Origin of the sequence: Enterococcus sp. C74, from assembly GCF_040887125.1 — a bacterium.
Taxonomy (GTDB): Bacteria; Bacillota; Bacilli; order Lactobacillales; family Enterococcaceae; genus Enterococcus_B; species Enterococcus_B hirae.
On the sequence record NZ_JBFOFA010000001.1, the window covers coordinates 288,358 to 403,700 of the forward strand.

Sequence of the window (115,343 nt, forward strand, 5' to 3'; positions counted from 1 at the left end):
CTTATATCGGTGATGGCGGTATCTATGATTGGGTGACACAAGCCTTCGGACATCGCTGGGGATCTCGCGTTTCTTGGTATTACTGGATCAATTATCCACTGTGGTTAGCTTCTCTAGCAGTAGTCTGCCCTGATTTATTGATGACGATCACAGGAAGCGAATTTTCAACAGCGGCTGCTATCGTGATCGAACTGATCTTTATATGGATCATCGTTTGGATTAGTTTTTATCCGGTCAGTGACAGCGTGTGGATTTTGAATGGAGCAGCTGTCATCAAAATGCTGCTGGCAATCTTGATCGGTGGCTTAGGTCTCTATACTGCGCTTACTAAAGGTGTGGCGAATGAGTTTACTCTTTCTTCCATGCTGCCAAGTTTCAATTTAAATAGTTTGTCCTTTATTTCAGTAATCATTTTTAACTTATTAGGATTCGAAGTGATTTGTACATTCGCGAATGATATGGAAAATCCTAAAAAGCAAATCCCTCAATCGATCATTGCCGGTGGACTGGTGATTGCAGCCATTTACATTTTTTCTGCATTCGGGATAGGTGTAGCAATTCCTACGGATCAGATTAGTACAGGCAGCGGATTGATGGATAGTTTTAAGTTATTGACAGGATCAACAGGCGGCTGGTTCATTATTTCGATGGCCTTTTTATTCTTACTGACATTGTTTGGCAATATGATTTCTTGGTCGTTAGGGGTTAACAATACTGCTTGTTATGCAGCCGAAAATGACGATATGCCGAAAGTATTTGCCAAACGCAGCAAAAAAAACGGCATGCCTACTGGTGCGGCGATTATGAATGGTATTGTTGCTTCTATCGTTGTCATCATCGCACCAATTTTACCAAATCAAGATTTATTTTGGGCATTTTTCTCGTTGAACCTAGTAATGTTCCTACTATCATATGTACCTGTTTTTCCTGCGTTTTATAAATTGCGCAAAATCGATCCAGAAACACCTCGACCTTTCAAGGTGAGCGGCAGCGACTTGTTCTTGAAGGTATTAGTCGCACTACCGATGATCATGATCGTGATCTCATTGATTTTCACAGCGATTCCTTTGCAGTTTGATGCTGAATCGCTGAGTCAGCAATTACCAATCACGATTGGAGCAATTATATTTGCCCTCGTTGGTGAAATCATTATCTGGATCAAAAAAATCAAAAAAGAAGGAGTGCTGTATCATGGCAAAGCGAATCGAAAAGACCACACCGAAACAAGACGGGTTTAGAATGCCTGGAGAGTTTGAACCACAAGAGAAAGTTTGGATGATTTGGCCAGAGCGTCCAGATAACTGGCGTGATGGAGGCAAACCAGCTCAAGAAGCATTTGCCGAAGTTGCAAAAGCGATCAGCAAATTCACGCCAATGAATGTGGTCGTGTCGCAACAGCAATATCAAAACTGCCGTCGTCAATTGCCTGCCGACATCACTGTCTATGAAATGTCGAACAACGATGCTTGGATTCGTGACTGTGGGCCTAGCTTTGTCATCAACGACAATGGTGAATTACGAGGCAATGACTGGGGATTCAATGCTTGGGGCGGATTAGTCGATGGCTTGTATTTCCCTTGGGATCAAGACGATTTGATTGCACAAAAGATCTGTGAAATCGAGCACGTGGATTCGTATCGAACGGAGGATTTTATTTTAGAAGGGGGCTCCTTTCATGTTGATGGAGAAGGCACTGTTTTAACGACTGAGATGTGTTTATTGAGTGAAGGTCGGAATCCTCATATGACAAAAGAAGAGATCGAACAAAAATTATGTGACTACTTAAACTGTGAGAAAGTACTTTGGTTAGGTGACGGGATCGATCCGGAAGAAACCAATGGGCATGTGGATGATGTGGCATGTTTTGTTCGTCCCGGAGAAGTGGCTTGTATCTATACTGAAGATAAAAACAGCCCATTTTATGAAGCGGCTCAAGCTGCTTACAAGCGTTTGAATGAAATGACCGATGCCAAAGGTCGCAAATTAAAAGTTCATAAGCTTTGTTGCCCAGTAGAGAATGTCACGATCAATGGGGATTTCAAGATCGATTACGTAGAAGGAACGATACCACGTGAAGATGGCGACATTTGTATTGCTTCTTATATGAATTTTCTGATCACGAACAACGGTGTGATCGTTCCTCAGTATGGAGATAAAAATGATGAGCTGGCACTTGAGGAAATAGCAGAATTCTTTCCAGATAAAGAAGTCGTAGGCGTAAATACAGTTGAGATCGTATACGGTGGTGGAAATATTCACTGTATCACACAACAACAACCGCAAAGATAGGTGGAGGCTTATCTCAAAAATTGTCATCGCATTGGGTGGAATTTTAGGCGACGCTGCTCATGAACAACTGACCAAAGCCCAAAGCAGCAAATTCGATTACTGATCTGATCAATGACGGCCGTTTATTCGTTTTTAGAGATACTAGAAGAGACTGAGACAACTTTTGTCCCAATCTCACTATACTTGATTATAAAAAATAGTGGGTAAGATATTCCGTCGAATATCTTACCCACTAATCTTAGTATGTTTTTTTTGTTTCATTGTCTATCATTAGCTGACGATCAGCTTGGTGATTCAACCATTAGAGGAAGCCAGATGTGGGTGAGATCTTTTCATAGTTTTCCCAAACCCATAAAAATCTCCTAGGTACCTTTTAAGTATATTTTAAAACAATAATGCATATATATACAAATTGAATCATTTTTTAAGAGGTTGTTTTAAGAAGGGGAAATAAGGAACTTTCTTAGTTTCAGTAAACGATTAATTCTTTTTTACAGGTATCAAGATTTCAAATACACGTTTTTCAGGAATCGTGGTAGTAATTTCATCTTGCCATAATATTTTCCAAAAAAATCTTTCTGGAATAAATTTATTTTTTTGAAAATAGTTCAGTAGTTTCTGATTGATTTCTTGCTTATTATAATTTGAATCCTCTATGAAGAAAGAGACATATGTTCCATTCGATCTGGTTATAATTTTCTCTGCGTCGTAAAGATGGCTTTGTTCCTTGTTTATTTTAATTAGTGACCTAAAAGGAGTTTTTTGAATGTCAGAAAAAATAGAATCTTCTACTAAAAAATTTATAGGATAGCCATTAAATAAATCTTTTTGATCTAAGGATAAATAAAAATCACTATAACTAGATAAAGAATCGATGGAGTCGTAGTAATGAGAATGCATTAAATCAGAACAAATAAAAGATTCTTCTTCTCTATAAGAATGAGTAATTATATCAAAATTTATATTTTTCAATGTTGTATACCGATCGATATAATTTTCTAAAAACGTCTGCATATGTTTTAAGTCATTGATTTTTTCATCTAAAATTTCTTTTCGCTTTTTAAATTCTGTCAGCGTGTCATCCATGTTTCGATTATCGAGAAAATATTTAATCTGTTCTAAAGGTACATCAAGAAATTTCAAGGTTAGTATAACGTCTAATTCAAAGCATTGGTCACAAGTATAATATCTATAACCATGAGTAGATATTTTTTTTGGTTTGAATAAATCAATTTGATCATAATAAATTAAGGTTCTTCTACTTAAATTGACGTATTTTGCAAATTCACTGATTGTTAAATAATTATTCATAATTACCTCCTTGAATATAACGTAACGTTACAGTTTATTCTAGCAGAGCAATAACCCAAATTCGTTATAAAAGGAGATTCTTATGTTAAGTTTAATCGAAATAAAAAAAGTATTTGGAAATGAAATAGTATTGAATCATTTATCAGGAGATTTCCAAAAAGGCCTCAATTTTATTTACGGTCCATCGGGTAGTGGGAAGACAACGCTATTAAATATCATTAGTGGTATGGATCAAAATTTTGAAGGAGATGTTTATTTTAACAATCAGTCGATGAAACGTTTTACGAAAAAAGAACTATCCGACTATTATTACAATTCAATCGGTTTTATCTGGCAAGATTACCAATTGATAGAATACTTAAGTGTAGAATGTAACATTGATTTAGTTCTAAGCCTATCGAACTTAAATAAAGCAGAACGAAAAATGAAAGTAGCAAAGGTATTAGAGGAACTAGGAATATCTGGATTAGCTAAAATGAAAGTGGCAAAATTATCTGGCGGACAAAAACAACGAGTAGCGATAGCTAGAGCATTAGTAAAAGATCCAGAAATAATCATAGCAGATGAACCAACTAAAGCATTAGATCTTTTAGCTGCTAATAAAATAATGACGGAGCTAAAAAAAATCGCTAAAGAAAGAATAGTGATAATAGTCACTCATGATAAAGGTTTAATTGAAAAAGACGCAAATGTCTATAGCATGGAGCAAGGACAACTAAAATTAGTAGGCCAAAGTAAACAACACTCAAAAGATGACGGGAAAAACAATCGATTGAAAAAACCTCCTTATTTATCTTTAAAAAATTGTATCTCTCAATCTTTTAACATTCTAAAAGGCGCATCCATATATTCTATATTAACGATTATTTTACTCATACTTTCTTCCTTTTTTATGTTGATTAATTTGAGTGGGGAAATAAAAGAAAAACAAGATGATAATTTTAGCCGTCTCGTTAAAGAAAGAGGAGAGACGATCAAAGATATTTCTTTGTCAAAAGAATCGACAGGTGGTGGTCCTTCTGGTTCTCTAAAACAAGATACTTCAGGAGCAGTAGATTTATTAAAAGATGATCCCAGAGTAGATTTTGTGGCACCCTTGGAAATAGTGGGTGATTTGAAACTAAACGTAGGAGATTTGATTAAAAATTATGAAGTGAAGGATAGCTTTAACTTGCCTGCAATTACGAAATTGATAGCTGGAAGATATCCTTCAATTGGAGAAATAGAAGTGGCTGTTCCTAAACGGTTACTGGATTTACTAGGTCTAAAACCCACCGACGTAATCGGGAAAAACTTAAATATGACAGGGCTTATAGACGTAAATCCAAAGATTGGAAGCAACGAGATTACAGGATCAAAGGTTTCATTAAATGATGTAAAAGTAGTGGGAGTCATTGAAAATAATCCTAAAGGTGGAGCAATTACCAGCACTTTAGGAAGACGTGACGGGAAACTAACGGATGGCCCGTTGTTGTTTAGTGTAGAAGCTATCAAAAAAATGCGTCAACAAGCAGGCATTGAGAAATCGATAAGTTATAACGTAAGAGCAAAAACATTAGATGATATTTTACCTATCGTGAATAAACTACAACAATCAGGTTTACAACCTTCTGGAGATTTTAGCATGATTGAAGATATGCTCCGATTGAGAAAGAAAAATGAGGAGCAAGGGGTTACCATCAGTTTGATATTCTTTCTATTGTCACTAACAATTAGTATTGTTCTGGCTTTGTTCAATTTTTATATAAAGAAAAGTGAATTTCGTTTTTTCAAATTCAATGGTTTCAGTAATAAAAATATTTTAAGTTTAATCATTTCAGAATACTTTATACTTGGAATAATGTCTTCTCTTCTATTTCTGATAACTTTCCCAATGCTTAGTCTTTTAAGTCAAAAATTATTTAGTATATATATATAGTATCTACTAATAACTTAGTTTTGGTATTGTTGCTGCCATTTGTCCAATCAATAATAATCAGTATCCTATCCTACTTATTATTTCTTAAAACTAATCCTATTCATAAAATGAAACAAGGTGATTCGAATGATTTACTTAAATAATGTCAGTAAAAAGTACAAAGATTTGGATATACTATTACATGCTAATTATCGATTTAAAGATGGTACGTTAACTTGTGTATTAGGAAATAGTGGAGCTGGTAAATCAACATTATTAAATTTAATAGCAGGCTTAGATATAGACTATGATGGGGAAATTGAAAATTTATGCTTTAAGGAAAAAAATTTATCAAATAAAAACTTGTCTAATTATAGATTCAACAATGTGGGATTTATTTTTCAAGATTATCATCTCTTAAATGGATATACAGTACTTGAAAATGTCATAATGGGGGCACATTTAGACTCTGAACTAACGAAAGAAAAGAAAATCGAAAAAGCATTGAATTTATTAACGGAACTGGGATTAAAAAACAAGGCAAATCAAATGGTCCGTGAGTTAAGCGGTGGTCAAAAACAAAGAGTTTCTATAGCGAGAGCCTTAATGAACGATCCTAAAATAATTCTTGCAGATGAACCAACGGCTGCTTTAGATGAATTAAATAGTGATGGTGTGATGAAGATACTAAAAAGGTTGGCAAGGAATCGAACCGTGATTGTTATTACACATAGTGAAAAAGTTTCAAAGTACGCCGATGAAATAGTCTGTTTAAAAAATCATACAATAGAAATAGTTAAAGAAAAAGAGCGATATGAATTAGACTATAGTAAGGAAAGTCAGACTTTCACAGCGAAAAAAGCTAAAGAGATTGTCCCAAAACTCAACTCAAAGTTACTTTTTTGGATAGCAATCAGGAATTTTAGAATACATTTTTTAAAAAATTTACTTGCTATCGTATTGATTTCATTAGGAACGGTCTCTTTTATTTCAACGTTAGGAATAAAAAATACAATAAAAAATGAAATACAGTCATTTAAAGAAAAAAATGATTACTATAGTAAAGGATCAATTGCTTTTTCAAAAAAGCCTTTATCTGAAGGGCTTACTTATTTACAAACATTACCAAACGTTAAGGATGTGTATTACCAATATAATCTCCAAAATATTAATCTTAAATATGATCATAAGAATAAACACTTAGATACTAAATCACCAACATTCATTTCTTCCAATCTTTCGATGATTTATGGGGACATGCCTAAAGATAATAGGAATGAAATCAGTCTATCTTTAAGTGTTGCCTCGTCTTTGAGTAAGAATATTAATCAATTAGTTGGAAAGTACGTTGACTTTGAATACTTTGATAAGGAGGGACAAAAACATAAAATAAAAATGAAAGTGAGTGGTATCTCAAACGATACTTTTGATAACTTTACAATGAGTACGAAGCTGGAAAAGAAAATTTATAAAGAAGTAGCTAAAGGTGAGGCTTCTGCTATAGCGTTTAGTGTGAAAAATTTTGAGGACATTCCCAAAATTCATTGCCTGCTGAAAAGTAAGGGGTACGATATATACACTAAGGAAAAAGACATTCGTGCTTTTAAAAATAGTTTTGCTGATACTATAAAGTTGTTTACCATATTATCCAATTTACTTTTACTCCTATTTATCTCTGTTAGTTTTATTATAATCTATCGAATTTCTATCACTAGATATTCTGAAGTTGGTATACTAAGTTGCTTAGGATATAGTACCAGAAATATCTCTAAGATATTGAGAAGAGAAACCGTTCTATTTTGTCTACTATCCATCTTATTTAGTAGTATATGGCTTCTTATTTTTAATACTGTATATAGCCAGAACTTTGGTTATAATCTAGAGTTTAATTTCCAACTAGGGATGCTTTTGTTGTTAGTAAATATTGGATTAGTTTTTGGCATAACTGGTTTTGTTAATTATCGATTGGTCAACCTATCACCTAGTCTGGCTTTAAAAAAATAAGATCTTTAACTTTAGAAATATAGTACTGACTAAGAGTCTGGGACATTCATCAGAAATAAATCTGAAGAATGTCCCAGTTTTTTTGCTTTTATTTCCCACAAATCTTAGGCTATTTTTATGAATTGAAAAAGTATAAATATGATCGAAGAAGTGTTATTCGCAGTTCAAATAATGAACATTCCATTTCTTCTGCTCTTACTACACCAGCTCTTCAAGTACTTGTTTGATTGCCAGCAGATCGGTTAATGTGACTTGGGCATTGATCAGTAAAACGGGGACGGTTTCAAAACTTTCTGTTAAAGGAGCGGTACTAAGGCAGAGATCATAGTCTTCGTTTTCGAAATGGCTGCGAATATCCAGATGGTAGTAGCTTTGAAAAGAAGACTCGATACGTTCTTTGATTGTTAAAGAAAGTGCCAAAGGTAAATCTGTTTCGAGTTTAAGGTTGATTTTTTTCATAAAGGTGGATGGTGGTGAAACCAAGGTCCAAGCAACCGCTACATGTAACGCAAGTCCTTTTCGTTTGCTATCTGAGGATGAGTAAAGATCAATTTGATCTAACAATTGTTCAGAACGCATCAAAAGGTTGGGAAAATTCTGCGAGACATAGTGCTGTAGATTATAGCCGGTCAAGGTATGGATCGTCTCTCCAAATAGTTCGACGGACAAAATTCCAGAAAGAATCGTTCGCAAAATCAAGTTCTTTTTTCTGGTAGACAATTGTTGAGAGTCTGTATCTTTCAGTAACAAATGGATGATTGCTTGCAAATAAGAACGATTTTGAACGTTTTCCTCTTGGATGGCAAAATAATCAGCTAACTGCTCTTTAGAAAAAGTGAGATCCAGATTTGATCGTAGCCACAAGAAAATAAAATGGCTCTCCATTGTTTCGAGTAAGAAGTGTTCACTCAACTCATCTGTCAGTTTTTTTAAGAGTGATGAATGCTGGTCCGTCAATTGTTGGAAGATTTCTTGGTCTTTAGGCGGTAGAACAGGAGCTAAAGTGATCATTTCAGCTGTTATTTTTTTGCCTTTTCTAAACCGAATAATCGTCACTGCTAGTACATAAGTAGTAATTTTTAGTTCAATCTCATTGAAAGGAATTTCATTGATTTCATAAAAGTGTCGGGCGAGCATTTCACATTTTTGTTGAGAAATACCTGGAAATGGCCAGTGAAGACCAGAAAAATTTTTCCAAAAAAAAGCAACCATAAAATAGCGAATACGAGGTTCATCACCGACTAAATAGAGCGTTCCTTTATTTTTTTTTACGGTAAACCCCAATGGCTGTAGTAGCGTTTCTAGTTCATAGCTTCGCTTTCGTACAGTAGATTCGGATAAATAATTCTCGTAGGCGAATTTGACTAGATTCACTTCATTTTCCAACAATAAAGTTTCAAATAAATTGAAAAAAGGATTTTCTTGTAATATTTTACGAATCACCGTTTTATAGTCTGTTTTGGTTCCTGTGAATTTATAGCCGAGACCATGTTTTGTATGAAAAATTGGTTCACGACTTTCATCTGTCATTAGGGAATGATTGCTTAGGACATCGTAATATTTGTAGATCGAACGCCGATCCATATTGAGGGCTTGGCTCATTTCTTCAATCGTTACAAAGCGCTTTTGATGATATAAAAAATGCAAAAGTTCGATTTCTTTTTTGACATCATTTCCAAAAAAATCATTGAATATTTCCATAAAAAAACTCCTAACCAAAGATTTCCCTCGATTCTTAGCTGTTACTTGATGCCATCTTATCATAAAAAGAGGATTTTAATGTATTCCAAATGTACATTTTTTTAGCTCAGAAAAGATTCCAGAAAATTTATACTAGCAATTGTTGAAAAAATTCTAAGGTTTTAATAAGAATGGGGAAATCTGTTGGTAGAAAAGGAGAGAAATGATGGGAACGAGAAAAGACAGCTATTTCAAGATAGTGATTTTATTCGTAGGATTAATGAGTATTTTACTGGGAATAGGGATGCAAAAATCATTTGCGGAGACGGTTGATTTTGCTTATACTGATTCTACGGGACAACGTTTAACAAATGGAATAGCAGTAGGGAATACCTATAATTATGATTATGGCCATGCACCAGAAGCCGTATTTGACGAAGAAAATTATGTTAATTACGCCGACCGTGCATATTTAAAAAAGAGTGTCACAGAAGATAGCAAGACACAAGGTTTATTTGACGTCACGTTAGATGTGAAAGGTAACCAGATCGGAACACCGATTGATTTAGTTTTGGTGATCGATTATTCTTCCTCCATGACTGGCGAAAAATTAACCAATGCTTTAATCGGATTACAACAATTTGGCAATGAATTAGCGGATTCGTTAGCTAATGGGAATATCCGCGTGGGGATCGTAGCATACAATCGAGAGGTTTATTCAACAAATGGTTTTTCAAGTAATATGAATGACTTAGAGAACTTCTTGAAATATACCGCTGAGTCACATTCGGGAACATTTATGCAAAAAGGATTATTAGCAGGGCAACGGTTATTATTGGAGAAAAGTCGGCCAGAAGCGGAAAAACTATTTATTCATATTGGTGATGACAGTGCCAATCGTAGTTATCTTCCAGTACAAGGAGCGAAAGAGTATCCAAATGAGGGAGAGATCATTGATTATAATGGCTACCATACCGATCGTTATATTCAAGATTTTCAAACTGATTCTGACAAATACTATACGACGAACAGTAACCCTTCTGATCCCAATGCAATTTCTGTTAGTAGTTCAATTGTGACAGATGCGACCTTAGGAACGATTGTTTCTCTCAAGCATTCGGGTTTTACCTGTTATTCGATAGCGACAGCACCTTCTGCTCGAGGGGAATATATTGGGCGAAACTTAGCTTCTAAACCGCAACAATACCTTACAACCGATGAAAATCTAAGCGGTTTGGGTTCTGCCTTAACAGAGATCGCCAACCAAATTGATAAAACGATTCCTAATGGTACGATCACTGATCCTATGGGGCAAGACATTTTACTCCAGGGAGCGGGTGAGTTTAATGAACGCTCCTATCAATTAGTCGGTTGGCGAAAAAATGAACAAGGAAATTGGGAACAAGCCAATGATGTAGTGGCTGATGTAGTTGTATCGGAAGCGAACCAAACGATTACGATTGCAAATATTGCATTAGGGGAAAATGAACGGCTTACGTGTACCTATCAAGTCCGTTTAAACACTGAAAATACTCATTTTAAAGGCGAAACTTGGTATTTGTGTAATGGACGGACAACGTTAGCACCAACAAATGAAAGTGAATTACTTGATTTTCCAATCCCTTCAATCAAGGCACCGACAACCACAATCCAAGTAGCAAAAAAATGGAAAAATGTAGCGGCATCCGAGATCCCAGAGACTATTGACTATGTGATTCGCAGGAGTTCGGTCGTTGATCCTACGAGTTGGCAAAGTTCAGCGGTGCTTTCTTTAAGAAAACAAGATAATTATCAAGCAACGATCAAGGAACTGCCAGTGGGAAACGAAAAAGCGGTCTTACCAAAATACAATAATCAAGGAGAAGACTTTACTTATCAAGTAGCGGAAGTGAATGTACCTGATGAATTTGAGAGTAACGTAACCAATAATGGCAATTCTTTTGTGATCACGAATACGAAAAAAACGACCGAACCAAGCACAACAGAACCAAGCACAACGGAACCAAGCACGACGGAGCCAAGCACAACGGAGCCAAGCACAACGGAACCAAGCACGACGGAGCCAAGCACGACGGAGCCAAGCACCACAGAATCAAGTATGACCGAATCAAGCGCCATCGACTTAAGAAACTCTGGACCAAGTACAACTAAAAAAGAGACGATGCTCCAGATTGCTTCTGAATCTTCGACTGATTCTGAAGCGGAACAGTTACCAAAAACAAATGAACATTCCTCATCCATTCTGGTCTTTCTGGGAACGATGATCGTCGGATCGGTGGGTTATTATTTGATTCGTAAAATAAGATAGCCAATCAGCTGGTGTAGCTCAGAATGTCTGAAACTAGATGTTCTGAGTTTTTTTGTGCTATAGTTTAGTCAAAGTCATGTTGTGAAACGAAGGGGGAAACAGGATGAAAAAAGCGTTGTTGGTCGTTAATCCAAGTTCTGGAGGAGAACAAGCACAAGAATATGAAAAACTGGCCCATCAAAAGTTAACCACGATGTTTGATGAAGTCGTTGTTCTTCATACGAAAAAAGCTGGAGATGCCAAGAATTTTACTCGAGAAGCAGCAGTGGATAGGTATCACAGCGTGTTTGTCATGGGTGGAGATGGTACTGTTAATGAAGGAATCAATGGGATCGCTGAACAAGCACATCGTCCAAATTTTGGTTTTATTCCGTTAGGGACAGTCAACGACTTAGCCCGTGCTTTAGGCATTCCACTAGAACCCGAAGAAGCTATCGCTCATCTTTCAATGGATGCGTTGCAACCATTAGATATTGGGAAAATCAATGACCAATATTTTATGAATGTCGTGGCGATCGGGACCATTCCTGAGTCAATCAATGATGTAGATCCAGAAAAGAAAACAAAATATGGCAAGTTTGCTTACTTTATCTCAGGAATCAAGCAATTGGCTGGAACTCAATCTTATAAATTCCAGTTAGTCATTGATGGGCAGGAAAAACAAATTGAAAGTAGTACATTGCTGGTAGGATTAACTAATTCAATTGGTGGTTTTGAAACATTGATACCTAATGCTAAAGTAAATGATGGCAAATTGCACTTGGTTTATTTAAAAGACACTTCATTGTTAGATACGTTAAAAACATTGCCTGATTTGTTAAAAGGTGTGGATTCTTCTACCGATCATCTGGCTTATCAAACCTGTGAAACGATCCAGATTGCTTTGGATGAAGACCAAGAATTGGCAACAAATGTGGATGGCGATGAAGGTGTCAAGCTGCCTGTCACACTAAAAGTTCTTCCTTCACATCTGATGATTTATTGTTGAGAAACCAGGGAGGATCAGCTTTCTATAACTGTTGATCTGAGTCATATCCTTTGTTTTGAACAGTAGGTCCCCCTGTCATCTGATGTCGATTTTAAGCGGATCTGAGAATCTGGTGAGACAGAGGCTGTGAATAAAGTTGGAATAATGAACTGAAAAACAGCCAGGATGAGGTTGAGGCAAATTTTGGCTCAGTCTCGTTCTGGCTGTTTTTGGTTAGTTCTATTTAGCTGATTTAGTTAGAAGGACGAAAAAGCATTTCTCCTGAAAAAATGAAGGAGTCTCTTAATCTAATGCTTCGATAAAGCGTTGAGCAATTTCTTGAGGGCGTGTGATCGCACCACCTACAACGATGCCAGCTACGCCTAGATCTTTGACTTGTTTGGCTTGTTGTGGCGTGTGGATCCGACCTTCTGCAATAACGCATATATCAGCTTGGATCAGTTCTTGGATGAGTGGGAGATCAGGACCAGCTTGTTTCACACTTTCTTCTGTATAGCCGCTTAAAGTTGTCCCCACAAAATCAACTCCTGCTTCGTAAGCATTCTTTCCTTCTTCAAAAGTGGCGATATCAGCCATCAATAATTGCTGTGGATATTTTTCTTTGACTTTAGCAATGAATTCATTGATGGTCAGACCATCGTGGCGTTTGCGTAAAGTACAATCCAAAGCGATAACTTCAACCCCTGTGGCTACTAGTTCATCAACTTCACGCATGGTTGCTGTGATAAATGGCGCTTCAGGAGGATAATCACGTTTAATGATACCGATGATCGGCAGGGCCACTTTTTCTTTGATCGCCATAATATCCCGTACTGAGTTCGCACGGATACCAACAGCTCCTGCTTTTTCAGCAGCTAAAGCAAAATAAGGCATCAAACTACCTTCTTCTGTATAAAAAGGTTCTCCAGGTAAGGCTTGGCAGGAAACGATCAGCCCACCAGCAATTTTTTCTAAGAATAATTGTTTGTCCATTCTGTTTTTCTCCTTTATAGTTTTTTTTCAGTTTCACAAAAACGTTTCGCAAAGAGCTAAGGCTATGCGGATGATAGCAAAAAAGTGATTACTTAGATAACGGTTATCTAAGATAAATTGCTTGATCAGACAAATAAGCGGTTTAGAAAAACGCTTTATTTTTTGATTACAAAATAAGTGTAGCGATTTCGTAATTATTGAGCAAGTGATAGTTCTCAAAAACAGCATAGATCAGTTGAGTGAATGAATTTACATAAAAAAACAAAAGTCCTTGCTTTTTTCTTAATTTTTATATATGATTTTAACAATTTAGGGTAAAAATGAAAGAAAAGGGGTAACAAAAATGACGAAGTATCAACGGAAGGTTTTATTAGCAACATCATCAGGGATTGCATTAGAGAATATGGATATCATGTTCCTAGCTTTTTCTTTATCTTCAATGATTGCAACTTTTCATATTAGTGGAACGCAAGCGGGAATGATTGCGACGATCACTAATCTGGGGATGCTCGTTGGAGGTGTTTTTTTTGGTCTGATGGCGGATAAATATGGTCGAGTAAAGGTGTTCTCTCAAACGGTTATCTTATTTTCAATTGCTTCATTATTGATGTATTTTTCTTCAACGATTTATTTAGTCTACTTGTTTCGGTTTATTGCCGGAATCGGGGCTGGGGGCGAGTATGGCGCTTGTATGTCTTTGATCTCTGAAACTTTTTCAAAAAAACAAATTGGACGAGCTTCGTCCATTGCTGGTATTGGAGCCCAAGTAGGCGCGGCTCTCGCTGCTATTTTGGCGGCAATCGTCATTCCATGGCTCGGGTGGCGCATGTTATATGTGATTGGTGTATTACCCGTATTATTAGTTTTAGTCATCCGACATGGTTTAAAAGAACCGGAGGCATTTCAAGCTGCGAAAGCAACTAAAAAGGCGACAAAGTTACGTAATCTATTTGAAACGAAACAACTTACTTGGCAGACGATTGGCTTGAGTATCATGGTGACTGTCCAAATTGCTGGTTATTTTGGTTTGATGAATTGGTTACCTTCGATCATGCAAGCACAACTAGGATTATCCGTTTCAGGTTCGTCTTTATGGATGGTGAGTACGATTGTGGGGATGTCATTAGGTATGTTGACTTTTGGGATCATCATGGATAAATTAGGTCCCAGAACAGCCTTTACTTTATTCTTGATTTGTTCAGCGCTCTCGGTCTTCTTACTCGTTTTAGCTCGTAGTCAATGGAGTTTAGTAGCAGCAGCGGTGGTTGTTGGTTACTTTATCAATGGCATGTATGGCGGCTATGGTGCAATCATTAGTAGCCTGTATCCTACTGAGATCCGTGCAACAGCCAATAACTTTATTATGAATTTAGGTAGAGCTGTAGGTGGATTTTCTTCGATCATTATTGGCTTTTTGATGGATCATTATCAATTATCTGCTGTGATTATTTTTCTAAGTAGTATTTATCTTGTCAGTCTAGTGGTCTTATGGACACTTACTGGTGTAAAAGAATTAAAATTCAGCTTACAAGAATAACATCCATTGGTGTAAGTTATCAGTGGATAAGTAACATTCGTTATCATTTTGCTTTATAAAAAGATCGTTAAATAAATACGTATATTTTATTTTATCTAGGTAAATATACTTATTTTCTATTAAAAACATGGTATGATTATTAGTAATCGAATAAAGAAATAGATGAATGTTCATGGATAGTATGGCGAAAGTCAATCAATTTAGAGACGAAAGAAATTGGCGACAATTTCATAACGAAAAAGATCTTGCAATTTCTATTTCCTTAGAAGCTTCTGAATTACTGGAGCTTTTTCAATGGAAGCAACCAGAAGAAGTGAAGGAAACTTCATTAGAGCGGATCAAAGAAGAACTGGCAGATGTCTTGATCTATTCTTACATGATGGCTGACAATTTACAGTTGGATCTTGATGAAATTATCGAAGAAAAATTAGCAAAAAATAAATTGAAATATCCAGTAGAAGCAAGTCGAGGACAACGAAAGAAATATACAGAACTTTAAGTGTGAAACTACAGGTTGCGTTTATTTTAGCTAAATAAGGGAGGCAAGTGAATGAAGGAAAAACCAAGCAAAGGTCGAGTAAAAAGATGGATCGCCAATTTTTTCTTATTTTTACTATTATTGGTTGGCTTAGCGTTAATTTTTAATGAACAGATCAAAGATTATTTTGTTAAAAATACCGGAGATAAATACGCAATTGCCAATGTGACAAAAGATGAAATCAAGAAAAACAACGAAAAAGAGGCAAGTTTTGATTTTGATGCAGTGGAGTCAATGAGTACGGAAAGTGTGTTGCGTGCCCAATTGAATCGAACGGACTTACCAGTTATTGGTAGTATTGCTGTTCCTTCTGTGGCAATCAATATCCCGATTTTTAGAGGTTTAGATAATGCGAACTTGCTGTATGGTGCGGGGACATTAGATCCTAATCAGCAAATGGGAAAAGGAAATTATGCTTTAGCGAGTCATCGTTCGAGCAATCCACAACTATTATTCACGCCACTAGAAAATTTATCATTAGGAGATAAAATCTATTTGGTAGATTTGGAAAATGTCTATACGTATAAAGCAACCTTTAAAGAAAAAGTGGCACCGACGGAGACCCAGCTGTTAAATATCCAAGAAGGAAAATCGCTCGTTACGTTGATTACGTGCGGAGATATGAATGCGGTGACTCGATTAGTCGTTCAAGGCGAATTAGAGAAGGTTACACCAATGAAAAAAGCGACGAAAGAAATGAAGGCAGCATTCAATATGGAAACACGAACATTTTAGACGAAAATAGTTAATGAAAAACCGACGATTGCTAGTTCGCTCGAGTAGCTAATAGTTTTCGTCGGTTTTTTAATTTCTCATTTTTACAATTACTAAAAAAAAAGTTGAAAAGGCTTGCAAAAATTAAAGAAGGGTGCTATGCTTGGTTCAGATAATCGATGGATTGTTACTGTTCGGCAGGCAAAACCAGAATTCAACCTAAAGTACAGGGGGATTCTAGGTTTTTTTATTTTTTTATGAGAGGGCGAGGGAAAATGGTTATTGAAAAAGTCTTAAATAATAACGTCGTCATTTCAAAAAACGAACGAGGTGAAGAGATTATCTGTATGGGCAAAGGCCTCGCGTTTCAAAAAAGACCTGGTGATAGGATTGATAAAACAGCAGTTCAAAAAGAATTTGTTTTAAAAGATTCCTTAGCAACCAATCAATTTCAACAGCTGATGGCGGATGTCCCATTAGAAGAAGTAGAATTAGTCAAACAGATCGTTGATGTGGCGGAAGAACGATTAGGCGTTTCGTTGTCGTCAAATATTTATTTGACATTGACCGATCATATCCATTATGCGATTTGTCGAGCGAACGAAAATATCCAGTTACCAAATCCGCTTCTTTTTGAAACGAAGAAATTTTATCCGAAAGAATACTTGGTGGCCAAAGAAGTATTGCAATTGATTCAGAGAAAAGTTGGAGTCAGTCTACCGATTGACGAGGCAGGATTTATCGCTTTTCATTTAGTGAATAGCCAACAAGGAAATGGGGATATGCAAGTCACGATGACTGCAACGACGATCGTTAGAGATATTCTCAGCATTATTAGTAAGTTTTTTGGTGTGACATTTGACGAGGAATCGTTGAATTACCAACGAATCATCACCCATTTACAATTTTTTACACAACGCTATTTAAAAGGCGAAAGTTCGGATGAGCAGGATGAATTTCTCTATGCGCTCGTTCAAGGGAAATATCCAAAAGCCTTTCGCTGTTCGGAACGGATCAATGACTATCTCTTAAAAACGCAACAGGAACCAATGGGAGTCGCAGAGCAAATCTATTTAACGATTCACATCCAACGTGTAGTGAGTGAAAAACAAAGTACCCAATCTTAAGGATTGTTACTGGTAAAGCAGGCAAAACCTAGATTGAAAAATAGGGCACGAATTTTCGTGACCGTTTTTTCAATCTAGGTTTTTTATTTGATTAAATCAACTAGAAAGAAGGAAAAGAAGATGGATAATCAAGCAGTTGGTAAAAGAGTATGGGAGGCAGTCGGAGGTGAAAAGAATGTCAATAGTTTAGTACATTGTGCGACACGTTTACGTTTCAAATTAAAAGATGAATCGGTCGCAGATACACAAAAGTTAAAACAGGATCCAGATGTGATTCAAGTAGTACAAAGTGGTGGTCAGTACCAAGTAGTTATCGGTAGTAATGTGGCTGACGTTTACCAAGCAATCGTTGATGAGCAAGGTCTGACAGATCAATCAGGAACAGAGGATCAGTCAAAAAATCCTTTGAATCGCTTGATTGATATTATTTCTAGTATTTTCACGCCATTTTTAGGCGCAATGGCAGCTGCAGGGATCTTAAAAGGATTTTTATCTTTGGCAACGGTGTTAGGGTGGCTTTCAGCGGATACTGGGGCTTACCAAATTCTATTTGCAACCGCAGATGGTGTCTTTACCTTTTTACCAGTGATGTTAGCTTTTACTGCAGCCAAAAAATTCAAAACGAACCAATTTTTATCTGTGGCAATTGCTATGGCGTTAGTTTATCCAGCAATCACGCAACTAGCTGGAGCTGGAGGGGCAGTGGATTTCTTTGGATTACCAATCGTGTTAGCTCAATCAGGTTACACATCTTCAGTGATTCCGATCATTTTGGCTGTTTGGGTCCAAAGCAAATTTGAACCGCTGGTGAAAAAAGTGATTCCACAATTTTTACAAATGATTTTTGTACCAATGATCGTTTTATTGGTGATGGTGCCATTAACTTTCTTACTGTTAGGTCCAATCGGGACAGTTATCGGTAATGGGTTAGGTAGTCTATTTAATTCGATTTACAGCTTTAGTCCATTAGTTGCGGGCTTGATTATGGGAAGTTTATGGCAAGTGTTCGTAATGTTTGGGATGCACTGGGGCTTTGTACCGATCATGTTCTTGAATATTGAACAATATGGGTTTGACGTCATGGTTCCAATGCTTTTACCAGCCGTTTTAGCTCAAGGTGGTGCAGCCTTAGCAGTGGCGATTCGGACCAAAGATACTAAGCTTCGTTCATTAGGTATTTCATCTACAATTACCTCACTTTTTGGCATTACGGAACCAACTGTTTATGGGGTAACTTTACCGTTAAAGAAACCGTTTGTCATTGCTTGTCTATCAGCCGGTATCGGAGGCGCAATGATTGGTTTTGCTGGTGGGAAAGCTTTCTCTAGCGGGTTAGTAAGCTTGTTAACGATCCCAACGTTTATTAGTACGAACCAAGCAGTTGAATCCAATGTGACCATGGCAATCCTTGCGACAGCTCTTTCATTTGTCTTAGCATTCGTAGGTACGCTGGTCGTTGGATTTGATGAAACCGTCCAAGATGAAAAACTAGAAACAAATCAACAAACAACAGCAGGTGACACGATTAGTTCTGCTCGACATAATCTAAAAAGTCCTTTAAGCGGGAAAGTCCTGCCATTATCTGATATTCCGGATAAAGTTTTCTCTTCTGGAGCGATGGGAAAAGGGCTTGCGATTGATCCGGAAAAAGGTGAATTGATTGCGCCAGCAGATGGGGAGATCACGACCATTTTTCCAACAGGTCATGCGGTTGGTTTAACAACGAAAGATGGAATTGAAATCTTGATGCATATCGGTATGGATACCGTTGAGCTTGAAGGACAAGGGTTTGAGATTTTTGTAAAACAAGGGGATCAAGTAAAAGCTGGTGATTTATTGGTTCGATTTGATATTGAAGCGATTAAAGCCGCTGGATACAGTGTGATCACGCCAATCGTTATTACAAATACGGAACATTTTGCTGATGTGTTGGAATTAAATCAAGAAGAACTGATTGCTAGTGAAGATTTTCTAGCAATTGTCAAATAAGGAGGAAATAGCAGATGACTACAAAGTTTTCAAAAGATTTTTTATGGGGTGGCGCTACAGCTGCCAATCAATTAGAAGGTGCTTACGATCAAGATGGGAAAGGGCTCTCAGTTGCTGACGCGATGCCTGGGGGGAAACAACGATTTGCAGTTATTGGCAGTGAAGACTTTGATTGGACGATCCAACCAGATAAATATACCTATCCTAACCATCAAGGGATCGATCATTATTATCGGTTTAAAGAAGACATTGCACTTTTTGCTGAAATGGGCTTTAAATGTTATCGTTTTTCCATTGCTTGGACTCGGATTTTCCCTCAAGGAGACGAAGTAACACCGAATGAGAAAGGCTTAACGTTTTATGAAGAAGTGATTGATGAATGTTTGAAATATGGGATTGAACCTGTGATCACGATTTCCCATTACGAGATGCCATTAAATCTAGCAAAAAAATATGGCGGGTGGAAAAACCGAGAACTGATTGATTTTTACGAACGCTTTGCTAAAGTGGTGCTTGAACGATTCAGCGATAAAGTCAAATATTGGATGACGTTCAATGAGATCAATTCAGCTTTTCATTTTCCAGCTTTGAGTCAAGGATTAGTAAAAAGTAATGGTGCGGCTGATTATCAAAATATCTTCCAAGCATGGCATAACCAATTTGTAGCAAGTAGTAAAGCAGTAAAAATCGCTCATGAATTACGGGAGGATAGCCAAGTGGGTTGTATGATTATCTATGCAACGACGTATAGCATAGATGCTAATCCGATCAATCAAGTAGCTACATTGATCCAGAACCAAGAATTTAATTTCTTCTGTGCAGATGTTCAAGTACGGGGCAAATACCCGGCATACACAAACCGCACGTATGAAAAATATGGCGTAGATAGTGCCAAATTAGAACAAACGACTGAAGATTTTGAGTTGTTGCAAGCATATCCAGTCGACTATATCGGTTTCAGCTATTATATGTCTACTGCAGTCAACGAAACGGACCCAGATGCAGCGGCCTCAGCCGGTAATCTTTTAGGTGGAGTTAAAAATCCGTTCTTAGAAGCCAGTGAATGGGGATGGCAGATTGATCCAGAAGGTTTACGGATTGCATTAAACGAGTTATACAACCGTTACGAAAAACCATTGTTTATTGTTGAAAATGGGTTAGGCGCGATTGATAAGGTAGAAGAAGACGGGCAAATCAATGATGATTACCGTATTGATTATTTACGTCGGCATATCGAAGCGATGGGAGAAGCGGTAGCTGATGGTGTGGAACTCATGGGATATACACCATGGGGATGTATTGATCTGGTAAGTGCTTCGACTGGTGAGATGAGTAAACGTTATGGATTTATCTATGTTGATTTGGATGATGAAGGGAACGGAACCAAAAATCGTTCAAAGAAAAAATCTTTTGAGTGGTATCAAAAAGTCATCGCCACCAATGGAGAAGAACTGTAAGTTTGTATTCATGATAGAACCGTTGTTTACTAAGAAATTAAGAATAGTTCATTTCTGATAAAGAAAATAAGGTCATTTTTGACAAATCACTGTCGAAAATGGTCTTTTTTCTATTTGATCGAGCGATTCATTTTACTCTCGTTGTTCTAAAGAAAAAAATCACGAGATGTGGGAAAGTCTCACTTGTGTGCCCTGTCATAGAATGATAAAAAAATATCGGTTATTTTAAAATAATCATAGGGATTAGGAATGGAAGATGATATAATCTAAAATGAAAATGTGAAATAAATCACTATTGTTTTTGAAAAAATATGGGAAGTGTGGGTTTGAACATCTATGTATACACCAGAAGAAATTATGGATATCAGTATCCATCTTGGAACGAAAAAGATCCAAAAGCCAATTCTTGCGAAATTAATTCTAGGTTTTATCGGAGGAGCAATGATCTCGTTAGGTTATTTAGCCTACATCAGAGTTTCAGCTTCGATTCCAGAATCACTGGCGAGTTTAACTAGTTTAGTAGGGGCGGCTGTGTTTCCTATCGGACTATTGGTGATCCTGCTTGGTGGCGGGGAATTGATTACTGGAAATATGATGGCGGTTGCAATTGCTTTTATGGATAAAAAAGTAACTTTTTCACAATTAGTTAAAAATTGGACAATTATCACGTTAGCTAATATCGTGGGTGCCATTTTTGTTGCATATTTCTTTGGACACTTTGTCGGATTGACTCATTCAGGCGTTTATTTGGACCAAGTCATCCATATTGCTGATCATAAGATCGAAGCTTCTTGGTGGCAAGCACTTGGTTCGGGAATTGGTTGTAACTGGTTTGTCGGCTTAGCATTATGGCTATCCTATGGAGCAAAAGATGCAGCTGGAAAAGTATTGACTATTTGGTTCCCCGTAATGATTTTTGTTGCCATCGGCTTTCAGCATAGTGTGGCTAACTGCTTTGTGATCCCAGCCGCAATTTTTGAAGGACAAGCAACTTGGACAGAATTTCTCTTGAATTTTATCCCAGTTTATATCGGTAACATTGTCGGCGGTGCAATATTCGTATCAGGATTTTACTATGCAAGCTATAAGCATCATTGAAAATAAGCATGTTGATCAATAAGTTAGAAGCCTAATAAGAACATCGAAGTTTGCGTTTTGCTTACTTTGGTGTTTTTTGTAACTGATAAAATAATTTCTTCCTATTATAATTTTATAGATAAAAAAGAAGAACTATTGTCTCAATCCTCAATCCACCAACATAGCTAATCCATGGCGTTTATATTCTTTTTTTATTTTTTATGTGCTATGATTCTAGTAATAAAATCGAAAGGTGAAGTTATGAAAAGGACACGTGTACTATACCTAGAAGTTGCAGACAAGATCAAAGAAGATATCTTTTCAGGAAAGTATCCTGTCGGCACCATGTTGCCTACAGAAAATGAATTAGAAGAAATGTTTCAAGTAAGTAAGATCACGGTTCGTAAGGCCATTGAATTATTAGCAACAGATGAATATGTCGAAAAGAAAAGCGGACGAGGGACGACGGTAGTAAGTAATCGTCCATACAATCGTTTGTCAAAAGCGGCAAGTTTTACACAGATTCTAGAAAACTCACAACATACAGTTCACAAAGAAACGTTGGAATTAAAGAAAATCACTTTAAAAAAAGATCATCCATTATTTGCCTCTTTTGGTTCAACGGCTGTCTGTTTTAAGCGATTATACTACTTAAACGACCGTCCTTATATTTACTTTACGCATTATCTGCCAAGTGATTTGTTAGAAATCAAGCGCAAAGTATTTGATGAAGAGTCTTTATATCGTTTATTGACCCAAAAAGGTTATGCCATCGACTCCTTTGCCGATGATTTTTCCGCTGTGTTTCTAACAAAGGATGAACGGGAAATTTTAAAAACTACCTCAGAGATCGCGATTAAAAGAACGCGACAATCAAAGACCCACTTGGGGAAAACAATCGAATATTCAGAAGCAATTTACGAGACCAATCTGCATCCTTATCATATAGACTATGAAACATAAGGTTGTTTAAAAGGTGGTCTGCTTCAAGTAATAACGAGCGTACTTATAAAATAGCTTTTCATATTTTGTAAGTACGCTCGTTATTACCGCAGAAGCAACCTTTTAAACACCGTCTATCAGGAGGTAAAAGCCTCAGGTTAAAGGCTTGCCAGAAAATAGCTTTTCATATTTTGTAAGGCACGCCGTTATTACCGCAGAAGCAATCGTTCAAACACCGTCTATCAGGAGGTAAAAGCTCCAGGTTAAAGGCTTGCCAGAAAATAGCTTTTCATATTTTATAAGGCTCGCTGTTATTACCGCAGAAGCCATCAGATACATGGGTCAAGATATTCGCAGGTGGTTTCTTGTGATGGGGGAAAGATTGTGTATTTTTAGGATTAGCTTCCTTAGAGAGTAGAAAAATTTTTACTATTTATAGAAATCGTTTACAAAGTTAGCATAATATGGTACGATCACTTTGATAAACATTATAATGTTATAAAAGGAGAGAGCGGCAATGGATAAGTTTGTAGGATTGATTGAACAAAAGATTATGCCAGTAGCTAACCGAATTGGAACACAGAGGCACATGACGGCAATTAGAAAAGGAATTATTGCAACGATGCCACTAACGATCGTCGGTTCATTTTTTACAATTTTACTGAACATTCCGATTGAATCTGTGGCAGCAGTGATCGAACCCTATCGGCAAATTTTGGATATTCCTTTTCGTTATACGATAGGGATTTTGGCATTATACGCAACATTTGGGATTGCTTCATCATTAGCAAAAAGTTATAAAGTTGATTCCTTGACGGCTGGTATATTAGCATTGATGTCTTTTCTGATCGTGGCAGCACCACCGACACAGGTATTAGAAGACTTGGAAGGAATCACAGCAGGACGTTATATCAATATTGCGAATCTAGGATCAGGTTCATTATTTGGTGCCATTGTTACAGCAATTATTTCTGTCGAGATTTATCGTTTCTTCATTGAAAAGAAAATTACAATCAAGATGCCTGATGGAGTGCCACCAGAAGTGACAAACTCTTTTGTTGCGTTGATTCCTGGAGCGGTGATTTTGATTTTCTTCTGGGTGATCCGACATATGCTTGGTTTTGATCTGAATGGCTTCTTAAGTGAGTTGTTGATGCCGCTAAAAGGCATACTTGCAGGGAATAGTTTGTTTGGTGGTTTATTAACAGTCTTCTTGATTTGTTTTTTCTGGGTTCTTGGGATTCATGGACCAGCCATTATGGGACCAGTGATTCGCCCATTTTGGGATATTTCGATTGCTGAAAACATTGATGCTTTCAACGCTGGTGCGAATGCTCATAATATGCCGAATATTTTTACAGAACAGTTTTTACAGTGGTACGTGTGGATCGGTGGCGCAGGAACAACCTTGGCTTTAGTGGTTTTATTCATGTTCTCCAAATCAAAATATTTAAAGAGTTTAGGTCGATTATCGATTTTACCAGGACTATTCAACATCAATGAACCAATGATCTTCGGGGCACCGATTGTAATGAACCCGGTATTAGGGATTCCGTTCATTCTTGCACCGTTAGTAACGACTACTTTGTCATATGTCTTAACGGTTAGTGGTCTCATCCCAATGATGACGGCTCGGTTACCATTTGCTATTCCTTCGCCAATCGCCGCTTGGATGAGTACAAACTGGAGCGTAGCGGCTGGCTTGTTAGTCATTGCTAACTTCCTGATCACATTGGCTATTTATTATCCGTTCTTCAAAGTATTCGAAAAACAACAACTGGCTCGTGAAGCAGAAGAACAAGCGCAAGAAGAAGCACCAATGGTGACGGGCGTTACCGAGGAACAAGCATAATAAAAAATGGAGGTTAGTGGCTATGAAACGTGCACTAGGGATTTCACTTTACCCAGATCATAGTGATCCAATCAAAGATCAAGAATATTTGCAATTAGCACAACGTTATGGGTTTACCCGTATTTTTATGAGTATGTTAGAAGTAACGGAAGATCCTCTGATTGTAAAACAAAAGTTTCAAAAATTGATTCATTTTGCGAAAGAATTGGGATTTGAAACGATTTTAGATGTTGCTCCCAACATTTTTGAACAGTTGGACATTTCGTATGACGACTTAAGTTTTTTCCACGAAACTGGTGCAGATGGAATCCGTCTTGATTTAGGATTTGACGGCGGAAAAGAAGCTTTGCTGTCATATAACCCTTATCATTTAGCGATTGAGTTGAATATGAGTAATGATGTTGCTTATTTGGATAATATTTTGTCTCATCAAGCAAATAAACCCTTTCTCTATGGGTGTCATAATTTTTATCCTCAAGAAGGAACAGGCTTACCTTACCGATTTTTTGAGTCTTGCAGCCAACGATTTAAAAAACAAGGGTTACGAACGGCTGCTTTTGTGTCTTCTCAGGTGGGAACAATCGGACCTTGGGATATCAATGATGGGTTGACTACGTTAGAGATGCACCGTCATTTACCGGTCCATGTAGCAGCAAAACATTTGTTTGCTACTGGGTTGATCGATGATGTCATTATTGGAAATGCCTACGCATCTGAAGAAGAGCTGCGTATGTTAGGGGAAATGGATCGCTATCAAACAGTATTTACGATCGAGTGGCAGACAGCTGCTCATGAAGTAGAACGACAAATTGTATTAGGAGAACAACATGTTCGTCGAGGAGATATCACTGAACAGGTTATTCGTTCCACTGAAGTTCGAAAAAAATATAAAGATGCAAAAAATGAAGCCCATGACAATGAAAATGAATTTCAAATTGGTGATGTAGTCATTGGAAATGATACATTTGGCAAATACAAAAATGAACTTCAAATTGTTTTAGAACCACATCGGGATGCAAGGAAAAATAAAGTTGGTGCAATTGTACCAGAAGAACATCTCTTACTAGATTTTATCCACCCATGGTCGAAGTTCAAATTTATAGAAAAGTAGGCGTTGTGATGTTCGATTTAGTGATCAGAAATGCTCGTACACTAACTGGCGAAACAATGGATATTGGGATCAATGATGGAAAAATCCAGAAAATCGCAACAAGTATCCCAGAAAAAGGAAAAACAGAACAAACGTTGCAGGCAGGGCACTATCTTTCTGCTGGCTGGATCGATGACCATGTCCATTGTTTTGAGGAAATGACTTTATATTATGATTACCCAGACCAGATTGGTGTGAGTAAAGGGGTAACAACGGTTATCGATGCAGGAACAACAGGTGCCGAAAATATCCATCAATTTTATGAACGAGCAAAAAAAGCCAAAACCAATGTGTATGCCTTGTTGAATATTTCAAAGTGGGGCATCGTAGAACAAGATGAATTAGCTGATTTATCCAAGATACAAGCGAATTTGGTCAAAGAAAAATTGACTGAATTTCCAGAATTTATTGTGGGAATCAAAGCCAGAATGAGCAAAACCGTGGTTGGGAATAATGGATTGACACCGCTGGAATGGGCGAAAAAAATTCAAAAAGAGAATCATCAAATTCCTTTGATGGTGCATATTGGCTCTGCCCCACCACATTTAGAAGAAATTTTGCAGCTCCTGGAAAAAGGCGATATCTTGACCCATTGTTTTAATGGGAAAGATAACGGGATTATGGAGAAAGAAACTCATCAGATTAAACCGTTTGTCAAAGATGCCTTAGCCAAAGGGGTGATTTTCGATATTGGTCATGGCACTGACAGTTTTAATTTTGAGGTGGCAAAAGCAGCCTATGACCAAGGAATCAAAGCGGACTCTATTAGCACGGATATCTATATTCGTAATCGAAAGAACGGCCCCGTTTACGATTTAGCGACAACGATGGAAAAATTGCATTTTATCGGCTATTCCTGGTCAGAAATTTTAGAAAAGGTAACTTGTGTGCCGGCTAAAAATTTCCATTTAGGAACGAAAGGTCAGATAGAAGTAGGTTTTGATGCGGATTTTACAATATTTGAATTTGTTGACCAAGAAAAGATGATTACTGACTCGAATGGACAACAGCAAGTGATCGATCAACAAATCAAACCAGTTAGCGTAATTATTGGGGGAAAGAGTTATGAGTGTAAGTTATGATAAATTCAATTTAAAAGAAGTGATCAATGCTTCAGGCCGGATGACGATTTTAGGTGTTTCCAAAGTATCGGAATCTGTTTTGGCAGCGCAACGCTTTGGCGGCGAACATTTTTTTGAAATGTCAGACCTGAGTGAAAAAACGGGTGCTTATCTGGCGAATCTCTTAGCAGTTGAGGATGTTCAGATCGTTTCTTGTGCTTCTGCTGGTATTGTTCAAGCAGTGGCAGCGGTTATTGGCAAAGGAAGTCTAACTCATGTTTATCATCCTTATTCAACAACTATCAAGAAAAAGGAAATTATTTTACCCAAAGGACACAATGTTGATTACGGCACATCCGTTGAATTAATGATTCAACAAGGTGGGGGGCAAGTGATCGAGGCAGGTTATGCCAATATGTGTAGCTCTGAACATCTTGAAAGCTGTATCACTGAAAATACCGCAGCGATTCTTTATGTCAAAAGTCACCATGCGGTTCAAAAAAGTATGTTGTCAGTAGAAGAAGCAGTAGCAGTTGCTCAAAAACATGAAATCCCGTTGATTATTGATGCAGCAGCAGAAGAGGATTTATTCAAATACACTAAACTAGGAGCGGACCTAGTGATCTATTCGGGTGCAAAGGCGATCGAAGGTCCAAGTGCAGGAATGGTGATTGGAAAGAATCCTTATATACCATGGGTGCGATTACAATCAAAAGGGATCGGTCGTTCGATGAAAATCGGTAAAGAGAATATTTTAGGGTTTACTCAAGCGGTCACCGATTATCTTGAATATGGCAGTGAATCTGGTGAGTCAATGAAGCACCGTTTACAACCATTTGTTGAAGAGTTGAATCACATTGATCATTTGTCAGCAACTATTGTTCAAGATCCAGCTGGTCGAGAGATTTATCGAGCGAGTGTTAAAATCAGTGATCGTTCTGCACATTCAGTTATTCAGGCACTAAAAGAAAAAAATCCAGCAGTCTATACACGAGATTATCAAGCGAATCATGGTATCATTGAATTTGACATACGTTCGGTCAATCAAGAAGAAATGAAAAAAATCATTATTCGCCTGCAAGAAATCATGAATGAAACAAAATTATCTTGAGTGAAAAAGGAGAGAAAAAAATGTCACGAATTCCTAACTATTTACACGATAAAGTTTGTTTGAATGTTTTAGCTAATTCTGTTGAAAATGCAGTGGAGTGTTATGAAGCAGCTGAAGGACATATTTTGTTAGGGGTGCTTTCAAAAAACTATGAAACAGACGAAGCAGCTATTGCTGACATGAAAAAGTATCAAGCAGCAACGAATAATGCGCTATCAGTTGGCTTGGGAGCAGGTGATCCAAATCAGAGTCAAATGGTGACTCGTTTGGCAAAAGTCTTGCAACCACAACATGTGAACCAAGTATTTACTGGAGTGGGTGCTTCACGAGCTGTGTTAGGTCAAAATGAAACAGTGGTCAATGGATTAGTTTCACCAACAGGTAAAGAAGGGTATGTCAATATTGCAACCGGTCCTTTAAGTTCTCAAGGTACAGCAGGCGTAGTCACGATTGAAACAGCGATTCGCTTACTGCAAGATATGGGAGGAACATCAATCAAGTATTTTCCAATGAAAGGATTAGCACATCAAAAAGAGTATGAGGCGGTAGCGCAAGCTTGTGCCACTTATGATTTTGCATTAGAACCAACAGGAGGAATTGATTTAACCAACTTTGAAGAGATCCTTCAAATCGCTGTCGATGCCAAGGTGAAAAAGATTATTCCCCATGTCTACAGCTCGATTATTGACCCTGAAACGGGCAATACGAAGCCAGAGGATGTCCGGACATTACTACAAATCATGAAAAAAGTTGTCAGCTAAGATGAAAAAAGGTGAGAAAATGAAATTTGGGGCATTCGGAGAAGTGATGTTGCGATTGACACCTCCAGAACACTTGATGCTAGAACAAACCCATACACTAAGACTGGCATATACCGGAACAGGTGTGAATCTAGTTGGTAATCTAGCTCATTTTGATATGGAGAGTTATCTATTGACGGCTTTACCCGATAATCGCTTGGGCAGTGCTGCGTTAGCTAACTTAAAAAGTATCGGTGTTGAAACGAAGTATGTAATCCAACAAGAACAACATATCGGTACCTATTTCGCAGAAATGGGGTATGGTGTTCGACCTACTGAAGTTACTTACCAAAATCGAAAACATAGTTCTTTTGGATTGTCTCAAGAAAATGACTATGAATTACAGGCGTTTATTGAAACAGTAGATCTTGTGCATATTTGCGGAATCAGTTTGAGTTTGTCTGATCAATGTGCTGAAACGGCGATTTCTCTTGCCAAGAAAGCTCATGCTCAGGGAAAAAAAGTATGTTTTGATTTCAACTTTCGGCCAACATTGAACCAGGAACAAGATCAAAGAAACATCTTGAAACAACGCTATGAGGAAATTTTACCTTATTGTACGATTTTATTTGGCTCGATCCGTGATTTGACGGAATTATTAGAATGGCGAACAAGCGATTCAACGAAAAATCCTATCGCCTATATCCAATCCTTTTTAGCTTATTATGACATCGAATGGTTTGCTGGTACGAAACGAACCAGCCATGAAGGAAGAAAACAATTAAAAGGATATTTGATCACCGTCACAGAAGACGTTGAAACACCTTTTTACGAGTTATTTGTTTTAGACCGAATTGGTGCAGGGGATGCTTTTGCGGCTGGGATATTATTAGGATATGCGGAAAACTGGTCATTGACTAGAACCGTCGAGTTTGCAACAGGAAATGCTCGTTTGGCTCACGCAATCCAAGGAGATGTTCCGCTCACAACTAGAAAACAGGTTCAACAATTACTAGATGCGCCAGATGTCGATTTGATTCGCTAAGAAATAGTCTTGTGATGAATGGACGAAATAAAATGCATCGGAGCGTTAAAAAAGTCTTGAAACGGGAATCAGTGTTTCGAGACTTTTTGACATCATTTTAAATATTAAAAGTTAGTTTTTAGTAGATAGCGGATCAGCCAAGAGTTTATCAAGCAGAAGGTAAAAATCCAGAAATGATTGAATAGAGTTGCAACTGTAGCGGTCGTTTTAAATCGCTAACTTTCTCTGTTGTTTTTAGGGTCTAAAAGAAGGAGAAATATTTTTGACAAAAATCTGGGAGAAAAACAGTACAGTTTTTTGTAGGTTTTCGTTTTCTCTTGACTACCACGTAAGCGATCAGTATTATAAGGAACAGATAGAAACAGCCGAATAAAAAAAGGCACCTCCATTTCTAGTGGCAGCCAGAAACAGAGGTCTTGAAAAAGTCAACCACATTGACCAATCAAGTTTGCCATAGTCAATGGAAACCATCAACTTCGTTTATTGTATCGAATCTTAAAGGAGAAATCTACCTTTTTTGATGAGAAAAATAGATGAACTACATGTGTTTTATTTACTGTGCCATAAATGGATTGGATACGATGTGTCCAGTCCATTTTTTTATCCAAAAACATACACCTGAGGATAACGAGTAAAATGAAGATAGCAAGTGCAACAAATAGGGGAGAGTTTACTTGGGCGAGTAAAGTGCGTCAATGTTGGTTTTGGCTTTTTCAAGGAACATAAAAAAGCACATGTTTTAGAATAAAAGCATTTGGCTGTTTCTATCGTTTTTCAAGATCAGAACAATAATTGAGTGAGCCGTCGTACCATGAGATAAAACCGATATATTGAAGGAGTGCAGATTATCTTTCAAGTATTGGCTTATTTTTTTGCTATTAGATAAAAAGTTGGTCTTTCTTATTGGTTATCAAAATGTGATGAATATCAGAAAATAGAACAATTCAAGAAAACATTTGATTGGGGAGTTCATGTACATAAAATTTTTAGCGAAACATTTACAGATAATGAAACATAACAATTATTTTATCAAATTTTTTGCGAGAAAAGAATGATGCTAGATTCTCGTTAAATGAGTGAATGTTATTGTCAGAACACGATGAAAGCAAGCTTTCTTAATTAAGAAAGTCGTTTCAAATTTAAATGTTTATGTTATTTAATAATTTTTTAAAATAAAAAAGATTAAAAAAGTTTTCGCCAACAAACACTAGATATAGTGTTTGTTTTCTTATATACCACTAAAAAATCACAAAATCTAGTCTTTTATTTTAAAAAAACAAGTGTAAAATGAAGTTAGACTTTTGAGTTGGGATGTGTTTTTTTGAAACTAACAGTTTTTTGTGGCTCCCGTTTTGGTAATAAAGAAAGCTATAAATTTATTGCCCAAACGTTAGGAAAATATATGGCTCAAGAAGAGATTGAGCTGGTTTATGGTGGATCAGAATCGGGTATCATGGGAGTTTTCAGTCAGACTTTACTAGAAAACAATGGGAAAGTCACTGGTATCTATCCAACAGGGCTTTTTGATTCTGAGTTACCGAATACAAATGTAACAACTTTTATTCCTACCGAGACAATCGACGAACGAAAAGTATTGTTATTTGAACAAGGAGATGCTGTTTTGATCTTTCCTGGAGGATTGGGAACCTTAGAAGAGTTTTCTCAACTTTTATCTTGGATGGCCATTGATTTAACAGCGAAGAAACCAATTGGTATTTTAGATATCGGAGGATATTATGAAGGTTTAAAGACGTTATTAGAAACGTTTGCCAAAGAAGAATTTATGGATGCCAAATGGCTGGATTACGTCTTTTTTTCAAATAACCCATTAGAACTAGTCGATTTATTACGCGCAGAAGTAAGTGAAACACAACAATTATTAGAGGAGGCAAATTAATGAGTCAAATTTATTTAGCAGGTCCATTCTTTTCAGAGGAGCAAGTCGAGCGTGTTGCTCGTATCGAAAAAGCATTGGAAGAAAATCCAACGGTGACTGGTTTTTATTCGCCAAGACATCATCAAGAAAGTAATTATGAAATGTTTAGTGCAGGTTGGGCACAAGAAGTTTATGAAAAAGATATGGCAGAATTAACAGCAGCTGATTACGTAGTAGCTATTTTAGATTATGAACATCAAATCATTGATCCAGGGACAGCTTATGAATTAGGGGCAGCGACAATGATGAAAAAACCAATGATTGTTTTCCAAGAAGAGACTGTTCCAACTAATTTGATGATTACTCAAAGTTTGCATACTTATTTAAAAACAGTTGACGAAGTACGTGACTACGATTTTAAAACATTACCAGTAACGAAATACGTAGGCGAGTACTTATAGAAATAGAAAGAGGAAGGATTGCATGTCAGTGATATTAATTTCAGGAACGATTGGTGCAGGAAAAAGCAGTTTGACAGATATGCTTGCGAAAGAAATCGACTCAAAACCATTTTATGAAAGTGTTGAGGATAATGAAGTGTTACCACTTTTTTATTCAAATCCGGAACAGTATGCTTTTTTATTGCAAATTTTCTTTTTGAATAAACGATTTTTAGCGATGAAAAATGCTTTAGTGGATGATGATAATGTGTTAGACCGTTCGATCTATGAAGATAGCCTGCTATTTCATTTAAATGCAGATCTAGGTCGAGTGACCGATATTGAAGTGCAACAATATGATAATTTATTGGATACGATGCTTAACGAGTTAGATGATGTTGCTCCTAAGAAACGTCCAGACTTGATGGTTCATATCAAAGTGTCCTTGGATACAATGTTGGATCGCATCAAAAAACGGGGTCGTGATTATGAACAGCTAGAAAGTGATGAGACACTTTATGACTATTATCGCTCTTTAAATCAACGTTATGATCAATGGTATGAAGATTTTGATGTTTGTCCGAAGATTCAAATCGATGGTGACCGCTTCGATTTTGTTGAAAAGCCAGAACATGCAAAAGAGGTCATTGAACAAATCCAACAAAAATTAGCAGAATTAAGCGATGTAGAGGCAGGGAAATACTTTACTGAGAATCAACATGCAAAAGGACAAGGACTGGGTCAGTAAACAGTCATAATGTTCCATTTAAAAAAGATGATGACATCGTTCATTTTAAGAAACAAGCTGGAAAACCTCCAAGATAGTCGAAACGATTTGGCGGTTTTCCAGCTTGTTTTTGATAGAGCGGTTCCTGAAAAGACATGATTCGAAAGAACACAGTTCGATAGTAATCAATTTATCAAGGAAAAAGCTGTTTTTGGCTAAGTGAAAAAGATAGTAAAAATAGATCAAAAGATTTGAACGTGTCTTTTGACCTCTTCAAATCTTTTGACCTATTGGTATCCTGCCATACTTATACAAAATAAGGCCGAGACTTTATTTAACAGTTAAAACATCCGCATGTCTTTCTTTCGTATAGGATTCAAATGACTTAAATGAATCTTTTACAGTTTTATGACAGTGATCGCAAATACTTAAGCTTCCTTGATCACTAAATTCGGTATGAATATTTTTACTGGTTGTACAAGTACAATAATCATGACTATCAAATATACTCATTTTTTTCTCCTTTATCACATTGTGCTTACCCAATATACCAGAAAGAAATGGCAGAAACAAAAAAATTAAGAGAAATTAACAATTTCTCTTAATTCCGGTTAATTCCTAGCGAGTGAGCCATGTCAGCTCTCGTTTTTTTGTACGAAGTGACAAGAAAACAGCCAGAACAGTTGCAAGTTTTTTCAAAAATAAAAGCTGTTCTAAAAGTTTTTCCTTTACTGATCAGGTCAAGTCGGTCTTTTTAGGTCTTTTACAAACTATAAATATTTCCGTCCTGATCTTCGATTCGGTAGTTTCCGATCTTTTTGAAGGTAACGGATACTTCTTTACCATCTTCTTTACCAGAGATGGTATAAGTGTCTGCTTCGGTCTTGATCTTGATATCATTGAGTACTGTTTTTTCTTGAGAAGTACTTGCGGTATCTTTTTCAGTTCCTGTATAGGTACGTGTCCATTCCATTTTATGATCGCTAAAAATGATTTGCCCACTGACTAAATTCATGTCTTTGCGGACTTTTAATGAATAGTTACTGTTACTGATATCCTCTTTTTCAGCTTGTAGAGTCGATGAATCTGTCGTTTGGTCTGCTGAGTTACCGGAGCCACCGAATAGGCTGCATCCTGATAAAGTAAAACAGCTGACAAGCGAAAGAACCATGATGACTAATTTCTTCAAAATATTTCCTCCATTGTATGATACAGCTTTAACTACAAACGGTGTGAATCCGATAGTCAACCAAGTTGGCTGGGTTTCTGTCGTTGCGTTTACTGTGACTAATAAATTAGTATAGCTTCTATTATAAGATTTAGGAATACTAGCTTTTGTCTATTCCATTGAAAAAAGGTGTTTATGTCTCTTCTATTCAATCTCATTTCTTTACAGATGTCAACTCCCCTTCAAAAGGACTGGTTTGCTCAGTACAGCAAATGAAGTAGGGGTGTACGAGTCGTTTCAACTAAATAAAACGTTTGCTAAATTAACTTGTAACTGGTGTAAACGTTTGCTATATTGAGTAGGGAACAAGTATTATTTAGCAAATAAACTGAACTCTTTAATAGAAGGTGTGAGTGGATGACAAATTATCAATTTCCAAGTAATTTTTGGTGGGGATCAGCCGCAAGTGGCCCACAAACAGAAGGTCGTATTGCTGGCGATGGTAAAGGAGAGAATATTTTTGATTATTGGTTTAGCCAAGAACCAGAAAAGTTCTTTGATCAAGTAGGTCCTGAAAAGACATCACAAGTGTACACGAAGTATAAAGAAGACGTTCAATTAATGAAACAAACTGGACACAATAGTTTTCGTACTTCGATCCAATGGAGTCGCCTGATTCCTGAAGGGACTGGCGAAGTGAATCAACAAGCTGTTGATTTTTACCATTCGTATTTCGATGAATTGATCGCTAATGGCATTGAACCATTTGTGAATTTATATCATTTTGATATGCCGATGCCTTTGCAAGAAAAAGGCGGATGGCTCAATCGGGAAACGGTTGAAGCGTATGAAAGGTATGCTAAGATTTGTTTTGAATTATTTGGGACGAAAATCAAAAAATGGTTTACCCATAATGAGCCAATCGTGCCAGTTGAAGCTGGGTATCTTTACCGTTGGCATTACCCGGAAGAGTCCGATATGAAAAAGGCGATCCAAGTAGGCTATCATGAAGCGCTGGCTTCTGCATTAGCCGTCAAAGCGTATCATTCCATGGCATTAGATGGCTCAATCGGAATCATTTTGAATCTAACACCAAGCTATCCTCGGGATGAAAACAACCCAGAAGATGTCAAAGCAGCTAAATTAGCTGATGCCTTTTTTAATCGTTCGTTTCTTGATCCAGCAGTTAAAGGTGAGTTCCCACCAGAATTGATCGCCATTGTGAAAGAATTAGACATGGTACCAGCGATGCAAGAAGATGACTTAGCGATCATTAAAGAAAATACCATTGACTTATTAGGGATCAATTATTACCAACCAAGAAGAGTCAAAGCAAAAGAAACACCGATTGATCATGAAAATGGACCAATGCCAGAAGATTATTTTGATAATTATGAAATGCCAAATCGTAAAATGAATCCTTATCGTGGTTGGGAAATTTATGAAAAGGGAATTTATGATATCTTAATCAATGTTCGAGACCATTATGGTAATATTGACTGTTTCATTTCTGAAAACGGTATGGGTGTTGAAAATGAAGCACGTTTTATCGAAGAAGATGGGATGATCCACGATGATTATCGCATTGAATTTGTCCAAGAACATCTAAAATATGTTCATCAAGCAATCGAAGAAGGTGCTAATTGCTTGGGGTATCATATGTGGACGTGTATGGATAACTGGTCATGGACCAATGCTTACAAAAATCGTTATGGATTTATTTCCGTTGATTTAGCGAATGATGGTAAACGGACGATCAAAAAATCTGGTCACTGGTTTAAAAAACTATCTGATACCAACCAATTTACAATATAAAAAAGTCAACGTTCCTCTTGATCCGTTTAATAAACGGTCAAGAGGAATATTTTTGTTTGTTTGAAAAATTAGAATACAATGAAAACGCTTTTGAATGTATATAAATAAAGAATGTTATTTGATATCTTTATAAAGTAAGTATGCTTTTTAAGTGATTTTTTTAGTTTTTATCAATTGTAACCGTTTCTATATGATTAAAATACGAACGTTATCTTTTTTGGAGGAAGTGTGAGCAGATGGTTTTCTTTTCAAGATATTTACACAGAATTAAATCAATCTACACATAGAAGCGTTAGCATTGATTATAAGGTAGAAATTATTAACACCTGTAAAAAGAAATTTTATTACGTGAGGGGCTATGAAAAATGATTGAGGTTATCAATCTGAAGAAAGTATTCGATAATGGGTTTGAAGCACTGAAGTCTGTTGATTTTCAAATCGAAAAAGGGGATTTGGTTTGTTTGCTTGGCCCTAGTGGTTGTGGAAAATCAACGATTTTGAATTTGATTGCGGGGTTATTAAGCCCTAGTCATGGGGACATTCGTTTTAGTGGAGAGTCGGTGGTACGAACGGAACCGAAAGATCGGAATATTGGTTTTGTATTTCAAAATTATGCTTTATACCCGCATATGACTGTGGTTGAGAATATTATGTTTCCATTGACGGTTGGCGAAAATAAAATCAAAAAAGCAGAAGCTAAAAAAATATCACAGGAATATATGAAACTAACGAATATCGAAGAACTCCAAGATAAAAAACCAGGGACTTTATCAGGTGGACAACAACAACGTGTGGCTATTACACGAGCCTTAGTCCAGAAACCAGAAGTTTTATTATTAGACGAGCCCTTAAGTAATTTGGATGCACGCTTGCGATTAAAGATACGAGAAGAAATCCGTCGTTTGGTAAAAGAAGTTGGAATCACTACGATTTTTGTGACGCATGATCAAGAAGAAGCACTTTCGATTAGTGACAAAATCATTTTACTGAATGAAGGTGTGATTCAACAAAATGATATTCCGCAGAATTTATACTTAGACCCGGCTAACCTGTTTGTTGCCAATTTTATCGGTAACCCGATCATCAATACGTTACCGGTCGAGGTCAATGTTCGTGAAGGGAAAATCAGCCATACGGATTTTCAAATTCCTCTGACGAAACTGGAATCCGCTCAATTAAGAAAACCATTAGTGGATGGAAAATATATCTTAGGGATTCGACCAGAAGACGTTTTTCCAACGACTAACGGATTGTTCGAAGTACAAGTTTCTGGAGTTGAATTGATCGGACGTGAACAGATTTTGAATTTTTCGCTCGCTGCGAAACGTCTGAAATCGATCGTTAGTATTGAAAAGCTCATCGAGGAAGATACGGTACTCTCTTTTGATTTTCAGTACCATAAAATGTTTCTTTTCGATGACCAAGGGGAGCGGGTGTACTAATGTTCAAAAAAGCATATGATCCAGAAAATCAACCGAAAGCTTGGTTCTTCTTACTGCCATCATTGGTCATTATTGTTTTGTTCAGTATCTATCCGTTGTTCCGTTCACTAGCGATGAGCTTTCAAAAAGGCTCCTTAATCAATCAACAATTTGCAGGAATTGAGAATTATCAGCGTGTGTTGTCAGACCCAGTCTTTATCAAAGCATTAAGAAACACCGCATTATTTGCTTTTACAGTTGTTCCTATTTCATTGCTCCTTTCACTGGGAATCGCTTGGGTGATCTTTGAAAAAGTGAAACATAAGACTTTTTTTGAAACGATTTTTTTCATGCCTTATGTGACAAGTACGATTGCTATCGGGATCGTCTTTCGCTATTTTTTCAACGGGTCCTATGGGCTCATTAATTATTTGCTGAATTTTTTAGGATTTGAATCAATCAATTGGTTAGATAATGTTTCGATGAGTATGACAACGTTGATCATCTTTGGGGTTTGGACCAGTCTCGCATTCAATATCATTATCTTATTGGCTGGTTTAAGAAATATTGACGAAGAGCATTATAAAATTGCTCGAATGTTTGGAGCAGATGCTTGGGAGATTTTTAGTCGGATCACGTTTCCTCAATTGATCCCAACGATCACCTTCTTATTAACTGTTAACATCATCGGAGCGTTTAAAGTCTATACTCAAGTCTATGCTTTGTTTGGTGGGCAGCCAGGGATCGCCAAAAGTGCTACGACAGCGGTCTTTTATATTTACGATAAATTCCACATCGCTGGTCGACCAGGGATCGCTATGGCGGCGACGGTCATTTTGTTCCTCGTCATTTTACTGATCACATTTATTCAAAATAAATTGTTGAAGAAAGTAGGGAGAAGAGGATGAAAAAAGTTGTTACAGGACTCTCATTGCTATTTATCGGAATTTTAGGGATCGTAACGATTTTTCCATTTATTTATATGATTTTAGCTGGGTTGATGACATATAGTGAGGCAACGAGTATTCCGCCAACCTTACTGCCAACATCATTTCAATGGGGAAATTATACGGAGGTATTTGAAAAAGCACCATTTTTACGTTATTTCTTCAATACCGTCTTTGTTTCGTTAGTAACTACGATCGCTACAGTCATCACATCTGTTTTAGCGGCTTTTGCGTTAACAAGTCTGGAATTTCGTTTTAAAAAATTGATTATCGGGATCATGATCTCATTACTAATGGTTCCTTATGAGTCCATTATTTTTACGAATTATAATACGATTTCACGAATGGGATTACTAAACAGCTATAGTGCATTGATCATTCCTTTCTTGACCAGTATTTTTTATATTTATTATTTGAACGGGTATTTAAAGAGTATTTCCAGTACCTTTTATAAAGCAGCTAAAATCGATGGTGCCAGTGATCTAGAGTATATTTGGAAAATTTTAGTGCCGATGTCTAAACCAGCATTAGTCACGGTGGGTATCTTGACGTTTATTTCAAGTTGGAATTCATTTTTATGGCCACTGCTTGTGACGAACGAGAAAAAATTCCGCCTGTTAAATAATGGTTTAGCTGCTTTTACCTCTGAAAGTGGGAGTGACGTTCATTTACAAATGGCGGCGGCGACGTTAACAGTTATCCCGATTTTGATTATTTATTTGATTTTTAGAAAAGAAATTATACGAGGAGTGGCGAAAAATGGAATCAAAGGATAAAACAGTGATTACTTTCCATAGCGGAATCTTAACGATCGGTGGAACGATTATTGAAGTTGCCTACCGCGATTCACACATCTTTTTTGATTTTGGCACAGAGTACCGTCCAGAATTAGACTTAGCTGATGAATCTTTAAATACATTGCTTGAACATCGATTGATTCCTGACTTGAATGGATTATATGATCCAAGGCTGTTTGATCAAGTACAGCACATACAAGCAGGAGAAAGAGAGCCGTATCAGCATACAGCCGTTTTCTTATCTCATGCTCATTTGGATCATTCAAAAATGATCAATTATCTTGATCCAGCAATTCCTTTATACACTTTAAATGAAACGAAGCAAATCTTACATTCCCTTCATCGAAACAATGATTTCTTGATTCCTTCTCCTTTTGAAAAAGAAGGGTTTGTACGTGAAATGAATGGGTTATCTCCTTATGAAACTGTCCAGATCGGAGAAATCAGTGTGGAGATTCTACCAGTCGATCATGATGCGTATGGTGCAGCTGCTTTACTAATCAAAACGCCTGACCGATTCTTGACTTACACTGGTGACTTGCGTCTTCATGGATATGACCGGCAAATGACAGAAACGTTTTGTCAAAAATCATTTCAGACTGACTTATTGATGATGGAAGGTGTCAGCATCAGTTTTCCTGACCGAGAAATAAGCGAACAAACGCCAATTGCTACGGAAGAAGAGCTAGTGCAGCGCTTTTGTGAACTGGTCGATCAATATCCTAATCGTCAAATTACTTTCAATGGGTACCCAGCAAACCTTAAACGCTTTGAGATGCTGGTGAAACAATCCCCACGAACGATGGTTTTAGAAGCGAATATGGCTGCATTAATGAAAGAAGTTCTAGGAATGGATGTGCCCTATTACTATTTAACGGATAGTCCAGTCATTCCGATTCTTCAGTCAGAATTAGAATATCCCTACGAAGTTTTACGCAACGATGAAACAACTTTTGTTTGGCAAGTCGTTGATAATATAGAAAACTTGCAAGGAGGAGGTTTATACATTCATAGTGATGCCCAACCATTGGGAGATTTTGATCCACAATATGCTGTCTTTTTAAAGATTTTAGCTGAAAAGCAAGTTGAATTTGTTCGATTATCGCTGTCTGGACACGCATTTCCAGCTGATTTAGCTGAAATCATCGACAAGATACAACCAAAAGTGTTAGTGCCGATCCATACGTTAAAACCCGAGAAATTAGTCAATCCTTATGGAGAAAGAATTTTGCCAAAACGTGGCGAACAAATTATTTTATAAGAGAAAAGGGAGAGTAAAAAGAAGATGAAAATGAAAAAATGGGCTTCTGTGTTTGTGGCTGCAGCAGCAGTATTTGCGTTAAGTGCTTGTGGAAAGAATGAAAAGGTAGATAGTTCAAGTGAGGATATCGTAACAGAAATCAATGAAAAGACAACGATCAACTTCTGGCATGCGATGAATGGTGCGCAAGAAGAAGCATTAACTAAACTTACAGATGACTTCATGAAAGAAAATCCTAATATCAAGGTAGAGTTGCAAAATCAATCGCAATATTCGGATCTTCAAGCAAAAATCAATTCGACATTACCTTCACCTAAGGATCTGCCGACAATCACTCAAGCTTATCCAGGATGGCTATGGAATGCCGCTCAAGATGAGATGTTGGTTGATTTAAACCCTTATATCGAAAATGATACGATTGGCTGGAAGGATCAGGAAGAAATCCGTGATTCATTATTAGAAGGTGCTAAAATTGATGACAAGCAATATGGTATCCCTTTTAACAAATCAACGGAAATGCTTTTCTACAATGCAGATCTATTAAAACAATATAACGTTGAAGTGCCGACGACACTAGCAGAATTAAAAGAAGCTTCAAAAACGATCTATGAAAAATCAGATGGGCAAGTGGTGGGTGCTGGGTTTGATTCATTGAATAACTACTATGCGATTGGTATGAAAAATCAAGGTGTTGATTTTGACAAAGACTTAGCTTTAGATGGGAAAGAATCACAAAAAGTGATCGATTACTATGCTGAGGGCGTCAAAGATGGTTATTTCCGAATTGCTGGATCGGATAAGTACTTGTCAGGTCCTTTTGCAAATGAACAAGTGGCAATGTTTGTTGGCTCGATTGCTGGAGAAGGTTATGTGAAAAAAGATACTGAAGGAAAATTTGAGTATGGCGTTGCGCCACGTCCTGAAAAAATCAATTTGCAACAAGGAACGGATATCTATATGTTCAGTAGTGCCAGTGCTGAAAAACGCACAGCTGCTTTTGAATATATGAAATTTTTAGCGCAACCGGAAAACCAACTGTATTGGGCAAATATGACTGGTTATATGCCAATCGTTGAATCGGTTCTTGAAAGTGATGAATACAAGAATTCTACAGAAACAAAAGTACCACAATATTTAGAAGCAGCTACTTCTGATCTATTCTCGATCCCTGTGATTGAAAACGCAGATCCTGCTTATAATGAGGTACGTTCGATCATGGAAAACATTTTATCGAATACGAATCAAGATACGAAGAAACTGATAAAAGATTCCGTTCCTCAATTGGAAGATGCTTGGAATCAATAAACAATCGAACGAAAGAACGTTAAGAACGTTAGCTTGTTTGCTTTAGGCGGTTGTGACAAAAGTGTTTAACATCAAGAAATAAGAAGGAGTTTCCGAAATTTTCTTCTCAAATTTTGGGTCAATTTCGGCTTATTTTTCGAAGACGCTGCTTTTGTCTCGCTGTGAACAAGAGGCTGTGAGAGAAGCGTTTAGCTCCGAGCGAATAAAAGAGGATTTTTTAAAATAGTTCCTCATATTTTAGAAAATCATCGCTTATTGTTGAGGAGTTGCTTCTCGAACGCCGTTTAGCAAGCGGTCGTGAAAAGAGTGTCTTGACCTGAGCGCTCACCAAGTAAAAACTGCGACGAGTAATCGCAGGAGCATTAAGGAAGAAAATCTCGAAACAGCTTTCCATGTTTTGAGATTTTTTGACTTATCGCCCAAGGTCAGCTCTTTGAACACTGTTTAAAGCAAGAGGCTGTGAAAGAAGCGTTAAACTCCGAGCGAATAAGAGAGGATTTTTTAAAATAGCTCCTCATATTTTAGAAAATCATCGCTTATTGTTGAGGAGTTGCTTCTTGAACGCCGTTTATTCGTTTTTAGAGAGACTAAAAGAGACTGAGGCAAGTTTTGGTTCAGTCTCATGAAATGGGAGACAAGTATGAAAATAACATTGTTAGCAACTAGTGACGTCCATGGGTATATCTATCCAACGAACTATGCGACGGATCAAGAACAACCTTATGGCTATGCTAAAATTGCCAGTAGGATCAAACAAATCAGAGAAACTAGCCCAGACCCTCTTTATGTCATTGATAACGGTGACTTCATTCAGGGGTCACCTTTTAGTTACTACTTAGCAAAACAACAAGATCACCACGTCTCAGAATTAACGAATGTCTTAAATGAAATGGATGTGGATGCTAGTATATTAGGAAATCATGAATTTAATTATGGCTTATCTTACTTAGAACAAGCTATCGCTAGTTATCATCATCCTGTCTTATCTGCTAATATTTTAACGAGCAAAGGCAATCCTTATTTTGGACAGCCCTATGTGATGATTGAAAAACAAGGGATCAAAGTGGCGATTTTAGGGTTGACCACGCAATATATCCCCCATTGGGAACAACCTGAAACAATTAAAGACCTACAATTTGTTTCTGCAGTTGAAGCAGCGAAACAGTATGTACCTAAACTTAGAGAATTAGCAGATGTAGTGGTTGTAGCTTATCATGGTGGATTCGAGAGAGATTTAGAGACTGGCGAACCCACCGAAGCATTGACTGGCGAAAATGAAGGCTTCCAACTACTTCAAGAAGTAGCTGGAATGGATGCGTTGATTACTGGGCACCAACATCGAGTGATTGCTGCGAAGGTAAATGGTGTGCCGATTATCCAACCGGGCTATCGTGGCGAATTTTTAGGTAAAATCGAATTATCCTTGGAACGAACGGTTAATGGTTATCGTGTTTCGGACGGAAAAGCAGAACTGATTTCCTTAGTAACTGACGAGGCAGATGAAGACATTCTTTCACTTGTTCAAAAAACAGAAAATGAATTGCAAACATGGCTTGATCAACCAGTGGGAGAGGTACAAGGAGACATGAAAATCACTGATCCGATGCAAGCACGAATCGTGGAACATCCTTATATTGAGTTTATTAATCGGGTGCAAATGGCTGCCAGCGGAGTATCGATTTCTGGAACGGCTCTGTTCAACAATGAAGGTCAAGGATTCAATGAAACTATTACAATGAGAGAAATTATTACCAATTATATTTATCCTAATACTTTAGCAGTTCTTAAAATTACAGGGCAGGATCTAAGAGATGCCTTAGAACAAACAGCAAACTTCTTGGCAATAGAATCAGGCGAGATCGTATTTAATCCTGCGTTCATTGAACCTAAACCACAGTATTATAATTATGACATGTATGAGGGCATTGATTATGAGATCGATTTACGTCAACCAGTAGGGCAAAGGATCACTAAATTAGCCAGAGCAGGCAAACCGATCCATCCTGAGGAAGAGCTGGAAGTAGTCATGAATCAGTACAGAGCGGTCGGTGGTGGGAATTATCACATGTTTTCTGCCGATAAAATCATTCGTGAAATCCAAATCGATATGACTGAACTGATTGCTGATTATTTAAGAAAACATCAACAAATTCATGCTGAAGTGAATCATAACTTTCGGGTAATCAAGTAAACAAGGGGGACAGAAATTAGTGAAATCTGTCTATTCAAGTCTATTCAAGAAAAGAGCAAGCCAAAACGAAGGTAAATAAATCGAAGCATGCAATTAACAAAATTGTTTATCAAAACTAATCCAAAAGGTAATTGTTGTAAATGATTAACAGTCTCAAGTCTTGTAAGTTTCAGGTTATTTTCAATGTACGTATAACGTTTTTTTGGTGAAAGTATGATCTTAGAAACGTTCTAAATTTGCTTTACTATAAATTTAGTTACAACCTTTTTTATAAAACGATCCATCAGTATGGGTTATTTATAAAAAAATTTTCGTTATTTAATATCTTTTTTTACTTTTTTGTCTTTACTCTTCATTTTTTGTATATAATGGAATAGGCAAATTTGAATGGGAGTGGAGAAAGGTATGAGAAAAAAACGTCCTTTTCTTCTCTTTTGGTTAGTTGGTTTTTTCTTACTGCTTTTTTTATCAGCCGCAGTTTCAGGAAAAATGACAGCAGATATCGCTCAACTAGAAACAGAAAAAATCATTGCAAGTAAAGAATCAGTAGATAAATTTAAAAAAGAATTTTCTACTTATTGGTGGAAGGATTACAAGATAGTAGCCAACTATGATAAGGGAGAATTAGAGCTTTATTTGCCAAAAGACAAGGAAAGTAATCAGTTTATCAATATTGATGATGTCTTAAGTGCTATTTCGTTAAGACAATATCAATTCAACGATAAACATTTGACCGTCTTACTTTTAACCAATGACGGAGAAAAACTAGCTCGATTAAAGAACGGAAAAGTAATAACCAGCTATTCAGATAAGGTGAATCGTGAGGTTGTTAGTACCCGTCTGAAAGATTGGATAAAAATGAATAAAGAAGTCAAAGAAAATTCTGATACGACTCAGGTTGAGCCGACTCAGGAAAGTTCTTCTGAACGTTCGGAAACAATTCAAAGTACGACCCAAAGTAAGTCCAAGACGCAATCGAGTCGTACAACTAAAAATAGCACAAAAAACGGCAAAGCAAGTCAGCAACAGAAGGCAAAGTAACACGAGTATTTTAGTAAGAGTACGAAAACTGTGAAATAGATGGGGCAACACGTCTTTTCCAGCTCAAGTACTGAAAGGTGCATGATAGTCATTCGTTTGAAATGATGGAAGTTCATTTGTTTTTACTAAGTTACTGTTTTTTGCTGAATCTTTGACTGATTGTTCTTGCTTCATTCGATAACTAGAACTATTGTAGTTCAGGTTGACCAAAACAAAAACAGCTAACAAAAACTCCTCAGGATGGACATATTTAGTCTGAGGGGTTCTTTTTTTTGGCATAGATATCCATAATTGCTCCCTTCATTTCTAAAAAAAATCTTAAAATAACCCTTTTTTTAGGAAATTTTCATTTTTTAGGAGCAGAATAAAAAAAAATAAAAGAGAGAAGTGATACTTGTGACACATTTGAAAAAATTGTGCCAAAATCGTTTGCTGATTGTTTTGACAGCTAGTTTTTTCTTTTGGCTGAAAACGATCTTTGCCTATTACGTTGATTTTTCATTGGGCGTTGAAGGCAGCATCCAATACTTTATTCTGTGGATTAATCCAATTGCAACGACATTGTTGTTTTTTGGTTTAGCATTATATATAAAAAAATTGAAACCCGCATTGATTGTTCTTTTAATCATTGATATTTTAAATACGCTTTTGCTTTATTTGAATATTATTTTTTATCGAGAATTTACAGATTTCGTGACCGTAAAGTCTATTCTAGGCTTTTCTAAAGTTTCACAAGGTTTATCAGGAAGTTCCTTTGCATTAATGAGACCTCATGACATTTTGTATTGGTTGGATATATTAGTATTTGTAGGACTCATCATCTGGATGTTTGTTAAAAAAATACCAGTAAAAAGTCCTGCAGTCTCTAAACCAGTGGCGATCGCAGTCACTTGTCTGTCAGCGTTGATTTTTTCAGGAAATTTAGCGCTTAGTGAAGCAAATCGTCCCCAATTGTTGCAACGGACGTTTGACCGTTCTTACATCGTCAAATATTTGGGAATCGATGCCTATACTATTTACGATGCTATCAAAACAGGGATGACAAGCAGTGTTCGTGCGCATGCAAGTAGTAATGGTGTAGAAGAAGTAAGAAAATACACCGAAAATCATTATGCTGCTCCTAATCCAGCAACATTTGGCGTAGCTAAAGGGAAAAACATCATTGTCCTGCATTTAGAAAGCTTCCAACAATTTCTAATCAATATGAAGGTAGATGGTCAAGAAGTAACGCCATTCTTAAATAGTATCTATAAGAATCAATCAACGATCAGCTTTGACAATTTCTTCCATGAAGTTGGACAAGGAAAAACAAGTGATGCAGAAAATATGTTAGAGACGGGAACTTTTGGTTTACCACAAGGTTCTCTGTTTACCGAGCTAGGTTCAGATAACACGTTCCAAGCTGCTCCAGCAATCTTGGCGCAACAGCAAGGCTATACGAGCGCGGTTTTCCATGGGAATGTCGGGAGCTTCTGGAACCGAGATCATGTGTATAAAAATTTAGGCTATGACAACTTCTTTGATCGTTCTTATTTCAATAGTTCAGATGAAACGTTGGGATATGGTATTTTAGATAAGGACTTATTCAGAGAATCAGCTAAATATTTGGAACATTTGCAACAACCGTTCTATACTAAGTTTCTTTCGGTAACCAATCATACGCCATACTATACAGACGATAAACATTTTAATTTCCCATCATTGAAGACTGGCAATAGCAGAGTAGATGATTACGTCCGGACAGCTCATTATTTAGATCAATCGTTGGAACAATTCTTTACGTATTTGAAAAAATCCGGTATCTATCAAAATTCGATGTTTGTCATCTACGGAGATCATTTTGGAATATCCAATACGGATAATAAAGACTTGGCGAAAGCCTTAGGAAAAGACCCTGCTACTTGGGATGATTTTGATAATGCTCAAATGCAGCGAGTGCCATTGATGTTCCACATTCCAGGTTATAAAAAAGGTGAGATCAATCATGAATATGGTGGCGAAATTGATGTGTTACCTACCCTGTTACACTTAGTAGGAATCAATGATAAAGACTATATCCATTTTGGTACAGATTTGCTTTCACCACAGCATGATCAGTTGGTTGCCTTTAGAAATGGTAATTTTGTGACACCTAAATATACCGTTTTAGATGGAAAAACTTATAATAACCAAACAGGGGAAATCATTGATCCTAAAAAAGCTGGTATCCAAAAAGAAGTGGAAAAAGATCAGAATCAAGTCAAAACGGCTTTAAGTTTATCTGATAAGTTGAATCAAGAGAATCTATTACGTTTCTATGTACCAGATAACTTTAAAACGATTGATCCCAAAAAGTATGATTATAAAAATGATGCAGAGAAAAATGAAACCATTGAAAAACAAAAAGGAAGCAAGTCCACGAGTGTTTATTCTAAAAATGGAAATAAAACAACGACTAACCTTTACCCTGCAGAAACAGATGAGAATAATTAAATGAATAGTTAATAAAACTTCCAAAAAAGTCGATTTGTTTTCACTTTTTTGGAAGTTTTTTTTATATAATTCGTAAACTTTTTTATTTTAGCGTATGTAATTAGTGAAGGAAACAAATTTTTTACAGCGATTCTTTTGGAAGTGAAAAATCCGAGGAAATTTGGATAGGTGTAAAAAATGATGGCTGAATTCAGTTGAATCAAATAAAAATAGAAAAGGAAAATAGGATAAACTTGTCAGCTATAGGTTGACCGAAGAATAAAAATCAGAAACAACAAGGAGGGGAAACGTTTAATCAAAACAACAACTGGCAATGAACGAACATGTACATATAGAAGCACAGATCCAAGCAGCTAATTTATTTTTCAACACTTTGGCTAAACATTTCTTATCATACAAACGGTCATGTGATACGTGTTGTAGAAGTGTTACAAGAAGGATGAAAGATCAACTGTTTCGTACATGGCACTCATTCAGTTATTGGTTTTGGTAACGATCAATTATGTATGATGGAGAATTAATCAAGCAACTTCGAGTGAATCGAAAGTTGACACAAACACAGTTAGCAAAGGGAATCTGTTCTAAAACATCTCTAGTAGGAATCGAAAATCATACCGTAAAGAAGATCTCTTTTTGTACACTAAAAGCCTTCTTGGAACGCTTAAATATTTCTTTGGCCGAATATGAATGGTTACGTAATCAGCTTGAAGAACCCAAAAAAACGAAGAAAAGTCGGCATCTTTTAAATAAAATCCAAGAAGAGAACTTTGATCCTTATAAGGAAATTGCCAACAACCGAAAGCAATATAAAAAAACAGCTGATTTATACTATTTAATGTTAAATCTACAGATGTTTTGGCAGACGAATGGAAAAATGGAGTTGCAATTAGAATTTCTAGGATATGAGTGTCGTACGATTGAAGAATACTTTATGAAAATCAGGGAATATGGTCATTTTGAGTTAGACATTCTTTCCAAGTATCCCTATATTTTCAGTGATTCATTTCTAGACAATCATTACTTGAAAATCAAAAAAAGAATGCGACAAATGACCGATTCTTTGAATGAAGACTATTTATTTACATTTTTAATGAATCTCACGCTTTATTATATCGATAAAAAACGTTTTAAAAAAGCACGTAGTATCAACCTCGATATGTCTCGCAGTTTGGCACACAAAGAAAAATCAACAATCATTTATGAAAGTTTGATGACAGAATACTACAGAAAGCTGATTGCACAAGCCTTAGGTGAGCCACTTTCAAAAGAGCTGAATACTTTTTTTACGGTCATCGAATATACTCTAGGCAAGAAAGAGCGCAAACGTCTTGAAGAGAAGCTCTTGGAAGTGATAAAAGAGGAAGAGAAAAAAATGATGCTGTTTGAACAGATTGCCAAGATAGAACAAGAATAAGTAAGACAAGTGAATAAGAGAGTAGAAAAGACCTTGCAACAATCATTGACTAAACGAACTGTCAGGTACTTTTCTGCTCTTTCACTCAACTATCAGTCAGAGCAAATCTGTTTGGTCATTCAGGATGAACGATCTCAGATTTTTGCTTTTTTGTATCGAATAATGGGAAAAAACGATTGATTTCATTGGTTGCAGCATCTCTTGAATCAGATGCATGAATGATATTTTCAGTTCCAGGTAAGGCATAATCTCCACGAATCGTTCCAGGAACAGCATCTACAGCTTTAGTTGCACCGACCATCTTACGGACGATATCGATGACATCCTCTCCAGCTAAAACAAGATAGACTACTGGTCCCGAGGTCATATAATCAATCAATTCATCGAAAAAGCTCCGACCACTTAAGTGATGATAATGCTCTTGTGCGAGTTCTTTTGTCATTGTTGCAAACTTCATTTCAGTAATTGCTAATCCTTTTTCTTCAAATCGTTGGATGATCCGCCCAATTAAATGACGTCTGACACCATCCGGTTTGATAATGACCAATGTACGTTCCATCTGATACACCCCTTTTTTTGTTATACCTTTATTATACTGGTGTCTGAGTAAACCCACAATCAAAGTGAAAAAGCTGATCAACATGCGGGCTATTAAATTCAATAAGAATTTTCTAACCCTATCAATCAAAAACAATTTATTTACCATAAATGTTTGGAAAAAGCAAAAAATAAGTTTGACAATCGGTGCATAAGTTGTTATATTTACGAAGGAAAACTAAATAGGATTTGTTAGGTGAGGCTCCTATACAAACACAGGCTACTGCCCAAAAACGTCGAGAGACGCCAATGGGTAGAACAGGAATTGTCGAGACAAGGCTTTTCATAAGGTAGCTAAAAGCAAGGAATTGCTTTTTACGTTGTACAGTGTCAAAACTCAACGATGAGATCAAAGAAGCTTTTTTTTATGTGCTTTTTCGACCTTTCGCTGAATTTTTGATGAAAGGTCTTTTTGTGTTGAAACAATCCTAACAAACAAAAAATGGAGGTGGTTTCGTTGGGAAGTTGATGCTTTTAAAACGAAAGAGAAACAAGAACAATTCTATCAAGTTAAAGGAGATGAGAACAAATGGATGACAGTCCTGCGAAGAAAATAATGCGAGAGAAATTGCTGGCTGAGGCTATTATCTATCTGTTTTCAGCCCCTTTAAATACAGCATTTTCTCCATTACTCAACTAACTAAAAATAACCCAGCTTAAATAAGTATTGCTTATATTTACTGGGTCTAAGGAGAAAAATGAGATGGAAAAAAAGAGAGATACACAAAAAATGTATGCTGCATTTGCAGGAAAGACAAAACAAGAATTATTGAACTTCTTTCATTCGACTGATCAAGGAATGAAAGACGAACAAATTGAAGAATCAAGAGAAAAATATGGTGAAAATTCAATCTCTTATGGGAAGAAAACACCCTTTATTGTAGAAGCTTTAAAAGCTTATATTACACCATTCACCTTGGTATTGATTGCACTCGGAGTGATTTCATTTATCACAGAATACGTGTTAGCCGCTCCTGGGGATAAAGATTTATTTGGAGTAATTATCATCTTTACGATGGTCATCGTCAGTGGAACGATGACGTTGGTTCAATCTGTTCGCTCTAACCAAGCCGCAGAAAAATTAAAATCATTGGTAAAAGTAACCGCAGCAGTTAAACGTAACGGTGATTATACTGAGATTCCAATGGAAGAAATCGTTTGTGGAGACCTTGTTCGATTATCAGCAGGTGATATGATTCCTGCAGATATGCGTCTGTTGTCAGCTAAAGATTTATTTATTTCACAAGCTGCCTTAACTGGTGAAAGTTACCCTGTCGAAAAGCAAGCGATTGTTTACGATGATGAGACTTTGAGTGAAACTAGTTATGAAAATTTGGCTTTTATGGGAAGTAACGTTATCAGCGGGAGTGCTGAAGGTATTATTGTATCTGTTGGTAATGAAACATTATTTGGACATGTGGCTCAAACGCTCTCTGAAAAGCCGATCAAATCAAGCTTTGAAATTGGTATTCATAAAACATCCATGTTATTGATCAAATTCATGGCTTTAATGGCACCAACAGTTATCGTTATCAATGGGTTGACTAAAGGGGATTGGCTGGAAGCTTTTCTATTCGGTTTATCTGTAGCAGTCGGTCTTACACCTGAAATGTTACCAATGATTGTTACTACGAACTTAGTTAAAGGTGCTAGCGTGATGGCGAAAAAAGGAACGGTCATCAAAAATTTGAATGCGATCCAAAACTTTGGTGCGATCGACGTGTTATGTACGGATAAAACTGGGACATTGACTCAAGATAAAATCATTTTAGAATACCACATGGATTGTTCTGGTAAAGAAGATGATCGTGTTTTACGCCATGCGTATTTAAATAGTTACTATCAAACAGGATTAAAAAATCTGTTGGATGTAGCAATTATTGATGAAGCCAAACAAACATTAGCAACCGATAAAATCAATTACCGCAAAGTGGATGAAATTCCATTTGACTTTGAACGTCGTCGGATGAGTGTCGTTGTAGAGGACACCGCAGGTAAAACACAAATGATTACCAAAGGTGCGATCGAAGAGATGTTGAGTATCTCTAATTACATCGATATTGATGGGATCGTTAGTCCATTAACCAATGAAAAAAGAGAATCAGTTCTTGCAAAAGTGAGAGATTTAAATGAAGATGGTCTACGTGTAATCGGAGTGGCCCAAAAAACAAACCCAAGCGTAGTTGGCGAATTTTCAGTGAAAGATGAATCAGATATGGTATTGATTGGATACCTTGCTTTCCTTGATCCTCCAAAAGAAACGACGAAACAAGCACTAAAAGCATTGAAAGATCATGGTGTCGCAGTCAAAGTCTTAACTGGTGATAATGAATTAGTCACTCGTTCGGTTTGTCGTCAAGTGGGTCTGGAAATTAATGAATTGATCACTGGAGAAAAGATTTCAGAAATGGATGATCGCGAATTAGCACAAGTTGCTGAAAATCATGAAGTATTTGTTAAATTGAATCCTCAACAAAAGGCTCGTTTAACGACTGCTTTACGTCAAAATGGCCATACCGTGGGCTTTTTAGGTGATGGTATCAATGATGCACCGGCAATGAAAGTAGCGGATATCGGTATTTCGGTTGATACAGCAGTAGATATCGCAAAAGAATCAGCCGATGTGATCTTACTAGAAAAAGATTTAACGATTTTAGAAAGAGGTCTTTTATCTGGTCGAGAAACATTTGGGAACATCATGAAATACATCAAGGCAACTGCAAGTTCAAACTTTGGGAATATGTTCTCCGTCTTAGTTGCCAGCACATTCTTACCATTCTTACCAATGTTGCCACTGCAAATTCTCTTTTTGAATTTGATTTACGATGTGTCTTGTATCTCACTTCCATGGGATAAAATGGATAAAGAATATCTACATGAGCCTAAAAAATGGGAAGCATCAAGCATTGGGAAATTTATGGTGTATTTTGGACCTACGAGTTCGATTTTTGATATCACTACCTACTTATTGATGTACTTTATCATTTGTCCAGCAGTTGTAGGTGGAGATTTCCATACATTAGATGCACAACAAAAGATCGTATTTATTGCGTTGTTCCATGCAGGTTGGTTCGTTGAATCATTATGGTCACAAACATTAGTCCTACACGCACTACGGACACCAAAGATTCCATTTATTCAAAGCAATGCGACATTTGCGATGTTTACGATTACGACATTAGGAATCGTTGTAGGTTCGATTCTGCCATTTACAGGTTTTGGTGCAGAACTAGGTTTGATGCCGTTACCAGGAACTTACTGGACTTGGTTAGTCGTAACGATTTTAGCTTACTTGACATTAGTGACAATGGTCAAAAAATTCTATATTAAAAAATTCGGCGAACTATTGTAATGGTTGATGAATGAACACCGTGAAAAAGAGGTTGTGAAGTCATCGGGTAGCTCCGAAGACAATAAGAAAGAATTTTTTGAAACAGCTTCTCATGTTTTGAAAAATTCAGGCTTATTGCAAGGAGTTGATGAATGAACACCGTGAAAAAGAGGTTGTGAAGTCATCGGTTAGCTCCGAAGACAATAAGAAAGAATTTTTTGAAACAGCTTCTCATGTTTTGAAAAATTCGGGCTTATTGCAAGGAGTTGATGAATGAACACCGTTTACCCGTCCATTCTCACCTCTAATCATGAGTTCGGGGCACTTCAAAAGTGCCTCGGACTCATTTTTTTTCTATACCTTTCATTTTATTATGAAAGGAAAATATGATTCGTTCTGTGCAAATAACAATGAAACATGCTAAACTATGGATATTGTTTTCTGAAAGGAATAGTGAAAAATGAAAGGCGCAATATTTGATTTAGATGGACTATTAGTTGACACGGAGAAAACCTATCGTGATGGTTGGTTATGGGGATTCCAACAGTATGATTTAGCGATTCCCAAAGAAGTAGTAGATGCTTGGGGAGGTAAAAACTGGAAGCAAAGTTTTGACATTTTAGTGAAAGCAGCTGGAAGCCCTGAAAAAGTTCAAGAAGTTCGTGCCAAGCGTGAAGAATATTTTTATCAACAGCTTCATAACGGTGGGATACAATTAAAACCCTATGCGAAAGAAGTTTTAGCCGAATTAAAAAAACGAGACTTACGACTTGGATTAGCAACAACGACAGTTACTAAAAGAGCGACTGATATCTTAGCCCAATTTGATTTGGCTAATTATTTTGATACGATGACATTCGGTGATGAAGTAAGTGAAAACAAGCCTTCACCTGTTCCTTACTTAACCGCTTTAGAAAGAACAAAATTAGTTGCTTCAGAAGCATTTGCAGTGGAAGATTCTTTAGTTGGAGCTACTTCTGCTTCCCGAGCTGGGATGGGCGTTGTTTTAATTCCAGATACTAGTTTTGAACGAAATTATACAGCAGAAGAAAAAGAAAAATTAAATTTACTTGCTGAAGGAAACGACTTACGAACTGTTATTGAAATGTTAGATAAAAAAACAACAAAATAATTCAATCATTTTTTTGTAAACTTCTTCCTTGACTTTTAATTATGAGTACGGTAAATTATTCGCAACAACTAAATAAGTATATTCGTTGATAAGGAAAGTAAACTTGAACGATTTCTTAGAGAGGCTCTGTTTGGTGAAAAGAGTCAAATCCGCAAAGTTGAAAATGGCCTTGGAGAATAATTTGTCGATAAGTAGATAAATTCGGTCGTCGTTCAACCGTTAAACTGAACCCCAATCTCTCAGGAATGAGACGTTGGCTAGAGGGAAGGAAACTTCCGAATAAAGGTGGTACCACGATTCGTCGTCCTTTTACTAACATTTTTTGTTGGTAAGAGGATTTTTTTTATATATTTTTTTGCAATGATGTAGTAAGTACAGTTGGAAATCTTTTAACAGAGAGCTTCGGGAGCTGAGAAGAAGCAAAGAGGAACGATTGGAAAATGGCTACTGAGCATTTTACCCCAAGCATTTTGTGAGGCGGTAACGGCTGCGACCGGTATCTCGCTAGAGTATGTTTGTACTTGAAGAGGAGCGACATGTGAATGTGGCTTGAATATGAGGTGGTAACACGCAAAAAGGCGTCCTCAAGGAAATGATTGAGTTCATTTTCTTGAGGATGCCTTTTTTATTATACAACAAGGAGGAGAACGAATGATTGAGTTAAAAAATATCAGTGTCCATTTTGAGCAAAAAGGTAAAGACATCCCAGCTGTCAATGAAGTGAATTTATCAGTTGCTCAAGGAGATGTCTATGGCATTGTGGGCTACTCTGGGGCAGGAAAAAGCACATTAGTTCGTGTGATGAATTTCTTACAGAAACCAACGAAGGGGGAAGTAATCATCCAACAGACGAATTTAGGTGATCTCACACCAAAAGAATTAAGAAAAGAACGGAAAACGATTGGTATGATTTTTCAACACTTCAACTTAATGGAAAGTCGCACAATTTTTGACAACGTTGATTTCTCCTTAAAGTATACTGGGAAATCAAAACAGGAACGTCGTCAGAAAGTAAGTGACTTACTGGATTTAGTAGGGTTAAAGGAAAAAGCTTCTGCCTATCCCAACCAATTATCTGGAGGACAGAAACAACGAGTAGCGATTGCTAGAGCTTTAGCAAATGATCCCAAAATATTGCTTTGTGATGAAGCGACGAGTGCCCTTGACCCAAAAACGACTCATCAAATTCTAGCGCTGCTCAAAAAATTAAATCGCCAATTAGGATTAACGATCGTCTTGATCACCCACGAAATGCAAGTAGTAAAAGAAATTTGTAATAAAGTGGCGGTGATGGAAGCTGGACGAATTATCGAAAGTGGAAGTAGTGTTCAAATTTTTAGTCATCCAAAAGAAGAACTAACGAAAGATTTTATACGTACAGCGACTCACTTAGATCAAGCATTGGAAAAGATTACTAGACAGCAAGGCTTTGCAGAAGAGCTTACGGATAAATGGCTAGTTGAACTGAGTTATGTGGGGAGCCAAACGAATGAACCATTGATTGCCCAGTTGTATAGCAAATACCAAGTAACAGCAAACATTCTTTATGGCAATATCGAATGGCTGCAAGAAACACCGATAGGTAGCTTGGTGGTAACTTTAGCGGGAGATAGCATTCAAAAACAAAAAGCTCTAGATTATTTGATCCAATTAGGTATCAAAGTCAATCTCTTACAAAAACATGAAACACAAGAAAGAATCAAACTCGTTGAAGGAGGCGTTTAAGATGAACGAATGGCTCAAAAGCTATCTGCCAAATGTTTATTTGATCCCAGATGAATTCATTGAAGCGACAAAGCAAACACTATATATGACTTTCTGGTCTGCTTTGATTGGGGGAATCTTGGGCATTATATTAGGGGTGGTTTTAGTCGTTACCCGCCCTAAAGGATTAATTGAAAACCGCTTATGTTTTGAACTTTTTGATAAGGTGATCAATATCGTACGATCCATTCCATTTATCATTTTACTCTCTTTACTTGCATTGACGACTCGTTTTATTGTCGGAACAACAATTGGAGCAACGGCAGCACTAGTTCCTTTGATTGTCGGCATCGTTCCTTTTTTTGCTCGACAAATCGAAAATGCCTTGCTTGAAGTTGATCCCGGTGTTATCGAAGCTGCACAAGCAATGGGAACGAGTCCATTGGGTATCATTTTTCGTGTTTATTTACTGGAAGGACTACCTAGTATCATTCGTGTCTCAGCTTTAACGATCATCAATGTTATTGGCTTAACCGCAATGGCAGGTGCTGTAGGAGCTGGAGGTTTAGGAAATTTAGCTATTTCTCGGGGCTATAATCGATTTCAAACAGACGTAACGGTTGTTGCGACATTATTGATTTTGGCATTGGTGTTTTTAAGTCAATTTATCAGTAATTTTTTAATTAAAAAAATATCACATTAATGGAGGAGAAAAAATGAAAAAAGTGATTCGATTTGCTGTAGTGACATTCGTCGCATTATTTTGGTTGGCAGGCTGTAGTCAAGGAAAGGCAGATACAAAAACAAAAGAAACAACTGTCAAATTAGGGGTGATTGGTGAAGATACAGATGTTTGGGACGATGTAAAAGCACGTCTAAAAAAGGAGAATATTGAATTAGAATATGTAAAGTTTACCGATTATAATCAACCAAATGCGGCCTTAGCTGATGGCTCAATTGATTTGAATGCCTTTCAACACCAATTCTTTTTAGATAACTATAATGAAGAACATGGCACAAATCTAGTTTCAATCGGAAACACCGTAAATGCCCCATTAGGAATCTATTCCAATACGATCAAAAAGATTGAGGAAGTAAAAGAAGGTGCAAAAGTAGCCATCCCTAATGATGTAACCAATGGGGGACGCGCTTTACTTCTTCTTCAATCAGCGGGGCTGATCAAAGTTGATCCATCGAAGGGGCAGACTCCGACGATTTCTGATGTGACAGAAAACGATAAAAAACTTAAGCTCACAGAATTGGATGCTTCGCAAACAGCACGTGCGCTAAACGATGTGAGTCTTTCGGTCATCAATAGTGGGGTAGCAGTCGATGCAGGGTTCACACCAACGAAAGATGCAATTTTCTTAGAACCAGTGGATGATCGTGCCCGCCCTTATGTCAACATCATTGTTGCCCGAAAAGAAGATGAAACAAACCGTACGTATCAAAAAATCGTTGATACTTATCAAACTGAAGCAACTGCTAAAGTCATTGAAGAAACGTCAAAAGGTTCGAGTGTTCCAGCATGGAAAACCTTTGGTCGTAAATGAGCATTATCAGAAAGTACAGCTCAAATGAACTAGAAATTTTTATCTGAAGCCAGCATACAAGGAGGAATTTTTTTATGACTACATCAACTATTTCAACGAATCGATCCAGTTTATTGAAAGAAGCGATCCAAGAACGATTACCAGAATATCAAGCACTTGCCTTGGATATCCATCAACATCCAGAAGTGAGCAATTACGAATTTTATTCATCTGCTGCATTGATTCGCCAATTAGAAAAAGAAGGCTTTACAGTTGAAAAGGAGGTCGCTGGACACCGTACAGGATTTGCTGCTAGCTATCGCTCAGATAAGCCAGGTCCGACGATTGCATTTTTAACTGAATTTGATGCACTTCCTGGAATTGGACATGCGTGTGGACATAATCTTTTTGGAACGTATTCCGTATTAGCCGCGAGTATCATTAAGAAACAAATTGACGAAATTGGTGGTGAGATCCGAGTGTATGGAACACCAGGGGAAGAAGGAGGAGAGAATGGTTCAGCGAAAGGGAGCTTTGTTCGTGAGGGATTATTTGACGATGTGGCGGCTGCTTTATGTGCTCATCCAGCTTACCGTTACGGAAAAACAACCGAATCGCTAGCTAATGATCCAGTTGATATCAAATTTTATGGAGTTGCTTCTCACGCTGCTGCAGCACCCGAAAAGGGAGTAAACGCATTAGAAGCACTGATTCAAGTTTTTAATGGTATCAACGCACTACGCTTACAATTACCTAAAGATGTCAATATCCATGGGATCATCACTAACGGCGGAGTTGCTGCTAACGTCATCCCTGAATATGCTGCAGGACGTTTTTATTTACGTGCTGGCAATCGCCAAACATTAGATATAGTCTTTAAAAAAGTGGAACAAATCGTGAAAGGGGCTGCGTTGAGTACGGGCACAAGCTATGAATTTGGTTTGTTTCAAAATGCGGTAGATCATATGATTCCGACACCTTCTTTCGATGAGTTGTTTTTTACACATGCAAAAGCAGCTGGAGTTCCAGAAACGGAAATCGATGTAACAGAAAAGACCAGCTTAGGGTCCTCTGATGTAGGGAATGTCAGTCAAGTGATTCCGACGATTCAACCAACTATTTCGATTTCAGATGAGTATATCGCTGGACATTCGGAAGAGTTTAAAGCAGCCGCAAAAAGTGAAAAAGGGTTGGCATCGATCGCCATTGCAGCAGAACTATTAGCGTCTACCGCTTTAGATTTATTCGAACAACCAGCTTTATTGACAAAGATTCAGGAAGAACACCAACAACTTTTAGAAAAAAGTCAGTTAACTGGTTCGACTTTTTAAATAAATAATGATTTATGATTTGAAAAAAATAGTCATTTTGTATTGACAAAAAATCTCGCAGAAGGTAAACTTCATGAAAGTCAACTTTTCACATAGTAGCGTTTCAGGTGTTTTGTTCAGAAAGTCGGTGGTAGCTGCGAACCGATCAAGCCGAAATGTCGAATTACATGAAAAGGAATAAAAACTAAATAGTTAAATCAAAGTGAAAAACAGAACTGTTTTTAATTAAGGTGGTACCGCGGAGTCATTCGTCCTTAGTTGAAAATAGTTCTTTTTGTTTGATTAGAGGGGGAAATGCTCATGAATTGTGGCGGAGTCATTCGATATCTATTCTTTTTTAGTACTTCGATTAACTAAAAAAGGAGAATGATTATGAAGAAAAAAGGAAAACCGAGTTTTAAAGAAGCTGTATTTGTCTTATTGGTGATTGTGGCAAGTATAGCAATTGGGGTTGTCGGATTAAAATTATCACCAAACATTACGATCTTAGCAGCAATTGGAATGATCATGCTTTACGCTGTAGTGAAAAGATACCCAACAGAGTGGTTACATGAAGGAATTATCAATGGAATCAAACCGGGAATCATTCCGATTTTTATCTTTATATTAGTCGGCGCACTGATTGCGGTGTGGATCCAAGCAGGAATTATCCCGACACTTATGGTTATTGGTTTTAAATTGATAAGTGTCAAGTGGTTTGTTCCTTCTGTATTTGTTGTTTGTGCTATCGTCGGTAGTGCAGTAGGGAGTGCTTTTACTGTCATGTCAACGATTGGGATCGCATTTTTCGGTATTGGTACGACATTAGGAATTAATCCAGCGTTAGTCGTGGGATCAATTGTTTCAGGTGCTGTTTTTGGAGATAAAATGTCTCCTTTGTCAGAGTCAACCAATCTAGCCGCAGCAATCGTTGATGCCGATCTATTCAAGCACATCAAACATATGATGTGGTCTACGGTTCCAGCTTTTGTCGTTTCCTTCTTTTTGTTCATGGTTCTTGGACACACAAATAGAGAAACTAGTCTAACGGCTATCCGAGAAGTCACTGATATCCTAGAAGCAAACTTTACAATTTCTTTTTGGTCGTTGATTCCCTTGTTCTTGATGTTATTATGTGCTTGGAAAAAAGTACCAGCTATCTTGACTATTCTATTAAATATAGCTGTGGCGGTGGGGATGATCTTTATTCAGAATCCGCAAACTTCTCTTAGTGGTTTAGCGACAGTGATTGAATCTGGATTCGTTGCAACTACTGGCAATCAACAAATTGATTCATTACTTAGTCGTGGTGGGATCGAAAGTATGATGCCAACTGTTTCTTTGATCATTTTAACATTATCACTTGGTGGATTACTCATTGAATTCGGTTTGATTTCAACTGTTATGGATGTCGTTTCTAAGAAAATGACCAATACACCAAAATTGATTTTCACCACATTGATGACAAGTATTGGTGTCAATCTCTTTATTGGAGAACAATTTTTATCAGTTATCTTACCTGGGAATGCGTTCAAAGAGACTTACCAGAAAGCTGGGTTTGACCCAACTGTTTTAGGTAGAACGTTAGAAGATGGTGGCACAGTGATCAATTACCTTGTACCTTGGGGAATTGCGGGCAGCTTTGTAGCTAGTACCTTTGGGATTCCAACCCTCACATACTTACCATTTGTCTTTTTCAGTTTACTCTCACCAGTTTTTTCAATGGTTAGCGCCTTTACTGGATTAGGGATCGCAAAAATAGACGAAAAGCCGAATGGAACGCTTGGTATCGATACAAACGAATAAACTCTCGGAATATTTGAATCAAAAAAACGCTCAAAACAGCAATGTTTCGGGCGTTTTTTTACGATATACTTATTTTTGTTCTTCAATCAACTTCTTCATTTGTTCGATTTCTTTTTCTTGCGCTTCGATGATGTCGTTTGCTAATTTCTTGACTTCAGGATCTTTCAAATTGGCACGTTTACTGGTTAAAATAGCAATCGAATGATGAGGGATCATGGCTTTCATCCAAGCGACATCACTGACTGTTGTTTGACTACGGACCATAAACAAAGAACCGGCAAATACTAAGACACTTACCCCTAAAATAATTTTGTTCAATGTTTTATTCTCATACATTTTCCACATAAATAAGAGCATGATGATCGCCATTACAGCGCCCATCATCAATGCCATGAACACCCGTGTACGACTAAAGAAAAGATGATCGATCGAGTAGACATTCAAATACATCATACCAAACATGATGACGGTCGATACCCCAATCATTAATAAAAATTTCCAATACTTTTTCATTTAAAAACACTCCTTTTATTTTTTCCCCAACTTTTATCTTCTCAGCTTACAAAAAAACAAGCAACTAAATTGTTTGGTACAACTTAGTTGCTTGTTTTTGGCTTAAGGAACTCAAGCTATTTATAGGGCTTTTAAGCAAAGATATCATTTTTCTTGCGGTAGCTAAAGAAAATCACCAAGTAAAGAAGGGCAGTCAATAATGTCACACCAATTGAATTAGTGAAGAAGATTCCTACAAAGATCAATCCTAAAACTACGATTGCTAATAAGTTTACCCCTTTTTCAAAAAGAGAACCTTTCTTTAAAGCAAGGATAAAGGCTGCAATACTGATCATAAGCCAGATGACTAAGACAGTGTAGGAAAGAGAACCAGCCAAATAGCCAAATAGTTTGTCACCAACAAAGTAAGAAAGAACAACGCCTAAATATAAAACACTTGCGCAAAATAATACGGAACGTTGTGGAACATGGTGTTTATTTAAAACAGATAGTTTTTTTGCTGCACCTTTTTTGTCTTTTAAACGGAAATACAGCAAACGTGAAGAAGCATATACACCTGAGTTGATAGAAGAAAAGAGCGCTAAGATGATCACAAAGTTTACAAGATCAGCGGCAAACGGAATATGCATTTTTTCAAATACCATCACAAATGGGCTAGCAGATGAGTTTGCCAAGGTATCCCAAGGGAAAATGATTAACAACAAGAACAATGGAATGATATAAAATGAAATGATTCGTCCCATTACTCCACGAATTGCCTTAGGAATCGCTTTTTTGGGATTGTCGGCTTCACTTACTGTGATCGCAATCAATTCTGAGCCACCATAAGAATAAATAACTACGAGTAACGAGTTGACGATTCCTTTCATACCATGAGGGGCAAAGCCACCATGATCTGTAATACTGTTTAGTGTAGGAAAGACCCCAATGTCAAACATTTGATGACCTACCAGGTATATCCCGAAGATAATCAACAATATGATTACGCTGATTTTAGCAAATGCCAACCAATACTCAGTTTCAGCAAATAACCGCACAGAATATAAATTAATCAACGTTGTCAACACGGCTAGAATTAAGACAAAGGTCCAAGGTGGAATCGTTGGAAACCATAATTGTAAGAAGGATGCTGCCGCTACAGCTTCGGCAATAATATTGATCGTCCATAATGAATAGTAAACCCAGTCGATAAAGTCAGCAGAATGGGCACCTAAAAAAGGTCGAACAAGCCCCGATAATCCATGCTGGGTATCCCCGTCATCTAAAACTAATTTACCAAGACCATTCATTACGATGAATAAAACAGCCCCACCAATCAAAAAAGCAATCAAGACACCAGGACCGGCAATCCCAATAGCTTCGCCACTTCCTTTAAATAGTCCCGCACCAATAGCCCCCCCCAGTGCTAGCATCGTGATGTGTCTGGAACTTAGTTGTTTTTTTAGTTTGTTTGTTTCAGTTTTCTCCATAAGCAACCCCTTTTCTAAGACTAAACTATTGACGGCAAAACAATCGCAGTCAAATGATTGATAACTATATTAAGTAGAAAAATAACTTTTTATATCATAGCAAATTATCTGACAATTTCAACAATTCTGTAAATAAAAATTTCTACTTTAATGAAAACATCATATGTTTGTCATAAATTTCCTATGTAAGCGTAAAACTTGATAGTAGGAGCAAACCCTAATAAGAGAGCGTTTTGTTTGTCTTTTCCTAAGGGAAGAAATTATGATAGCAAAAAATCACTAATTTTCATGTTACTATTGAATTAATCAAATGAACCATAATGGTCATAGGAAAGTGAGGAAACCAGAATGTCAAAATTGCCTATCTTATTGGTTGCAAAAGATAAAGCGTTGTATTTTTTACCCTCGATTGATTCATTAGATGTCATTTCGGGAAAAGATTTATTAGATCCAGTGTATTTTAATTTTTTCCATCCCAAATTGAAAGAATATGAATTGATCGTTTTTTTAGATTATGGATTCGAAACGGAAATAGCTGCGAAGATCCGCCCTTATACAACAGCTAAAATCGTTTTATACTTTTGGAATCATTTGAAAGAAGAGGAACACTTTAGAATGCTTCAACAAGCACAAAACGAATCGGCCGTCGATGAAATATACCATTTTGACCGGATAGAGGCGCAAAAACTTGGATTACGCCACAATAGTTCATTTTATTCTAAAAAGATGAAGATTCCTCAGGTGGAAGTCACTTCTGATTTGTTTTTTGGTGCCACTGATAATGGTCGTAAGGAGCTAGCAGAGAGCTATCGCAAGGAATTTGAACAGCGTGGACTTACAACCAATTATTATATTTTACCTTCACGAGGAAATGAGCAGGCGAATTATCTTTCTTACGCAGATTATTTAGCATTGACCGCACAATCACAAGGAATTTTAGAACTCATGAGAGCAGGACAAAAAGGAGTCACTTTACGAACTTTTGAATCTAGTTTTTTTGAGAAAAAGTTAGTGACTGACAATGAAGCAATTAAAAGCTACTATTTTTATAATCCTCAAAATATCTTTTTACTGCAGGAACGAAATTTGGATGAATTGCCGGAATTCCTGCATTCACCTTTTCAGCCAGTTGATCCGAACATTTTAAACTTTTTTGATGTCAATAATTGGGCTCAAAGGTTCTTATGGCTAGATAAAGTAGACTTTGAAAAATATGAGTATCATAAAGAAGATTAAGAATGTATGGGTGAAAAAGCTGGAAAAATTTTTTAGAAAAACATTCGTTCTTTTAACGATGTAAACCTTTTCTCATTATACCAGATAAATCGCTTACTTTTACGTTAATTATTTCAGTGGTAGCCGTAATAGATGATAGTTATTTCTTCCTATTTAATAGTAAAATAGGCTCCATAGGTTTAGTTGGCATATCAGATATGATAAATGTATCGTCATTTGTTTAATATCTGATCGTTCAACAAGCGGATCTTTTGGTTTGATGGAGGAAAAATGAATAAATTAGAACGAAAAAAAATAATACAAGTGATTTTAGGGACAAGTATGATTGCATTAGCGATCACATTATTGATCACTGCACATAAAGGCGCAGATACGATCAGTGTTTTTTTATTAGGAATGTTGACGTTGATCGATATTCCCTTTTGGGTAGCTAGTTTGTTGTTTAATGCAGTAGTGTTAGGAATCGTTGCTATCTTCAATCGAAAAGAATTAGGGATCGGTAGTTTAATCAATGGTTTTGGATTGGGATTACTGATTGGACAGATTGAACCATGGCTAAATAAACTTTCAGTTAACATGACTGGCTATTCGATCATGGCAGTTCTTTTAGCCCCTATTTTATTTGGGGTTGGAGCGGGATTATATGTTTCTTCAAACAAAGGATCTGCTGCATTAGAAGCACTGACTCAATTGCTTTTTAAATTTACGGGATTTAGTTTAACTTTTATTCGGATCGGTTTAGATGCACTAATGGTCATTGTGGGCGTATTATTAGGTGCCCCTATTGGTATCGGAACACTTCTATGTGTACTAGCGATTGGACCAATCTTTGGATTAACACTAAAGCAATTGAATAGAATTTAAACGTGTGAAGCAATTCTGTGCGAATCGAACACCATTTATATATCTATTACATAGAAAGAGTCGGATTGATGTCCAGACTCTTTTTTGTTTTGTTTACTAATGATTCAGTTTAATGAAAAAAATAAAGAGAAAGTTTATTTTTGTTCAAAAAGTTGAACGATAACAAAATAAAAAAACAAAAAACAGCATTATTATTGTGCCGATTTTCTCTGAAAGTCCATCAGACAGCTGGATAAAGTGATTAAAAAAACGGATACATATTAAATAAGGTAAGATTTTTAAGAAGTAATTAGAACAATATTTTAGTTTATTTCGGATTTGACGATACAAAACGCAAAAAGATAAACAAAAAACAGATGTTAAAATTTCTTATACTCAAACCATAGAAAAGAGGTGAAAACGAATGAATCATTTACCTATCAATACAGGTGATACAGCATTTATGATTTTATGTACCGCAATGGTTTGCTTGATGACTCCTGGCTTGGCATTTTTTTATGGCGGGTTGGCACGGAAAAATAACATCACAACTATTATGGCACAGTCGTTTCTTTCAGTAGGAATAACAACTTTGATGTGGATATTTGGTGGTTTTGGATTAGCTTTCGGTAGAGATATCGGTGGACTAATTGGTAATCCAGCTGACTTTTTTTTAATGAAGCATGTCTCTAACGCACCTAATTTATTACATGGAGCAACGATTCCTTTTTTGATGTTCTTTTTATATCAATTGATGTTCATCGTAATCACCGTTCCATTGATGACGGGGGCCTTTGCTGGAAGATTGAATCTTAAAGGTTATGTTTTGCTTTTGATTTTTTGGAATCTTCTGATTTATTTCCCTGTTTGTCACTGGATATGGGGAGGCGGATTTTTAGCACAATTAGGCTTCCGAGATTTTGCTGGTGGTGCTGTCATCCATACAACTGCAGGTTTCGGCTCGCTGGCATGTATTTTGACACTTGGACAAAGAAAGATTCCTACTTCTAAACGATCCGGACATAGTAGTTTGATGGCAGCAGCTATTGGAACAGGTCTTCTTTGGTTTGGCTGGTTTGGATTTAATGCTGGAGGGGCACTCCGAGCAGATTACCAAGCGGTCAATGCTTTTGGTTCAACTTTTGTTGCGTTGGCATTTGCGATGATGACGTGGTTGATCTTAGCGAAAATCAGAGGGAATGGTTTTGATTTTGTCGACATTTTAACTGGTTCTGTCGCTGGACTTGCAACAGTTACACCGTGTGCAGGCTATATCAATCCAAGAAGTGCCATCATCATCGGAATCATTGCCGGAATTGTTTGTCAGTATGCTGTTGCATTTCGTAAGAAGAAAAATTGGGATGATGCACTTGATGTATGGGGTGTACATGGCATGGGTGGTTTTACTGGAACCATCTTAATTGGGCTTTTTGCTACAAATGCTCATTTGCTCTCTGATTCACACAGCTGGTTCCTATTAGGTGTTCAAATCATCGGTGTTTGTCTAGTTGCCTTATACGCTTATGCGATCACAGCAGGTATCTTAAAGAGCATCATGTGTCTAACGATCATCACGACGACGAAAGAAGAACAAGAAGAAGGATTAGATTTCACGTTTTTTGAAAATAAATAAATTAAATATAGTAGAAAAGAGGAAGTTTCATGCAAGAAAGCAAAGCGAAAATTCCTGCGAAGAAATTAACATTTTTTGGCTTTTTAGCCATGACGATCTCAATGGTTGTTTCACTTTATGAGTACCCAACATTTGCGACATCGGGCTTTAGTTTGGTTTTCTTCCTGTTGTTAGGCGGTTTGTTATGGTTTATTCCGGTAGCATTATGTGCGGCTGAAATGGCAACTGTTAAAGGCTGGGAAAAAGGCGGTGTCTACACTTGGGTAAGTCGCACGCTAGGTAAAAGATTTGGATTTGCTGCTATCTTTTTCCAATGGTTTGAAATCACAGTTGGTTACTTAACGATGCTGTATTTCCTGACAGGAGCATTATCTTATGCAACAGGAATCTCTGCTATCCAAAATAATAAGTTTTTGAAATTAGCGATTCTTTTAATTATTTTTTGGGCTATTTTATTGTCTCAATTAAGAGGGACAAAATATACTTCATTGATTGCTCGGATCGGGTTTATTGCAGGGATCTTGTTACCAGCACTAGTTCTATTCGGATTAGGTATCCACTATGTGGCTTCTGGCGCACCCTTACAAACGACACTATCAATGAAAACATTGATACCTGATTTTTCAAAATTACCAACATTAGTCGTTTTTGTTTCATTTATTTTAGCGTATATGGGGGTAGAAACTTCTGCTAGTCATGCAAATGAAATGGAAAATCCTAAAAAGAATTATCCACTAGCGATGTTCGTATTAGTTATATTAGCGATTATTTTGGATACATTTGGTGGATTGACAGTGGCAACAACTGTTCCTCAACAAGGATTATCACTCAATACAGGGGTTATTCAATCTCTTGAATTTTTATTGCGACACATTGATCCCAGTCTTGCTTGGATTGCAAAAATTCTTGCTATCTTAGTGTGCTTAGGGGTTATTGGAGAAATTGCATCATGGGTCACTTCACCATCTAAAGCCTTACATGTGGCTGCCGAAGAAGGTTTATTACCCGCACATTTTGCGAAAGAAAATGCTTATGGTGTACCGGCAAACTTAATGATTGCTAATGGGATCGTTGCATCCATTTGGGCAACTGTCTTTACATTAAGTGGTGGCGGAAATAATTTATCGTTCCTTGCAGCTATGTCACTAACAGTAGTTATCTATTTGATGCTGTATTTTATGTTTTTTATTGGCTATTTAAAATTAGTTTACAAAGATGATTCATTAGAACGGGCTTATCAAGTGCCAGGTGGAAAAGTTGTCAAAACCATTGTCGCTTGTTTAGGATTATTGACTTCACTATTTGCTTTTTGTATTTCTTTTGTACCACCTTCAAGTATTGCTGCAGGCCAACATGGAATCTATGAAACGATTTTAGTCATTTCATATCTCATTGTTGCAGTTATTCCTTTTACGATTTATGCATGTCGTCATAAATTTCAACATGCAAATAATAAATAAAAATTGAAAGCTGGTTATTAAAATGGATGTCAAAGAATTAGAACAATTGATTGGGAAAAATTTCCACTACTATCAAACAGGACATGTAGCAGATTATATCCCAGCGCTTGCGCAAGTAAATCCGGAACAATTAGGAATGGCAATTTATGATTTGAAGAAAAATCAATTAATCGAAGCGGGTGATTCGCAAGTTCGTTTTGCGATTGAAAGCATGTCAAAAGTACCCGTATTATTATTAGCCATCCAAGATAATGGCATCGATAAAGTCTTTCAAACGATCAATACAGAACCAACAGGTTTTGCTTTTAACTCGATTTTGAATATGGAACTCAATCATCGTCATCATCCAATGAATCCATTTGTGAATGCTGGTGCGATTGCAACCACTTCTTTGATTGCCGGAAAAGATCCAGAGGACAAATTCAATCGTATTTTAGCTTTTATGAAAGAAATTTGTGATGATCCTCAAATTACATTGAACGAAGAAATTTATCATTCTGAATCAAGAACTGGGGATATTAATCGCTCCTTGGCTTATTACATGAAAGGTAATCAAATGATCGACGGAGATGTATCAGAAATCCTCGATGTGTATTTTAAACAATGTTCAGTAAATGTGACTGCTAAAGGGATTGCCAAGTTAGGCTCTGTCTTAGCGAATAAAGGTATTGCTCCTTGGAGTGGACAACAAATCATTACAGAAGAAAGCGCAACGATTGTCAAATCAATTATGACAACTGCAGGATTGTACGATGAATCAGGGGAATTTTCTGTTCATGTCGGTGTTCCAGCTAAAAGTGGTGTCGGTGGGGGCCTAATGGTAGCTGTTCCTAATTATTATGGCATGGGTGTTTTCAGCCCAGCATTAGATGCTTTTGGTAATAGCGCAGCTGGAATCCAACTTTTAAAAGATGTTGTCGAAAAACTCGATGTTGATATTTTTGACTAAAATTAGCGAGAAAGTATTAAGCAGAATGATGAAAGACAGATTCCTCCTTAGTTGAATCTTTTTTACTCGATGCAAAAAATGCTTCACTGTCATTTATTTATAGTTAATGATTGGTTTGTTCGGGCTGGGAAGAAGCTTTTTCCCAGCTCAGACTTTTTTATTTTGTTTTTGTAAACGTTTTCCTTTTAAGGAAATAAAAAAAATGGGTTTTAAGTAATATGTTTAAATAAGTATATATATAAATTAGAGGAGCGAAAAAGGCATGTTGGAAAATTACATTGAGCGGAATATTTCGAGAAAAGTCTATCTTTGTGAGCAATTATTTGAATTTCAAGAAATAGATATCGAATATATTGCCAAAATGTTAGGTGTGACAATGCCTACTGTGTTACACGATCTTGAAAGTATCACCGAATGTTTAGAATATTGTATCGAAGACATTAAGCGAGAAAAGCATATCTATAGAGTCATATTTAAACATGGTATTGAATTATCAGAGTTAACACAGTTTTTATATGGACAATCGTATTTTTTAAAATTTTTAAGTTATTATTTTAGAGGGCAATTCACTAGTACGGAATTATCAGATCTTGAGTTTATCTCTTTAAGTAAAGTTTATACGATCAAAAAGACAGTCTTAGATTTCTTTAAAGCTAATTCCTATTTAAGAAATAAACAAATTATCATTCCTGAATTTGACGTGCGAAATCTTTTACTTTCCTTAGTGAGATACATTAATTGGGAAGGGTATGAAAATAAAAATCATCAAGTAATAGATGCTTGTCACCAATTGATTGATTTTGTCGAAACACATTTTTTCAAACGAAGATATTCTGAGGAAGATAGATTTTTGATTGTTCGAGGAATTGAAATAGCGATTGGACGTAAAGAATATCCTCTTTATTTTGATGAAGAAGATAAAAAGTCAGCTGAAAAAAAGCCTTTATTTCATATTGTTAGCCAAGGGGTAGCTGAACAAAAAGAACATTTAGATATACAAGAAGAAGACGTGTATTATATTTTTTCGTTATTTAACACACGAAATTATACGAACGAAAATATGGAATTATTGAAAAAAGATTTTGAAGTTGTTTATACCAGTTTCATTGAAAACACGCCTTGTCTCCATGAGCTAATCGAAAAAATTGTAACTAGAATTGACAAAAATTGTAAAAATGATTTTATTTTAAAAAAATCATTTTTACAGTTTATTCGTACGATCTGGGCAGATGGTCAAGTATTTCTCCCTGATCAAATCTATTTATTAACTACTGCAGAAAAAAAACTGTATGAGGATATCATAGTTATTCTCAATGATTGGAAGGAAACATACTATCCAAAAGTAAGATGGAATCACAACTTGATCAGAAAATTTGTCAAAAGTATGACATTGATTACAGACGAAAAAGAAGAACAACCTACTGAAATTTTCATTGTGGCTCCTAGTGTTGTAAAGCAAATTTTTTATCGTGAACTACTCATGTCCGAAATGAATGAATATACTGAACTGAATCCAATGATTTATCATTCGTTAGAAGAATTACCAGATGAATGCTTGTATTTTACGCACAGAATCGTGTATTGTGATTATACTGTATATCAATGTGGATTTGACACTGAAAACACGAGGGTGATACCAATTTCTTTGAACAGGAAATATGAGCATCTTAATACCACATGGTCGGTTGTTTCAAATAAAAAGCACTTATAAACAGCAAGAATCAAATAGCAATAATCGAAAGTGGGCGTTCAAGAAGGAAGTGAATTCTTGAACGTCACTTTTCTGTTTTTAGAAAACAACATCAATGGTTTCTAAGTTCCATCCGAGTATTGTTTTTTGCAAATTTTCAACTTGTATTGGTTGTCAAAAAAAGAGAAACATGTCTTACTAGTAATGAGAGTAAAGTACAGAGGAGGAACGACAATGACGATCTTAGCAGCCATTGATTCATTTAAAGGAAGTGCCTCATCGTTTGAATTAAATCAAGCAGCTTTGAACGGCTGGTTTTCAAAAAAAGGAGAAAAAATCAATCGCCCGATTGCTGATGGAGGAGAAGGAACAGCAGAGGCAATCTATCATGCTTTAGGTGGTCAATGGCGGGTAATCGAAGGGGTAGATCTGCTTTTTCGAAAAGTAAGTTGCAGATATTTACTCACGGTTTATGCGGGAAAACGCCTGGCAGTGATTGAATCAACTGAAGTAATCGGTCTTGATTTATTAAAGGAGCCAACTGATCAAACGATTCGATCAGCTTCTAGCTTTGGCTTGGGAGAACTTTTGAAAGATGCTTTGACACAAGAGGTTGATCAGGTGATTGTCACATTAGGTGGGAGTGGCTGTTCAGATGGTGGCTTAGGTCTGTTGCAGTCGCTGGGAGCCAAGTTAGTTGGGGCTACAGAGGGAAATCCACTGCTGACGACGAAACGAATCGAGTGGGGCAAAAGCCGTGAGAAATTCAAAAAGGTTCAATTGCTAGTTGCTGCTGATGTGACAAGTTTTTACAGTGGCCCACAAGGAGCAGCTCAAATTTACGGTAAGCAAAAAGGTGGTACAAAAACAACTTTAGCATTTCTTGACAAACAGGCAACGAATTTAACCGAACAGATAAAACAAACGACTAATATTGATTTAAATGCTGTTTCTGGAAGTGGGGCTGCTGGTGGAATCGGTGGAGCGTTATTGCTTGTTGGTGGTAAAATGGTTTCTGGTTTTTCACTTGTTGCTCAACTGATTGGTTTAGAAGAAGCCATCAAACAAGCAGATCTCGTGATCACAGGTGAGGGACGAATCGATCAGCAGACGATCAATGGGAAAGTACCATATGGTGTAGCTAAACTGGCAAAGAAACATGGGAAAAAAATTATTGCGTTATGTGGCAGTCGCGAAAAAAATCTTGGACGATTAGATGAATTTCTGCCAAGTGTTTTTAGTATCCAGCTAGGACCGATTGAATTGAAAAAAGCCTTAGATCGTCAAGAAACCCTCGAAAAAGTAGCGATTATGACACATAATCTCAGCCGATTAGTGGAAGATGATTTATCTTAGTTGACAGTTTAAAAATAATTATGTTAACCTAATGACAAATAAAACGAAGTGAGGGATCTTGCCATTGAAAAACTAAGTCAATGATTGAAAGCTGCATTAAGGCTATTTTATTAATGAGAAAAGTGCATAAATTACATTAATCACGATGTTTGAGTGAAGAGAAACGGTCTAACGATTGCCCGTTGAAGCTTGCTCACGCAGAATTTAATGTGAAAAACACTTACTCAATAAAAAATAGCAGGCAGATTTTCAGAATTGGCGAGTTTTCATTGGTGGGGTCTCTTTTTGTATCCCTTCTTTGGCGACCAGTTCTGAAAATAGGACTGGTCTTTTTTATAGGAGGATATAAATGTCGAAGATAGAAATTAAAAATTTAACTTTTGGTTATGACAATCAAGTGCTACCCTTATTTGATCAAGCGACGTTGAATTTTGATACCACTTGGAAATTAGGATTGATCGGTCGGAATGGACGTGGAAAAACGACATTATTGAACATTTTACAAGATAAACTACCTTATCAAGGACAGATTATCCATCAGCAAGAATTTAACTATTTCCCTCAAGAAATTGGAGAAGAAGCACAATTTACTTATGATGCGTTGAATGAGATAGCTGATGTTGAACTTTGGGAAATCGAAAGAGAACTACAATTAATGGAAACTGACCCAGAGATTTTGTGGCGACCATTTCACACACTGTCTGGTGGTGAAAAAACAAAAGTACTCTTAGCGCTGCTTTTTGTTGATGATCAGCATTTTCCTTTGATCGATGAGCCGACGAATCATTTGGATTTAGTCGGAAGAAAACAAGTAGCTAATTACTTGCAGAAAAAAAATCAAGGATTTATCGTGATCAGCCATGATCGCGGATTTATCGATGAAGTGGTCGATCATGTATTAGCAATTGAAAAAAGCCAATTAGAACTGTATCAGGGGAACTTTTCAGTATATGAAGAGCAAAAGCAGTTAAAAAATGAGTTTGAGATTGCCCAAAATGAAAAAATCAAAAAAGAAGTCACGCGCTTGAAGAAAACTGCAGCAGAAAAAGCAGAGTGGTCCCGATCTCGTGAGGGAGATAAGACGAAAAAAAGCGTTGGGTTTATCGATACTGAAAATCGTAGAGTGAATCGTGGTGCAATTGGTGCGGATGCCGCTCGAACGATGAAACGCTCGAAAGCAATCGTGAATCGGATGGAAACGCAAATCGGGGAAAAAGAAAAATTATTGAAGGATATCGAATATGTAGAGCCTTTGACAATGAATGTCAAAAAAACACATCATAAACGATTGCTGACTGTGGAGAATTTACAACTGGGGTATCAACAGCTGCTTTTTTCGCCCGTTAATTTTACGATTGACCAAAACGAATGTGTGGCGTTGACAGGGGCAAACGGTATAGGGAAATCTACGATCATCCATTATCTTTTAGACGATTTTGATGGAATAACTGCAGGTACGATCCATAAGCCTAATCAACTAACGATCAGTTACGTGCGTCAGAATTATGAAGATAATCGCGGTACGCTCAGTGAATTTGCAGAAAAGCAAAAAGTTGATTATCAAACATTTTTAAATAATCTCCGCAAGTTAGGGATGGAAAGAGAAGTCTTTCATAACCGAATTGAACAGATGAGTATGGGGCAACGCAAAAAAGTTGAACTAGCCAAGTCGCTTTCTCAAGAAGCGGAATTATATATTTGGGATGAACCGTTGAACTATTTAGATGTCTTCAATCAAGTCCAGTTGGAGCAACTGATTTTATCGTTTAAACCTGCAATGTTGGTTGTGGATCATGACCAAGTCTTCTTAAATAAAATAGCTGATCGACTCATTTCACTCAAATAACTCATTGTCATCAATAAGTAGTGAAACTTGTTTTGCTCATTGGTTATGTTACAATCGAGCCAGAACAAACAAAGGAGCGTTGAATAATGTTATATGTAACTAGACATGGCGAGACAACTTGGAATGCAGCAGAACGGGTCTGCGGGAGAGCGGATGCCCCGTTAACAGAAAAAGGGCAAAAACAAGCGGAGAAATTGGCTGAAAAAGTTTCAGAATTACAAATCCCAGTCACGAAGATTATCCATTCCCCTTTACAACGTGCAAAAGATACAGCGCAAGCCGTTGCCGATAAACTTCACTTGCCAATGGAAGTAGATGAACGGTTAATCGAAATGGATTTTGGGGAATACGACGGGATGCCAAGTCATGAAACAATCTTTCAAGAAGCACGACAAGAATTTGCGGTGCGTTTTCCAAATGGTGAATCAGTGTTAGATGTTTATGCTCGAGTTGTTCCATTGATCGAAGAATGTCTTGCGGATGAAGAGAATGTCTACCTATTAGTTTGTCATAATGCGTTGATTCGTATCATGAACGCTTATTTCTATCCTATGCCAAATGAGACATTCTTTGATTTTTTTGTTGAAAATACGGAATTAGTTACTTTTCCTAGTAAACATGAGCTGAACACTATAAAGTCTTAACTCATTTTTGGCGGGTAGCAGCGGAGTCAAACATTCGTATCATGAATCAAAAAAATAGTTGATTTCTGAAACCGATAAACGGAAGAATCCAAAAATAGTTTTTGCTATTTTTGTCATTCTTCCGTTTATTTACGTGGCTTTTTGTCAATAAGGACTGATGAGTTGTATAAAATCAAATAGAGGTCAGAATGAACCAAGGATTGATGCGTATTTTTGTTCTGTCATTCAGCGCATGAAACACTTTTTAGTCGGTGTGTCGTTCTTTCTTTAGTTATATAATTAGCCATTAATCTTTGAAATCGCCTATCATTATCAACCGACGAAAACGCTTTTAGAAATAAAATTAATTTATTTTTATAAAAATGTTGAAATTTTATTTCACAAGAGGTATACTCTGTTCATAGAAATGAATACGGATACATCGCGTGAGGGGGAGACAGATGTTTGGTTTTTCGATCTTTATGAATGAAGCTTTAACGATAGAAAAAAAAGCTTATATCCAAAAGATGGCAAAGAATGGGTTTGATGGGATATTTACTTCTATGCATATTCCTGAAGATGATGCTAGTTTATATAAAAAACGGTTAACAGAACTAGGCGAATGTGCCAAAGAAAATCAATTGGATCTAATGGTAGATATTTCTGGAGACGCTTTAAAACATGCTGGGTTTTCGATGGCAGATTTAGAGCCATTAAAAAAGATTGGCGTTACTGGGTTACGAATGGATTATCATCTTTCAAATGAACAAATTGCGAATTGGAGCCATCAAATCAAAATTAGTTTAAACGCCAGCACGATCACTCCACAAGATGTCACAGAATTACAAGTCGCTAATGCAGATTTTTCTCAACTTGAAGCATGGCATAATTACTATCCGCGTCCCGAAACTGGATTAGATCGGAAATGGTATCAAAAAAAAAATCATTGGCTAAAAGAACAAGGCTTTACAATCCAAGGTTTTGTGGCAGGGGACGAAGCCTTACGTGGTCCGTTATATCAAGGTTTACCTACTTTAGAAAGTCATCGACATGTCCATCCTTTAGCTGCTGCGCTAGATTTGATGTCATGCGATACAGATTTGATTTATATCGGTGATGGCGGACTTTCAGAAGAAGTTCAAGAACAATTTGCCATGTATCAAAGAGAACAAACAATTTTACTACATGCTGAAGTAATTGATGCCCAGTTTTACGAGTATATTTTAGGAAACCATATGAATCGGCAAGATGAGGCAAGAGATGTTATCCGCAGTGCGGATGCACGGTTTAGAAACATCCCTCGAATTCCTCCTCGTGATACGAAAAAACGAGCAAAAGGAACGATTACTTTAGATAATGAACGATATCTTCGTTACATGGGGGAGATTCAAATTACTAAAAAGGATTTACCAGCAGATGAAAAAGTGAATCGTGTCGCTCAAATAAGCGAAGCCGAGTTACCGCTACTTGAGCAAATCCGTGCAGGGGTAAATTTTAAAATAATCAGAAGAGAAGGAAAAACAAATGAAGCAAATTAATTTAGAAAATCTAACAACAGAGCGACGAAATCAACAAACATTTGGACTTGATGAAATGAGTGTTACCCAAGCAGTTCAGCTAATGAACCAAGAAGATCATAAAGTTGCCGAAGCCGTTTCAAAAGAATTGGCTAGCATCGAACCAGTGATCCAACAGACGATTAAATCTTTCCAACAAGGTGGTCGATTGATCTACATGGGTGCCGGTACAAGTGGCCGTTTAGGTGTGCTAGATGCTGCAGAATGTGTACCAACATTTGGTGTAGAACCTGAGATGGTCATTGGCTTGATTGCTGGTGGTGAAGCAGCCATGACAGTTGCGGTTGAAGGAGCAGAAGACTCTTTAGAGTTAGGGAAAGAAGATTTAGTAAACTTAGGATTAACTGAAAATGATATGGTCATCGGGATTGCCGCAAGTGGTCGTACACCGTATGTGATTGGCGGTTTAGATTATGCTCGTACAATCGGCGCGACTACTGCTACAATTTCTTGTAATAAAAATGCTGAAATCAGTCAACATGCCGATTATCCGATCGAAGTTGATGCAGGACCTGAGTTTCTAACCGGTTCAACTCGCCTAAAATCTGGTACAGCACAAAAATTGATTTTGAATATGATCTCAACAATTAGTATGATCGGGATTGGCAAAGTGTTCAATAACTTGATGGTCGATGTGAAACCGACCAACGAAAAATTGATTGAGCGTTCAAAACGAATCATTATGCAAGCAACAGAGGTTGACTATCAAACCGCTGAGAAGTATTTTAATGAAGCAGATAAAAATGTGAAATTAGCGATTGTGATGATTTTAACCAATAGTGATAAAGCGACAGCAGAAGAAAAATTAGTTGAAGCAAACGGCTTTGTAAAAGGAACCTTATGAGGGGGAAGAACCAATGGCTAAAAATGAATTGACTTTAGAAGAACTAGCAACGCGGATCTATGCTGGTGTAGGCGGAATGGGCAATGTCGAAAGCATTGTCCACTGCATGACCCGTGTTCGAATGAAGATCATTAATGATGAGCTTGTCGATGTTGCAAAATTGAAAGCGATACCTGGTGTATTAGGCGTTGTTGAGGACGAACAACTGCAAGTAATCATCGGTCCTGGTAAAGTGAACAAAGTAGCACAAACGATGGTAGATCAAGCAGGTGTAAAATTAGGAGAACAGATTTCTTCAGGAAATAGAGCTTCTGATAAGTCGTCAGCCTCAGGAAAAGATTTGGTAAATGAGAGAGCGCAAGCGATGAAAGCTGCTCAAAAAAATAAACAAAAACCATCAAAAATCAAATCAATCTTGAAAGATATTTCGAACATTTTCGTCCCTATGATCCCAGCATTTGTCGGTACTGGGATTGTGGCAGGGATTGCTGCGGTACTAGCAAACTTAGTGACAGCGGGTACATTAGATGCAGCAACTTGGCAACAATACATTGATATCATGAACATTCTAAAAAATGGTATGTTCAGTTTCTTAGTGATTTATACAGGGATCAATGCAGCTCAAGTTTTTGGTGCAACACCAACTCTTGGTGGTGTTATCGGTGCGGTAGTCTTATTAACAGGCATGAATCCAGAAGCGCCACTTAAAAACTTATTCACTGGTGAAGCATTAGCTGCAGGTCAAGGTGGGATTTTAGGGGTTATTTTTGCTGTCTGGTTATTAGCAATCGTTGAAAAGAAATTGCATAAAGTTGTACCAGATTCCATTGATATTATTGTTACCCCTACATTATCATTGATTGCTATTGGCTTAGTCGAAATTTTCTTCATCATGCCACTCGCTGGTTTCATCTCAGATGGAATGGTTGGCGGAATCAACTGGGTATTAGGTGTAGGTGGTGCCTTTTCAGGATTTGTCTTGGGGACACTATTCTTACCGATGGTTATGTTCGGATTGCATCAAATCTTAACACCGATCCATGTCCAAATGATTGATGAAACAGGAAAAACACTATTATTACCTATTTTGGCGATGGCTGGTGCCGGACAAGTCGGAGCAGCATTAGCATTGTGGGTTCGTTGTAAAAAAGATAAAGAATTGACTGAAATGATCAAAGGTGCGTTACCCGTAGGAATCTTAGGAATCGGTGAACCATTGATCTACGGTGTGACACTGCCGTTAGGACGTCCGTTCATTACCGCTTGTATCGGTGGTGGTATTGGTGGTGCTGTTGTTGGGATGATTGGAAATGTAGGTGCTATTGCGATCGGGCCTTCTGGTGCTGCTTTGATCCCATTGATTTCAGATGGAAAATGGTTAGGGTATGTCTTAGGGCTACTCGCTGCTTACGCAGGTGGTTTCCTAGCAACATTCTTCTTTGGTATTCCTAAAGAGCAATTGGAGAAAGAAGAATTAGCTGAAGAAACAACAACTGAAATGACACCAATGACGGAAAATACAGGAGCAGTCAGCACAAGTGAAATTTCATTAGCTGCTGTAGCTGATGGAGTAGTTGAATCACTTGAAAAGGCAAGTGATCCCGTATTTGCTCAAAAAATGATGGGAGAAGGTTACTTTGTTGAGCCAATCAATGGTCAGATCTATTCACCAGTAAGTGGAACGATCAGCTCAGTGTTCCCCACTAAACATGCGATTGGTATCACAACCGCTAATGGATTAGAAGTGTTACTTCACATGGGGATCAATACAGTTGACCTTGGTGGTGCACCATTTGAGGTGAAGGTAACAGAAGGTCAGTTGGTGACACCTGATACACTTGTTGCTCAAGTCGATTTAGCAGCAATCAAAGCTGCCGGTAAAGAAACTTCGATGATGGTTTTAATTACCAATATGGAGAAAGTAAAAAATTTCGTTTTAGAAAAAACAGGTGAGACAAAAGCCAAAGCGAAGGTCATGACTGTTGAAGCTACAAAAAATTGAACGAAGTAAAAACAGATAAAGAATAGAGAAAATTCGAGCCTGGGACCAAGTGCGGTCTCAGGCTCTTTTCTATGATTAATAAGAGGGAAAAATAATTGTAAGAGAAACAGTTTGATTCATTTAAGACGATAAATCACTGGTGAACCAAGCTAAAAGTTCAATTGGAGAAATTAGAAGAAATACACGAAGACAAAGTGGCTAGAATAGTAAAATAAGCCCGATTTTGATGGTATGTACTAAAAGTAAAATCAGGCTTATTTCATTTTTGGTAGATGATTGTCCCAACATCGCCTATCTATTTAGCAACAAGTAATAAATGATTTTTCAAACTATCTAGTTCGTTTTCTTTCTCTTTTCCAATCATGAATTCCTCTTTGTCTATAGTTACCTTATTTACTTTTGAAATCTGAATTTCTTGTACAACATTATTGTTTTTATAAAACTTTATTTGATAGTTGAATCTTTTTTGCTTTGATGTCAGTTTCATATCATAACGTTGAGCATGTTGATCCGATTTATTAAACAGAACATTAAGGTTTCCTATTAATGTTTTTAAAAAATTGGGGTCTGTAGCTTTCCAACTTTTTTCTTTTCCTTCGTCATCTTTAACAAAAATCACTGCTTTATCGACTTCTTCTAAAGAAACCACAGGATCATTCTTTTGCTTGCAAGCACCTAAAAATAATAAATAAAACATTGAAAATAACACAACAAGAAATTTCTTTTTTTTAATGTTTTTTCACCTCCTTGTTTATAATCTAGTGTCAAAAAAATATAAAATAACATATAAAAATCTAAATATTTCTATTTTTATTATACCTTTTCCTTTTTGTTCTGTTAAGTTAACGTTTGCAATATGCTTGGTTATATTAAGATTATTTGAACTGAATAGCTTTAAAAAGAGTATGGGGAATTTTATTTCTTCCATTTTGACTAGTGATTCTCTTTCGAACTGTCTATGTTTAAGTTTTTGATAACAAATTTTTCTGACAAAAGTAATCTAAATGAAGGGGAGATCCATTGAAATAGAATTAGAATCTGATACGATAACTTTTTATAACGGAAGTCTATGAATGGGGCATCATGTGGATGACGAGTGTTTTATCTTAGCCAGAGCTTCGTAACAAGTTCACACAATAAATCACAGTGTTGGAGGTGACACAGTTTACTTCTATTGTGATGTAAAATAATCGCAAGTGATGGATGAAGGATATTCGATAAGCGGATTACTGAATGAGTATAAAGCCTAAAAAAGAAAAATAGAGAGGAAACTTACCAACTAAGTTTCCTCTCTGTTCTATGTTTTGATCGAATTTTTTAGAAATTATTGGTTAGCTGTTTCGACTAACTTTTGATATACTCGCTCAACATCTGCTGGGGTTCCCCGTAATTCATAGTCGGCGAGGAAAGGGAAGCCAAATTGGCTGGCGTATTGTTTAGCGGTTAAGCAATATTGATTATTAAAATTTTTGTTTCCACTCCCTACGACACCCAGACAAAGCGTATGATTGTCTTCGTATTCCAGATATTCACGCATGGTTTCTGTTAAAATTTCTGTATCACCGTTATCTAACCCATTTCCTCCATCTAAGTAAGTGGGTACAAAAGTGAAGAAAGTTTCACTCTCTTGTTGAAAGTCACTATTTTCATGAATTTCTTTTAGCGTGATTTCTGGTAATTGAGGATTTAACTCATGTTGGTTCGCAGCATATTCAGCAAGTTTTTTAGCGAAAGCTCGTGTGTTTCCAGAGATCGATATATATAGAATGTTCATTACATTTCCTCCAATTCTTGTCTCCAGTATAGCATTTTTTTATCAATTTTTGGAAAAGGTTTTCCCTAAATGAATATGCAAGATTCTTGTATAATTAGAAAAAAATAGTTACAATTATATTTCTATTAGAATTTTTATGAATAAAGTAAAACAGGTGAAGATTTGTTATACTTTTGGTAAAAGCGGTTTATTTTGGAGGATGCTTAAAATGGATACAGAGCAACAGAACAAAGGAATAGGGTTGTTTCCACTAGCGGCCTTAGTGATTGGGTCAGCGATAGGAGGTGGCGTATTTGGTATTATGACGGACATCTCCGGATCGGCTGGTGCCCCAGCTATTTTTAGTTGGGTGCTAGTTGGAACAGCTATGTTGATGCTCTCGTTATCAATCAATAATATCAATAAAAAACGTCCAGAGCTGGAAGGTGGTATTTTCAGCTATGCAGAAGCTGGTTTCGGACGTTTTGCTGGATTTATCAGTGGTTGGGGTTATTGGCTTACTTGTTGGTTGGGGAACGTAGCCTTTGCTACGTTGCTAATGAGTGCTTTAGGTTACTTTTTCCCAGTATTCGACGGAGGTCAGAATATCGCTTCGATCGTTATGAGCACTTTGTTTTTATGGGGATATGCTTGGCTAGTCAATCGTGGGGTCGAAAATGCAAGTTATGTGAACGCTATTGTAACGATCTGTAAACTTGTCCCACTATTTTTATTTATTGTTGTAGCAATCAGTACCTTTTCACTGCAACAATTTATCGATAATTTTTCTAGTGATATCATATTGAGTGCGAATGGCCAGCCCGTGCCATTTTCTAGTCAGATATTGAGCTGTATCATGGTGATGTTATGGGTGTTTGTTGGGATTGAAGGAGCTTCTGTGGTTGGTTCTCGTGCAAAGAAAAAATCAGATGTAGGGAAAGCAACGATCCTTGGTATTTTTGGTTTAATCATCATTTATGTTTTAGTTTCGATGTTACCTTATGGGACAATGTCAATGAAAGAATTGCAAGGAATCCAAACACAGCCAGCGATGGGCTATGTGTTTGAAATGATGGTAGGAAAATGGGGAGCAATCTTGATCAACGGTGGTTTGATCATTTCGCTTGTCGGTGTCTGGTTATCTTGGACGATTTTACCGATTGAAACCATGAGGAATATGGCAGATGCTAACTTATTACCGAAACGCTGGGGTCAAGTCAATAAAAAAGGTGCGCCAACATATGCTATTGTCTTAACGACGATTTGTACTAATGTTTTCTTACTTTCTTTATTGTTCACGGATAGTGCGTATAATTTTGCTTACACACTTGGGACAGCAGCGATATTCTTTACTTGGTTATTCTTAGGTCTTTATCAGATGAAACTATCTTATCAAAGAAAAGAATGGGGGCAATTCTTTATCGGCTTTTTAGCCAGTGCATTTCAAGTCTGGGCAATGCTCGTGGTTGCTTTCAATGAAGTGATGTTAGTGTTAGTACTCTTCTTACCTGGGATCTTCTTTTATTTAAGAGCCCGGAAAGAACAAAATGAGCCAATCCCTCATCTTCACTTAGATAAATTTTTATTAGTCGGTGTCACAATGATCGGACTAACAGCAATGATTCTATTTGCTACAGGCGTTTTACATGTTTAAATACACAAATATGTTAAATTAAGTCATTAAAAAAGCCAAATAAACGGTAATTCATGATTCTAATAAAAGAATCGTTAGCAAAACCGGTTATCTGGCTTTTTTTGATGTGTTCATGCACCTACTATTGTTTTGGTCTGATCAACCATTCCTGATAATGTAGGATCAATGTCCACTGGTTATTTTGATTCCGACCAGACTAATCAATAATAAGCCAACGAAAAACCAAGTGGCTAATGTCAGTTTATCATGAAACAAGACGACACCAATGATCACTGAACCAACGGCACCGATTCCGGTCCAAATAGGATAGGATAAACTCATTGGTAACTGTTTGATCGCCTTTGATAAGAGATAAAAGCTGGCGATCATGCCAATGACTGTGTAGAAAGAATAATTCAATTTAGAAAAACCATCACTCCATTTCATCATCGTAGACCAAAAAACTTCCAAGATTCCCGCTAAGATTAATTCAAACCATGCCATATTAATCACTCCATTTACACAAAAAAGAGGAGTAGCATTCCTCCAAAGACCTAATGGAATGCTTATCCTCTTAATACTACCCGGCGATAGTTGTGTCATTATTTTGTTAATTGAAAGGATAACACAAAATAAAAAATAAGGGTAGTGATAAGCTAAAACGTGAACCAATTTGAATCGGCCATTCGATTTAGAAGTCGTTTTTTGGAGGAAAACACCTATGCTAAAGTGTTATTTTAGATAATGAAGCACGTTTTTGTTTGTTTTTTGTTCATTTGTTAGTTAACAAAAATAAGATCTCAAAAAATTTGAACTGTAAACGAGTTGTTTCAATCGTAAGTGATTTTTCTAATTTTTTTATTGAATTGACTGAATTTTTAAAAAATATAATGAGATAATTGGATTTTATCTATATTTTCATGGCTTTTTGATTTATAATAAAAAAATATCTTGTAATTTTAAGGAGGAAGTCAAATGGAGAACTATCTTAGTCTTTTAGGTGTCTTGATCGTCATTATCGGTTTTGCACTAAAATTAGATTCAATTTTGATCGTAATGGTCGCACTGATTGTCACCGCATTGACAGGCGGTTTAGGAATTGAAGGAATGTTAGAAACTTTAGGAACAAGTTTTGTCAATAATCGAGGAATGGCTATTTTTATCATTATTATGTTGGCAACAGGTACACTGGAACGTAATGGTTTGAAAGAATCAGCAGCTTCGCTTATTAAGCGCTTTAAGAAAGTATCAGCTGGGATGATCATTGATATCTATGGGGTCTTCCGTATGATCTTTGCAGCGTTCAATGTCAGCTTTGGTGGAGTTGCCGGTTTTGTTCGCCCAATCATCATGCCAATGGCTTTAGGAACAGTCGAATCAAAAGGCCTGGAAATTGATCCACAACATGAGGAAGAATTAAAAGGCATGTCTTCTGCGATGGAAAATATTTGTTGGTTCTTTGGTCAAGTATTATTCGTTGGTGGAGCAGGTGCGTTGTTAGTTCAATCGACTTTAAAAGGTCTGGGTTATGAAGTGACACTAGGACAACTTGCTTTGGTTGAAGTACCAGTTGCTGTCGTTGCACTGATTGTTGCAAGTATTTATTTCTACTTAAGAGAGAAAAAATTAGCGAAAAAATATTATTCAGGAAAGGGGCAATAATATGAGCTTTTTTACAGATCCTGAAATTTTATTAGGGGATAAATTATTAGAAATATTATATATCATCATGGGGTTAGTTCTGATTTATACAGGAATCAGAAATATTAACGATAAAACGAATCCTCATCGATACGGTTCTGCTTTTTTCTGGACAGTATTAGGAATCGTAATTGCTGGTGGAAGATGGTTACCTGCGATCGTCAACGGTCTTTTGATTTTTGCCATGACAGTTCCAGCGATTGCCAAGAAAGTCAGCAAAGGAGAAAGTCGCTTACCTTCTAAACAATACATGGAAAAAATGTCTGATAAATTAGGAATGAAAATCTTTATTCCGGCATTGAGTATTGGGATCTTTGCAATCTTGTTCGCACTCTTTACTAAGCTTGGCGCATTAGTTGGTGTTGGTGTCGGTGTTTTTGCCGCAATGGTGATCATGATGTTCTTCTCACGAGACAATCGACCAACTACTTTCTTAGATGATGCTGCGGATATGCTAGGAACAGTAGGACCTTTAAGTATGTTACCAATGCTCTTGGCATCATTAGGAGCGGTTTTTACAAGTGCAGGAGTAGGGACAGTTATTTCTAATGCAGTCGGGCAAATCGTTCCCGAAGGTAATGTGAATGTCGGTATTATTATCTATGCATTGGGTATGGTTATCTTCACGGTGATCATGGGGAACGCCTTTGCGGCGATTACGGTAATGACTGTAGGGATCGGTGCACCGTTTGTATTCAGTCACGGCGCAAATCCAGCACTAGTGGGAATGGTTGCTCTGACCTGTGGGTTCTGTGGAACCTTGTTAACACCGATGGCTGCAAACTTCAATGTCGTGCCTGTGGCAATGTTAGAGATGAAAGACAAATACGGCGTAATCAAGAACCAATTATTCGTAGCGATCTTCATGTTAGTGTTCCAAATCGTTTATATGATTTTATTTAAATAAGAAAAAACTCTATAATAATAGTTAGTTTATATTGAGAATAATGGAGGAATGTAAAATGAAAGTACTAGTAACTGGTTTTGATCCATTTGGTGGAGATAAAGTGAATCCTGCTTATGAAGCAGTGAAAAAAATGCCTGATGAAATTGCTGGAGCACAAATTATCAAAGTGGAAGTCCCAACGGTTTTTGCTAAAAGCAGCCAAGTTGTGGAAAAAGCAATCGAAGAACATCAACCGGAAATCGTCATCTGTGTTGGACAAGCTGGTGGACGTTCAGCTGTTTCATTCGAACGAGTAGCGATCAATTTAGCAGAAGCTAGAATTGCTGACAACGAAGGAAACCAACCTTTTGATACAGCGTTAGAACCAGATGGACCAGCTGCTTATTTCACTTCTTTACCGATTAAAGCAATGACAAAAAATGTCCATGAACATGGATTACCTGCTTACATTTCGTATACAGCTGGTACCTTTGTTTGCAACGACATCATGTATCGTTTGCTTCACTTGATTGAGACAAAATTCCCGACGATTCGTGGCGGATTTATCCATGTGCCATTTTCACCTGATCAAGTGATTGATCGTCCAGTAGGCACACCATCAATGTCATTAGATGATATTGCCGCTTCTTTGACTTATGCAGTAGAAGCAGCCGTAACAAATGATCATGACATTGCTGGCAATGCAGGAACAACTCACTAATTTTTACAAATAATGTAGTGAAAAACAAATCATTGTGTCGACTGGTCGAATCAGACCAGTCGATTCTTTTTTTGAAAGGAAACATAAGTAATGAACGACTGGCAAAAGGTATTTAAAGAATGGTATCCCAAAGAAATCAATCAAGTCTATCCAATTAAGATATCAAAACAGTATACAAGTAATCAGCGTTGGGAAATCTATGAAAAGTTGACGACGAAACAACGTCAATTAGTTGATCAACATCGACGCTACTTGATCAATTCCCAATTTATAGAAGAAAATTATTTAGCAGCGACTGATTGGGTCTTTTCCGATTTTAAAATCAATCCTTTTTTTCGTACCAAACGGCGACAACAAAAATTATATTGCGAATGCGGTCGTGAATTAAAAGTGCAATATATCGTTCATTCACCAAAGACCGGTAAGAGCCTTTCTTTAGGGATCAATCACTTTGCTGAACATTTACACGTAAGCCCGCAAATCGCAACATCTATCAATCAAGGGATGACTAAAGTCGATTTAGCACTAGACGAATTATTGTGGCTGAAACAGCAAAACGTGGCGTTTCCAGAAGATTTATGGCAAGAATATTGTTTTATGCTCTACCAAAATCGAAAATTAAAAAATCCCTATTTGCCTGATCAAAAACTAGTTGCCAGGGTTGTGGATTTTCGTGAAGCAGATATGCCAATTTATCTTGCTGATTATCAAGCGCTGAAACAAGAGATCTCACGTATTGCAACGCAATTAGAGGGAACCCCTAAAAAAATTCGTGGGAAGAAAGAACTATTTGAAGATTTTTCAGAAGAATTAGTGAAAGATGTCGAGACTTTTTTAACGAATTACCGAACTTTTTTGCAAAAAGACTGGGCGTTGATCGCTGTTGACGGGGGTGAACAACTATCATTGACCTTCTTTGAAACATTCATCCAGCAATTAAGAGCAACTGGACGCCAACAAACTCCAGAACAACAGAGTAAAATGACCGAATATGCACGCAAGCAGCGATTTATCCAATCCGAGGTGTATCTTTTCATCTGGCAGCAATATTGTCGTTATGGTTTCACAGAAGGCTTCTTTGATAGTATTCCTAGAGTCATGAGAAATGGTTTCTTGAAGGTCTTACGAAAAGAAAAAGAAATGAAGCAAACAGTGATAGCCAACGAAAATGTGTCACAGATAAAGGTAGTCACCGAGGAAGTATGGGATAAAATTGCTGTTGAGTTGAAAACGAAAAAAGTGACGACCATTTTAACAGAACTAAATGAAAATGACTATTCCTTATCGAAAGAACAACAACATGCGTTACAATATTTCCAACAATTAGAAAAAGTTTTGCAAACAGAAAGTTCAAAAACTAAGCAATTATTAAAAAGACTATTGTGAAAGTCGATAGGGTAAAAATAAGCTAGCTACCACCAATCAATTGTTGGCGGCAGCTAGCTTATTTAGATAAGTACCAAGAAAAAGGGAACATCGAAACATGCTTTACCAGAAGTCTGTCGATTATATTCAGATCAAAATGATCATGGCACGGTCTTAAATCAGCACACTCTTTTCATGCTCTTGATCATATTCTTTTTCCATTTTTAGCATTCGTTCACGTTCTTTTTGGTTATACCAAGGAGAAACTGTGAAAGCCAAGACATCATTCAATAGGTAAACGGAACTATTGACAAACATAGCTAAACTAGCTGAACCATGTCTAAATGAGATGTACCACAGAACCATCTGTGCTAATCCTGAAGCCAACCACCAATAATATTGGTTATTGTAACGCAAGAAACTGATCACACCAGCTGTCAAACTGATTGAAAAGGCAATAGCATCGATCCAAGGACGTGGATCGTCTGTTAAGCGCCCAATCAAGAAACCTGAAATAGCATAAACCAGGATCGTAGCAAAAATTGCGACTAACCATGTTTTTCCATTGAACTTACGGATTTTTGCTGCCATATTATGATTCCATTCTTTACTTAATAAAACAGGGATATCTAAGGTGATCATATAGGCGATTTGTTCGCCGATACTCAAGTAATTTTTAGCAGAAAAACCAACGATGATGAAACAAATAGCTGATAAAATTCCTAAAATACCATTAACAGATTTCGCTGCATTGATTGATAAGATACACAAGACACCAAGTGTAGTACCGATAAAAGTGATCACCGCTAACCAAGTAATAGGGCTATTCACAAGGGTCATAATCTGACACCCAAGACTAAAAAAGAAAAGATAGTAATTTTGTTGAGGCCAACCTTTGAGTTGGTGTGCTAAAAAGCGAAAATAATTTATCATTGATAAAAGCTCCTTTAAACACTAAATATAGTATGTGTTCGATTTGTTGACACAACCTATTGTATTACTTTCAAAAAATATTTCTAGTCTTTCAATTTAAAATAATATGTGTTATGATACTTTTTGCTTTGTTTTCTGGAAACATGAAAACTTTACATTGAATTGATGAAAGAATGGGAAGTCAACCGACGTAGGTGAACTTTCCATTTTTTTCTTTATAAAAAACTTTTGACCAAAGAAAATGTTAAAATATGAAAAAGAATAAAAGATTAAAGGAGTAAAAAAATGAATTTATCTGCTATCCATCATGTCGCAATTATTGTATCTGACTATCAAAAATCACGGGAATTTTACGTTGATAAGTTAGGCTTTGAAGTAATCCGTGAAAATTATCGCGCGGAAAGAGAAGATTATAAATTAGATTTAAAGCTTGGAACAGCTGAATTAGAAATATTCGGGGTAGCTAATGCGCCTAAACGTCCAAGTTATCCAGAAGCATGTGGATTAAGACATCTGGCTTTTAAAGTGGAACAGATTGAATCTGTCATTGAAGAGCTTCGTTTAAAAGGGATCGAAACTGAGCCAATTCGAATCGATACATTTACTGGGAAAAAAATGACTTTTTTCTTTGATCCAGATGGCTTGCCGTTAGAATTACATGAATAAGTAACAAAATTGTCACTTTTTCTTTCTGTCATTCGATTTTTTTTAATAAAAAATCTTGATATGCTAGTAAAAAAAGGAAAAGGGAGACACTGATGAAGATGAAAAAAATTTTATTTGGGTCAGCTATTCTCATACTTATTGGGCTAACGGCTTCGTTAGGATTATTGACTGCTACGTTTCGTTATGATGATATTAGTGAACAAGAATATCAAATTTCACTGAAAAAAGCAGTCGGAATCTTTAAAAAAGAAACAAATAAAACAAAAGTTCAAATGGTTCAGTTTGTACCAAAAGAGGATGTCCAACAACAAACAAACAATACCTTTCAATATCTTTTCGTAGATTCTGAACAAACGCTTGTTGTCAATCCTACAACCGGAAAGCCAGCTGTTCGTTCGAGTAAATTAGCCGAAAACCAACCATTCTTTGACATCAAAAAGATCTACTCAAGCAAATCTCCTCAAAAGGCAATGAAAGAAGCTGTTAAACAAAGTGGAAAGCGCAATGCTAAAGTAAGAAGTTGGGTTTTGCTAATGAAAAGCGACAAATTATACTATGAGATCAAATTAGCAGAGGATAATGAAGAATCTGTTTTGTTGATTCGTGCCTAAAAATCAATAGCTATCATTTTTCTTTTTTACAATATAAGAGTAAGCTAAATGTGTAAAAAAGAAAGGAAGTCATTGCTATGGAAAAGATGAAATGCCCAAATTGCGGGAAAAAGTTTACTTATGAAGAAGTCAACAATGTAGTTGAACATGTTGATAAAGAAATGCCGATCGTTTGTCCTTATTGCCGGACAGAAGCTGCTCGCATCGTTTCACATGGTTATTTTGTTACCCAAAAAATCGAGGATTATTTAAAATAACTCTTTTGATCTTTATTTTTCAGTGATAGAATGAAAAAAAGGAGAGAATGAAATGATTCGTTTTGCAAAAAAAGAGGATGCTCAAGAGATTGCTCCGCTTATTTTAGTTATTTTAAATGATATGGAATTACCTTTTTTACAAAAGTATGGGAAAGAAAAAACAATTGAAATCTTAGAAGAAGCCATTATGGATCCCGATTATCGTTACAGTTATACAAGAGGAATTGTTGAAGAAATTGATGGCAAGATAGCTGGTGTAGCATTTGGCTACACAGATGAAGAAGAGCCATTTATCGATAAACCCTTAGAAGTAATTTTAGAAAAACATGGAATTACAGATAAGGAACAATTATTTGTAGATCAAGAAACATTTCCTAAAGAATGGTATTTGGATTCCATTTCCGTTTCGGAAGCTTTTAGAGGACAAGGAATAGGTTCACACTTACTTGAAGCTTTACCTAAATTAGCTAAAAAAAATGGGCGAAATGTTATTGGTTTAAGTGTAGATGAACAAAATCCTAACGCTAAAAGATTGTATGAACGTCACGGATTTAAAGTAGTAGGCAAAAGGAAAATCAGTGATCATCTCTATGATCACATGCAAAAGGAAATTTAATGGTTTCTTAATTAAACCAAACTTATTATTTTTTAATAAAAACATTTAAATTGTTGTAACTATTATTTAACAAAATGTTGAGTGAAAACAAGGATTTTCACTCTTTTTTTGTCTTGTTTTCATCATTGTCAGTTGTATATATTAAATGATAGTTGTTATAATCTCTTTTTTATGAAAATATTTTTCATTTATTTTCAATTATTCTGTAATGACGGGTCTTTTTTTAAGTATTAAAATATGCTCTATCGCTCGTCACTGGGCTTGGAGACAGGAAAGGACCGTTGAAATGTTAAGAAGTAAAATTGGGAATATATTTGGTGTTATGCTATTATTTTTAAATCTCTTTGTTGCTCTACCTGCAATAGCGGAAACTTATACGCCTCAAGATTCTGGTAGCATCTATGATGATTTAACTGGTGATTATGGAATATTAGGGATTGCTTCTCAATTCCATATATTCGCAAAAGAAAAAACGACGATAAACGCGCATACAAATGGTAATGTTGCAACAAAAGAGCTAGATGCAAACAATAATTTTGGGACAGATATCATCACAGGTGACCTCCAACTAGAAATTAACTATGTTCAAGCAACTGATTCTTTGATTGGCTCATCCTTAACTTCGGGAGATAGTAACCGAGTAAATAAATTTGTTGTAGGTTCTTCAATTAGTACAGGGATCGAAAATGATCGGGCAGTGGTGAATGGCTCAAGGATCGACCATTTATCTGCTTCAGAACTTTATCAAGATCGCCCTGGGAATACTTATATTGATTTTGACACGGAATTTGCAAAATTAGAAGGAGCTTCGGAAAGTTTGATGTCGATTACTCCTGCTAAAACCTATCTTTCAAGTGATTTTCCTGATATGAATAATCGAACGATTGATGTAACAGGAATGGGAAGTTCAGATGTTGTAATCATCAATGTGGATGCTTCAGTGTTATCATTGAATACACCACTGAATATTGTAAATTCTGAAAATAAAATTTTGGTTATGAATGTCATCAATGCACCAGCTGATTTCACGATCCAGTCACAAATTCATTACAATAATCGAGCAAATCATGAAACGGAAGATTTTTCTGACGCAAATATTTCATGGAATTTCCCAAGTAATGTAACGAACTTGGCGATAAATGCACCTTTTCAAGGTACCATTATTGCGCCACGAGCAGATGTCACAGCCAATCAAAATATGGATGGAACAATCATCGGAAAAAATGTTACGCTAAATGCAGCAACCAATCGTTGGGACCCTAACGAAATTTTCCTTGCTGATAATCCAGATAATTCTGGATCAAGCGATAGCAGTACGGACACGACAAGCAGTGACAGCAGTACGGACACGACAAGCAGTGACAGCAGTACGGACACGACAAGCAGTGACAGCAGTACGGACACGACAAGCAGTGACAGCAGTACGGACACGACAAGCAGTGACAGCAGTACCGACACAACAAGCAGTGATAGCAGTACAGATACCACAAGCAGTGATAGCAGTACAGACACGACAAGCAGTGACAGCAGTACCGACACAACAAGCAGTGATAGCAGTACAGATACCACAAGCAGTGACAGCAGTACGGACACGACAAGCAGTGATAGCAGTACGGATATGACAAGCAGTGACAGTAGCACTAACCCAACAAGTGGTGACAGCAGTAGCAACCCAACAAATGGTAATAGTGATACTGACACGCCAACTCCATTTCATATTGATCCAAGTATGAGCGGAGAGGATACCAATCAGGTGTATCCTAATAATAATGATAAAACTAATCAATCAAATGGAATGAATAGCACCATCCCACAACAAGGGAAGGGTACTGATTTAGATAGAAATGAGTTTAACAGTTCTACAAATGAAACAACTAACGTAACCGATGAATCGCGGTCAATGGATTTTCAAGATCAAGATTCGCAAGTTTTGCCAAAAACAAATAGTGCTTCCAATAAATGGTTAGCAATTGTTGGTGGAATGATTATTGTGTTAGTTGTTATTGTGGGATTTATGAGAAGAAAGAAGCATAAATAAGAAGAATAAATAAAGGCTCATCAAGTGTTTGACTGAGCCAACTAAAAATAAGCCTTCCTACATGAAGCGTATCTGCTAAGTTCGTTTGCTCTGACTAGCGGGTCTTGTTTCCTAGAGGATGGCTTATTTTTTCTTGAAGTTATTCTGATTATAAGAAGGAGCAAGTTAATTTGTGTCTAATCGGTAAGAAAGAGGTGTATCTTTGTCATGGTTTTTACGATATAACCAGTAGTCTAATACAGCTGCGATACAGATACAGATAGGCGCATTTTCTTCCATTGGAATATCAAGTACATAATAATCTCCAGAAAAAAGCGTTGCTTTATCCATTTTCATGATTCGTTGATTAAAATGATGGATTTGATATTGATGGTTATAGATATCTCCTTGAACTGTCCAATGAAGACGACGTACATAGTAAAAATCCCCGGGCCAGTTAAAGATTTTTTGCATCGTTCCCACTTTTTTAAAATCCTTATAAAGTTCAAAACGGGTTCCGAAAGTTAGACTCGTTTGTTTAATATGTGCCACAAGATTTCCGTTCATTGCATAAAGAGACAAAGCATCTCCTTTTGTTCCCCAACGACCAACCATTAAGAAGATGGATTTACCAGATTCATTTTTAACAACAGTCCTCGTGACACGACTGAGATGCTTTTCTTGAATGAAAAATTCTGACATCTTTCTCCCTCTTTTCTCGAAAATTATAGATTTTCGGAAATTGCCCGTAAGATTGCCTTGCCGACCCCAGACTCCAGGTTAGTATCAGTGACAAATTTTGCGTAATCTTTGACTTCGATTTCAGCATTTCCCATCGCAAAACTAACACCAGCCACTTGTAACATACTAACGTCATTAAAATTATCCCCAATCGCCATGACATCGTCTAATTCGATTCCTCGGTCATGTGCGACATGAGCCACAGCAATTCCTTTTTGGGCATTTTTGTGATTGACCTCGATATTGTTTTGACCAGACGAAGTAACAGCTAAGTCACCCAGTTCACTGATTTCTTTTCCAACTGGACCCAATACTCGCGGACCTTCCGTATGGAAACAAATCACTTTTAATACCTCTAATGTTTCGTCTTGGAGCAAGTCACGAATACTATCAACATAATTGATATGCAAAAGTTCAAGGTTGGCTGAAGCCATCGCAATCGCCATTTTATATGTTAAATGGGGGAGATGACTACCGATCATTGAGGCAAAGCTTTCAATTCTTTTGGCTTGGCTTTCAGAATAAAGCCCTCGATTGGTCGATACTTCATAATAAATCTCATTTTGATCAAGGATATCTAAGACAGTTGCAGTTTTTAGAGTCGGTATTGGAACAGTGAACAAGGAGTTTCCTGTTTTGTCGAAAACTTGCGCACCATTTAGCGTAATCATGGCACAATCAATGCCAACTTCATCTAAAGCCGCACGTGCTTCTTGATAATTGCGACCAGTCGCAACCATAAATTCAATCCCTGCATCATTGGAAAAGCGGATCGCTTCGGCATTTTCGGGTGATATACTCATATGGGCATCTAATAAAGTACCGTCCATATCTGATGCGATTAATTTGATCATAACTCTCATCGTTCCTTTCTTTCTCTTCTTCTTAGTTTACCATATCCAGATGACACTGCGTGCGAAGATTGCCCCTTGTTAAGAAAGAATTTGTGAGTTATCCTGATTGTTGGAGGTGGAACGATTGAAAGAAATCATTCATAACAGTTGGCAAACGATTTTAACAGATGAGTTTGAAAAAGAATACTACCAAAAGTTAAGAAACTTTTTAAAAAAAGAATATACGACTCAGAAAATTCATCCAGATATGTATCATATTTATGAAGCGTTGGAATTGACTCCTTACGAAAAAGTAAAGGTTGTGATTTTAGGTCAAGACCCTTACCATGGTGTCAATCAAGCACATGGCTTATCTTTTTCTGTGCAACCAGGGGTTAAAATTCCACCATCATTAAACAATATCTATAAAGAATTGCAAAGTGATTTAGGTATTTCGCTGGTCAAACATGGCAATTTAGTTTCTTGGGCTAAGCAAGGCGTTTTACTATTAAATACGGTACTAACGGTCCGAGAAGGTCAAGCTTACTCACATCGTGGCAAAGGTTGGGAAATACTGACGGATAAAATCATTGAAAAATTAAACGAACGAGAAAAACCAATCGTTTTTATTTTATGGGGGAAACCGGCTCAAGAAAAAATGAAAATGATTGATAAAAGTCGGCATATCATTTTAACATCTGCTCATCCTAGTCCATTATCAGCTCATCGAGGATTCCTAGGCTCTAAACCTTTTTCTAAGACCAATGATGCACTGATGGCATTAGGGGAAACACCGATCGATTGGCAATTACCTGAAACAGTGTAGTAAGACAGCGTTTTCCTGTTATATGTCAGATTGTATGTTATGTGAAAGACTTCATTACTAATGGTTTTTTGACTGATACAGATAAAATAAACTGTTCTTTTTTTTGGGAATAGTGTATGATGGATACATAGAAAATATCTGGAGGTCATCTTGTGGAATTGTTTGATAGTTTGAGATTCAAAATTGTACGTCGCAGCATTAAAATCGTTTTTCCTGAAGCAACTGATGCAAGAATTTTAGGTGCAGCAGCTCGTTTGAAAGCGGAAGAATTAGTGGAACCTATTTTGATTGGTAGCGAAGAAGAAATCACAGCTGCTGCTCATGCTCGTGGAATTAAAACTTCAAGTTTTACGATCATTGATCCAAATCGTTATGATAAATGGGATGAAATGGTTGAAGCTTTTGTGGAACGTCGTAATGGAAAGGCATCCAAGGAACAAGCAGAAAGCATCTTAAAAGATGTCAATTACTTTGGTACGATGTTGACATATATGGGAATTGCTGACGGGATGGTTTCTGGTGCGATTCACTCAACTGGAGATACTGTTCGTCCAGCGTTACAAATCATCAAAACAAAACCAGGCGTCAGCCGAACAAGTGGTGCGATGATCATGGTACGTGGACGTGACCAAGAAAAATATGTCTTTTCAGATTGTGCTATCAATGTCAATCCCAATGCCCAAGAATTAGCAGAAATCGCTGTAGAATCAGCAAAGACTGCTGAATTATTCGATATTGATCCTAAAGTAGCATTAATGAGTTTTTCAACTAAAGGATCTGCGAAAGCACCAGAAGTGGATAAAGTGGTCGAAGCAACTAAAATTGCTAAAAAATTAGCGCCTCAATATGTAATTGATGGCGAATTACAATTTGATGCTTCTTATGTTCCTTCAGTGGCTCAACTAAAAGCACCTGATTCTGATGTAGCTGGACAAGCAACTGTCTTTGTTTTCCCAGAATTGCAATCTGGAAACATTGGTTACAAAATTGCTCAACGTTTTGGTAACTTTGAAGCGATCGGACCGATCTTACAAGGATTGAATAAGCCAGTTTCTGATTTATCTCGTGGAGCAAACGAAGAAGATGTGTATAAATTAGCAATCATTACTGCAGCCCAAACATTATTAGATTAAGATCTAAGACTAAATGAATAAGAGTTCGTGAAAGAAGCGATCGGCTCCGAACGTATAAGCGCTGATTTTTTTGAAACAGTTCTCATGTTTTGAAAAATTTAGACTTATTGCAAGGAGCTGATGATTGAAAAACATTTATTCATTTTGACACGTCTGAAAAAGCTCGGGACGACCTTTGTCCCAAGCTTTTTTTTGCTTTAAAAAATTTTCCATCCACGATATACTGTCACAAAAGGCTAGATGAAGGAGTAAGTTAGAATGATTGAATTAAGTGGTTTAGATAAGACAGAAGAATTGGCAAAAGTCATCGGTGAAGTGGCACTGCCTGGGGATAATTTAGTATTAACTGGTGACTTAGGAGCCGGAAAAACAACGCTGACCAAAGGGATTGCTCGCGGATTAGGAATCGAACAAATGATCAAGAGCCCCACTTATACAATTATTCGGGAATATGATCAAGGTAGATTGCCGCTTTATCATATGGATATTTATCGTGTAGCAGCTAGCGGCGCGGATCTTGGTTTAGATGAGTATTTTGAAGGAGAGGGTTTATCTGTCATTGAATGGGGGAATCTTTTAGAAGAAGCCTTACCAGAAGACTATTTGGAACTGATTTTAGAAAAAAGTGATACAGATTTAGAATATAGATATGTGAAATTGCAAGCATATGGGGAGCAAAGTGAAGCTTTCAAACAGCGGATCGTGGAAAAATGGAGACAAAACAATGAGTGAAGAGATCTCATTGACCATTCGAGAAGCTCAGCCAAATGATGCCAGTGAATTATTAGCAATGATGCAACAAGTAGAGGAAGAGACTGACTTTTTGGTTATGGATGAACAAGGAATGGAGCTAACACCTGAAGCCTTAGCTTTATCCATCGAATATCTACAAGACAGCAACAATAATCTTTTACTCTTAGCTTGTATGGGTCAAAAAATCATCGGGGTTGTTTCTGTTAAAGCAGGCGAACAATACCGCATCTCTCATGTGGGAGAGGTTGGAATCAGCATCTTAAAGGACTATTGGGGTTTTGGCTTAGGAACGATGTTGCTTGAAGAAGTATTGATTTGTGTGAAAGAAAATGGTGTACTTTTTAGACTAGAACTAGATGTGCAAACTCGAAATGAACGAGCGGTTCACTTGTATCAAAAAATGGGTTTTGAAATCGAAGCGCTTATGAAAAGAGGGGCCCGAACAGATGATGGGGACTTTTTGGATGTCTATAGGATGTCTTTATTGATTGACTGATCTTAGATTTAGGAGGACATCTTTTCAAATAATCAGAAAAAATTGGTGAATGGTTGGAATGAAGGGGATAAAGGTTCTTGAAAAGGTTAAAAAAGGCGATCAAAAAATCCATGGTTACCTGTAAAAAGCAACCATGGATTTTTTGTCTACCTGTTTTTTAGTAGCTCATTTTAGGGTAACTAATTTTTTCAAAGGATCTGTTCCAAAGTGTTTTTCTTGATAAAGTAAAATCTCTGCACAGGCACGACTGTCTTCTAATGCATCATGGTGATTCGCTAAAGTGATATTTAAATTTTCACAGACAGTATTCAATCGATGATTTGGCATCTCTGGAAATAAACGACGACTGGTTTTTACCGTACATAAAGATAAATAATGAGGTTGGAGCAAATTGTAATAATCTAAACAACCAGCTAGAACTTTCGTATCAAAAGCTGCGTTATGAGCGACGACTAAGCGGTTTTTTTGGAAATAATGTTGAATCGTTTGCCAAACTTCAGGAAATTTGGGTGCGGTACGAACATCTTCTTGATGAATACCGTGAATTTGAACATTTCTCCAGAAAAAAGGTGTTTCTGGCTGGATGAGTGTGTAATATTCATCAACAATTTGGCTATTTTGGACCATAACCAATGCTAATGAACAAGCACTGTGGGATTGATGGTTGGCTGTTTCAAAGTCCATTGCAACAAAATTCATGTGCATAAAACCTCCTTAAAAAATAAACACTAACATAAAAAGTGAAGAAAAGAAAGTGATGGATATGTAAAAAAAATCAATCAAATGAAGAAAGACCACGCTCAAAAAAGAAGCATCTTTGCTGATCTTTCTTCATTCTTTTTAATAAAAATATTCAGCCCTGCCTAGGATGACGATGGCTAACAATGAGATTATTTCAAGTCTAGTTCTACGGGACAATGATCGCTTCCCATAATCGAGGTATGGATTTTTGCATCCACCAAGCGTGACTTCAACTCGTCACTAGTTAAGAAATAGTCGATACGCCAACCTGCGTTGTTTTTTCTAGCATTGAAACGATAACTCCACCAAGAATAAATACCAGTTTGTTCAGGATAGAAATAGCGGAAGGTATCAATAAAGCCATTTGCTAACAAGTGTGAGAAGGCAGTTCGTTCTTCCATCGTAAAGCCAGCATTTTTTTGATTGGTTTTCCAATTTTTCAAATCAATTTCCTGGTGGGCAACGTTTAAGTCGCCACACACAATGACTGGTTTTTGTTTTTTTAGTTCTTCTAAGTAATGGTAAAAGGCTTCTTCCCATTGTAAACGGTAGTCCAAGCGTTTTAATTCATTTTGGGAATTAGGTGTATAACAAGTAACTAGAAAGAATTCAGGGTATTCAAGTGTGATCAAACGTCCTTCTTGATCATGTAAATCAATGCCCATTCCATAAGAGACATTTAGTGCGGGTTCTTTGGCAAAGATCGCTGTGCCTGAATAGCCTTTTCTTTCTGCATAATTCCAATATTGATGATAGCCAGGTAAGTCTAATTCGATTTGACCGGCTTGTAGTTTGGTTTCTTGAAGACAGAAAAAGTCGGCATCTAATTCATGAAAGACGTCTAAAAAATTTTTATTGACGATTGCACGTAGGCCATTCACATTCCAGGAGATAAATTTCAATTAAATACGCATCCTTTCTTTTGGATCTTAGATTAGCATTTGTGGTTCTATTGTACCTTATTTTACTAAAAAATAGTGTAAGATAAGAGTAATGAATGGATTGGAGGAACGAACATGCGAATTGGTGTGATTGGTGTGGGTAATATTGCAGAAAAAGCGTATTTACCTACTTATGCAAAAAATCAAGGAAAGATTGATTTCTACTTTGCGACTAGAAACAAAGAAACGAAAAAACGAATCCATGAAATGTATGGATTTGACCATCTATATGAATCAATTGATGAACTACTGTCTCAGGATATCAAGGCTTGTATGATTCATGCAGCCACAAAGGTACATTATGAATTAGCCAAAAAATGTCTTGAAAATCAGGTGCATGTGTATATCGATAAACCACTCAGTGTTGACCTTAATGAAATCAACGAATTACAAGAACTGGCAGATAAAAATCAAGTTGTCTTAATGGTTGGATTCAATCGACGTTTTGCTCCAATGGTCGAACGTTTGAAACAAGTCCCCGAGAAGCGGCTAATCCAGTTACAAAAAAATCGAATTGCAGCTCAGGAAACAACGGAATTTGTGATCTATGATTTGTTTTTACATCTTGTTGATACGGCGGTATATCTTTTGGACGAACCGATCTTGCGTACGAAATATCAGATCCGTGAAACAAAAGAATTTTTGGAATTTGCGGTTTTACAATTGGAAACAGCCCATCAAACAGCAATTTTAACAATGGATCTTTTAAGTGGAGCAAATAGCGAGAACTATCAGATCACTAGTAAAAGTGGTACTTATGAAGTGGCGGAATTAACGGATATGACGATCCAACGAGCATCTGGTATCGAAATAGAAAAATTTGGCGATTGGGAAAGTACGTTAGTCAAACGCGGTTTTGAGCCAATGGTTCAAACATTTTTCGCAGAGATCAGCAAAGAAAAACCTTCAATGGAAGGATTGAAGCAACAAGGGATCATGCAAAGTCATGCACTTTGTGAAGAAATGCTACGCAAACATACAAGACAACAAATGTGAGGGAAACTGGCAAGTTTGTTTTAAGCGTGATAGAATAATGGGGATGTTTGATATAGAAAGGAAAATCCTCAGTGAATAAAGAAGACTTAGTTAAAAATTTACCAGCACTCAATCTATTGTTTGATGAACCATTGATGAATTACACGTTTACCAAAACGGGCGGTCCAGCGGATGTTCTCGTTTTCCCAAAAACACAAAATGAAGTAAAAGAAGTAGTGGATTATTGCCGAACCCATGATGTACCTTGGATGGTTTTAGGTAATGCCAGTAATTTGATTGTTCAAGATGGTGGGATTCGTGGCATGGTGATCATGTTGACTGAGATGAAACAAATCCGAGTTTCTGGGACGATGGTCACAGCTGAAGCTGGAGCAAAATTGATCGATACGACCTATGCGGCGTTAGATACTTCTTTAACCGGGTTTGAGTTTGCTTGTGGCATTCCTGGAAGTATCGGAGGCGCTGTTTATATGAATGCAGGTGCCTATGGCGGTGAAATCAAAGACGTATTAGCAGAAGTGGATGTTTTATTAGCAGATGGTACGTTGAAAACTCTAACCAACGAAGAAATGGCGTTTTCTTATCGACATAGTAAAATCCAAGAAATGGATGCAGTCGTTTTAGAAGCACGTTTCCAATTAACTGCAGGAGAGCATGAAGTAATCAAAGGGCGGATGGACGAGCTGACTGAATTACGTCAATCGAAACAACCATTGGAATATCCTTCTTGTGGGAGTGTATTCAAACGTCCTGTGGGGCATTTTACTGGTCAATTGATCCAAGAAGCTGGATTACAAGGCTTAAAATGGGGTGGCGCTCAAATCTCTGAAAAACATGCTGGCTTTATTGTCAATATTGATCATGCGACCGCTACGGATTATACAGAATTGATCGCGCATATCCAAGAAGTGATCAAAGAAAAATTTGATGTGTCTTTGGAAACAGAAGTACGGATCATTGGCGAAGCAAAAACAGTGGATGCAAGCATGTAACCATTGCTAGTTGAATGAACTAGCCATCAATGACTACAGTGAGATGTTCAAACTTTTGTGATAAAACAGATAGAAAGAGCTATTCTGTTTAGAAAGGAAGTTAGCTTATGCTAGATAAACATGTTCCTTATGCCGAGATTTGGATGACTCGTCCATTAAGTGACAGTCTCCCTACGCAATCTTTAGCGACTGGGTATCATTTTGAGTACTACCGTCTAGGCGATGAAACCGAATGGGCAAGAATCGAACAATCAGTCGGAGAGTTCGCAACAGAAACAGAAGCACTTGCTTACTTTCAGAGAGCTTTTTTACCTTATCAAGAAGAACTTCAGCAACGAATGCTTTTCGTTGTAACTGATACAGGTGAAAAAATCGCGACTTGTACCGCTTGGTTCAAAAAACGGAAGGATGGAAGCTATCCGCTTTTTCATTGGCTGGCAGTAGATCCGAGGCATCAAGGAAAAGGGATTGCCAAAGCATTAACGATCGAAGTACTGCGTATTTTCCAAAAGCTGGCATCTCATGGACCAGTGTATCTGCATACGCAAACTTGGAGTCATCCTGCCATTCAACTATACCAAAAGCTAGGGTTTACGATTATCGCTGAGAATTTTGATGGACGTCCGAATAGCGAGTATCCCTTAGCAATGGACACTTTGGAAAAATTGAATATAAAAGCTAAAAAAGACTAACATTCTTTTTGTTGAATAACCGTGATAATGGAAAGTAGAATCAGCTATTTTCTGTGATCATGGTTATTTCGGCTTTCTTTTTTCCGATCTACTGGTTTCATTTCAAATAGGTTTAGGCTGAAATGTAAGAATGTATATATAATTATAGGATACAATTATGAATGGAAAACAGTTATTTAGGAAATGAATGACCTGAAGAGGTAAATCTAGACTATAATACATTTAATATTTATTAAAGCTTTGAGAAAGATGTGCCAAATGATATTAAAGGGAGCGATATCATGAAGAAAACAGAAGAAATCAATCAAATTATAGTAGAATTATATGACTTGATTCTTAATAAAGAAGTCAAAGAAAGGGAAAGAGTATCATTAATCGAGGCTAAAAACAAACTAGAAAAGCAAGAATATTTTCCAAGAGTAATGAAAGATCTGGAATATCAACTACGCCCTTTAGCGATCAAGAGTCAATTGACACCACCAGTCGCAGCTTTTTATTTAAAAATTTCTACGATAGGGCGATTTGAACAAGAATTAGGTCGAGGATTAGCTTCGACACCCATCACTTTTGGACCATTTTTTCAATAAATATCCCCTGAAGCGTGAAACCACTGCTAGCTGGTTTATCTGATCTCTTTAATAAGTGTAAGTAGTACAATTCCTGAACACACTTTATTTGTTTTTATACCCATCAAAAAAGCCTAGGACGTCCTTGCCCCAGGCTTTTAATAGTAGACAATTTTTCTTATACTAGTTTCTAAAGTTATCGATAGAATCACATAAAGAATAATTGATAATAAAATTTTGTTTATTTCGAAGGTGCTTTTCTTCTTTCAGTTCGTGATTCTCTCTTTTTTCTGGGGATGAAGTTACGGATAAAAGTAAACTTCCGATAATCATTCTGACTATAAAGATATCCAAAGATACTAAACGTCAAGGCTCCAATAAAATTGACGAATAGGTCTTTCATCGTGTCAATAATTCCTATGTCAAGATAACCACCAGAAATCACATATTTTTCTGTATTTCCAGCTGAATCTTTATATTCCACGATGGTTTGCTCGATATTAGGGATCGAGTGGACAGTATTGCCATCTTTACTTAACTCCACACTATTGATTTGTTGGACAAGGCTATCTTTTTGCATGTCCAGTTGAAATATATGATCAGCTGAAAATTCAACAAATTCCCACATCACACCGACTGTCATTGAAAAACAAAATGAAACGATAGCTAACAATAATGGTGTTAGATTCATTGTTTTCGTGTTTTTGTTCAGTAAGTAGACAAGTGAAAAACCAACCCCACCAGCTAAAAAACCAGTTAAAGCATGTAAGATAGTATCCCACATTGAGAAATACCCGTAGAAGTCACTTAATTCTCCTAAAACAGTTGAACTAAAAATAAATGAAATAATAATGATTTCTAACATATTCGGGATTTCGATCTTTAACATTTTTTCTAGAAGATAAGGAATTTCAAATAAAACTAGAGTTAGCAATAAGAGAAAAGTATTTCCCATGTTTTGCTGAAAAATTTGATCGACTAACATTACTGTAACGATGACCCGTAGAAGAATATAAAACGCATGGGTAATTCTTCCAGCGGTTTTGGTACCATTCATAAAAAACATTTTCAGATAGTTCATAAAATAACTCCTTTATCTATAGTAAAGATTATACTAGGGTAAAAGCGCAAACCAAAATTATTTGTACCAAAACGCCTAAATGAATAAGAAAACAGCCAACAAAAAATAGCAAAAGTAGTTATCTAGAGATGCTAGATGAAAAAGTCATTGTTTATTGATAAAAAGAATAAAAAAATAGTTGGGATTGTGAATTTTTTCACTTAAAATAAAGGAGTACTAAAATTTAGGAGGAAAATAATGAAAAAAGTGCTAAAAAGTTTGGTGGTTTTTACATCAGTTTTAACAATGGGAGCTTGTAGTGCAGATTCAAAAGAAAAAACGACGACAAGCACGAAATCATCTGAAAAAACAGAGGTATCTTCAGGTGCATCGGAACAAACGTATACCAACCCATCTGAAATGAAAGATTCTTATGATATTATCATTGTTGGTGCAGGTGGAGCAGGGATGACAGCAGCGATTGAAGCAAAAGATGCTGGATTGAACCCAGTCATCTTTGAAAAAATGCCAGTAGCAGGTGGGAATACCTTAAAATCTTCAAGTGGAATGAATGCATCAGCCACTAAATTCCAACAAGCTGACGGAATCAATGACTCCAATGAAGCGTTCTACGAAGAAACATTAAAAGGCGGAGGCGGCACCAATGATCAAGAATTACTCCACTACTTCGTTGATCATTCAGCCGCTGCGATTGATTGGTTGGATCAAAATGGAATCAAATTGGATAATTTAACAATTACTGGGGGAATGAGTGAAAAAAGAACCCACCGACCTTCAGATGGCTCAGCTATCGGTGGGTACTTAGTTGACGGATTGTTAAAAAATGTACATGAACGTAAAATTCCTATTTTTGTGAATACAGATGTAACTGATATCAAAGAAAATAGTGGTAAAGTCAATGAGGTGACTGTACAAGTCCAAGGCGAAGAGCCAAAGGAAATCAAAGGGAACGCAATTGTAGTGACAACTGGCGGGTATGGTGCCAATCAAGAAGTGATTGAAAAATACCGTCCTGATTTAGCAGGCTATGTCACTACTAACCAAGTAGGCTCAACCGGTGATGGAATCACGATGATTGAAAAATTAGGTGGTCAAACGGTTGACATGGATAAAATCCAGATACATCCAACAGTCCAACAAGATGAAGGCGTCTTGATTGGTGAAGCTGTTCGAGGTGAGGGGGCTATTTTAGTCAACCAAGAAGGACAACGATTTGTGAATGAATTAGATACAAGAGACAAAGTTTCCGCAGCTATTACAGCTTTACCGGAAAAATCTGCTTATTTGATTTTTGATCAAGGAGTAAGAGATCGAGCAAAAGCAATTGATTTCTATGAGCAAAAGGGTTACGTGACTTCAGGAGATGATCTGGCAGAATTAGCTGAAAAAGTAAATGTGCCTGCAGACAATTTGGCTCAAACACTTGAATCCTGGAATAAAGCAGTCGATGCTCAAAAGGATGACGCTTTTAATCGGACGACAGCGATGGACAATGGACTGACAGAACCCAAATACTATGCGATCAAAATTGCACCAGGTATCCACTACACAATGGGTGGCGTGAAAATCAATACGAAGACAGAAGTGTTGAATAAAGAAAATCAACCGATCACTGGTTTGTATGCTGCTGGTGAAGTAACTGGGGGGCTACACGGGAACAATCGGATTGGTGGTAATTCGGTTGCTGAAATTATTATCTTTGGACGACAAGCTGGACAACAGGCAGCAAAATTCGTCAGTGAAAATTAAGAACGTAAATATAAAGTAAATGGACGGTCAATTAGGAGAAAACTAGCATGTCAAAAGTTAGTTTTCTCCTATACTTTTATCAAACTGTGAAGAACATGCGATCATGGTTCTACTCCTTTACTTTGAATAAATGATTATTTGATAGAAAATAAGTGACTTTTGCAGGTCGTTCCAGATGATAATAAATAAAAATAGAAACGAGTGAAACGAATGAGTCAACAATTATATTATTTCTTTTTGATAATCGCATTCGTACGATTGTATGTATTAAAAATTTCAAGTAAGCATGCGAACCAATTATTACATGAAGGAGCGATTGAGTATGGAAAAACAACTACAAAATGGTTAGCTATCTTACATACGCTGTTTTATTTTTCTGCTTTCTTTGAGGGAAGCATTCAAAAAACACAAATTAATTGGGTCAGCTGGATTGGATTTTGTATCATCCTATTTTCGTTTATCATGCTCTTTTGGGTCATGAAATTATTAGGAAAATATTGGTCAGTGAAATTGATCTTTGAACCAGATCATCAATTGATTGAACATTGGTTGTTCCAACGGGTCAAGCACCCCAATTATTTTTTAAATATTTTACCTGAATTGATTGGAGTCGTGCTTCTTTTTCACGCTTATGTGACACTCATTATTTTTATTCTTCCTTATAGTCTCTGTCTCTATCTACGAATAAAAAAGGAAAATCAATTAGTTGCATCTATTAAACAGAAAGAAATAAAGCAGTCATAATAAACTAGCTAAATAAAAAAAGCCGTAGAATCCAAAAATAGTTGCTCCTATTTTTGAAATTCTACGGCTTTTTTTTGATTGCTATTTGCATTTAAAAGTTGGTTATTCTGTTATCGTCAAAATAATCTTTCCGATATTCTTATTCGCTTCCATATATTCATGAGCTTCTTGGACTTGCGCCAATGTAAAGGTACGATCAATAATTGGTTTGACTCGTTGGTCAGCTAGATAAGGTCCAACTACTTGCATAAATTCTTGAGTCAATTGAGCTTTGTACTGATCACTTCGAGGAGTCAACAAAGTGCCGATCAATTGGATTCGTTTGGTGATCAAGGTAGCTAAATCAATCTCTGGTACAATTGTTCCACCTAACATTCCGATCAATACCCAACGTCCATCAATAGCAATAGAAGCTAAATTTTTCTCCCAATAAGAAGCTCCGATGAAATCTAAGATCACGTCGACACCTTTTCCATTGGTGATTCTTGCTACTTCGGTTGAAAAATCCTGTGTTTTGTAATTGATCTGTTCATCTGCACCAAGTTTTTGACAAAAAGCTAGTTTTTCTGATGAACCAGCAGTGACGATGACGGTTGCCTTAGTAAGTTGTTTTGCTAGTTGGATGGCTGCCGTTCCCACACCGCTCGCTCCAGCGTGGATCAAAACAGTTTCACCTTCTTGTAAATTTCCTAGCCAATAGAGTGTTTGGTAAGCTGTTAGAAAAACTTCTGCAATACCAGCCGCTGCAATATTATCCAATGTATCGGGCAGTAAAATTGCACGGTCAGCTGGCATCACTGCGTACTCGGCATAACCGCCTAAATTGACTAACCCACATACTCTTGTACCTGGTACAAAAGCTGGGTTATCACTTCGGTTTTCAACAACTTCTCCAGCTACTTCTACGCCAAGAATTGGGTAAGGAGTCTGTTGATTCGTTGTTTCTCGCCGCATGATGTCCGTTCGATTGATTGCCGCTGTGTGAACTTTTATGAGTAATTGTCCTTTTTTCGCTATTGGTTTTGGTGCATCGATCTCTTGTAGTACTTCGGCAGAACCGGGATGTTTGATCGTGATGGCTCGCATTTCTTATTCCTCCTCGACTATTTGCTGCAACGCAGTTGAAATTTCCTGCGTTCCTTCAGATAGTACTAGCGTTGTTTTAGTTATAGTTGGTTGTTCCACTAAAGCTGTCAAAACAGCAGCTACTGTTTGACGAGAGACGGTTTTAGCAGTGGCTTCTGTTGGTTTTGCCAGTTGGACTGTAGTGACTTCTTCATTTGTCAATGACACTGGCTGGATGATTACATAATCTAAAGTTGTTTGTTGTTTCAGCCACTCATCAGCATAATGTTTCGTAATGTAGTAATCAATCATAGAATCTGGCCATTTACTGCGATCCTCGGCAAAAACAGCACTAATCATAAAGTAGCGAGAAACATGTGCTGATTCGGCCGCTATCATTGTCTTGATCGCACCGTCTAAGTCGATCTGCAATAAGTTTTTCCCTTGCGAACCCGCAACAAAAATAACGAGATCACAACCTTTAAAAGCATCTGCCATTTCTTCAATTGTCCAAGTAAGATCGAAAGAAACATAAGTGACATTATCTTTTTTTACTAAAGATTGTGTTGCAACCTCGCGTACACCTGCTGTCACTTGATGTCTAGTAGTTGCAAGGTCTTTGATTAAATGCCGACCAATTTGGCCATTAGCACCTACAACAAAAATTTTCATTTTAATCATCCTTTCTTATAATAATCACTATCAATCATAACACTAAACAAAAAAAATGCGAGAAAGAGGTTATGAAAGCATCGATAGCTCCGAAGACAATAAGAAAGAATTTTTTAAAATAACTTCACATATTTTGAAAAATTCAGGCTTATTTCCGAAGGTCAGCTCTGAGAACGCCGTGGATAGGATAATAAACAGCATGGGGAACTTAGATGGGACAAATTCAGGCTTGCTCCAAGGAGTAGAAGCTTTCATACTATTGATGATTTTTAAGTAAAAAACATCCATCTACCAATTTCAACAAAAATTGGGATGGATGTTTTGATTCAAAGAAGATCATGTTCGCTATCAGCTAATTGTCTTATTTAGGTTGGGGTGTCGCATGCATCAAACGAAGCAAGACACTACCAACAGCGACTGTAGCAATTCCAGCGATGATTCCTTCTGGAACACCACTCGTAAAGATAACAGCTAAAATAGCAGTATATAACGCATGGATACTTTTTCCGACCACTTGAGCATAATCTTGTTGGAATAAGAAATAGATCATATTCATCACTAGGATCGTATTCACGAAAGAACCAGCTAAGCCTGCTAGAAACAAAGAAACACCTTGAAACTTGTTTTTACTTAGCCGTAGTATTCCTTTATAGACAAAGTAGGGAACAACACCAATCAATATCCTTGGAATAAAAGCAATCAATAATGCTTTCAAACTTCCGTGGTCTGTGCCAATCACTGGGATGAATGGGGAGAAGACGAATGATAAAGGCGTTTGAATGACCGTACTACGAATCATACTAATCAAGCCGAATGTCCCTCCTAGAAAGCCACCTAAACGTGGGCCTAAAACGATTGATGCAATGATCACTGGGATATGCATGGTCGTAGCGTTGATTGGACCAATAGGAATAAACCCAAGCGGTGTGACCGCTAATAAAATCATGATTGCTAAAAACATAGCAGTCAAAGCAAAAGTACGTGTGTTTTTCATAATGACTCCTTTTATATTAAGCGTTTCTTTCATTAATCAGTTGTACCGTTTGATCAATGATTATTTGGGTATCAGCTAAAGCACCTTTGCCAAAATCACCACAAGCCAACAACGACTCTCTTGGCTCGATTTCTTGATAGCCGATTGATTTTAACGTATTTAAATTCCTTTGATTGAGCGGATGTTGATACATATTTGTATTCATTGCAGGAGCAATCAACTTCGGAGTATCTGCAGGGAGTGCCATTGCAACTGTTGAGAGCAGATCATCTGCTAATCCATTTGCTAATTTACCGATAATATTAGCCGTAGCAGGAGCAATCAAGAACAAGTCTGCTTGTTTTGCCAGTTCGATGTGATTAATCACTGAAGGTTCTTTTTCTTGCATGACATCGGTATGGACGGCACGTTTTGATAAGGATTGTAACGTAAGTGGCGTGATGAAGTGAGTGCTGCTTTCTGTCATGATTACGTCTACTTGGTAGCCAAGTTTCACGAGTTGATTGGTAATATCCGCACTTTTATAAGCAGAGATACTGCCAGTAACCCCCAATAGAATTTTTTTCATAATTGTTTACTCCTTTCATTCCCTGCTAAAATCAAGCTTAACTTTTGTGTTTTAAGAAATAAATCAGAGAATTTTTTTCAGCGTTTCATTGGTTAAAGGAAACTGGTTCTATTATAACCGATGCTAATAATTTAGCAATTTCTTCCTTGGATTGTGCTTCTTTGATTGTGCCGTCTGCCCCTAATAGATAGCCGTGATGGTTTGTTCCGTCGATTTGTGTCAGATCATTCGCGAGGATGTAGTCTACCTGATTCTTCATGATGCTTTTTTTGGCGACTGCTAAAAGTTCTGTTTTTGAAACATCGACTAATAACTTAAAGCCGATGATGGTTGCTTCTGGTTGCCATTTTCTTAGATAGCTGATGATCTTAGGCGTTTTTTTCAAGGCAATTAACAAGTGTTCTGTGTCAGAAGAGATTTTTTCAGCTTTATTAGGATTTATTTCATGGTCTCGGAACCATGAAGAAAGGTGTTCTGGCGTTAGCGGTGTTTGGTCAATGCTCTGTGCCAATTGTTCTTCAGATAGGCTAAAAGCAGGAGTGAAATCGCTCACTGCCATACTATGGATGATGGCATCATAAGAGTCACTGGTCAGTAATCTTTCCAAAGTTTCAAATAAATCTTGAGTGGACTCGATTAGATGAAAGCAAATATTGTCCTGTGACGTTGGCTTGACAGCACTGTTTGTCGTGACATAGTCGATCATTACTGTTGAATCAGCTACCAATGTTTCAGCAATCTTTTTACCTAACTGCCCAGTCGAATGATTTGTGATTGAACGAACTTGATCAATTTTTTCGCTTGTGCCACCAGCCGTAATTAATATCTTCATTTCATTTCACCTACATTAACTAGTGTCCTTCCCTGATGTTGCCCAGCTAACAATCGTTGAATCACTTCGGGCAATTCCTCCAAGGCGATTTCTTTAACGAAAAGATCATCAGCAATAGCAAGATCAGCTAATTGTTGCCATAAGGAGAAACGTTTTTCATGCGGAACATTGACTGAATCGATACCGATCAACTGGATATTGCGCAAAATGAACGGTAATACAGTAGTGGTCAATTGGATTCCTCCAGCATTTCCACATAATGCCGCAGCACCATCATAGGCGATCAAAGGAAGGAGTTGGGTCAATAAGTCACCACCAACCGTATCAATGACATAATCGATTTGTTGCTTTCCTAAAGGTTTTGTCTTTTCAGGAAGAAATTCATTTGGGGATAGGACTTCATTCGCTCCTAATTTTTTCAGCCATTCCACCGATTCTTTTTTGCGTGAAAGAGCGATAATCGAAGTAAAACCCAATTTTTTTAAAATTGCCACAGCGGTACTGCCTACTCCGCCAGATGCTCCGGTTACAACAATACGGTCACTCGTCTTCATCCCTTTTGTTATGAGGGCGTTCACACATAAAAGTGCAGTAAAGCCAGCAGTTCCTAATACCATTGCCTGACGAAGTGACAAGGTTTTCGGAAGTGGGATCAACCAATCACCAGAAACTTTCTGGTACTGGCTATAGCCTCCAGGTTGAGTGACGCCCAAGCCATAACCAGTTAGGAGAACAGAATCATCTGTTTTGAAACGTTCATCTCGACTTTCGACAACGGTTCCTGAAAGATCAATCCCAGGTGTCATAGGATAAGAGCGGATGACACCACCAGATTCACTACTAGCTAGTGCATCTTTATAGTTAACATCAGAATAAGCAACTTTGACCAACACTTCGTTCGCTGATAAAAGAGGCATTTCCTGGTCAATGATCGAAGTATGAAAATGCGGAACATTATTTACTTGAAACGCTTTAAATTTATTCATGTAAAAACAGAACTCCTCTCAAAATTTTTCTTTTATCATACCATAAATCAATCTATTTTATGGTGATTCGCTGATGATTAGTGACTAAAAAAAGTGAAACTTATTCTTTCAAAAAAAAAAGATGTTTTTCGTGAAATTTAAAATAAAAAGGGTTGTTTTTTTAATCAAAATTTGTATACTAGTACGAGTGAGAGTAAACTTGATGTTTACTATTAGAAAACTTCATGGAGGAGGAATGAGATGGAAATAGGTGAGAAGTTAAGAAATTTACGTATCCAGAAAAATTTGACACAAGAAGAATTAGGTGAACGTACGGATTTATCAAAAGGCTATATCTCTCAATTAGAACGTGACTTGAGTTCGCCATCCATGGAAACATTTTTTTCGATTCTTGAAGTATTAGGTGTTTCCCCTGAAGAATTTTTTCATCAAGAAACAGTGAATCTACAAGTTGTTTATTCTAAAGAAGATCATACCGTTTATTTAGATGAAGAAAATGGTTATCAACTTGAATGGTTGGTCTCTGATTCGAATGAAAAAGAAATGGAACCTGTTTTACTGACATTCAATGAAGCAGGAGAGTATAAATTATTTGAACCTTCTTTATCAGAAACGTTTATTTTTGTGTTAGAGGGGGAATTAGAGTTAAGCTTAGGTGAAGAACGATATATTGCCAAAGCGGGTCAATCGATCTATTACCAAGCAACAAAGCACCACCAATTGAAGAATCATCAATCAAAACGTACGAGGGCATTGATTGTCGCTACTGAATCGTACTTGTAATTTTAGGGGGTTAAAAAGTGGGAAAACCAATTATTTCATTTGATCAGGTGGTCAAACGCTATGATGATGAAACGATTTTGAAAAAAGTGAGTTTTGAGATCGAACAAGGGAAATTTTATACCTTATTAGGTCCTTCGGGTTGTGGAAAAACAACGATTTTACGAATTATTGCTGGTTTCACAGATGCTACTGAAGGCGAAATGTATTTTGAGGGAAAACGATTAAATGATGTGCCAGCTAATAAACGGCAAGTAAATACGGTTTTCCAAGATTACGCCTTATTTCCTCATATGAATGTATTCGACAATGTCGCTTTTGGATTGAAAATCAAAAAAATGAATAAAGTCGATATTGAGAAAAAAGTCAAAGATGCACTTCGCATGGTGCAACTTCCTGGGTACGAAAATCGAGAAATTAGCGAAATGTCTGGTGGACAAAGACAACGTGTGGCTATCGCGCGGGCTATCGTTAATGAACCTAAAGTATTGTTGTTAGATGAACCTCTGTCTGCGCTGGATCTAAAGCTGCGAACGGATATGCAGTATGAATTAAGAGAGCTGCAACAACGTTTGGGAATTACATTTATTTTTGTTACACATGACCAAGAAGAAGCTTTAGCAATGAGCGATGAAATCTTTGTCATGAATAAAGGAAAAATCGTGCAGAGTGGAACACCTGTCGATATTTACGATGAACCGATCAATCATTTTGTGGCTGATTTTGTGGGTGAAAGCAATATCGTTGATGGTGTGATGATCGACGATAATCTTGTAGAGTTTGTTGGCAAACGATTTGAATGTGTTGATGGTGGAATGCGTCCCAATGAACCAGTTGAAGTCGTCTTGCGCCCTGAAGATTTAACGATTACTACCCCTGATAAGGGAAAACTGGTTGTGACTGTTGATACGCAACTGTTTCGTGGGGTCCACTATGAAATTGTCTGTTACGATGAGCAACAAAATGAATGGACGGTTCATTCAACGAAAAAAGCAAAAGAGGGTAGCAAAGTTGGTCTAGCCTTTGATCCAGAAGATATCCATGTCATGCGTTTTAATGAATCAGAAGAAGAATTTGATGCACGACTTGATAGTTATGAAGAGTAAGGAGGAATAGTCAATGAAAGCAATGCGTAGAATCTACTCTGTTCCTTATGTACTCTGGCTTGGTCTATTCGTGATCGCACCAGTTTTGATGATCATTTACCAATCTTTTTTTGATATGAATGGACACTTTACTTTAAATAATTATGCTACTTTTTTGACGTCTAGAACGAATCTTTTCATGGCGTTAAATTCTGTTTGGTATGCCTTTTTGATCACCTTTTTTACATTGATCATCAGCTATCCGACTGCTTATTTTTTAACTAAATTAAAACATAAACAGTTGTGGTTGATGCTGATCATCTTACCAACATGGGTGAATTTATTACTAAAAGCTTATGCGTTTATTGGTATTTTTAGTATCCATGGAAGTGTGAATCAATTTTTTGAATTTTTAGGAATTGCTCCAAGACAAATTTTGTTTACCGATTTTAGTTTTTTATTTGTGGCAACTTATATCGAGATTCCATTTATGATTATGCCGATATTCAATGCATTGGAAGAAATGAATCCGTCATTGATCAGTGCTAGCCGTGATCTAGGAGCTAATAATTTTGAAACATTTCGCCGAGTAGTATTCCCATTGTCATTGAATGGTGTAAAAAGTGGGATTCAAGCAGTGTTTATTCCTTCACTGTCATTGTTCATGTTGACACGACTGATTGGTGGAAATCGTGTGATCACTTTAGGAACAGCAATTGAACAACATTTTCTCGTGACTCAAAATTGGGGGATGGGTTCGACGATCGGGGTTATTTTGATTATTGCAATGTTTATTGTGATGTTGCTGACGGGTGAGAAGAAGAAGGGAGGCCGCGCATGATGAAAAAATTTAAGTGGTCTTACCTTTACCTCTTTATTGTTTTTCTACTATTATATTTGCCTATCTTTTATTTGATTTTCTACTCCTTTAATGACGGTGGTACCATGAACAACTTTACCGGTTTTACTTGGGACCATTATCAGGCAGTTTTTGAAGATACACGATTGATCATTATTGTATTGAACACCTTTATGTTAGCCTTTTTATCGGCACTGATTGCAACGATTATCGGAACGTTTGGGGCAATGGGGATTTACTATACTAAAAAACGTCAAGCAAGAACGACATTACTAAGTATGAATAATATTTTATTAGTTTCACCAGATGTAATTATTGGTGCCAGTTTCTTGATTTTCTTTACTTTTTTAGGCTTTGGATTAGGTTTCCAAAGTGTTTTGCTTTCTCATATTGCCTTTAGTATCCCAATCGTTGTATTGATGGTATTACCTAAATTACAAGAAATGAATGATTCGATGGTTGATGCCGCTAGAGATCTAGGTGCAAATAATTTTCAAGTCGTAAAAAATATTATTTTACCTTTCTTGTCTCCTGGCATCATTGCAGGCTACTTTATGGCATTTACTTATTCATTAGACGATTTTGCGGTGACCTTTTTCGTGACAGGGAATGGATTCACTACGTTGTCAGTAGAAATCTATTCTCGTGCTCGTCAAGGAATCAGTTTAGAAATCAATGCGTTAAGTGCATTAGTGTTCCTATTTTCGATGGTTTTAGTGATCGGTTATTATTTCATTAGTAAAGAAAATCGTTCCAAAAAACTGAGGAAAAATCGCCGAGGACGTGAGGAGGTCGCACGCTTACGATGAAAAAATTACAATCACTGTTTGTGGGTATCGTTGTGATCATCTTGATCTTGCTCTTTGGTGTACGGCAATTAGAACAAGCAAGTGGAATGAGTGGAGCAAAAATCGTTACGATCTATAATTGGGGCGATTACGTTGATCCTAGCTTGATCACAAAATTTGAAAAAGAATATGGGTATAAGGTCAATTATGAAACGTTTGATTCCAATGAAGCCATGTTTACTAAGATCCAACAAGGTGGCACAAATTATGATATAGCCATTCCTAGTGAATACATGATCCAAAAGATGATCAAAGAAAAATTAGTGCTTCCTTTAGACCATTCCAAGATCAAAGGATTAGCGAACATTGATGAGCGTTTTTTGGATTTAGACTTTGATCCCCAAAACACCTATTCGATTCCATACTTTTGGGGAACTTTGGGGATCGTATATAATGATAAAGTTTTCAATAAAGAGGAAATCCAGCACTGGAATGATCTTTGGAAACCGAAATTAAGAGATAGTTTGATGTTGATCGATGGTGCCAGAGAAGTGATGGGGCTATCGTTGAACAGTTTGGGCTATTCGTTGAACAGCAAAGAGATGGATCAATTGAATGCAGCTGCAGATAAACTGAACAAACTAACCCCTAATGTCAAAGCGATCGTAGCTGATGAAATCAAAATGTATATGATCAATGAAGAAGCATCCGTCGCAGTAACTTTTTCTGGAGAAGCAGCAGATATGATGTCTGAAAATGAACATCTTCATTATGTGATCCCTTCAGAAGGTTCGAATTTATGGTTTGATAATATTGTGATGCCGAAAACAGCCAAGAACAAAGAAGGCGCGTATGATTTCATCAACTTTATGTTGAAACCAGAAAATGCTGCCCAAAATGCTGAATACATTGGCTACTCAACACCTAACAAAAAAGCGAAAGCTCTTTTACCAAAAGAAATTTCCCAAGATGAACAATTCTATCCCTCTGATGAAACCATCTCTCATCTAGAAGTTTATGAAGACCTTGGACCTAAATTTTTAGGAATCTATAACGACTTGTTCTTAGAGTTCAAGATGTATCGGAAAAGCTGGTAAGACTCAATAAAATTGGGGAAAAATCAAGCTTAAAATAGCCTATTTCACGTACTTTCTGACACTCAGTTTTCCAATTTTCTACCAAAAGCGTCTTTTTAGGCGCTTTTTTTGTGTTATTTTATCTTTTCTACCAGAAAAAATAGATGAAATAGTGGTGCATCAAGTATGATATGTTTTTGATAGGCATTGGTTGGATTAGTCTAATGCCTGTAAGGTAACTTACAAATAAAAGCCTATTTTTCAGTCGCCTTTTGGTGGCTATTTTTTATAGTTGATATAATGAATATGAATAGAAATAGGTTGTTTTATCAACTATAATTATATTGTGATGTATGAGACATTCTATTGTATTTGTATTCTATCCTATCCTTTACATAAATCATCTAACAAAGAAGGTATAGTTATGTACTCTGTAGAGTTCAGCAAGGAATTTTCCGATGTATTTTCTGAGAATCAATCAAAAAAATACCAAGAAATAATCGTATATAAAGTGAATGAGTATTTGACACATAATTTTTATCGCATCAAACCTGTCCATTCATCTGCAAAATACTCTATTTATGAAATGAAAATCCATTTAGGAAAGGAAGATTTTCGAATTGCTTTTAGAATAGATGGCAAAAAGGTGCAAGTTTTTTATATTAGTCGAACGTTGAAAAAATTTTTATTTGATAAGGAAGTAAATAAGTTGGTTAATCGATTCAACAAAAATCAATGGCTAGTCGATGAAGAAAGTAGAAGTGCCGTAAAATGAACATGATTTATAAAAAGCAATTAAAACAATATTTGAAAAAAACATTTAAGTCAAAGAACTGTTTCGCTTTAAAAATTCTTACATTCAAAAAAGATCGCTATGTATTTATTTGTTATGACCAAGAACGATACACGATAGTTGAAGATGGATTCGAAAAGAACAGGTACCATTTTGGCTCTTCAGATGAAGCAATGAAAAAAGTAATGAAAATAGCAGATATTGAATTTAAAAATAGCTATAGACTTTATATACAAACTAAACTTAAACAATGACTCTCATTTGTTTTATCTTCTTGAAAGGAAT

The 115,343-nt window shown here is 36.9% G+C and carries 102 protein-coding genes, 1 riboswitch and 2 other annotated features (1 of these 105 running past the window's edge); of the genes, 79 read left to right on the plus strand and 23 right to left on the minus strand.

Going from position 1 to position 115,343, the window contains the following annotated elements:
* On the plus strand, positions 1–1,238 hold the 3' portion of the coding sequence (locus AB3H93_RS01490) for an APC family permease (RefSeq protein WP_034866259.1). The gene continues 181 nt to the left of window position 1, outside the view; 1,238 of the gene's 1,419 nt are visible here — the last part of the coding sequence; its start codon lies off the left edge, out of view; the stop codon is at positions 1,236–1,238.
* Entirely contained in the window at positions 1,192–2,289 is a 1,098-nt protein-coding gene (gene aguA / locus AB3H93_RS01495) for an agmatine deiminase (RefSeq protein ID WP_368020014.1), read from the plus strand. Before AB3H93_RS01490 ends, aguA begins: the two co-directional genes overlap by 47 nt.
* A gap of 480 nt (positions 2,290–2,769) precedes the next feature.
* Here the strand turns inward: aguA and AB3H93_RS01500 are convergent, their stop codons facing one another.
* Positions 2,770–3,600, minus strand: coding sequence for a MerR family transcriptional regulator (locus AB3H93_RS01500; protein WP_010719950.1), 831 nt, complete (start codon positions 3,598–3,600; stop codon positions 2,770–2,772).
* An 82-nt stretch (positions 3,601–3,682) separates the two neighbouring features.
* Between AB3H93_RS01500 and AB3H93_RS01505 the strand changes: the two genes are divergently transcribed.
* The gene (locus AB3H93_RS01505) at positions 3,683–5,518 is read left to right on the plus strand and encodes an ATP-binding cassette domain-containing protein (protein ID WP_368020015.1); all 1,836 of its coding nucleotides are present in this window, start codon (positions 3,683–3,685) and stop codon (positions 5,516–5,518) included.
* A gap of 126 nt (positions 5,519–5,644) precedes the next feature.
* Positions 5,645–7,501, plus strand: coding sequence for an ATP-binding cassette domain-containing protein (locus AB3H93_RS01510; protein WP_368020016.1), 1,857 nt, complete (start codon positions 5,645–5,647; stop codon positions 7,499–7,501).
* Positions 7,502–7,699: 198 nt separating this feature from the next.
* Here the strand turns inward: AB3H93_RS01510 and AB3H93_RS01515 are convergent, their stop codons facing one another.
* The gene (locus tag AB3H93_RS01515) at positions 7,700–9,202 is read right to left on the minus strand and encodes a helix-turn-helix domain-containing protein (RefSeq protein WP_368020017.1); all 1,503 of its coding nucleotides are present in this window, start codon (positions 9,200–9,202) and stop codon (positions 7,700–7,702) included.
* Between the two features lie 205 nt (positions 9,203–9,407).
* Here AB3H93_RS01515 and AB3H93_RS01520 point away from each other — a divergent pair, with 205 nt between their 5' ends.
* Positions 9,408–11,489 carry a VWA domain-containing protein gene (locus tag AB3H93_RS01520; protein ID WP_368020018.1) on the plus strand — a complete coding sequence of 694 codons (2,082 nt, stop codon included), beginning with the start codon at positions 9,408–9,410 and terminating at the stop codon, positions 11,487–11,489.
* A 103-nt stretch (positions 11,490–11,592) separates the two neighbouring features.
* On the plus strand, positions 11,593–12,477 hold the full coding sequence (locus tag AB3H93_RS01525; protein ID WP_034699710.1) for a diacylglycerol kinase family protein: 885 nt from the start codon (positions 11,593–11,595) through the stop codon (positions 12,475–12,477).
* 282 nt (positions 12,478–12,759) lie between these two features.
* Here the strand turns inward: AB3H93_RS01525 and AB3H93_RS01530 are convergent, their stop codons facing one another.
* On the minus strand, positions 12,760–13,449 hold the full coding sequence (locus tag AB3H93_RS01530) for an N-acetylmannosamine-6-phosphate 2-epimerase (protein ID WP_081127794.1): 690 nt from the start codon (positions 13,447–13,449) through the stop codon (positions 12,760–12,762).
* Between the two features lie 343 nt (positions 13,450–13,792).
* Here AB3H93_RS01530 and AB3H93_RS01535 point away from each other — a divergent pair, with 343 nt between their 5' ends.
* The 17 genes from AB3H93_RS01535 (at position 13,793) to AB3H93_RS01615 (ending at position 32,853) form a co-directional block, all read left to right on the plus strand.
* Positions 13,793–14,986 carry an MFS transporter gene (locus tag AB3H93_RS01535; protein WP_368020019.1) on the plus strand — a complete coding sequence of 398 codons (1,194 nt, stop codon included), beginning with the start codon at positions 13,793–13,795 and terminating at the stop codon, positions 14,984–14,986.
* A 172-nt stretch (positions 14,987–15,158) separates the two neighbouring features.
* Complete coding sequence (locus tag AB3H93_RS01540) at positions 15,159–15,485, plus strand: nucleotide pyrophosphohydrolase (RefSeq protein ID WP_010719940.1); 327 nt, start codon at positions 15,159–15,161, stop codon at positions 15,483–15,485.
* A gap of 51 nt (positions 15,486–15,536) precedes the next feature.
* A complete protein-coding gene (locus AB3H93_RS01545; protein WP_010738352.1) occupies positions 15,537–16,259 on the plus strand; it encodes a class A sortase in 723 nt (240 codons plus the stop codon).
* Between the two features lie 254 nt (positions 16,260–16,513).
* Positions 16,514–17,365 (plus strand): BglG family transcription antiterminator LicT, encoded by an 852-nt coding sequence (gene licT / locus AB3H93_RS01550; RefSeq protein WP_010738350.1) that lies wholly within the window; start codon positions 16,514–16,516, stop codon positions 17,363–17,365.
* Between the two features lie 120 nt (positions 17,366–17,485).
* Positions 17,486–19,354: a beta-glucoside-specific PTS transporter subunit IIABC gene (locus AB3H93_RS01555; protein ID WP_368020020.1), complete on the plus strand. Its 1,869-nt coding sequence runs from the start codon at positions 17,486–17,488 to the stop codon at positions 19,352–19,354.
* Between the two features lie 14 nt (positions 19,355–19,368).
* Positions 19,369–20,811 (plus strand): glycoside hydrolase family 1 protein, encoded by a 1,443-nt coding sequence (locus tag AB3H93_RS01560; protein WP_368016212.1) that lies wholly within the window; start codon positions 19,369–19,371, stop codon positions 20,809–20,811.
* A gap of 336 nt (positions 20,812–21,147) precedes the next feature.
* Positions 21,148–21,909: a formate/nitrite transporter family protein gene (locus AB3H93_RS01565; RefSeq protein ID WP_010719935.1), complete on the plus strand. Its 762-nt coding sequence runs from the start codon at positions 21,148–21,150 to the stop codon at positions 21,907–21,909.
* Between the two features lie 240 nt (positions 21,910–22,149).
* On the plus strand, positions 22,150–22,851 hold the full coding sequence (locus AB3H93_RS01570; protein ID WP_010719934.1) for a GntR family transcriptional regulator: 702 nt from the start codon (positions 22,150–22,152) through the stop codon (positions 22,849–22,851).
* A gap of 496 nt (positions 22,852–23,347) precedes the next feature.
* Positions 23,348–24,682 carry a PTS sugar transporter subunit IIC gene (locus AB3H93_RS01575; protein WP_368020021.1) on the plus strand — a complete coding sequence of 445 codons (1,335 nt, stop codon included), beginning with the start codon at positions 23,348–23,350 and terminating at the stop codon, positions 24,680–24,682.
* Positions 24,683–24,704: 22 nt separating this feature from the next.
* The gene (locus tag AB3H93_RS01580; protein ID WP_010719932.1) at positions 24,705–25,793 is read left to right on the plus strand and encodes a DUF871 domain-containing protein; all 1,089 of its coding nucleotides are present in this window, start codon (positions 24,705–24,707) and stop codon (positions 25,791–25,793) included.
* Between the two features lie 8 nt (positions 25,794–25,801).
* Positions 25,802–26,914, plus strand: coding sequence for an amidohydrolase/deacetylase family metallohydrolase (locus AB3H93_RS01585; RefSeq protein WP_368020022.1), 1,113 nt, complete (start codon positions 25,802–25,804; stop codon positions 26,912–26,914).
* Positions 26,898–28,004, plus strand: a complete 1,107-nt coding sequence (locus AB3H93_RS01590) for a DgaE family pyridoxal phosphate-dependent ammonia lyase (RefSeq protein WP_368020023.1) — start codon at positions 26,898–26,900, stop codon at positions 28,002–28,004. Before AB3H93_RS01585 ends, AB3H93_RS01590 begins: the two co-directional genes overlap by 17 nt.
* A 20-nt stretch (positions 28,005–28,024) precedes the next feature.
* A complete protein-coding gene (locus tag AB3H93_RS01595; protein WP_368020024.1) occupies positions 28,025–28,765 on the plus strand; it encodes a KDGP aldolase family protein in 741 nt (246 codons plus the stop codon).
* A gap of 19 nt (positions 28,766–28,784) precedes the next feature.
* Entirely contained in the window at positions 28,785–29,789 is a 1,005-nt protein-coding gene (locus tag AB3H93_RS01600) for a sugar kinase (protein WP_053765925.1), read from the plus strand.
* A gap of 1,321 nt (positions 29,790–31,110) precedes the next feature.
* Entirely contained in the window at positions 31,111–31,686 is a 576-nt protein-coding gene (locus AB3H93_RS01605) for a TIGR00730 family Rossman fold protein (RefSeq protein ID WP_063626655.1), read from the plus strand.
* Positions 31,686–32,126: a nucleoside 2-deoxyribosyltransferase gene (locus AB3H93_RS01610; RefSeq protein ID WP_010719926.1), complete on the plus strand. Its 441-nt coding sequence runs from the start codon at positions 31,686–31,688 to the stop codon at positions 32,124–32,126. Before AB3H93_RS01605 ends, AB3H93_RS01610 begins: the two co-directional genes overlap by 1 nt.
* 22 nt (positions 32,127–32,148) lie before the next feature.
* On the plus strand, positions 32,149–32,853 hold the full coding sequence (locus AB3H93_RS01615) for a deoxynucleoside kinase (RefSeq protein ID WP_010719925.1): 705 nt from the start codon (positions 32,149–32,151) through the stop codon (positions 32,851–32,853).
* Between the two features lie 742 nt (positions 32,854–33,595).
* On the opposite strand, the gene AB3H93_RS01620 is transcribed toward AB3H93_RS01615, so the two are convergent.
* Positions 33,596–34,021, minus strand: a complete 426-nt coding sequence (locus tag AB3H93_RS01620) for a hypothetical protein (protein ID WP_010719923.1) — start codon at positions 34,019–34,021, stop codon at positions 33,596–33,598.
* Positions 34,022–34,417: 396 nt separating this feature from the next.
* Between AB3H93_RS01620 and AB3H93_RS01625 the strand changes: the two genes are divergently transcribed.
* From AB3H93_RS01625 to AB3H93_RS01660, 8 genes are all read left to right on the plus strand, one after another.
* The gene (locus tag AB3H93_RS01625) at positions 34,418–35,815 is read left to right on the plus strand and encodes a glycoside hydrolase family 1 protein (protein WP_010738342.1); all 1,398 of its coding nucleotides are present in this window, start codon (positions 34,418–34,420) and stop codon (positions 35,813–35,815) included.
* A 365-nt stretch (positions 35,816–36,180) separates the two neighbouring features.
* Entirely contained in the window at positions 36,181–37,257 is a 1,077-nt protein-coding gene (locus AB3H93_RS01630; protein ID WP_053765873.1) for an ABC transporter ATP-binding protein, read from the plus strand.
* Entirely contained in the window at positions 37,257–38,144 is an 888-nt protein-coding gene (locus AB3H93_RS01635) for a carbohydrate ABC transporter permease (RefSeq protein WP_010719920.1), read from the plus strand. The genes AB3H93_RS01630 and AB3H93_RS01635 overlap by 1 nt, the downstream gene beginning before the upstream one ends.
* Complete coding sequence (locus AB3H93_RS01640; RefSeq protein ID WP_081127814.1) at positions 38,141–38,959, plus strand: carbohydrate ABC transporter permease; 819 nt, start codon at positions 38,141–38,143, stop codon at positions 38,957–38,959. The genes AB3H93_RS01635 and AB3H93_RS01640 overlap by 4 nt, the downstream gene beginning before the upstream one ends.
* Complete coding sequence (locus AB3H93_RS01645; RefSeq protein ID WP_081127816.1) at positions 38,943–40,241, plus strand: MBL fold metallo-hydrolase; 1,299 nt, start codon at positions 38,943–38,945, stop codon at positions 40,239–40,241. Before AB3H93_RS01640 ends, AB3H93_RS01645 begins: the two co-directional genes overlap by 17 nt.
* A 24-nt stretch (positions 40,242–40,265) precedes the next feature.
* Positions 40,266–41,546 carry an extracellular solute-binding protein gene (locus AB3H93_RS01650; protein WP_063626665.1) on the plus strand — a complete coding sequence of 427 codons (1,281 nt, stop codon included), beginning with the start codon at positions 40,266–40,268 and terminating at the stop codon, positions 41,544–41,546.
* A gap of 640 nt (positions 41,547–42,186) precedes the next feature.
* Positions 42,187–43,737, plus strand: coding sequence for a bifunctional UDP-sugar hydrolase/5'-nucleotidase (locus AB3H93_RS01655; protein ID WP_368020025.1), 1,551 nt, complete (start codon positions 42,187–42,189; stop codon positions 43,735–43,737).
* Between the two features lie 405 nt (positions 43,738–44,142).
* Positions 44,143–44,778 (plus strand): hypothetical protein, encoded by a 636-nt coding sequence (locus AB3H93_RS01660; RefSeq protein ID WP_178286688.1) that lies wholly within the window; start codon positions 44,143–44,145, stop codon positions 44,776–44,778.
* A 63-nt stretch (positions 44,779–44,841) separates the two neighbouring features.
* On the opposite strand, the gene AB3H93_RS01665 is transcribed toward AB3H93_RS01660, so the two are convergent.
* Complete coding sequence (locus AB3H93_RS01665; protein ID WP_178286687.1) at positions 44,842–45,057, minus strand: hypothetical protein; 216 nt, start codon at positions 45,055–45,057, stop codon at positions 44,842–44,844.
* Positions 45,058–45,174: 117 nt separating this feature from the next.
* Here AB3H93_RS01665 and AB3H93_RS01670 point away from each other — a divergent pair, with 117 nt between their 5' ends.
* Positions 45,175–47,250: an LTA synthase family protein gene (locus AB3H93_RS01670; protein WP_034699739.1), complete on the plus strand. Its 2,076-nt coding sequence runs from the start codon at positions 45,175–45,177 to the stop codon at positions 47,248–47,250.
* Positions 47,251–47,752: 502 nt separating this feature from the next.
* Complete coding sequence (locus tag AB3H93_RS01675; RefSeq protein ID WP_010738334.1) at positions 47,753–48,664, plus strand: helix-turn-helix domain-containing protein; 912 nt, start codon at positions 47,753–47,755, stop codon at positions 48,662–48,664.
* A gap of 115 nt (positions 48,665–48,779) precedes the next feature.
* Here the strand turns inward: AB3H93_RS01675 and ndk are convergent, their stop codons facing one another.
* Positions 48,780–49,223, minus strand: a complete 444-nt coding sequence (gene ndk / locus AB3H93_RS01680; protein WP_010719910.1) for a nucleoside-diphosphate kinase — start codon at positions 49,221–49,223, stop codon at positions 48,780–48,782.
* A 219-nt stretch (positions 49,224–49,442) separates the two neighbouring features.
* Positions 49,443–49,617, plus strand: a riboswitch (M-box (ykoK) riboswitch).
* Between the two features lie 347 nt (positions 49,618–49,964).
* Between ndk and mgtA the strand changes: the two genes are divergently transcribed.
* From mgtA to nhaC, 7 genes are all read left to right on the plus strand, one after another.
* On the plus strand, positions 49,965–52,613 hold the full coding sequence (gene mgtA, locus AB3H93_RS01685) for a magnesium-translocating P-type ATPase (RefSeq protein WP_010738332.1): 2,649 nt from the start codon (positions 49,965–49,967) through the stop codon (positions 52,611–52,613).
* 439 nt (positions 52,614–53,052) lie between these two features.
* Entirely contained in the window at positions 53,053–53,724 is a 672-nt protein-coding gene (locus AB3H93_RS01690; RefSeq protein ID WP_063626674.1) for an HAD family phosphatase, read from the plus strand.
* A gap of 76 nt (positions 53,725–53,800) precedes the next feature.
* Positions 53,801–54,036: a binding site (T-box leader), on the plus strand.
* 39 nt (positions 54,037–54,075) lie between these two features.
* Positions 54,076–54,313 (plus strand) — a binding site (T-box leader).
* A 62-nt stretch (positions 54,314–54,375) separates the two neighbouring features.
* The gene (locus AB3H93_RS01695; RefSeq protein ID WP_368020026.1) at positions 54,376–55,449 is read left to right on the plus strand and encodes a methionine ABC transporter ATP-binding protein; all 1,074 of its coding nucleotides are present in this window, start codon (positions 54,376–54,378) and stop codon (positions 55,447–55,449) included.
* 1 nt (position 55,450) lies between these two features.
* Positions 55,451–56,131, plus strand: a complete 681-nt coding sequence (locus AB3H93_RS01700) for a methionine ABC transporter permease (RefSeq protein ID WP_010719905.1) — start codon at positions 55,451–55,453, stop codon at positions 56,129–56,131.
* 13 nt (positions 56,132–56,144) lie between these two features.
* Positions 56,145–56,981 carry a MetQ/NlpA family ABC transporter substrate-binding protein gene (locus AB3H93_RS01705; RefSeq protein WP_010738329.1) on the plus strand — a complete coding sequence of 279 codons (837 nt, stop codon included), beginning with the start codon at positions 56,145–56,147 and terminating at the stop codon, positions 56,979–56,981.
* Positions 56,982–57,055: 74 nt separating this feature from the next.
* Positions 57,056–58,291: a M20 family metallopeptidase gene (locus AB3H93_RS01710; RefSeq protein WP_342081593.1), complete on the plus strand. Its 1,236-nt coding sequence runs from the start codon at positions 57,056–57,058 to the stop codon at positions 58,289–58,291.
* Positions 58,292–58,663: 372 nt separating this feature from the next.
* Positions 58,664–60,076, plus strand: a complete 1,413-nt coding sequence (nhaC, locus tag AB3H93_RS01715) for a Na+/H+ antiporter NhaC (protein ID WP_081127832.1) — start codon at positions 58,664–58,666, stop codon at positions 60,074–60,076.
* A 69-nt stretch (positions 60,077–60,145) separates the two neighbouring features.
* Here nhaC and AB3H93_RS01720 read toward each other — a convergent pair whose 3' ends face one another.
* Together AB3H93_RS01720 and AB3H93_RS01725 are read right to left on the minus strand one after the other, a co-directional pair.
* Positions 60,146–60,589 carry a DUF305 domain-containing protein gene (locus AB3H93_RS01720; RefSeq protein WP_034699754.1) on the minus strand — a complete coding sequence of 148 codons (444 nt, stop codon included), beginning with the start codon at positions 60,587–60,589 and terminating at the stop codon, positions 60,146–60,148.
* A gap of 131 nt (positions 60,590–60,720) precedes the next feature.
* Positions 60,721–62,058: an amino acid permease gene (locus AB3H93_RS01725; RefSeq protein WP_010719900.1), complete on the minus strand. Its 1,338-nt coding sequence runs from the start codon at positions 62,056–62,058 to the stop codon at positions 60,721–60,723.
* A 348-nt stretch (positions 62,059–62,406) separates the two neighbouring features.
* Here AB3H93_RS01725 and AB3H93_RS01730 point away from each other — a divergent pair, with 348 nt between their 5' ends.
* The 12 genes from AB3H93_RS01730 (at position 62,407) to AB3H93_RS01785 (ending at position 78,117) form a co-directional block, all read left to right on the plus strand.
* Positions 62,407–63,294 (plus strand): hypothetical protein, encoded by an 888-nt coding sequence (locus AB3H93_RS01730; protein WP_010738325.1) that lies wholly within the window; start codon positions 62,407–62,409, stop codon positions 63,292–63,294.
* Between the two features lie 270 nt (positions 63,295–63,564).
* Positions 63,565–64,158 carry a YitT family protein gene (locus AB3H93_RS01735; RefSeq protein ID WP_368020027.1) on the plus strand — a complete coding sequence of 198 codons (594 nt, stop codon included), beginning with the start codon at positions 63,565–63,567 and terminating at the stop codon, positions 64,156–64,158.
* A gap of 403 nt (positions 64,159–64,561) precedes the next feature.
* A complete protein-coding gene (locus AB3H93_RS01740; protein WP_240273544.1) occupies positions 64,562–65,770 on the plus strand; it encodes an ammonium transporter in 1,209 nt (402 codons plus the stop codon).
* Positions 65,771–65,799: 29 nt separating this feature from the next.
* Positions 65,800–67,230 carry an amino acid permease gene (locus AB3H93_RS01745; protein ID WP_010738322.1) on the plus strand — a complete coding sequence of 477 codons (1,431 nt, stop codon included), beginning with the start codon at positions 65,800–65,802 and terminating at the stop codon, positions 67,228–67,230.
* A gap of 22 nt (positions 67,231–67,252) precedes the next feature.
* Positions 67,253–68,179, plus strand: a complete 927-nt coding sequence (gene glsA, locus AB3H93_RS01750; RefSeq protein WP_368020028.1) for a glutaminase A — start codon at positions 67,253–67,255, stop codon at positions 68,177–68,179.
* Positions 68,180–68,441: 262 nt separating this feature from the next.
* Positions 68,442–69,890 carry a hypothetical protein gene (locus AB3H93_RS01755; RefSeq protein WP_368020029.1) on the plus strand — a complete coding sequence of 483 codons (1,449 nt, stop codon included), beginning with the start codon at positions 68,442–68,444 and terminating at the stop codon, positions 69,888–69,890.
* 213 nt (positions 69,891–70,103) lie between these two features.
* Positions 70,104–71,225 carry a glycerate kinase gene (locus AB3H93_RS01760; protein WP_368020030.1) on the plus strand — a complete coding sequence of 374 codons (1,122 nt, stop codon included), beginning with the start codon at positions 70,104–70,106 and terminating at the stop codon, positions 71,223–71,225.
* Between the two features lie 349 nt (positions 71,226–71,574).
* Positions 71,575–73,071, plus strand: coding sequence for an Lsa family ABC-F type ribosomal protection protein (locus tag AB3H93_RS01765; RefSeq protein ID WP_034699765.1), 1,497 nt, complete (start codon positions 71,575–71,577; stop codon positions 73,069–73,071).
* Positions 73,072–73,157: 86 nt separating this feature from the next.
* On the plus strand, positions 73,158–73,715 hold the full coding sequence (locus tag AB3H93_RS01770) for a histidine phosphatase family protein (RefSeq protein WP_368020032.1): 558 nt from the start codon (positions 73,158–73,160) through the stop codon (positions 73,713–73,715).
* A gap of 440 nt (positions 73,716–74,155) precedes the next feature.
* Positions 74,156–75,232, plus strand: a complete 1,077-nt coding sequence (locus AB3H93_RS01775; RefSeq protein WP_368020033.1) for a DUF871 domain-containing protein — start codon at positions 74,156–74,158, stop codon at positions 75,230–75,232.
* Complete coding sequence (gene murQ / locus AB3H93_RS01780; protein WP_010738315.1) at positions 75,219–76,115, plus strand: N-acetylmuramic acid 6-phosphate etherase; 897 nt, start codon at positions 75,219–75,221, stop codon at positions 76,113–76,115. Before AB3H93_RS01775 ends, murQ begins: the two co-directional genes overlap by 14 nt.
* A gap of 13 nt (positions 76,116–76,128) precedes the next feature.
* Positions 76,129–78,117 (plus strand): glucose PTS transporter subunit IIA, encoded by a 1,989-nt coding sequence (locus AB3H93_RS01785; RefSeq protein WP_053766156.1) that lies wholly within the window; start codon positions 76,129–76,131, stop codon positions 78,115–78,117.
* Positions 78,118–78,412: 295 nt separating this feature from the next.
* Here the strand turns inward: AB3H93_RS01785 and AB3H93_RS01790 are convergent, their stop codons facing one another.
* Complete coding sequence (locus tag AB3H93_RS01790; RefSeq protein WP_010738313.1) at positions 78,413–78,814, minus strand: hypothetical protein; 402 nt, start codon at positions 78,812–78,814, stop codon at positions 78,413–78,415.
* Between the two features lie 627 nt (positions 78,815–79,441).
* Entirely contained in the window at positions 79,442–79,891 is a 450-nt protein-coding gene (gene nrdI, locus AB3H93_RS01795) for a class Ib ribonucleoside-diphosphate reductase assembly flavoprotein NrdI (RefSeq protein ID WP_368020034.1), read from the minus strand.
* Positions 79,892–80,099: 208 nt separating this feature from the next.
* Between nrdI and AB3H93_RS01800 the strand changes: the two genes are divergently transcribed.
* Positions 80,100–81,524 carry a basic amino acid/polyamine antiporter gene (locus tag AB3H93_RS01800; RefSeq protein ID WP_010738312.1) on the plus strand — a complete coding sequence of 475 codons (1,425 nt, stop codon included), beginning with the start codon at positions 80,100–80,102 and terminating at the stop codon, positions 81,522–81,524.
* 162 nt (positions 81,525–81,686) lie between these two features.
* Here AB3H93_RS01800 and AB3H93_RS01805 read toward each other — a convergent pair whose 3' ends face one another.
* The gene (locus AB3H93_RS01805; RefSeq protein ID WP_010719882.1) at positions 81,687–82,007 is read right to left on the minus strand and encodes a multidrug efflux SMR transporter; all 321 of its coding nucleotides are present in this window, start codon (positions 82,005–82,007) and stop codon (positions 81,687–81,689) included.
* A 471-nt stretch (positions 82,008–82,478) separates the two neighbouring features.
* On the opposite strand from AB3H93_RS01805, the gene AB3H93_RS01810 reads away from it, so the two are divergent.
* The 4 genes from AB3H93_RS01810 (at position 82,479) to AB3H93_RS01825 (ending at position 86,197) form a co-directional block, all read left to right on the plus strand.
* A complete protein-coding gene (locus AB3H93_RS01810) occupies positions 82,479–83,165 on the plus strand; it encodes a DUF969 domain-containing protein (RefSeq protein ID WP_010719881.1) in 687 nt (228 codons plus the stop codon).
* A 1-nt stretch (position 83,166) separates the two neighbouring features.
* Positions 83,167–84,111, plus strand: a complete 945-nt coding sequence (locus tag AB3H93_RS01815; RefSeq protein WP_010719880.1) for a DUF979 domain-containing protein — start codon at positions 83,167–83,169, stop codon at positions 84,109–84,111.
* A 55-nt stretch (positions 84,112–84,166) separates the two neighbouring features.
* Positions 84,167–84,811, plus strand: coding sequence for a pyroglutamyl-peptidase I (gene pcp, locus AB3H93_RS01820; RefSeq protein ID WP_010738311.1), 645 nt, complete (start codon positions 84,167–84,169; stop codon positions 84,809–84,811).
* Positions 84,812–84,901: 90 nt separating this feature from the next.
* Positions 84,902–86,197 carry a hypothetical protein gene (locus tag AB3H93_RS01825; protein ID WP_368020035.1) on the plus strand — a complete coding sequence of 432 codons (1,296 nt, stop codon included), beginning with the start codon at positions 84,902–84,904 and terminating at the stop codon, positions 86,195–86,197.
* 153 nt (positions 86,198–86,350) lie between these two features.
* On the opposite strand, the gene pnuC is transcribed toward AB3H93_RS01825, so the two are convergent.
* On the minus strand, positions 86,351–87,109 hold the full coding sequence (pnuC, locus tag AB3H93_RS01830) for a nicotinamide riboside transporter PnuC (protein ID WP_010738309.1): 759 nt from the start codon (positions 87,107–87,109) through the stop codon (positions 86,351–86,353).
* A 285-nt stretch (positions 87,110–87,394) separates the two neighbouring features.
* On the opposite strand from pnuC, the gene AB3H93_RS01835 reads away from it, so the two are divergent.
* The 5 genes from AB3H93_RS01835 (at position 87,395) to AB3H93_RS01855 (ending at position 91,297) form a co-directional block, all read left to right on the plus strand.
* Positions 87,395–87,775, plus strand: coding sequence for a VOC family protein (locus AB3H93_RS01835; protein ID WP_010719876.1), 381 nt, complete (start codon positions 87,395–87,397; stop codon positions 87,773–87,775).
* Between the two features lie 92 nt (positions 87,776–87,867).
* Positions 87,868–88,386 (plus strand): hypothetical protein, encoded by a 519-nt coding sequence (locus AB3H93_RS01840; RefSeq protein WP_010719875.1) that lies wholly within the window; start codon positions 87,868–87,870, stop codon positions 88,384–88,386.
* A 77-nt stretch (positions 88,387–88,463) separates the two neighbouring features.
* The gene (locus tag AB3H93_RS01845) at positions 88,464–88,643 is read left to right on the plus strand and encodes a hypothetical protein (protein ID WP_010738307.1); all 180 of its coding nucleotides are present in this window, start codon (positions 88,464–88,466) and stop codon (positions 88,641–88,643) included.
* Positions 88,644–88,695: 52 nt separating this feature from the next.
* Positions 88,696–89,259 carry a GNAT family N-acetyltransferase gene (locus AB3H93_RS01850; RefSeq protein WP_368020036.1) on the plus strand — a complete coding sequence of 188 codons (564 nt, stop codon included), beginning with the start codon at positions 88,696–88,698 and terminating at the stop codon, positions 89,257–89,259.
* A 286-nt stretch (positions 89,260–89,545) separates the two neighbouring features.
* Positions 89,546–91,297, plus strand: a complete 1,752-nt coding sequence (locus AB3H93_RS01855) for a collagen-binding domain-containing protein (RefSeq protein WP_368020037.1) — start codon at positions 89,546–89,548, stop codon at positions 91,295–91,297.
* A gap of 165 nt (positions 91,298–91,462) precedes the next feature.
* Here AB3H93_RS01855 and AB3H93_RS01860 read toward each other — a convergent pair whose 3' ends face one another.
* Together AB3H93_RS01860 and AB3H93_RS01865 are read right to left on the minus strand one after the other, a co-directional pair.
* Positions 91,463–91,978 (minus strand): LURP-one-related/scramblase family protein, encoded by a 516-nt coding sequence (locus tag AB3H93_RS01860; RefSeq protein ID WP_010719869.1) that lies wholly within the window; start codon positions 91,976–91,978, stop codon positions 91,463–91,465.
* Positions 91,979–92,001: 23 nt separating this feature from the next.
* Positions 92,002–92,871, minus strand: coding sequence for a Cof-type HAD-IIB family hydrolase (locus AB3H93_RS01865; protein ID WP_368020038.1), 870 nt, complete (start codon positions 92,869–92,871; stop codon positions 92,002–92,004).
* A 124-nt stretch (positions 92,872–92,995) separates the two neighbouring features.
* Here AB3H93_RS01865 and AB3H93_RS01870 point away from each other — a divergent pair, with 124 nt between their 5' ends.
* The 4 genes from AB3H93_RS01870 (at position 92,996) to AB3H93_RS01885 (ending at position 96,058) form a co-directional block, all read left to right on the plus strand.
* Positions 92,996–93,676 carry a uracil-DNA glycosylase gene (locus tag AB3H93_RS01870; RefSeq protein ID WP_368020039.1) on the plus strand — a complete coding sequence of 227 codons (681 nt, stop codon included), beginning with the start codon at positions 92,996–92,998 and terminating at the stop codon, positions 93,674–93,676.
* A gap of 152 nt (positions 93,677–93,828) precedes the next feature.
* Positions 93,829–94,809, plus strand: coding sequence for a phosphate acetyltransferase (pta, locus tag AB3H93_RS01875; protein ID WP_010719866.1), 981 nt, complete (start codon positions 93,829–93,831; stop codon positions 94,807–94,809).
* A gap of 258 nt (positions 94,810–95,067) precedes the next feature.
* The gene (tsaE, locus tag AB3H93_RS01880; protein WP_010719865.1) at positions 95,068–95,541 is read left to right on the plus strand and encodes a tRNA (adenosine(37)-N6)-threonylcarbamoyltransferase complex ATPase subunit type 1 TsaE; all 474 of its coding nucleotides are present in this window, start codon (positions 95,068–95,070) and stop codon (positions 95,539–95,541) included.
* Complete coding sequence (locus AB3H93_RS01885) at positions 95,534–96,058, plus strand: N-acetyltransferase family protein (RefSeq protein WP_368020041.1); 525 nt, start codon at positions 95,534–95,536, stop codon at positions 96,056–96,058. Before tsaE ends, AB3H93_RS01885 begins: the two co-directional genes overlap by 8 nt.
* Positions 96,059–96,223: 165 nt before the next feature.
* Here the strand turns inward: AB3H93_RS01885 and AB3H93_RS01890 are convergent, their stop codons facing one another.
* Positions 96,224–96,757 carry a 3'-5' exonuclease gene (locus AB3H93_RS01890; RefSeq protein ID WP_010719861.1) on the minus strand — a complete coding sequence of 178 codons (534 nt, stop codon included), beginning with the start codon at positions 96,755–96,757 and terminating at the stop codon, positions 96,224–96,226.
* 191 nt (positions 96,758–96,948) lie between these two features.
* Positions 96,949–97,701 carry an exodeoxyribonuclease III gene (locus AB3H93_RS01895; protein WP_161651917.1) on the minus strand — a complete coding sequence of 251 codons (753 nt, stop codon included), beginning with the start codon at positions 97,699–97,701 and terminating at the stop codon, positions 96,949–96,951.
* Between the two features lie 114 nt (positions 97,702–97,815).
* Here AB3H93_RS01895 and AB3H93_RS01900 point away from each other — a divergent pair, with 114 nt between their 5' ends.
* The 4 genes from AB3H93_RS01900 (at position 97,816) to AB3H93_RS01915 (ending at position 101,007) form a co-directional block, all read left to right on the plus strand.
* Positions 97,816–98,736: a Gfo/Idh/MocA family protein gene (locus AB3H93_RS01900; RefSeq protein WP_010738300.1), complete on the plus strand. Its 921-nt coding sequence runs from the start codon at positions 97,816–97,818 to the stop codon at positions 98,734–98,736.
* Between the two features lie 71 nt (positions 98,737–98,807).
* Positions 98,808–99,728 carry a UDP-N-acetylmuramate dehydrogenase gene (gene murB / locus AB3H93_RS01905; RefSeq protein WP_010719857.1) on the plus strand — a complete coding sequence of 307 codons (921 nt, stop codon included), beginning with the start codon at positions 98,808–98,810 and terminating at the stop codon, positions 99,726–99,728.
* A 107-nt stretch (positions 99,729–99,835) separates the two neighbouring features.
* A complete protein-coding gene (locus AB3H93_RS01910) occupies positions 99,836–100,420 on the plus strand; it encodes an N-acetyltransferase (RefSeq protein WP_010719856.1) in 585 nt (194 codons plus the stop codon).
* A 281-nt stretch (positions 100,421–100,701) separates the two neighbouring features.
* A complete protein-coding gene (locus AB3H93_RS01915; protein ID WP_063626706.1) occupies positions 100,702–101,007 on the plus strand; it encodes a bacteriocin immunity protein in 306 nt (101 codons plus the stop codon).
* 220 nt (positions 101,008–101,227) lie between these two features.
* Here the strand turns inward: AB3H93_RS01915 and AB3H93_RS01920 are convergent, their stop codons facing one another.
* Positions 101,228–102,067, minus strand: coding sequence for a hypothetical protein (locus AB3H93_RS01920; RefSeq protein ID WP_010719854.1), 840 nt, complete (start codon positions 102,065–102,067; stop codon positions 101,228–101,230).
* A gap of 237 nt (positions 102,068–102,304) precedes the next feature.
* Between AB3H93_RS01920 and AB3H93_RS01925 the strand changes: the two genes are divergently transcribed.
* Entirely contained in the window at positions 102,305–103,816 is a 1,512-nt protein-coding gene (locus AB3H93_RS01925) for a flavocytochrome c (protein ID WP_368020042.1), read from the plus strand.
* Positions 103,817–104,026: 210 nt separating this feature from the next.
* Positions 104,027–104,560 carry an isoprenylcysteine carboxyl methyltransferase family protein gene (locus AB3H93_RS01930; RefSeq protein ID WP_368020043.1) on the plus strand — a complete coding sequence of 178 codons (534 nt, stop codon included), beginning with the start codon at positions 104,027–104,029 and terminating at the stop codon, positions 104,558–104,560.
* A gap of 102 nt (positions 104,561–104,662) precedes the next feature.
* On the opposite strand, the gene AB3H93_RS01935 is transcribed toward AB3H93_RS01930, so the two are convergent.
* The 6 genes from AB3H93_RS01935 to AB3H93_RS01960 all read right to left on the minus strand — a co-directional run bounded on the left by AB3H93_RS01935 (position 104,663) and on the right by AB3H93_RS01960 (position 109,677).
* On the minus strand, positions 104,663–105,646 hold the full coding sequence (locus tag AB3H93_RS01935; RefSeq protein ID WP_368020044.1) for an NAD(P)H-quinone oxidoreductase: 984 nt from the start codon (positions 105,644–105,646) through the stop codon (positions 104,663–104,665).
* Positions 105,647–105,649: 3 nt separating this feature from the next.
* On the minus strand, positions 105,650–106,297 hold the full coding sequence (locus tag AB3H93_RS01940) for an SDR family oxidoreductase (RefSeq protein ID WP_010719849.1): 648 nt from the start codon (positions 106,295–106,297) through the stop codon (positions 105,650–105,652).
* 361 nt (positions 106,298–106,658) lie between these two features.
* Complete coding sequence (locus AB3H93_RS01945) at positions 106,659–107,291, minus strand: ECF transporter S component (RefSeq protein ID WP_010719848.1); 633 nt, start codon at positions 107,289–107,291, stop codon at positions 106,659–106,661.
* 16 nt (positions 107,292–107,307) lie between these two features.
* On the minus strand, positions 107,308–107,859 hold the full coding sequence (gene coaC / locus AB3H93_RS01950) for a phosphopantothenoylcysteine decarboxylase (RefSeq protein WP_010719847.1): 552 nt from the start codon (positions 107,857–107,859) through the stop codon (positions 107,308–107,310).
* An 85-nt stretch (positions 107,860–107,944) separates the two neighbouring features.
* Positions 107,945–108,691 carry a phosphopantothenate--cysteine ligase gene (locus tag AB3H93_RS01955; protein ID WP_094940455.1) on the minus strand — a complete coding sequence of 249 codons (747 nt, stop codon included), beginning with the start codon at positions 108,689–108,691 and terminating at the stop codon, positions 107,945–107,947.
* Positions 108,688–109,677: an acryloyl-CoA reductase gene (locus AB3H93_RS01960; protein WP_095454310.1), complete on the minus strand. Its 990-nt coding sequence runs from the start codon at positions 109,675–109,677 to the stop codon at positions 108,688–108,690. The genes AB3H93_RS01955 and AB3H93_RS01960 overlap by 4 nt, the downstream gene beginning before the upstream one ends.
* A gap of 240 nt (positions 109,678–109,917) precedes the next feature.
* Here AB3H93_RS01960 and AB3H93_RS01965 point away from each other — a divergent pair, with 240 nt between their 5' ends.
* The 7 genes from AB3H93_RS01965 (at position 109,918) to AB3H93_RS01995 (ending at position 115,312) form a co-directional block, all read left to right on the plus strand.
* Positions 109,918–110,460: a helix-turn-helix domain-containing protein gene (locus AB3H93_RS01965; protein ID WP_010719844.1), complete on the plus strand. Its 543-nt coding sequence runs from the start codon at positions 109,918–109,920 to the stop codon at positions 110,458–110,460.
* 17 nt (positions 110,461–110,477) lie between these two features.
* Positions 110,478–111,563, plus strand: coding sequence for an ABC transporter ATP-binding protein (locus AB3H93_RS01970; RefSeq protein ID WP_010719843.1), 1,086 nt, complete (start codon positions 110,478–110,480; stop codon positions 111,561–111,563).
* A gap of 13 nt (positions 111,564–111,576) precedes the next feature.
* Positions 111,577–112,383 (plus strand): ABC transporter permease, encoded by an 807-nt coding sequence (locus AB3H93_RS01975; RefSeq protein ID WP_010719842.1) that lies wholly within the window; start codon positions 111,577–111,579, stop codon positions 112,381–112,383.
* Positions 112,383–113,210 (plus strand): ABC transporter permease, encoded by an 828-nt coding sequence (locus tag AB3H93_RS01980; protein WP_010719841.1) that lies wholly within the window; start codon positions 112,383–112,385, stop codon positions 113,208–113,210. Before AB3H93_RS01975 ends, AB3H93_RS01980 begins: the two co-directional genes overlap by 1 nt.
* A complete protein-coding gene (locus tag AB3H93_RS01985) occupies positions 113,207–114,286 on the plus strand; it encodes a PotD/PotF family extracellular solute-binding protein (RefSeq protein ID WP_010719840.1) in 1,080 nt (359 codons plus the stop codon). Before AB3H93_RS01980 ends, AB3H93_RS01985 begins: the two co-directional genes overlap by 4 nt.
* Positions 114,287–114,689: 403 nt before the next feature.
* Positions 114,690–115,040, plus strand: coding sequence for a type II toxin-antitoxin system RelE/ParE family toxin (locus AB3H93_RS01990; protein ID WP_010738289.1), 351 nt, complete (start codon positions 114,690–114,692; stop codon positions 115,038–115,040).
* Positions 115,037–115,312 (plus strand): hypothetical protein, encoded by a 276-nt coding sequence (locus tag AB3H93_RS01995; protein ID WP_053766137.1) that lies wholly within the window; start codon positions 115,037–115,039, stop codon positions 115,310–115,312. Before AB3H93_RS01990 ends, AB3H93_RS01995 begins: the two co-directional genes overlap by 4 nt.
* Positions 115,313–115,343: the final 31 nt, after the last annotated feature.

What these genes read in the sequence shown, in the direction of transcription:
- AB3H93_RS01555 (WP_368020020.1), top strand. Translation starts at nt 17,486, where the DNA reads ATGGATAATCAAGCAGTTGGTAAAAGAGTATGGGAGGCAGTCGGAGGT.
- AB3H93_RS01515 (WP_368020017.1), bottom strand. Translation starts at nt 9,202, where the DNA reads ATGGAAATATTCAATGATTTTTTTGGAAATGATGTCAAAAAAGAAATC.
- AB3H93_RS01615 (WP_010719925.1), top strand. Translation starts at nt 32,149, where the DNA reads ATGTCAGTGATATTAATTTCAGGAACGATTGGTGCAGGAAAAAGCAGT.
- AB3H93_RS01720 (WP_034699754.1), bottom strand. Translation starts at nt 60,589, where the DNA reads ATGAAAAAGTATTGGAAATTTTTATTAATGATTGGGGTATCGACCGTC.
- AB3H93_RS01575 (WP_368020021.1), top strand. Translation starts at nt 23,348, where the DNA reads ATGGATAAGTTTGTAGGATTGATTGAACAAAAGATTATGCCAGTAGCT.
- AB3H93_RS01935 (WP_368020044.1), bottom strand. Translation starts at nt 105,646, where the DNA reads ATGCGAGCCATCACGATCAAACATCCCGGTTCTGCCGAAGTACTACAA.
- tsaE (WP_010719865.1), top strand. Translation starts at nt 95,068, where the DNA reads ATGATTGAATTAAGTGGTTTAGATAAGACAGAAGAATTGGCAAAAGTC.
- AB3H93_RS01525 (WP_034699710.1), top strand. Translation starts at nt 11,593, where the DNA reads ATGAAAAAAGCGTTGTTGGTCGTTAATCCAAGTTCTGGAGGAGAACAA.
- AB3H93_RS01940 (WP_010719849.1), bottom strand. Translation starts at nt 106,297, where the DNA reads ATGAAAATTTTTGTTGTAGGTGCTAATGGCCAAATTGGTCGGCATTTA.
- AB3H93_RS01650 (WP_063626665.1), top strand. Translation starts at nt 40,266, where the DNA reads ATGAAAATGAAAAAATGGGCTTCTGTGTTTGTGGCTGCAGCAGCAGTA.
- AB3H93_RS01610 (WP_010719926.1), top strand. Translation starts at nt 31,686, where the DNA reads ATGAGTCAAATTTATTTAGCAGGTCCATTCTTTTCAGAGGAGCAAGTC.
- AB3H93_RS01660 (WP_178286688.1), top strand. Translation starts at nt 44,143, where the DNA reads ATGAGAAAAAAACGTCCTTTTCTTCTCTTTTGGTTAGTTGGTTTTTTC.
- AB3H93_RS01705 (WP_010738329.1), top strand. Translation starts at nt 56,145, where the DNA reads ATGAAAAAAGTGATTCGATTTGCTGTAGTGACATTCGTCGCATTATTT.
- AB3H93_RS01570 (WP_010719934.1), top strand. Translation starts at nt 22,150, where the DNA reads ATGAAAAGGACACGTGTACTATACCTAGAAGTTGCAGACAAGATCAAA.
- AB3H93_RS01765 (WP_034699765.1), top strand. Translation starts at nt 71,575, where the DNA reads ATGTCGAAGATAGAAATTAAAAATTTAACTTTTGGTTATGACAATCAA.
- mgtA (WP_010738332.1), top strand. Translation starts at nt 49,965, where the DNA reads ATGGAAAAAAAGAGAGATACACAAAAAATGTATGCTGCATTTGCAGGA.
- AB3H93_RS01600 (WP_053765925.1), top strand. Translation starts at nt 28,785, where the DNA reads ATGAAATTTGGGGCATTCGGAGAAGTGATGTTGCGATTGACACCTCCA.
- AB3H93_RS01855 (WP_368020037.1), top strand. Translation starts at nt 89,546, where the DNA reads ATGTTAAGAAGTAAAATTGGGAATATATTTGGTGTTATGCTATTATTT.
- AB3H93_RS01965 (WP_010719844.1), top strand. Translation starts at nt 109,918, where the DNA reads ATGGAAATAGGTGAGAAGTTAAGAAATTTACGTATCCAGAAAAATTTG.
- AB3H93_RS01675 (WP_010738334.1), top strand. Translation starts at nt 47,753, where the DNA reads ATGTATGATGGAGAATTAATCAAGCAACTTCGAGTGAATCGAAAGTTG.
- AB3H93_RS01735 (WP_368020027.1), top strand. Translation starts at nt 63,565, where the DNA reads ATGAATAAATTAGAACGAAAAAAAATAATACAAGTGATTTTAGGGACA.
- AB3H93_RS01540 (WP_010719940.1), top strand. Translation starts at nt 15,159, where the DNA reads ATGGATAGTATGGCGAAAGTCAATCAATTTAGAGACGAAAGAAATTGG.
- AB3H93_RS01960 (WP_095454310.1), bottom strand. Translation starts at nt 109,677, where the DNA reads ATGAATAAATTTAAAGCGTTTCAAGTAAATAATGTTCCGCATTTTCAT.
- AB3H93_RS01645 (WP_081127816.1), top strand. Translation starts at nt 38,943, where the DNA reads ATGGAATCAAAGGATAAAACAGTGATTACTTTCCATAGCGGAATCTTA.
- AB3H93_RS01640 (WP_081127814.1), top strand. Translation starts at nt 38,141, where the DNA reads ATGAAAAAAGTTGTTACAGGACTCTCATTGCTATTTATCGGAATTTTA.
- AB3H93_RS01785 (WP_053766156.1), top strand. Translation starts at nt 76,129, where the DNA reads ATGGCTAAAAATGAATTGACTTTAGAAGAACTAGCAACGCGGATCTAT.
- AB3H93_RS01845 (WP_010738307.1), top strand. Translation starts at nt 88,464, where the DNA reads ATGGAAAAGATGAAATGCCCAAATTGCGGGAAAAAGTTTACTTATGAA.
- AB3H93_RS01635 (WP_010719920.1), top strand. Translation starts at nt 37,257, where the DNA reads ATGTTCAAAAAAGCATATGATCCAGAAAATCAACCGAAAGCTTGGTTC.
- AB3H93_RS01805 (WP_010719882.1), bottom strand. Translation starts at nt 82,007, where the DNA reads ATGGCATGGTTTGAATTAATCTTAGCGGGAATCTTGGAAGTTTTTTGG.
- AB3H93_RS01980 (WP_010719841.1), top strand. Translation starts at nt 112,383, where the DNA reads ATGAAAAAATTTAAGTGGTCTTACCTTTACCTCTTTATTGTTTTTCTA.
- AB3H93_RS01655 (WP_368020025.1), top strand. Translation starts at nt 42,187, where the DNA reads ATGAAAATAACATTGTTAGCAACTAGTGACGTCCATGGGTATATCTAT.
- AB3H93_RS01560 (WP_368016212.1), top strand. Translation starts at nt 19,369, where the DNA reads ATGACTACAAAGTTTTCAAAAGATTTTTTATGGGGTGGCGCTACAGCT.
- AB3H93_RS01585 (WP_368020022.1), top strand. Translation starts at nt 25,802, where the DNA reads ATGTTCGATTTAGTGATCAGAAATGCTCGTACACTAACTGGCGAAACA.
- AB3H93_RS01865 (WP_368020038.1), bottom strand. Translation starts at nt 92,871, where the DNA reads ATGATCAAATTAATCGCATCAGATATGGACGGTACTTTATTAGATGCC.
- AB3H93_RS01860 (WP_010719869.1), bottom strand. Translation starts at nt 91,978, where the DNA reads ATGTCAGAATTTTTCATTCAAGAAAAGCATCTCAGTCGTGTCACGAGG.
- AB3H93_RS01590 (WP_368020023.1), top strand. Translation starts at nt 26,898, where the DNA reads ATGAGTGTAAGTTATGATAAATTCAATTTAAAAGAAGTGATCAATGCT.
- AB3H93_RS01595 (WP_368020024.1), top strand. Translation starts at nt 28,025, where the DNA reads ATGTCACGAATTCCTAACTATTTACACGATAAAGTTTGTTTGAATGTT.
- AB3H93_RS01545 (WP_010738352.1), top strand. Translation starts at nt 15,537, where the DNA reads ATGAAGGAAAAACCAAGCAAAGGTCGAGTAAAAAGATGGATCGCCAAT.
- AB3H93_RS01920 (WP_010719854.1), bottom strand. Translation starts at nt 102,067, where the DNA reads ATGAACTATCTGAAAATGTTTTTTATGAATGGTACCAAAACCGCTGGA.
- murQ (WP_010738315.1), top strand. Translation starts at nt 75,219, where the DNA reads ATGAAGCAAATTAATTTAGAAAATCTAACAACAGAGCGACGAAATCAA.
- AB3H93_RS01530 (WP_081127794.1), bottom strand. Translation starts at nt 13,449, where the DNA reads ATGGACAAACAATTATTCTTAGAAAAAATTGCTGGTGGGCTGATCGTT.
- pcp (WP_010738311.1), top strand. Translation starts at nt 84,167, where the DNA reads ATGAAAGTACTAGTAACTGGTTTTGATCCATTTGGTGGAGATAAAGTG.
- AB3H93_RS01815 (WP_010719880.1), top strand. Translation starts at nt 83,167, where the DNA reads ATGAGCTTTTTTACAGATCCTGAAATTTTATTAGGGGATAAATTATTA.
- AB3H93_RS01910 (WP_010719856.1), top strand. Translation starts at nt 99,836, where the DNA reads ATGCTAGATAAACATGTTCCTTATGCCGAGATTTGGATGACTCGTCCA.
- AB3H93_RS01535 (WP_368020019.1), top strand. Translation starts at nt 13,793, where the DNA reads ATGACGAAGTATCAACGGAAGGTTTTATTAGCAACATCATCAGGGATT.
- AB3H93_RS01890 (WP_010719861.1), bottom strand. Translation starts at nt 96,757, where the DNA reads ATGAATTTTGTTGCAATGGACTTTGAAACAGCCAACCATCAATCCCAC.
- AB3H93_RS01825 (WP_368020035.1), top strand. Translation starts at nt 84,902, where the DNA reads ATGAACGACTGGCAAAAGGTATTTAAAGAATGGTATCCCAAAGAAATC.
- pnuC (WP_010738309.1), bottom strand. Translation starts at nt 87,109, where the DNA reads ATGATAAATTATTTTCGCTTTTTAGCACACCAACTCAAAGGTTGGCCT.
- AB3H93_RS01955 (WP_094940455.1), bottom strand. Translation starts at nt 108,691, where the DNA reads ATGAAGATATTAATTACGGCTGGTGGCACAAGCGAAAAAATTGATCAA.
- AB3H93_RS01995 (WP_053766137.1), top strand. Translation starts at nt 115,037, where the DNA reads ATGAACATGATTTATAAAAAGCAATTAAAACAATATTTGAAAAAAACA.
- AB3H93_RS01775 (WP_368020033.1), top strand. Translation starts at nt 74,156, where the DNA reads ATGTTTGGTTTTTCGATCTTTATGAATGAAGCTTTAACGATAGAAAAA.
- AB3H93_RS01985 (WP_010719840.1), top strand. Translation starts at nt 113,207, where the DNA reads ATGAAAAAATTACAATCACTGTTTGTGGGTATCGTTGTGATCATCTTG.
- AB3H93_RS01925 (WP_368020042.1), top strand. Translation starts at nt 102,305, where the DNA reads ATGAAAAAAGTGCTAAAAAGTTTGGTGGTTTTTACATCAGTTTTAACA.
- AB3H93_RS01790 (WP_010738313.1), bottom strand. Translation starts at nt 78,814, where the DNA reads ATGTTTTATTTATTATTTTTAGGTGCTTGCAAGCAAAAGAATGATCCT.
- AB3H93_RS01800 (WP_010738312.1), top strand. Translation starts at nt 80,100, where the DNA reads ATGGATACAGAGCAACAGAACAAAGGAATAGGGTTGTTTCCACTAGCG.
- AB3H93_RS01850 (WP_368020036.1), top strand. Translation starts at nt 88,696, where the DNA reads ATGATTCGTTTTGCAAAAAAAGAGGATGCTCAAGAGATTGCTCCGCTT.
- AB3H93_RS01500 (WP_010719950.1), bottom strand. Translation starts at nt 3,600, where the DNA reads ATGAATAATTATTTAACAATCAGTGAATTTGCAAAATACGTCAATTTA.
- AB3H93_RS01630 (WP_053765873.1), top strand. Translation starts at nt 36,181, where the DNA reads ATGATTGAGGTTATCAATCTGAAGAAAGTATTCGATAATGGGTTTGAA.
- AB3H93_RS01835 (WP_010719876.1), top strand. Translation starts at nt 87,395, where the DNA reads ATGAATTTATCTGCTATCCATCATGTCGCAATTATTGTATCTGACTAT.
- AB3H93_RS01625 (WP_010738342.1), top strand. Translation starts at nt 34,418, where the DNA reads ATGACAAATTATCAATTTCCAAGTAATTTTTGGTGGGGATCAGCCGCA.
- AB3H93_RS01810 (WP_010719881.1), top strand. Translation starts at nt 82,479, where the DNA reads ATGGAGAACTATCTTAGTCTTTTAGGTGTCTTGATCGTCATTATCGGT.
- AB3H93_RS01945 (WP_010719848.1), bottom strand. Translation starts at nt 107,291, where the DNA reads ATGAAAAACACACGTACTTTTGCTTTGACTGCTATGTTTTTAGCAATC.
- AB3H93_RS01990 (WP_010738289.1), top strand. Translation starts at nt 114,690, where the DNA reads ATGTACTCTGTAGAGTTCAGCAAGGAATTTTCCGATGTATTTTCTGAG.
- AB3H93_RS01975 (WP_010719842.1), top strand. Translation starts at nt 111,577, where the DNA reads ATGAAAGCAATGCGTAGAATCTACTCTGTTCCTTATGTACTCTGGCTT.
- coaC (WP_010719847.1), bottom strand. Translation starts at nt 107,859, where the DNA reads ATGAAAAAAATTCTATTGGGGGTTACTGGCAGTATCTCTGCTTATAAA.
- ndk (WP_010719910.1), bottom strand. Translation starts at nt 49,223, where the DNA reads ATGGAACGTACATTGGTCATTATCAAACCGGATGGTGTCAGACGTCAT.
- AB3H93_RS01755 (WP_368020029.1), top strand. Translation starts at nt 68,442, where the DNA reads ATGTTGGAAAATTACATTGAGCGGAATATTTCGAGAAAAGTCTATCTT.
- AB3H93_RS01700 (WP_010719905.1), top strand. Translation starts at nt 55,451, where the DNA reads ATGAACGAATGGCTCAAAAGCTATCTGCCAAATGTTTATTTGATCCCA.
- AB3H93_RS01915 (WP_063626706.1), top strand. Translation starts at nt 100,702, where the DNA reads ATGAAGAAAACAGAAGAAATCAATCAAATTATAGTAGAATTATATGAC.
- AB3H93_RS01690 (WP_063626674.1), top strand. Translation starts at nt 53,053, where the DNA reads ATGAAAGGCGCAATATTTGATTTAGATGGACTATTAGTTGACACGGAG.
- AB3H93_RS01695 (WP_368020026.1), top strand. Translation starts at nt 54,376, where the DNA reads ATGATTGAGTTAAAAAATATCAGTGTCCATTTTGAGCAAAAAGGTAAA.
- nrdI (WP_368020034.1), bottom strand. Translation starts at nt 79,891, where the DNA reads ATGAACATTCTATATATATCGATCTCTGGAAACACACGAGCTTTCGCT.
- AB3H93_RS01885 (WP_368020041.1), top strand. Translation starts at nt 95,534, where the DNA reads ATGAGTGAAGAGATCTCATTGACCATTCGAGAAGCTCAGCCAAATGAT.
- AB3H93_RS01760 (WP_368020030.1), top strand. Translation starts at nt 70,104, where the DNA reads ATGACGATCTTAGCAGCCATTGATTCATTTAAAGGAAGTGCCTCATCG.
- AB3H93_RS01740 (WP_240273544.1), top strand. Translation starts at nt 64,562, where the DNA reads ATGAATCATTTACCTATCAATACAGGTGATACAGCATTTATGATTTTA.
- AB3H93_RS01505 (WP_368020015.1), top strand. Translation starts at nt 3,683, where the DNA reads ATGTTAAGTTTAATCGAAATAAAAAAAGTATTTGGAAATGAAATAGTA.
- AB3H93_RS01565 (WP_010719935.1), top strand. Translation starts at nt 21,148, where the DNA reads ATGTATACACCAGAAGAAATTATGGATATCAGTATCCATCTTGGAACG.
- AB3H93_RS01840 (WP_010719875.1), top strand. Translation starts at nt 87,868, where the DNA reads ATGAAGATGAAAAAAATTTTATTTGGGTCAGCTATTCTCATACTTATT.
- AB3H93_RS01930 (WP_368020043.1), top strand. Translation starts at nt 104,027, where the DNA reads ATGAGTCAACAATTATATTATTTCTTTTTGATAATCGCATTCGTACGA.
- AB3H93_RS01725 (WP_010719900.1), bottom strand. Translation starts at nt 62,058, where the DNA reads ATGGAGAAAACTGAAACAAACAAACTAAAAAAACAACTAAGTTCCAGA.
- AB3H93_RS01510 (WP_368020016.1), top strand. Translation starts at nt 5,645, where the DNA reads ATGATTTACTTAAATAATGTCAGTAAAAAGTACAAAGATTTGGATATA.
- licT (WP_010738350.1), top strand. Translation starts at nt 16,514, where the DNA reads ATGGTTATTGAAAAAGTCTTAAATAATAACGTCGTCATTTCAAAAAAC.
- AB3H93_RS01770 (WP_368020032.1), top strand. Translation starts at nt 73,158, where the DNA reads ATGTTATATGTAACTAGACATGGCGAGACAACTTGGAATGCAGCAGAA.
- AB3H93_RS01710 (WP_342081593.1), top strand. Translation starts at nt 57,056, where the DNA reads ATGACTACATCAACTATTTCAACGAATCGATCCAGTTTATTGAAAGAA.
- AB3H93_RS01745 (WP_010738322.1), top strand. Translation starts at nt 65,800, where the DNA reads ATGCAAGAAAGCAAAGCGAAAATTCCTGCGAAGAAATTAACATTTTTT.
- glsA (WP_368020028.1), top strand. Translation starts at nt 67,253, where the DNA reads ATGGATGTCAAAGAATTAGAACAATTGATTGGGAAAAATTTCCACTAC.
- AB3H93_RS01900 (WP_010738300.1), top strand. Translation starts at nt 97,816, where the DNA reads ATGCGAATTGGTGTGATTGGTGTGGGTAATATTGCAGAAAAAGCGTAT.
- aguA (WP_368020014.1), top strand. Translation starts at nt 1,192, where the DNA reads ATGGCAAAGCGAATCGAAAAGACCACACCGAAACAAGACGGGTTTAGA.
- AB3H93_RS01520 (WP_368020018.1), top strand. Translation starts at nt 9,408, where the DNA reads ATGGGAACGAGAAAAGACAGCTATTTCAAGATAGTGATTTTATTCGTA.
- nhaC (WP_081127832.1), top strand. Translation starts at nt 58,664, where the DNA reads ATGAAGAAAAAAGGAAAACCGAGTTTTAAAGAAGCTGTATTTGTCTTA.
- AB3H93_RS01665 (WP_178286687.1), bottom strand. Translation starts at nt 45,057, where the DNA reads ATGCCAAAAAAAAGAACCCCTCAGACTAAATATGTCCATCCTGAGGAG.
- AB3H93_RS01730 (WP_010738325.1), top strand. Translation starts at nt 62,407, where the DNA reads ATGTCAAAATTGCCTATCTTATTGGTTGCAAAAGATAAAGCGTTGTAT.
- AB3H93_RS01580 (WP_010719932.1), top strand. Translation starts at nt 24,705, where the DNA reads ATGAAACGTGCACTAGGGATTTCACTTTACCCAGATCATAGTGATCCA.